This is a genomic window from Bacillus sp. Hm123 (genome assembly GCF_051842975.2).
Taxonomy (GTDB): Bacteria; Bacillota; Bacilli; order Bacillales; family Domibacillaceae; genus Bacillus_CE.
Map to the genome: position 1 here is coordinate 1,287,153 of NZ_CM200277.1, position 115,343 is coordinate 1,402,495.

Annotated in this window: 116 protein-coding genes and 2 pseudogenes (2 of these 118 cut by a window edge); 116 read left to right on the forward strand and 2 right to left on the reverse strand. The window is 40.2% G+C overall.

Annotated features, from left to right (window positions below; translation table 11 throughout):
• From rlmN to spoVM, 7 genes are all read left to right on the forward strand, one after another.
• A protein-coding gene (rlmN, locus tag ACSVDJ_RS06715) for a dual-specificity RNA methyltransferase RlmN (protein ID WP_439169278.1) crosses the window boundary here: on the forward strand, positions 1 to 714 show its 3' portion. Its footprint begins 378 nt before the window's first position; the window shows 714 of its 1,092 coding nt (coding positions 379–1,092); its start codon lies off the left edge, out of view; its stop codon occupies positions 712 to 714.
• Between the two features lie 6 nt (positions 715 to 720).
• Positions 721 to 1,470 (forward strand): Stp1/IreP family PP2C-type Ser/Thr phosphatase, encoded by a 750-nt coding sequence (locus ACSVDJ_RS06720; RefSeq protein WP_439169277.1) that lies wholly within the window; start codon positions 721 to 723, stop codon positions 1,468 to 1,470.
• Between the two features lie 8 nt (positions 1,471 to 1,478).
• Positions 1,479 to 3,458, forward strand: coding sequence for a Stk1 family PASTA domain-containing Ser/Thr kinase (pknB, locus tag ACSVDJ_RS06725; protein ID WP_439169276.1), 1,980 nt, complete (start codon positions 1,479 to 1,481; stop codon positions 3,456 to 3,458).
• Positions 3,458 to 4,339 carry a ribosome small subunit-dependent GTPase A gene (rsgA, locus tag ACSVDJ_RS06730; protein ID WP_439169275.1) on the forward strand — a complete coding sequence of 294 codons (882 nt, stop codon included), beginning with the start codon at positions 3,458 to 3,460 and terminating at the stop codon, positions 4,337 to 4,339. The genes pknB and rsgA overlap by 1 nt, the downstream gene beginning before the upstream one ends.
• 2 nt (positions 4,340 to 4,341) lie before the next feature.
• Complete coding sequence (gene rpe / locus ACSVDJ_RS06735) at positions 4,342 to 4,995, forward strand: ribulose-phosphate 3-epimerase (protein ID WP_439169274.1); 654 nt, start codon at positions 4,342 to 4,344, stop codon at positions 4,993 to 4,995.
• A gap of 71 nt (positions 4,996 to 5,066) precedes the next feature.
• Positions 5,067 to 5,723 (forward strand): thiamine diphosphokinase, encoded by a 657-nt coding sequence (locus ACSVDJ_RS06740; protein WP_439169273.1) that lies wholly within the window; start codon positions 5,067 to 5,069, stop codon positions 5,721 to 5,723.
• Between the two features lie 26 nt (positions 5,724 to 5,749).
• The gene (gene spoVM / locus ACSVDJ_RS06745; RefSeq protein WP_094833887.1) at positions 5,750 to 5,827 is read left to right on the forward strand and encodes a stage V sporulation protein SpoVM; all 78 of its coding nucleotides are present in this window, start codon (positions 5,750 to 5,752) and stop codon (positions 5,825 to 5,827) included.
• Between the two features lie 84 nt (positions 5,828 to 5,911).
• On the opposite strand, the gene rpmB is transcribed toward spoVM, so the two are convergent.
• On the reverse strand, positions 5,912 to 6,100 hold the full coding sequence (rpmB, locus tag ACSVDJ_RS06750) for a 50S ribosomal protein L28 (RefSeq protein ID WP_094833853.1): 189 nt from the start codon (positions 6,098 to 6,100) through the stop codon (positions 5,912 to 5,914).
• 252 nt (positions 6,101 to 6,352) lie between these two features.
• Between rpmB and ACSVDJ_RS06755 the strand changes: the two genes are divergently transcribed.
• The 13 genes from ACSVDJ_RS06755 to ftsY all read left to right on the forward strand — a co-directional run bounded on the left by ACSVDJ_RS06755 (position 6,353) and on the right by ftsY (position 21,290).
• On the forward strand, positions 6,353 to 6,715 hold the full coding sequence (locus ACSVDJ_RS06755) for an Asp23/Gls24 family envelope stress response protein (RefSeq protein ID WP_094835676.1): 363 nt from the start codon (positions 6,353 to 6,355) through the stop codon (positions 6,713 to 6,715).
• A gap of 18 nt (positions 6,716 to 6,733) precedes the next feature.
• Entirely contained in the window at positions 6,734 to 8,410 is a 1,677-nt protein-coding gene (fakA, locus tag ACSVDJ_RS06760; RefSeq protein ID WP_439169271.1) for a fatty acid kinase ATP-binding subunit FakA, read from the forward strand.
• A 111-nt stretch (positions 8,411 to 8,521) separates the two neighbouring features.
• Positions 8,522 to 9,184: an L-serine ammonia-lyase, iron-sulfur-dependent subunit beta gene (gene sdaAB / locus ACSVDJ_RS06765; RefSeq protein ID WP_439169269.1), complete on the forward strand. Its 663-nt coding sequence runs from the start codon at positions 8,522 to 8,524 to the stop codon at positions 9,182 to 9,184.
• Between the two features lie 66 nt (positions 9,185 to 9,250).
• Positions 9,251 to 10,141, forward strand: a complete 891-nt coding sequence (gene sdaAA / locus ACSVDJ_RS06770; RefSeq protein ID WP_439169268.1) for an L-serine ammonia-lyase, iron-sulfur-dependent, subunit alpha — start codon at positions 9,251 to 9,253, stop codon at positions 10,139 to 10,141.
• Complete coding sequence (gene recG / locus ACSVDJ_RS06775; RefSeq protein WP_439169267.1) at positions 10,110 to 12,185, forward strand: ATP-dependent DNA helicase RecG; 2,076 nt, start codon at positions 10,110 to 10,112, stop codon at positions 12,183 to 12,185. The genes sdaAA and recG overlap by 32 nt, the downstream gene beginning before the upstream one ends.
• An 89-nt stretch (positions 12,186 to 12,274) precedes the next feature.
• Entirely contained in the window at positions 12,275 to 12,838 is a 564-nt protein-coding gene (gene fapR / locus ACSVDJ_RS06780; protein WP_439169265.1) for a transcription factor FapR, read from the forward strand.
• 17 nt (positions 12,839 to 12,855) lie between these two features.
• Complete coding sequence (gene plsX / locus ACSVDJ_RS06785; RefSeq protein WP_439169264.1) at positions 12,856 to 13,857, forward strand: phosphate acyltransferase PlsX; 1,002 nt, start codon at positions 12,856 to 12,858, stop codon at positions 13,855 to 13,857.
• 12 nt (positions 13,858 to 13,869) lie between these two features.
• A complete protein-coding gene (gene fabD / locus ACSVDJ_RS06790; protein ID WP_439169263.1) occupies positions 13,870 to 14,817 on the forward strand; it encodes an ACP S-malonyltransferase in 948 nt (315 codons plus the stop codon).
• Complete coding sequence (fabG, locus tag ACSVDJ_RS06795) at positions 14,814 to 15,557, forward strand: 3-oxoacyl-[acyl-carrier-protein] reductase (protein ID WP_439169262.1); 744 nt, start codon at positions 14,814 to 14,816, stop codon at positions 15,555 to 15,557. The genes fabD and fabG overlap by 4 nt, the downstream gene beginning before the upstream one ends.
• Before the next feature lie 63 nt (positions 15,558 to 15,620).
• The gene (gene acpP, locus ACSVDJ_RS06800; RefSeq protein WP_094835667.1) at positions 15,621 to 15,854 is read left to right on the forward strand and encodes an acyl carrier protein; all 234 of its coding nucleotides are present in this window, start codon (positions 15,621 to 15,623) and stop codon (positions 15,852 to 15,854) included.
• A 117-nt stretch (positions 15,855 to 15,971) separates the two neighbouring features.
• Positions 15,972 to 16,709: a ribonuclease III gene (rnc, locus tag ACSVDJ_RS06805; RefSeq protein ID WP_439169261.1), complete on the forward strand. Its 738-nt coding sequence runs from the start codon at positions 15,972 to 15,974 to the stop codon at positions 16,707 to 16,709.
• A 16-nt stretch (positions 16,710 to 16,725) separates the two neighbouring features.
• Positions 16,726 to 20,301, forward strand: a complete 3,576-nt coding sequence (gene smc / locus ACSVDJ_RS06810; protein WP_439169260.1) for a chromosome segregation protein SMC — start codon at positions 16,726 to 16,728, stop codon at positions 20,299 to 20,301.
• Positions 20,298 to 21,290: a signal recognition particle-docking protein FtsY gene (gene ftsY, locus ACSVDJ_RS06815; protein WP_439169259.1), complete on the forward strand. Its 993-nt coding sequence runs from the start codon at positions 20,298 to 20,300 to the stop codon at positions 21,288 to 21,290. The genes smc and ftsY overlap by 4 nt, the downstream gene beginning before the upstream one ends.
• A gap of 95 nt (positions 21,291 to 21,385) precedes the next feature.
• Here ftsY and ACSVDJ_RS06820 read toward each other — a convergent pair whose 3' ends face one another.
• Entirely contained in the window at positions 21,386 to 21,610 is a 225-nt protein-coding gene (locus tag ACSVDJ_RS06820) for a hypothetical protein (protein WP_439169258.1), read from the reverse strand.
• Between the two features lie 65 nt (positions 21,611 to 21,675).
• Between ACSVDJ_RS06820 and ACSVDJ_RS06825 the strand changes: the two genes are divergently transcribed.
• The 96 genes and pseudogenes from ACSVDJ_RS06825 to pgsA form a co-directional block, all read left to right on the forward strand.
• The gene (locus ACSVDJ_RS06825) at positions 21,676 to 21,990 is read left to right on the forward strand and encodes a putative DNA-binding protein (RefSeq protein ID WP_439169256.1); all 315 of its coding nucleotides are present in this window, start codon (positions 21,676 to 21,678) and stop codon (positions 21,988 to 21,990) included.
• A gap of 12 nt (positions 21,991 to 22,002) precedes the next feature.
• Entirely contained in the window at positions 22,003 to 23,352 is a 1,350-nt protein-coding gene (ffh, locus tag ACSVDJ_RS06830; RefSeq protein ID WP_439169255.1) for a signal recognition particle protein, read from the forward strand.
• Between the two features lie 78 nt (positions 23,353 to 23,430).
• A complete protein-coding gene (gene rpsP / locus ACSVDJ_RS06835) occupies positions 23,431 to 23,703 on the forward strand; it encodes a 30S ribosomal protein S16 (protein WP_094835661.1) in 273 nt (90 codons plus the stop codon).
• 102 nt (positions 23,704 to 23,805) lie between these two features.
• A complete protein-coding gene (locus ACSVDJ_RS06840; RefSeq protein WP_439169254.1) occupies positions 23,806 to 24,192 on the forward strand; it encodes a YlqD family protein in 387 nt (128 codons plus the stop codon).
• 14 nt (positions 24,193 to 24,206) lie between these two features.
• Positions 24,207 to 24,725, forward strand: a complete 519-nt coding sequence (gene rimM / locus ACSVDJ_RS06845) for a ribosome maturation factor RimM (protein ID WP_439169253.1) — start codon at positions 24,207 to 24,209, stop codon at positions 24,723 to 24,725.
• Positions 24,725 to 25,468 carry a tRNA (guanosine(37)-N1)-methyltransferase TrmD gene (gene trmD / locus ACSVDJ_RS06850; RefSeq protein WP_439169318.1) on the forward strand — a complete coding sequence of 248 codons (744 nt, stop codon included), beginning with the start codon at positions 24,725 to 24,727 and terminating at the stop codon, positions 25,466 to 25,468. The genes rimM and trmD overlap by 1 nt, the downstream gene beginning before the upstream one ends.
• A gap of 124 nt (positions 25,469 to 25,592) precedes the next feature.
• A complete protein-coding gene (rplS, locus tag ACSVDJ_RS06855) occupies positions 25,593 to 25,937 on the forward strand; it encodes a 50S ribosomal protein L19 (RefSeq protein WP_439169251.1) in 345 nt (114 codons plus the stop codon).
• 110 nt (positions 25,938 to 26,047) lie between these two features.
• Complete coding sequence (gene lepB / locus ACSVDJ_RS06860; protein WP_439169250.1) at positions 26,048 to 26,584, forward strand: signal peptidase I; 537 nt, start codon at positions 26,048 to 26,050, stop codon at positions 26,582 to 26,584.
• 34 nt (positions 26,585 to 26,618) lie between these two features.
• Positions 26,619 to 27,488 carry a ribosome biogenesis GTPase YlqF gene (gene ylqF, locus ACSVDJ_RS06865; RefSeq protein ID WP_439169249.1) on the forward strand — a complete coding sequence of 290 codons (870 nt, stop codon included), beginning with the start codon at positions 26,619 to 26,621 and terminating at the stop codon, positions 27,486 to 27,488.
• A gap of 94 nt (positions 27,489 to 27,582) precedes the next feature.
• Positions 27,583 to 28,359: a ribonuclease HII gene (rnhB, locus tag ACSVDJ_RS06870; RefSeq protein ID WP_439169247.1), complete on the forward strand. Its 777-nt coding sequence runs from the start codon at positions 27,583 to 27,585 to the stop codon at positions 28,357 to 28,359.
• Between the two features lie 12 nt (positions 28,360 to 28,371).
• Complete coding sequence (locus ACSVDJ_RS06875; protein WP_439169246.1) at positions 28,372 to 30,261, forward strand: TP0910 N-terminal domain-containing protein; 1,890 nt, start codon at positions 28,372 to 28,374, stop codon at positions 30,259 to 30,261.
• The gene (locus tag ACSVDJ_RS06880; protein ID WP_439169245.1) at positions 30,258 to 30,527 is read left to right on the forward strand and encodes an EscU/YscU/HrcU family type III secretion system export apparatus switch protein; all 270 of its coding nucleotides are present in this window, start codon (positions 30,258 to 30,260) and stop codon (positions 30,525 to 30,527) included. Before ACSVDJ_RS06875 ends, ACSVDJ_RS06880 begins: the two co-directional genes overlap by 4 nt.
• Before the next feature lie 221 nt (positions 30,528 to 30,748).
• Positions 30,749 to 31,912, forward strand: a complete 1,164-nt coding sequence (gene sucC, locus ACSVDJ_RS06885) for an ADP-forming succinate--CoA ligase subunit beta (RefSeq protein ID WP_094835652.1) — start codon at positions 30,749 to 30,751, stop codon at positions 31,910 to 31,912.
• A 36-nt stretch (positions 31,913 to 31,948) separates the two neighbouring features.
• Positions 31,949 to 32,851, forward strand: a complete 903-nt coding sequence (gene sucD / locus ACSVDJ_RS06890) for a succinate--CoA ligase subunit alpha (protein WP_439169244.1) — start codon at positions 31,949 to 31,951, stop codon at positions 32,849 to 32,851.
• A 227-nt stretch (positions 32,852 to 33,078) separates the two neighbouring features.
• Positions 33,079 to 33,855 carry a DNA-processing protein DprA gene (dprA, locus tag ACSVDJ_RS06895; RefSeq protein ID WP_518620313.1) on the forward strand — a complete coding sequence of 259 codons (777 nt, stop codon included), beginning with the start codon at positions 33,079 to 33,081 and terminating at the stop codon, positions 33,853 to 33,855.
• Between the two features lie 260 nt (positions 33,856 to 34,115).
• On the forward strand, positions 34,116 to 36,194 hold the full coding sequence (gene topA / locus ACSVDJ_RS06900) for a type I DNA topoisomerase (protein WP_439169242.1): 2,079 nt from the start codon (positions 34,116 to 34,118) through the stop codon (positions 36,192 to 36,194).
• A gap of 127 nt (positions 36,195 to 36,321) precedes the next feature.
• On the forward strand, positions 36,322 to 37,626 hold the full coding sequence (trmFO, locus tag ACSVDJ_RS06905) for an FADH(2)-oxidizing methylenetetrahydrofolate--tRNA-(uracil(54)-C(5))-methyltransferase TrmFO (RefSeq protein WP_439169241.1): 1,305 nt from the start codon (positions 36,322 to 36,324) through the stop codon (positions 37,624 to 37,626).
• A 60-nt stretch (positions 37,627 to 37,686) separates the two neighbouring features.
• Positions 37,687 to 38,589 carry a tyrosine recombinase XerC gene (gene xerC / locus ACSVDJ_RS06910; RefSeq protein ID WP_439169240.1) on the forward strand — a complete coding sequence of 301 codons (903 nt, stop codon included), beginning with the start codon at positions 37,687 to 37,689 and terminating at the stop codon, positions 38,587 to 38,589.
• Between the two features lie 17 nt (positions 38,590 to 38,606).
• Positions 38,607 to 39,152 carry an ATP-dependent protease subunit HslV gene (hslV, locus tag ACSVDJ_RS06915; RefSeq protein WP_439169239.1) on the forward strand — a complete coding sequence of 182 codons (546 nt, stop codon included), beginning with the start codon at positions 38,607 to 38,609 and terminating at the stop codon, positions 39,150 to 39,152.
• A gap of 13 nt (positions 39,153 to 39,165) precedes the next feature.
• Positions 39,166 to 40,578, forward strand: coding sequence for an ATP-dependent protease ATPase subunit HslU (gene hslU / locus ACSVDJ_RS06920; protein ID WP_439169238.1), 1,413 nt, complete (start codon positions 39,166 to 39,168; stop codon positions 40,576 to 40,578).
• Between the two features lie 101 nt (positions 40,579 to 40,679).
• Entirely contained in the window at positions 40,680 to 41,459 is a 780-nt protein-coding gene (gene codY / locus ACSVDJ_RS06925) for a GTP-sensing pleiotropic transcriptional regulator CodY (protein ID WP_439169237.1), read from the forward strand.
• 325 nt (positions 41,460 to 41,784) lie between these two features.
• Positions 41,785 to 42,177: a flagellar basal body rod protein FlgB gene (gene flgB / locus ACSVDJ_RS06930; protein ID WP_439169235.1), complete on the forward strand. Its 393-nt coding sequence runs from the start codon at positions 41,785 to 41,787 to the stop codon at positions 42,175 to 42,177.
• 1 nt (position 42,178) lies between these two features.
• Positions 42,179 to 42,637, forward strand: a complete 459-nt coding sequence (gene flgC / locus ACSVDJ_RS06935; protein ID WP_439169234.1) for a flagellar basal body rod protein FlgC — start codon at positions 42,179 to 42,181, stop codon at positions 42,635 to 42,637.
• Positions 42,638 to 42,666: 29 nt separating this feature from the next.
• Complete coding sequence (gene fliE / locus ACSVDJ_RS06940) at positions 42,667 to 42,960, forward strand: flagellar hook-basal body complex protein FliE (RefSeq protein WP_518620617.1); 294 nt, start codon at positions 42,667 to 42,669, stop codon at positions 42,958 to 42,960.
• A 50-nt stretch (positions 42,961 to 43,010) separates the two neighbouring features.
• Complete coding sequence (fliF, locus tag ACSVDJ_RS06945; protein ID WP_439169233.1) at positions 43,011 to 44,600, forward strand: flagellar basal-body MS-ring/collar protein FliF; 1,590 nt, start codon at positions 43,011 to 43,013, stop codon at positions 44,598 to 44,600.
• 12 nt (positions 44,601 to 44,612) lie between these two features.
• A complete protein-coding gene (gene fliG / locus ACSVDJ_RS06950) occupies positions 44,613 to 45,626 on the forward strand; it encodes a flagellar motor switch protein FliG (protein ID WP_439169232.1) in 1,014 nt (337 codons plus the stop codon).
• On the forward strand, positions 45,619 to 46,404 hold the full coding sequence (fliH, locus tag ACSVDJ_RS06955; protein WP_439169231.1) for a flagellar assembly protein FliH: 786 nt from the start codon (positions 45,619 to 45,621) through the stop codon (positions 46,402 to 46,404). The genes fliG and fliH overlap by 8 nt, the downstream gene beginning before the upstream one ends.
• Positions 46,401 to 47,726 (forward strand): flagellar protein export ATPase FliI, encoded by a 1,326-nt coding sequence (gene fliI / locus ACSVDJ_RS06960; RefSeq protein WP_439169230.1) that lies wholly within the window; start codon positions 46,401 to 46,403, stop codon positions 47,724 to 47,726. Before fliH ends, fliI begins: the two co-directional genes overlap by 4 nt.
• Entirely contained in the window at positions 47,726 to 48,172 is a 447-nt protein-coding gene (fliJ, locus tag ACSVDJ_RS06965) for a flagellar export protein FliJ (RefSeq protein WP_439169229.1), read from the forward strand. The genes fliI and fliJ overlap by 1 nt, the downstream gene beginning before the upstream one ends.
• A gap of 12 nt (positions 48,173 to 48,184) precedes the next feature.
• Positions 48,185 to 48,787, forward strand: a complete 603-nt coding sequence (locus tag ACSVDJ_RS06970) for a MotE family protein (protein WP_439169228.1) — start codon at positions 48,185 to 48,187, stop codon at positions 48,785 to 48,787.
• 28 nt (positions 48,788 to 48,815) lie between these two features.
• The gene (locus ACSVDJ_RS06975; protein ID WP_439169227.1) at positions 48,816 to 50,048 is read left to right on the forward strand and encodes a flagellar hook-length control protein FliK; all 1,233 of its coding nucleotides are present in this window, start codon (positions 48,816 to 48,818) and stop codon (positions 50,046 to 50,048) included.
• Between the two features lie 8 nt (positions 50,049 to 50,056).
• The gene (gene flgD, locus ACSVDJ_RS06980; RefSeq protein ID WP_439169226.1) at positions 50,057 to 50,707 is read left to right on the forward strand and encodes a flagellar hook assembly protein FlgD; all 651 of its coding nucleotides are present in this window, start codon (positions 50,057 to 50,059) and stop codon (positions 50,705 to 50,707) included.
• Between the two features lie 47 nt (positions 50,708 to 50,754).
• Positions 50,755 to 51,558 (forward strand): flagellar basal body rod protein FlgG, encoded by an 804-nt coding sequence (flgG, locus tag ACSVDJ_RS06985; RefSeq protein WP_439169225.1) that lies wholly within the window; start codon positions 50,755 to 50,757, stop codon positions 51,556 to 51,558.
• A gap of 63 nt (positions 51,559 to 51,621) precedes the next feature.
• Positions 51,622 to 51,843, forward strand: coding sequence for a flagellar FlbD family protein (locus ACSVDJ_RS06990; protein ID WP_094835632.1), 222 nt, complete (start codon positions 51,622 to 51,624; stop codon positions 51,841 to 51,843).
• The gene (gene fliL / locus ACSVDJ_RS06995) at positions 51,833 to 52,285 is read left to right on the forward strand and encodes a flagellar basal body-associated protein FliL (protein WP_439169223.1); all 453 of its coding nucleotides are present in this window, start codon (positions 51,833 to 51,835) and stop codon (positions 52,283 to 52,285) included. Before ACSVDJ_RS06990 ends, fliL begins: the two co-directional genes overlap by 11 nt.
• 26 nt (positions 52,286 to 52,311) lie before the next feature.
• On the forward strand, positions 52,312 to 53,313 hold the full coding sequence (gene fliM, locus ACSVDJ_RS07000) for a flagellar motor switch protein FliM (protein ID WP_439169222.1): 1,002 nt from the start codon (positions 52,312 to 52,314) through the stop codon (positions 53,311 to 53,313).
• Positions 53,306 to 54,484: a flagellar motor switch phosphatase FliY gene (fliY, locus tag ACSVDJ_RS07005; RefSeq protein WP_439169316.1), complete on the forward strand. Its 1,179-nt coding sequence runs from the start codon at positions 53,306 to 53,308 to the stop codon at positions 54,482 to 54,484. Before fliM ends, fliY begins: the two co-directional genes overlap by 8 nt.
• Before the next feature lie 13 nt (positions 54,485 to 54,497).
• Positions 54,498 to 54,860, forward strand: coding sequence for a response regulator (locus tag ACSVDJ_RS07010; protein ID WP_094835629.1), 363 nt, complete (start codon positions 54,498 to 54,500; stop codon positions 54,858 to 54,860).
• Positions 54,861 to 54,879: 19 nt separating this feature from the next.
• On the forward strand, positions 54,880 to 55,557 hold the full coding sequence (locus tag ACSVDJ_RS07015) for a flagellar biosynthetic protein FliO (protein WP_439169221.1): 678 nt from the start codon (positions 54,880 to 54,882) through the stop codon (positions 55,555 to 55,557).
• Positions 55,550 to 56,215, forward strand: coding sequence for a flagellar type III secretion system pore protein FliP (gene fliP, locus ACSVDJ_RS07020; protein ID WP_439169220.1), 666 nt, complete (start codon positions 55,550 to 55,552; stop codon positions 56,213 to 56,215). Before ACSVDJ_RS07015 ends, fliP begins: the two co-directional genes overlap by 8 nt.
• Positions 56,216 to 56,227: 12 nt before the next feature.
• On the forward strand, positions 56,228 to 56,497 hold the full coding sequence (fliQ, locus tag ACSVDJ_RS07025) for a flagellar biosynthesis protein FliQ (protein WP_439169219.1): 270 nt from the start codon (positions 56,228 to 56,230) through the stop codon (positions 56,495 to 56,497).
• 4 nt (positions 56,498 to 56,501) lie between these two features.
• Positions 56,502 to 57,278, forward strand: coding sequence for a flagellar biosynthetic protein FliR (gene fliR / locus ACSVDJ_RS07030; protein WP_439169218.1), 777 nt, complete (start codon positions 56,502 to 56,504; stop codon positions 57,276 to 57,278).
• 1 nt (position 57,279) lies between these two features.
• Positions 57,280 to 58,362 carry a flagellar biosynthesis protein FlhB gene (flhB, locus tag ACSVDJ_RS07035; RefSeq protein WP_439169217.1) on the forward strand — a complete coding sequence of 361 codons (1,083 nt, stop codon included), beginning with the start codon at positions 57,280 to 57,282 and terminating at the stop codon, positions 58,360 to 58,362.
• 24 nt (positions 58,363 to 58,386) lie between these two features.
• Complete coding sequence (gene flhA, locus ACSVDJ_RS07040) at positions 58,387 to 60,423, forward strand: flagellar biosynthesis protein FlhA (protein ID WP_439169215.1); 2,037 nt, start codon at positions 58,387 to 58,389, stop codon at positions 60,421 to 60,423.
• On the forward strand, positions 60,420 to 61,544 hold the full coding sequence (gene flhF, locus ACSVDJ_RS07045) for a flagellar biosynthesis GTPase FlhF (RefSeq protein ID WP_439169213.1): 1,125 nt from the start codon (positions 60,420 to 60,422) through the stop codon (positions 61,542 to 61,544). Before flhA ends, flhF begins: the two co-directional genes overlap by 4 nt.
• Positions 61,541 to 62,425 (forward strand): MinD/ParA family protein, encoded by an 885-nt coding sequence (locus ACSVDJ_RS07050; RefSeq protein WP_439169212.1) that lies wholly within the window; start codon positions 61,541 to 61,543, stop codon positions 62,423 to 62,425. The genes flhF and ACSVDJ_RS07050 overlap by 4 nt, the downstream gene beginning before the upstream one ends.
• On the forward strand, positions 62,415 to 63,500 hold the full coding sequence (locus tag ACSVDJ_RS07055; protein WP_439169210.1) for a protein-glutamate methylesterase/protein-glutamine glutaminase: 1,086 nt from the start codon (positions 62,415 to 62,417) through the stop codon (positions 63,498 to 63,500). The genes ACSVDJ_RS07050 and ACSVDJ_RS07055 overlap by 11 nt, the downstream gene beginning before the upstream one ends.
• Before the next feature lie 17 nt (positions 63,501 to 63,517).
• Complete coding sequence (locus ACSVDJ_RS07060; protein WP_439169208.1) at positions 63,518 to 65,551, forward strand: chemotaxis protein CheA; 2,034 nt, start codon at positions 63,518 to 63,520, stop codon at positions 65,549 to 65,551.
• A 21-nt stretch (positions 65,552 to 65,572) separates the two neighbouring features.
• Entirely contained in the window at positions 65,573 to 66,010 is a 438-nt protein-coding gene (locus tag ACSVDJ_RS07065) for a chemotaxis protein CheW (protein WP_439169315.1), read from the forward strand.
• A 12-nt stretch (positions 66,011 to 66,022) separates the two neighbouring features.
• Entirely contained in the window at positions 66,023 to 66,664 is a 642-nt protein-coding gene (locus ACSVDJ_RS07070) for a chemotaxis protein CheC (protein WP_439169207.1), read from the forward strand.
• A complete protein-coding gene (locus ACSVDJ_RS07075; protein WP_439169206.1) occupies positions 66,657 to 67,154 on the forward strand; it encodes a chemotaxis protein CheD in 498 nt (165 codons plus the stop codon). The genes ACSVDJ_RS07070 and ACSVDJ_RS07075 overlap by 8 nt, the downstream gene beginning before the upstream one ends.
• Positions 67,154 to 67,498, forward strand: coding sequence for a hypothetical protein (locus ACSVDJ_RS07080; protein WP_439169205.1), 345 nt, complete (start codon positions 67,154 to 67,156; stop codon positions 67,496 to 67,498). Before ACSVDJ_RS07075 ends, ACSVDJ_RS07080 begins: the two co-directional genes overlap by 1 nt.
• A gap of 71 nt (positions 67,499 to 67,569) precedes the next feature.
• Complete coding sequence (sigD, locus tag ACSVDJ_RS07085; protein ID WP_439169204.1) at positions 67,570 to 68,364, forward strand: RNA polymerase sigma-28 factor SigD; 795 nt, start codon at positions 67,570 to 67,572, stop codon at positions 68,362 to 68,364.
• A 22-nt stretch (positions 68,365 to 68,386) separates the two neighbouring features.
• Entirely contained in the window at positions 68,387 to 68,863 is a 477-nt protein-coding gene (locus ACSVDJ_RS07090) for a DUF6115 domain-containing protein (protein ID WP_439169203.1), read from the forward strand.
• Positions 68,864 to 69,003: 140 nt separating this feature from the next.
• A complete protein-coding gene (rpsB, locus tag ACSVDJ_RS07095) occupies positions 69,004 to 69,735 on the forward strand; it encodes a 30S ribosomal protein S2 (RefSeq protein WP_094835613.1) in 732 nt (243 codons plus the stop codon).
• Between the two features lie 142 nt (positions 69,736 to 69,877).
• On the forward strand, positions 69,878 to 70,759 hold the full coding sequence (gene tsf / locus ACSVDJ_RS07100; RefSeq protein ID WP_439169201.1) for a translation elongation factor Ts: 882 nt from the start codon (positions 69,878 to 69,880) through the stop codon (positions 70,757 to 70,759).
• 128 nt (positions 70,760 to 70,887) lie between these two features.
• A complete protein-coding gene (gene pyrH, locus ACSVDJ_RS07105) occupies positions 70,888 to 71,613 on the forward strand; it encodes a UMP kinase (protein WP_439169200.1) in 726 nt (241 codons plus the stop codon).
• Positions 71,613 to 72,170 (forward strand): ribosome recycling factor, encoded by a 558-nt coding sequence (frr, locus tag ACSVDJ_RS07110; RefSeq protein WP_439169199.1) that lies wholly within the window; start codon positions 71,613 to 71,615, stop codon positions 72,168 to 72,170. Before pyrH ends, frr begins: the two co-directional genes overlap by 1 nt.
• 157 nt (positions 72,171 to 72,327) lie before the next feature.
• The gene (uppS, locus tag ACSVDJ_RS07115) at positions 72,328 to 73,107 is read left to right on the forward strand and encodes an undecaprenyl pyrophosphate synthase (RefSeq protein ID WP_439169198.1); all 780 of its coding nucleotides are present in this window, start codon (positions 72,328 to 72,330) and stop codon (positions 73,105 to 73,107) included.
• 34 nt (positions 73,108 to 73,141) lie between these two features.
• Entirely contained in the window at positions 73,142 to 73,933 is a 792-nt protein-coding gene (locus tag ACSVDJ_RS07120; RefSeq protein WP_439169196.1) for a phosphatidate cytidylyltransferase, read from the forward strand.
• Positions 73,934 to 73,958: 25 nt separating this feature from the next.
• Positions 73,959 to 75,101 carry a 1-deoxy-D-xylulose-5-phosphate reductoisomerase gene (gene dxr / locus ACSVDJ_RS07125; protein WP_439169195.1) on the forward strand — a complete coding sequence of 381 codons (1,143 nt, stop codon included), beginning with the start codon at positions 73,959 to 73,961 and terminating at the stop codon, positions 75,099 to 75,101.
• Between the two features lie 19 nt (positions 75,102 to 75,120).
• Positions 75,121 to 76,380 carry an RIP metalloprotease RseP gene (rseP, locus tag ACSVDJ_RS07130; RefSeq protein ID WP_439169194.1) on the forward strand — a complete coding sequence of 420 codons (1,260 nt, stop codon included), beginning with the start codon at positions 75,121 to 75,123 and terminating at the stop codon, positions 76,378 to 76,380.
• A gap of 20 nt (positions 76,381 to 76,400) precedes the next feature.
• Complete coding sequence (locus tag ACSVDJ_RS07135; RefSeq protein ID WP_439169193.1) at positions 76,401 to 78,110, forward strand: proline--tRNA ligase; 1,710 nt, start codon at positions 76,401 to 76,403, stop codon at positions 78,108 to 78,110.
• A gap of 124 nt (positions 78,111 to 78,234) precedes the next feature.
• A pseudogene (locus ACSVDJ_RS07140) lies at positions 78,235 to 81,153 on the forward strand (PolC-type DNA polymerase III); the annotation flags it as partial.
• 730 nt (positions 81,154 to 81,883) lie between these two features.
• The gene (gene ltrA, locus ACSVDJ_RS07145) at positions 81,884 to 83,710 is read left to right on the forward strand and encodes a group II intron reverse transcriptase/maturase (RefSeq protein ID WP_439169191.1); all 1,827 of its coding nucleotides are present in this window, start codon (positions 81,884 to 81,886) and stop codon (positions 83,708 to 83,710) included.
• A gap of 97 nt (positions 83,711 to 83,807) precedes the next feature.
• Positions 83,808 to 85,223: pseudogene (locus ACSVDJ_RS07150) on the forward strand (PolC-type DNA polymerase III); the annotation flags it as partial.
• A gap of 162 nt (positions 85,224 to 85,385) precedes the next feature.
• Entirely contained in the window at positions 85,386 to 85,856 is a 471-nt protein-coding gene (rimP, locus tag ACSVDJ_RS07155) for a ribosome maturation factor RimP (RefSeq protein WP_439169190.1), read from the forward strand.
• Between the two features lie 143 nt (positions 85,857 to 85,999).
• Positions 86,000 to 87,118 carry a transcription termination factor NusA gene (nusA, locus tag ACSVDJ_RS07160; RefSeq protein ID WP_439169189.1) on the forward strand — a complete coding sequence of 373 codons (1,119 nt, stop codon included), beginning with the start codon at positions 86,000 to 86,002 and terminating at the stop codon, positions 87,116 to 87,118.
• A gap of 13 nt (positions 87,119 to 87,131) precedes the next feature.
• Positions 87,132 to 87,407 (forward strand): RNase P modulator RnpM, encoded by a 276-nt coding sequence (gene rnpM / locus ACSVDJ_RS07165; protein ID WP_439169314.1) that lies wholly within the window; start codon positions 87,132 to 87,134, stop codon positions 87,405 to 87,407.
• A gap of 3 nt (positions 87,408 to 87,410) precedes the next feature.
• Positions 87,411 to 87,728 carry a YlxQ family RNA-binding protein gene (locus tag ACSVDJ_RS07170; protein WP_439169312.1) on the forward strand — a complete coding sequence of 106 codons (318 nt, stop codon included), beginning with the start codon at positions 87,411 to 87,413 and terminating at the stop codon, positions 87,726 to 87,728.
• A gap of 46 nt (positions 87,729 to 87,774) precedes the next feature.
• Positions 87,775 to 89,832, forward strand: coding sequence for a translation initiation factor IF-2 (gene infB, locus ACSVDJ_RS07175; protein WP_439169188.1), 2,058 nt, complete (start codon positions 87,775 to 87,777; stop codon positions 89,830 to 89,832).
• Entirely contained in the window at positions 89,829 to 90,107 is a 279-nt protein-coding gene (locus ACSVDJ_RS07180; RefSeq protein WP_439169187.1) for a DUF503 domain-containing protein, read from the forward strand. Before infB ends, ACSVDJ_RS07180 begins: the two co-directional genes overlap by 4 nt.
• Positions 90,108 to 90,121: 14 nt before the next feature.
• Positions 90,122 to 90,463, forward strand: coding sequence for a 30S ribosome-binding factor RbfA (gene rbfA / locus ACSVDJ_RS07185; RefSeq protein ID WP_338754069.1), 342 nt, complete (start codon positions 90,122 to 90,124; stop codon positions 90,461 to 90,463).
• Positions 90,464 to 90,584: 121 nt separating this feature from the next.
• Positions 90,585 to 91,493 (forward strand): tRNA pseudouridine(55) synthase TruB, encoded by a 909-nt coding sequence (gene truB, locus ACSVDJ_RS07190; RefSeq protein ID WP_439169186.1) that lies wholly within the window; start codon positions 90,585 to 90,587, stop codon positions 91,491 to 91,493.
• A gap of 21 nt (positions 91,494 to 91,514) precedes the next feature.
• Positions 91,515 to 92,462: a bifunctional riboflavin kinase/FAD synthetase gene (ribF, locus tag ACSVDJ_RS07195; protein ID WP_439169311.1), complete on the forward strand. Its 948-nt coding sequence runs from the start codon at positions 91,515 to 91,517 to the stop codon at positions 92,460 to 92,462.
• Positions 92,463 to 92,638: 176 nt separating this feature from the next.
• Positions 92,639 to 92,908 (forward strand): 30S ribosomal protein S15, encoded by a 270-nt coding sequence (gene rpsO / locus ACSVDJ_RS07200; RefSeq protein ID WP_439169185.1) that lies wholly within the window; start codon positions 92,639 to 92,641, stop codon positions 92,906 to 92,908.
• Between the two features lie 231 nt (positions 92,909 to 93,139).
• Positions 93,140 to 95,263 carry a polyribonucleotide nucleotidyltransferase gene (pnp, locus tag ACSVDJ_RS07205; RefSeq protein ID WP_439169183.1) on the forward strand — a complete coding sequence of 708 codons (2,124 nt, stop codon included), beginning with the start codon at positions 93,140 to 93,142 and terminating at the stop codon, positions 95,261 to 95,263.
• A 191-nt stretch (positions 95,264 to 95,454) separates the two neighbouring features.
• Positions 95,455 to 96,423 (forward strand): polysaccharide deacetylase family protein, encoded by a 969-nt coding sequence (locus ACSVDJ_RS07210; RefSeq protein WP_439169182.1) that lies wholly within the window; start codon positions 95,455 to 95,457, stop codon positions 96,421 to 96,423.
• Positions 96,424 to 96,473: 50 nt separating this feature from the next.
• Positions 96,474 to 97,712, forward strand: coding sequence for a M16 family metallopeptidase (locus ACSVDJ_RS07215; RefSeq protein ID WP_439169181.1), 1,239 nt, complete (start codon positions 96,474 to 96,476; stop codon positions 97,710 to 97,712).
• A 185-nt stretch (positions 97,713 to 97,897) separates the two neighbouring features.
• Positions 97,898 to 98,782, forward strand: a complete 885-nt coding sequence (gene dpaA, locus ACSVDJ_RS07220; protein WP_439169180.1) for a dipicolinic acid synthetase subunit A — start codon at positions 97,898 to 97,900, stop codon at positions 98,780 to 98,782.
• Between the two features lie 15 nt (positions 98,783 to 98,797).
• Positions 98,798 to 99,397: a dipicolinate synthase subunit B gene (locus tag ACSVDJ_RS07225; protein ID WP_439169179.1), complete on the forward strand. Its 600-nt coding sequence runs from the start codon at positions 98,798 to 98,800 to the stop codon at positions 99,395 to 99,397.
• A 177-nt stretch (positions 99,398 to 99,574) separates the two neighbouring features.
• Entirely contained in the window at positions 99,575 to 100,627 is a 1,053-nt protein-coding gene (gene asd / locus ACSVDJ_RS07230) for an aspartate-semialdehyde dehydrogenase (RefSeq protein ID WP_439169178.1), read from the forward strand.
• Between the two features lie 44 nt (positions 100,628 to 100,671).
• Positions 100,672 to 101,913 (forward strand): aspartate kinase, encoded by a 1,242-nt coding sequence (gene dapG / locus ACSVDJ_RS07235; protein ID WP_439169177.1) that lies wholly within the window; start codon positions 100,672 to 100,674, stop codon positions 101,911 to 101,913.
• A gap of 22 nt (positions 101,914 to 101,935) precedes the next feature.
• Positions 101,936 to 102,799: a 4-hydroxy-tetrahydrodipicolinate synthase gene (gene dapA / locus ACSVDJ_RS07240; protein ID WP_439169176.1), complete on the forward strand. Its 864-nt coding sequence runs from the start codon at positions 101,936 to 101,938 to the stop codon at positions 102,797 to 102,799.
• A 207-nt stretch (positions 102,800 to 103,006) separates the two neighbouring features.
• Positions 103,007 to 104,674, forward strand: a complete 1,668-nt coding sequence (locus tag ACSVDJ_RS07245) for a ribonuclease J (RefSeq protein ID WP_439169175.1) — start codon at positions 103,007 to 103,009, stop codon at positions 104,672 to 104,674.
• A gap of 251 nt (positions 104,675 to 104,925) precedes the next feature.
• On the forward strand, positions 104,926 to 105,672 hold the full coding sequence (locus ACSVDJ_RS07250; RefSeq protein WP_439169174.1) for a ClpP family protease: 747 nt from the start codon (positions 104,926 to 104,928) through the stop codon (positions 105,670 to 105,672).
• Entirely contained in the window at positions 105,669 to 105,875 is a 207-nt protein-coding gene (locus ACSVDJ_RS07255; protein ID WP_518620344.1) for a YlzJ-like family protein, read from the forward strand. The genes ACSVDJ_RS07250 and ACSVDJ_RS07255 overlap by 4 nt, the downstream gene beginning before the upstream one ends.
• An 85-nt stretch (positions 105,876 to 105,960) precedes the next feature.
• Positions 105,961 to 108,261, forward strand: coding sequence for an FtsK/SpoIIIE family DNA translocase (locus ACSVDJ_RS07260; protein ID WP_439169172.1), 2,301 nt, complete (start codon positions 105,961 to 105,963; stop codon positions 108,259 to 108,261).
• A gap of 243 nt (positions 108,262 to 108,504) precedes the next feature.
• Positions 108,505 to 109,230, forward strand: a complete 726-nt coding sequence (locus ACSVDJ_RS07265) for a GntR family transcriptional regulator (protein WP_439169171.1) — start codon at positions 108,505 to 108,507, stop codon at positions 109,228 to 109,230.
• A gap of 188 nt (positions 109,231 to 109,418) precedes the next feature.
• Positions 109,419 to 110,699, forward strand: a complete 1,281-nt coding sequence (gene yfmF, locus ACSVDJ_RS07270; protein WP_439169170.1) for an EF-P 5-aminopentanol modification-associated protein YfmF — start codon at positions 109,419 to 109,421, stop codon at positions 110,697 to 110,699.
• Positions 110,696 to 111,985 carry an EF-P 5-aminopentanol modification-associated protein YfmH gene (gene yfmH, locus ACSVDJ_RS07275; RefSeq protein WP_439169169.1) on the forward strand — a complete coding sequence of 430 codons (1,290 nt, stop codon included), beginning with the start codon at positions 110,696 to 110,698 and terminating at the stop codon, positions 111,983 to 111,985. The genes yfmF and yfmH overlap by 4 nt, the downstream gene beginning before the upstream one ends.
• 74 nt (positions 111,986 to 112,059) lie before the next feature.
• Positions 112,060 to 112,782, forward strand: a complete 723-nt coding sequence (gene ymfI / locus ACSVDJ_RS07280) for an elongation factor P 5-aminopentanone reductase (RefSeq protein WP_439169168.1) — start codon at positions 112,060 to 112,062, stop codon at positions 112,780 to 112,782.
• 71 nt (positions 112,783 to 112,853) lie between these two features.
• Positions 112,854 to 113,111 carry a DUF3243 domain-containing protein gene (locus ACSVDJ_RS07285; RefSeq protein WP_439169167.1) on the forward strand — a complete coding sequence of 86 codons (258 nt, stop codon included), beginning with the start codon at positions 112,854 to 112,856 and terminating at the stop codon, positions 113,109 to 113,111.
• Positions 113,112 to 113,230: 119 nt separating this feature from the next.
• Positions 113,231 to 114,022, forward strand: coding sequence for a YmfK family protein (locus ACSVDJ_RS07290; protein WP_439169166.1), 792 nt, complete (start codon positions 113,231 to 113,233; stop codon positions 114,020 to 114,022).
• Between the two features lie 18 nt (positions 114,023 to 114,040).
• Positions 114,041 to 114,895 carry a RodZ domain-containing protein gene (locus tag ACSVDJ_RS07295; RefSeq protein ID WP_518620349.1) on the forward strand — a complete coding sequence of 285 codons (855 nt, stop codon included), beginning with the start codon at positions 114,041 to 114,043 and terminating at the stop codon, positions 114,893 to 114,895.
• Between the two features lie 77 nt (positions 114,896 to 114,972).
• A protein-coding gene (pgsA, locus tag ACSVDJ_RS07300; protein ID WP_439169164.1) for a CDP-diacylglycerol--glycerol-3-phosphate 3-phosphatidyltransferase crosses the window boundary here: on the forward strand, positions 114,973 to 115,343 show its 5' portion. 208 nt of this gene lie beyond the right edge of the window; only the first 371 of its 579 coding nucleotides appear in the window; the start codon lies at positions 114,973 to 114,975; the stop codon falls past the right edge of the window.

Sequence of the window (115,343 nt, forward strand, 5' to 3'; positions counted from 1 at the left end):
CGGATTGGCTGTACATTTTGCGCCTCTACCCTTGGAGGATTAAAGCGTCACTTAGAGGCAGGAGAAATTGTCGCTCAAGTGGTAAAGGTTCAGCAGGCACTTGATGAAAGCGAAGAACGCGTAAGCTCCGTTGTCATTATGGGAATCGGTGAGCCATTTGATAACTACGATCAAATGCTTGCTTTCTTAAAAATCATCAATCATGACAAAGGGCTCAATATCGGTGCTCGCCATATTACGGTATCCACTAGTGGAATCATTCCGAAAATCTACAAATTTGCTGATGAGAATATGCAAATCAATTTTGCCATTTCTTTGCACGCAGCTAACAATGAATTACGAACAAAATTAATGCCAATCAATAAAGCGTACAAACTCGCTGATTTAATGGAAGCCGTTCGTTATTACATCGATAAAACAGGACGAAGAGTCAGCTTTGAGTATGGTTTGTTCGGTGGGGAAAATGATTCCGTCGAGCATGCAGAAGAGCTTGCTCGATTAATCAAGGGAATCAAATGTCATGTCAACTTAATTCCAGTTAATTACGTCCCTGAACGTGATTACGTCCGAACACCAAAAAATCAAATTTTTGAATTTGAAAAGACATTGAAAAACCACGGAGTTAACGTCACGATCCGCCGCGAACACGGTCACGACATTGATGCCGCCTGTGGCCAGCTTCGGGCTAAAGAGCGAAAAGAAGAAACGAGGTGAGTAAAGATGGATTCCGTCTTTCGGACAGATAAAGGCCGAATTCGAGCTCATAATGAAGATAATGGTGGTGTATTTATCAATGCAGCCAATGACTACCTGGCCATCGTAGCAGATGGCATGGGTGGTCATAACGCTGGTGATATTGCGAGCCAACTCACAATTGAGTCAATGAAGTCGATGTGGAAAAGTGTAGACAAAATTGAAAGTGCCACTCAGGCCGAACAATGGTTGGAATCGACGATCGGTCAGATCAATGAGCAAATTTTGTCCCATGCAAACAATCATCCAGAATGCAATGGAATGGGGACAACGCTTGTTGCGGCCTTATGCACGACTAATTTTTGTACGATTGCCAATATCGGAGACAGCCGCTGTTATCTACTCAATGATGATGGCTTTAAACAAGTGACAGACGATCACTCGCTTGTGAATGAGCTCGTCAAATCAGGAGAGATTACGAAAGAAGAAGCAGAACACCATCCCCGGAAAAATGTGCTAACTCGTGCTCTCGGTACGAATGCACATGTAACGGTTGACTATCACACCATTACCTTTGAACAAGGAGATTATATGCTTCTTTGTTCAGATGGCTTATCTAACAAACTGGCACAGCAAGAAATGCAAGCAATTTTGAACAATGACCTTTCCTTATTAGAAAAAGCCGATTCATTTATTCAATTGGCAAACGAAAAAGGTGGGGAAGACAATATTACACTTGTGATTCTCAAACATTCTGCTGGCCTTGAAAGTGGGTGAGTAAGAGAATGCTAATAGGAAAGCGATTAAATGGCCGCTATAAAATCATTAAAATGATTGGCGGCGGTGGCATGGCGAATGTCTATTTAGCGAAGGACGTGATCCTAGAGCGGGAAGTAGCGATTAAAGTATTGCGCTTAGATTTTGCCAATGAAGAAGAGTTTCTTCGCCGCTTTCAAAGGGAGGCGCAGTCAGCTACGAGCCTTGTTCATCCAAACATCGTTAATATTTTTGATGTTGGTGAAGAAGAAGGGATTAATTATATCGTCATGGAGTATGTCGAGGGCATGACGTTAAAGCAATATATTCAGCAATTTTCACCGATCCCGATAGAAAAAGCGATCGATATTATGAAGCAACTTTCAGCAGCGATGGCTTTTGCTCATCATAACTCTATTATTCACCGTGATATTAAGCCACAAAATATTTTAGTAGATGCTAACGGGAATGTGAAAATTACTGACTTCGGTATTGCCATGGCGTTAAGTGCTACCTCCATTACTCAAACAAATGCGGTGTTAGGCTCTGTTCACTACATATCTCCAGAGCAAGCGCGTGGTGGTATGGCAACGAAAAAATCAGATATTTATGCTCTTGGGATTGTGATGTTTGAATTATTAGCTGGACAATTGCCTTTTTCAGGTGAGTCGGCTGTTTCGGTTGCGTTGAAGCATTTGCAAACGGAAACGCCTTCGCTGAAAAGGTGGAATCCATCTATTCCGCAAAGCGTGGAGAATGTCGTGTTAAAAGCAACGGCGAAAGATCCATTTCATCGCTACCATTCGTTAGAAGATATGGAGCAGGACTTATCAACGGCGCTTGGTCCTGAACGAGCCAGTGAGCCAAAGTTTACAGTGCCGCTGGATGAAGATGAAACGAAAGCACTACCGGTTATTAAACAGATAGAGCAAACAGAAAATACGCAAACGACAATGATTCGACCAACACCTGAATCGCAACAAGAAGTGGTGACTAGTGAATCTGCGGACAAGAAACCGAAAAGAAAATGGCCAATTATGTTGTTAATTATGTCTTTTCTTATTGTTTTAGGCGGGTTAGTGGCGGTGTTAGTTCCTAGTATGCTAGGGCCACAAGAAATAGAAATTCCAGATGTTAACGAGAAGAAATTAGATGAAGCGGTGTCAGAATTAGTAACAAGCGGCTTCGTTGTGAAGGAAACGCATGAGCAATTTAGCGATGAAATTCCTGAAGGAAAGGTTATTAAAACAAATCCTCGTGCAGGACGAATCGCTCAAGAAGGATCAAACATCAATATTTATATAAGTAGTGGAAAAGAAACATTTACGCTCGATGATTACGAAGGTAAACGATACGAAGAAGTAGCTAAATCACTCGATAAGCATGAATTTAAGGAGATTCGTAAAGAAAGCGTCTATGATGAAAGTGAAGCTGGAACGATTATTGACCAAAATCCTGAAGCGTCGGACGAAGTCATTCCAGAAGAGACGGAATTATCCTTTACCGTTAGTCTAGGCCCGGAGAAAATTTCATTAATTGACTTGACGGAATATAACGAAAAAAGCTTAAAGGATTATGCCGAGTCTACAGGATTAAATATTGTCATTGCTAGTGAAGAGTATTCAGATAAGATCGGACAAGGACTCGTTTTATCGCAAACGCCAGGGCGAGGGACGAAGCTAGAAAAAGGAGACAAAGTGGAAGTGGTGCTTTCAAAAGGAGCAAGAGAAATTCCACCAGTCACTGTGACGAAAGAAATTACGATTCCATATGAGCCGGATGAATTCGGAACTCCTCAAGAAGTGCAAATATATATTGAAGATATGAATCACAGCATGACCGAGCCTTATGAAGTATTTTCGATTCAAGAGGAAACGAAGAAAACATTGGAATTTATTGTTTCTAAAGGGAGTAAAGCAGGCTATAAAGTAATTCGTGATCAACGGGTGATTTTTGATGAAACCATCCCATACCCAGAAAATGAGGGAGAGAACCAAGGAGGAATGTAATGCCAGCAGGAAAGATTATTAAAGCTCTAAGCGGTTTCTATTATGTTTTAGATGGTGAACGTCTTGTTCAATGCCGAGGGCGAGGGAATTTTCGCAAAAAGAAAGTATCACCACTCGTTGGTGATTATGTAGAATACCAAGCAGACAATGACCAAGAGGGATATATTCTAGCTGTTCAAGACAGAAAAAATGAACTCGTTAGACCGCCTATTGCCAATGTCGATCAAGCGATTCTTGTGTTCTCAGCTGTTCGTCCAGATTTTAGTACCGCTTTATTAGACCGTTTTCTAGTATTAATTGAATCGAAGCAAATTGAACCGATTATTTGTATTACGAAAATGGACTTGTTAACCGAGCAACAAGCGGAAGCGATTCAGCAATTCGCTGAACAATATCGAGCTTTTGGTTATCGTGTGGTCGTAACTTCTTCCGAAGAGGAAACGAATTTAGAAGAGGTTCGTTCTTTTCTGCAAGGAAAAACGTCTGTGTTTGCCGGTCAGTCAGGAGTGGGGAAATCATCCTTGCTTAATGCTCTTCGCCCAGAGCTTGGATTGAAAACCGATGAGATATCGGATTCTCTTGGGCGTGGGAAGCATACGACAAGACATGTGGAATTAATTCATGTGGACAACGGTCTTGTTGCTGATACACCAGGCTTTAGTTCGTTAGAGTTTACAGAGATAGAGGTAGAAGATTTGCCGTTTTGTTTTCCTGAAATGGTCAAGCTTAGCCAAGAATGTAAATTTAGAGGCTGTTTACATGCGAATGAACCAAAATGTGCTGTTAAACAGGCGATTGAACATGGCGACCTTCCCGCTTACCGCTATGATCATTATTTGCAGTTCATGGAAGAAATAAAAGAGAGAAAGCCGAGGTATTAATTATGGTCAAAATAGCACCGTCGATTTTATCCGCTGACTTTTCCCGGTTGGGAGAGGAAATAAAAGATGTAGAAATGGGAGGAGCTGACATTATTCACGTCGATGTGATGGATGGTCATTTCGTTCCGAATATTACGATCGGACCGCTTATTGTTGATGCTATTCGCCCGACTACGAAGCTACCACTTGATGTTCACTTAATGATCGAGAACCCAGATCAATATATTGAAGCGTTTGCTAAAGCAGGGGCTGATTATATTACTGTTCATGTGGAGGCATGCCCTCATCTTCATCGCACGATTCAATTGATTTGTTCTCATGGGGTCAAAGCAGGAGTCGTGCTTAATCCAGCAACGCCTGCTCATATGATTGAACATATTTTAGAAGACATCGATATGGTGCTACTTATGACGGTGAATCCTGGATTTGGGGGACAATCGTTCATTCACTCCGTCGTTCCGAAAATCCGTCAAGTGAAACAAATGATTGACGAGAAAGGATTGGACGTTGAAATTGAAATTGATGGCGGCGTCAACGTCGAAACAGCGAAGCTTTGCACAGAAGCAGGAGCGAGCATTTTAGTGGCTGGTTCTGCTGTTTATAATAAGGAAGATCGCAAACAAGCAATTGAGGAGATTAGAGCAGCTGCTGACTGATGTGAGCAACTGTTTAAAAAGAGAGGAGCCGTTTCATTCGGTTCCTTTTTTCGTACGGAGGAGGCTTTCATATGAGAATTGCTGTAGTTGCCGGTGGGCCAGAAAGAGAACTGGCGGATTTACAAAGCTATTATACAGAAGATACCGTCTTTGTAGGAGTGGATCGCGGGACGATCTATTTATTAGAAAGAGGCATTACGCCGAAAGTGGCGATTGGTGATTTTGATTCCATTACCGAAGCGGAGTGGCAAACGATTGAATCCAGTATGGAACAAGCGTGTATTCAACGCTTTCCTGCTGAAAAGGATGAAACAGACTTAGAGCTAGCTATTGTATGGGCGTTGAAGCAGCAGCCGGAGTCGATCATAATTTTTGGTGCGACAGGTGGAAGACTCGATCATTTCTTCGGTACGATTAGCTTGCTTATGAATAAAGAGATCCTAACAGCGACAACAAAAATAGAGCTAGTAGATAAACAAAATTGTGTATCTCTTTATGGACCAGGTACATATACTGTGTTTGGAGATATCGGAAAGCCATACTTTTCTTTTTTTGCGATTACGCATGAGGTGACTAATTTTACATTACAGGGATTTAAGTATCCGCTAAGCAACCATACCGTTCAGCCAGGTTCAACCTTGTACGTTAGCAATGAGCTAGACCAAGAAAGTGGTACTTTTTCTTTTGCTTCTGGCATACTTATGGTGATAAGAAGCTCTGATGGTTGAAGTTCTATATTGGAGGGGTGGCACTCATGAAATTTTATACCATTAAATTACCTAAGTTTTTAGGTGGGATCGTTCGTGCGATGCTTGGAACATTCAAAAAGTGAAGTCGTCCAACGCTAAGAATAGATGAATGGGGTAGAATAGAAAAAAACCAGCTGCATGCAGCTGGTTTTTTTCATTGAAAAGTATTATACACGCTCAACTTTTCCGGATTTTAATGCTCTTGCAGAAACCCAAACACGTTTAGGTTTTCCATCTACTAGAATGCGAACTTTTTGAAGGTTAGCACCCCAAGTACGCTTATTAGCGTTCATAGCGTGGGAACGAGCGTTGCCGGAACGAGCTTTACGACCAGAAACAACACATTTTTTTGGCATATTATTCACTCCTCACCATTGAAGCTGAAAAAATTTGTTTCAACACTTCGTTATATTCTAAAAGATACTTTAATAATTTACCACACAACTTTTTTGAATGCAATAGTTCTTCGCAAGTCTTTCAAGAAAAAAACCTTGACATCATATCCTATCCTTTGGAATGATAGAGAATGGTGATAGCATTGCTTTTAAAAAAGCAGCAAGTATAGTAAAATAGAATTAGCTTATCGACATTTATAAGGGGGGTTCACATTGGCTATTGAGCTTAAAACAAAGTATGGGCAAATTGATATCTCAAATGATGTGATTGCTATGATTGCTGGCGGAGCTGCGGTAGATTGTTATGGCATCGTTGGAATGGCATCTAAAAATCAAATTAAAGATGGAATTACGGACATATTGCGCCGAGAAAATTTCACTCGTGGTGTCATCGTACGTCAAGAAGAAGATCAAGTAAACATCGATATGTATATTATTGTTAGCTATGGAACGAAAATTTCTGAAGTGGCGAACAATGTTCAATCAAAAGTGAAGTATACGCTCGATCAAACAGTTGGACTAGCTGTTGACTCAGTTAATATTTTTGTTCAAGGAGTTCGAGTGACGAACTCGTAGTGTGAGGAGGAAAGATTTGTGTCAATTACTTCGTTAGATGGGAAAAAATTTGCCGACATGGTAAAAATGGGAGCTAATCATCTGTCAGTGAATGCTGATATGGTAGATGCGCTCAACGTTTTCCCTGTTCCTGATGGTGATACAGGGACAAATATGAATTTATCAATGACTTCTGGAGCAAAGGAAGTTCAACAACAGTCAAGTGAGCATTTTGGACAAACAGCTGCTGCATTATCTAAAGGTTTACTAATGGGAGCTCGCGGTAACTCAGGTGTGATTTTGTCGCAATTGTTCCGAGGGTTCTCCAAAGCAATTGAACAACTATCTGTCGTTGATAGTAAGCAATTGGCTGCTGCGTTTGAAGCGGGTGTCCAAACCGCGTATAAAGCGGTGATGAAGCCGGTAGAAGGAACGATTTTAACCGTTGCGAAAGATGCTGCCAAAAAAGCGGTAGCGGTAGCGAAGAAACAAAAAGATATTATTGTAGTGATGGAAGCTTTAGTGGAAGAAGGTAGAGCTTCATTAGAACGTACCCCTGAATTTCTCCCTGTATTGAAAGAAGTAGGTGTTGTCGACAGTGGAGGTCAGGGACTTTTACTTGTTTATGAAGGGTTTCTTGCCGCTTTAACAGGAGAAACCTTACCTGATAGTCCAGGTCTTGCTCCTAATATGGAAGAGTTAGTGAATGCTCAGCATCATCAAAGTGTTCAAGGATTTATGAATACAGTGGATATTGAGTTTGGCTATTGTACGGAGTTTATGGTCCGCTTTGAAGACGAAAAAGTAGCTAAGCATCCATTTTCGGAAGAGAAGTTCAGAGCAGATTTAAGCGTGTATGGTGACTCACTTCTTGTCATTTCAGATGATGAAATTGCCAAGGTTCATATCCATTCAGAACAACCTGGAGAAGTACTGTCTTACGGGCAACAATACGGTAGCTTAATTAGCATGAAAATCGAAAACATGCGAGAGCAACATAGCAATATTGTCGGTGGGGACACACCGAAACAGCCAGAGGTTAAGAAGTCGGAAGTGCAGCAAGAATATGCAGTTGTGACAGTAGCTATGGGTGAGGGTATTTCACAATTGCTGCAAAGCATCGGTGCTTCAACGGTGATTGAAGGCGGACAAACGATGAATCCTAGCACGGAAGATATCGTTAAAGCGATCGAAGAAGCAAATGCTAAAAAAGTGATTATTTTACCTAACAATAAAAATATTGTAATGGCAGCTGAACAAGCGGCTGAAGTCGTTGGTGTTGATGCAATGGTTGTTCCATCTAAAACAGTTCCTCAAGGAATGGCGGCATTGCTTGCTTTCAATCCTGAAGCAACGTTGGAAGAAAATAAAGCGGCAATGACGGAAGTTCTCTCTCATGTGAAGACGGGGCAAATCACTTTTGCTGTTCGTGATACGAATATTGATGGAGTTGAAATTGCCAAAGATGACTTTATGGGGTTAGCTGATGGGAAAATTGTGTTAACGAATCCAAATAAAGTCGAAGCGGCGAAAGAATTACTTCAGCATTTAATTGATGAAGAATCTGAAATTGTAACGATTATTTATGGAGAAGATATTGATTCGAATGAAGTAGAAGAAGTATCTTTGTTTATAGAGGAGAATTTTGAAGAGGTGGAAGTAGAAGTTCATAACGGAAAACAACCACTGTATTCTTTCATTTTCTCAGTTGAATAAAAAAGAAGGGGAATTCCTCTTCTTTTTTATTTGTGCATTTTTTTCTTACGTATACTAAAATATAGTTATTAACGTATGTAAAGTAATCTAATGACCAGAGGGGGCGGCATCATGAAATATAAAAGCGTGTTTGATATTATTGGGCCAATTATGATTGGGCCTTCCAGCTCACATACAGCTGGTGCAGCGAAAATCGGTCGTTTAGCTAGAACTTTATTTGGGAGAGAACCGAAGTGGGCGGTTGTTTCTTTTTATGGCTCCTTCGCACAAACGTATAAAGGTCATGCGACGGATGTTGCAATTATTGGTGGGCTGCTTGATTTTGATACATTTGACGAACGAATTATCGATGCGATAAAGATTGCGGAGAGTAGAGGAATAAGCATTCAATTTATTGAAGAAGTGGCTGTTCCCACTCATCCAAATACAGCAAAAGTGCGCATTGGCGATGAAGCAGGTGAAATGGAGCTTGTCGGCATTTCCATCGGTGGTGGCAAAATTGAAGTGACGGAACTAAACGGATTTGAGTTAAAGCTTTCTGGTCAGCACCCGGCGATCTTAGTTGTTCATAATGACCGTTTTGGCGCGATTGCGACGGTTTCCAATGAATTAGCTAAACATGAAATTAACATTGGTCATATGGAGGTTTCTCGTAAAGCGAAGGGTGAAATGGCATTGATGATTATCGAAGTGGATCAGACTATCGATGATGATGTGATTCAAGCAATCGAGCATTTGCCTAATGTCATTCAAGTCGCACGAATTGCTGATTAGTTGAATGAAGTAGGAAAATCGACAGGGTTTATTTAAATGATCACCAGAAGAACAGGAGGGAACAAAATGTTTAAATCAGCAGCAGAACTCGTCAATATGGCCAATGAGCAACAGAAAAAGATTTCAGATATTATGATCGAACAAGAAATGACCATTACCGGTAAAGCATTTGATGAAGTCGTGTCTTTGATGGAGAGAAATTTAGATGTGATGGAGCAAGCAGTAAATAGAGGACTAAGTGGTGTCAAGTCCCTTTCTGGATTAACGGGTGGAGATGCTGTTTTACTGCAAGACTATATTGCTAAAGGTCAGACATTATCAGGCCCACTATTATTAGACGCTGTCAGTAAAGCGGTTGCGACAAATGAAGTGAACGCCGCAATGGGAACGATATGTGCGACTCCGACAGCCGGCAGTGCAGGTGTTGTACCGGGGACGTTATTTGCGATTCAAGACAAGTTAAATCCTTCGAAGGAAGAGAAGGTTCGCTTTTTGTTCACGGCTGGTGCCTTTGGATTTATTGTTGCCAATAATGCTTCCATTTCTGGAGCGGCGGGTGGCTGTCAAGCAGAGGTAGGGTCTGCATCGGGAATGGCGGCAGCCGCTATTGTAGAAATGGCTGGTGGGACGCCTGCGCAAAGTGCGGAGGCGATGGCGATTACGTTGAAAAATATGCTCGGGCTTGTTTGTGATCCTGTGGCTGGATTAGTGGAAGTTCCTTGTGTGAAAAGGAATGCCATGGGAGCGGCTAATGCTCTTGTTGCCGCTGATATGGCTCTTGCTGGTGTGACGAGTCGAATTCCGTGCGATGAAGTCATTGATGCTATGTACAAAATTGGGCAAACGATGCCTACTGCTTTAAGAGAAACAGCAGGTGGAGGATTAGCTGCAACACCGACCGGGCGCAAGTTGGAGGAACAAATTTATGGATCAACAACCGAAAGTACAAGTCAATGATTCCCCCTTGTTACAACAAACGAATAATTTAAAAGGGGTCGGGAAGGAAACGGCCGCCTCTTTAAAAGAGCTTGGTATAGACACGATTCACGATTTATTGTCTTACTTTCCTTACCGCTATGAAGATTATCGTTTAAAGGATTTAGCGGAAGTCGCTCATGATGAACGTGTGACAGTAGAAGGAAAAGTTCATAGCGTCCCGTCACTAATGTTTTATTCGAAGAAAAAATCACGTTTAACATTTAAATTGCTTGTAGGTCGTTATTTAGTTAGTGCCGTTTTTTTTAATCAGCCGTATTTAAAAAATAAAATAAACATTAATGAGACGGTAACCATTACAGGGAAGTGGGATAAAAACCGGCAAACGATCACCGCTCAGCAATTAGATCTTGGCCCTCATCAAAGGCAGGGCGATTTTGAAGCGGTGTATTCACTGAAAGGAGTCGTGTCTCCTAAATTATTTCGTAAATATATTGGACTGGCGTTGTCGCAATATGGAGATTTAATTGAAGAAACGTTGCCGGCTCGTTTTTTACAGCAATATAAACTATTACCTGTCCGCGATGCTTTACGTGCGCTCCATCTTCCGGCAAATGGAGAAGAGATGAAGCAAGCTAGACGGAGGTTTGTGTATGAGGAGTTTTTAGCCTTTCAATTGAAAATGCAAGCTCTTCGCAAGTTTGAAAGGGAACATTCGAATGGCATGAAGCAAAATTATGACGTTCATCAGTTAAAGCAATTTATTGATTCGTTGCCTTTTACAATGACGAACGCTCAAAAACGGGTGATCAATGATATTTGCGCCGATTTAAAATCTCCTTATCGAATGAATCGCCTTCTTCAAGGGGATGTAGGTAGTGGCAAGACAGCAGTGGCGGCTGTTGCTTTATATGCAAGTGTAACGGCGGGATATCAAGGGGCGCTAATGGTGCCGACGGAAATATTGGCGGAACAGCATGCCAGCTCTTTAAGTGAAATGTTCGAGCCGATGGGTCTTTCGCTCGCTCTTTTAACGAGCTCGGTGAAAGGGAAACGTAGAAAAGAGCTATTAGCTCGACTTGAAGCAGGAGAAATTGATATTGTTGTTGGTACGCATGCGTTAATTCAAGACGATGTTCATTTTCATCGTCTTGGGCTCGTGATTACCGATGAACAACATCGCTTCGGTGTGAATCAGCGGAGAGTGTTAAGAGAAAAAGGAGAGAGACCGGATGTGTTGTTTATGACGGCTACTCCGATTCCTAGAACGCTAGCTATCACTGTTTTTGGCGAGATGGATGTGTCGATTATTGATGAAATGCCTGCGGGGCGAAAAGCGATTGAAACGTATTGGGCAAAAGAAGAAATGCTTGAGCGTGTGCTCGGCTTTATGGAAAAAGAATTAGTAAAAGGTCGACAAGCTTATGTGATTTGTCCGTTAATCGAAGAGTCAGAGAAAATGGACCTGCAAAACGCTTTAGATGTCCATTCACAGCTCGTTCATTATTGCCATGACCGTTTTCAAGTCGGTTTAATGCATGGGCGACTGCCTGCTGAAGAAAAAGATCAGGTGATGAAAGCTTTTTCAGACAATCAGATTCAAGTGCTCGTTTCGACAACAGTCGTAGAGGTGGGGGTTAATGTACCTAATGCGACGATGATGGTCATTTATGATGCAGAGAGATTTGGATTGTCGCAACTACATCAGCTCCGAGGTCGTGTCGGTCGGGGGAGTGAGCAATCGTATTGTATTTTACTCGCTAACCCGAAAACAGAAGTGGGTCAAGAGCGGATGAAGATTATGACAGAAACGAATGATGGGTTTGTATTAAGTGAAAAAGATCTGGAGCTTCGCGGGCCAGGAGATTTCTTTGGGAAAAAACAAAGCGGCTTGCCGGAATTTAAAGTGGCTGATATGGTGCACGATTATCGTACGTTAGAGGTTGCTAGAGAAGATGCAAAAACGTTAATCGAATCGGAAGAATTTTGGCAGAAAGAAGAGTTTGTTAAGCTTCGGGAATCGCTTCATCAATCCGGTGTTCTGTCAGGAGAAAAGCTAGATTAATTGTGAATGCAAGATTTTCCTTGCATTCTGTTTTTTTTGCTTTTATACTACTGTTAGTACCTAGTCCTAATATCGGATGGTGTAATATAATGAGACGTTCAAAAAAAGAGAGACAAGCACAATTACAAGAAACAATTACTAACAATCCATTTATCACAGATGAAGAGCTAGCAGATCGCTTCGGCGTGAGTGTGCAGACGATTCGTCTAGATCGAATGGAATTATCGATACCAGAATTGCGTGAAAGAATTAAACATGTAGCAGAAAAACAATTAGCCGATGAAGTTCGCTCATTGCCAATCGAAGAAGTGATTGGTGATGTAATTGATATTGAGTTAGATAAAAACGCCATCTCCATTTTTGATGTGCAGAAAGAGCATGTCTTTACGAGAAATGGGATTGCACGAGGGCATCACTTGTTTGCACAAGCTAATTCGCTCGCTGTAGCGGTCATTAACGATGAACTCGCATTGACAGCAAAAGCGAATATTCATTTTAAACGTTCCGTTCGTGAAGGGGAACGAGTAGTAGCAAAAGCGAAAGTGATCGATGTGAATGTAGAAAAGGAAAGAACGATCGTTGAAGTACATAGTTATGTTGGTCATGAATTAGTGTTTCAAGGAGATTTCATGATGTATCGTTCCAATATATGAGTAAAGGATGAAACAAAATGAAAATAGCGGTAGATGCGATGGGCGGAGATCATGCGCCAAAGGAGATTATTTTAGGTACGAATCGAGCGTTAGAAGAACTCCAAGATCTCGAAGTATTGATTTTTGGTGATGAAGAGAAAATAAAGCCGCTCTTAACTCCAACGAGTCGCGCAACCATTATTCATTCCGAAGAAGTCATTTCGGGAACGGATGAACCCGTTCGCGCTGTACGTCGCAAAAAGAAAGCATCTATGGTGATGATGGCTCAAGCTGTTGCGGATGGCGAGGCAGCTGCTTGCGTATCAGCAGGGAACACGGGAGCATTGATGGCGGCTGGTTTATTTATCGTCGGGCGAATTGACGGTATTCAGCGTCCTGCCTTAGCACCGACTTTACCAACGATTGATGGCCGTGGCTTTGTGATGCTAGACCTTGGAGCCAACTCGGATGCGAAACCAGAACATTTAGTGCAATATGCGCTTATGGGTTCAATCTATGCCGAGAAAGTTAGAGGTATTGAAAAGCCTAAAGTAGGTCTGTTAAATATCGGTACCGAAGAGAAAAAAGGGAATGAATTAACGAAGGAAGCATTCGGATTGCTAAAACAGCAAACGAATATTCATTTTATCGGCAATGTAGAATCTAGAGATTTATTGAATGGCGTAGCTGATGTCGTCGTTACAGATGGCTTTACCGGTAATATGGTTCTTAAAACGTTAGAAGGTACAGCAATTTCGATCTTCTCAATGTTAAAGTCTTCTTTAACCTCTTCATTGAAGGCAAAGATCGGTGCAGGCTTACTGAAATCTGAGCTATATGGATTGAAAAATAAAATGGACTACACGGAGTATGGTGGTGCTGGATTATTCGGTTTAAAAGCGCCGGTCATTAAAGCTCATGGTTCATCGAATGAGAATGCGTTTTATAACGCGTTAAAGCAAGCGTATACGATGGCACAAGCAAACGTGCCAGCGAAGATTCAAGAGGCGGCGAATCTTTTAGTAGATGATGAAAAATAAGGGGGTAACAAGATGGGGAAAATAGCATTTGTATTTCCAGGTCAAGGATCACAAGTGGTCGGTATGGGGCAATCACTAGCGGATCAATATGAAGATATTCGACAATTATTTGTGAAGGCAGATGAGAGGCTAGGCTTCTCCTTAAGCGACATTATCTTTCATGGCCCTCAAGAACAGCTAACGTTGACGATGAATGCCCAGCCTGCTTTATTAGCTACTAGTATGGCGGTATTACAGCGTTTTGCTAAAGAAGGAATTGTGGCTGATTATGTCGCAGGCCATAGTTTAGGAGAGTATACAGCTTTAACAGCAGCTGGTGCTTTATCGTTTGAGGATGCTGTGTATGCCGTTCATAAGCGCGGTCAATTTATGGAACAGGCAGTACCAGCGGGCGAAGGAACGATGGCGGCTGTATTAGGAATGGAGAGAGGCTTGTTACAGCAAGTAGTAGATGAAGTAACAGCTAATGGACATGCGGTTGGCCTTGCTAATTTAAATTGTCCTGGTCAAATTGTCATCTCCGGAACAAAAACGGGAGTGGAACAAGCTTCTGGGCTAGCGAAAGAAAAAGGAGCGAAGCGTGTTCTGCCGTTAAATGTGAGCGGGCCATTCCATTCCTCTTTAATGAAGCCAGCAACGAAACAGCTTGAGGAAGTATTGAATGAAATTGCGCTATCTGATAGCCAAGTACCCGTGATGGTGAACGTCGATGCGAAAGTCGTTCAACAGGCAGATGAAATTAAGCAAAAGCTACTGCAACAGCTATATTCTCCTGTGTTGTGGGAAGATAGTGTCGAAGCGTTAATGGCAGAAGGTGTAGATACATTTATCGAAATTGGTCCAGGGAAAGTACTTTCTGGCCTGATTAAAAAAATTAATCGCCAAGTGCGCACGTTTGCGGTTCAAGATGAAGAGTCGATTCAGACAGTAGTAGCACAATTAAAGGAGGCCTCTCAATGAAGTTAGTAGGAAAATCAGCTTTAGTAACAGGTGCTTCTCGCGGCATTGGTCGAGAAATTGCACTTGAACTTGCTCGTCAAGGCGCGGATGTAGTTGTGAACTATTCCGGTAGTGAAGCGAAAGCGAATGAAGTGGTAGAGGAAATTAAAGCGCTCGGTCGTCAAGCGATAGCGGTTCAGTGTAATGTGTCAAATGCTGAATCTGTGCAAGAGATGGTGAATGAAACGATCGAAACATTTGAGAAAATAGATATCCTCATCAATAATGCCGGCATTACGAGAGATAACTTGCTGATGCGTATGAAAGAGCAGGAGTGGGATGATGTCATTGATATCAATCTTAAAGGTGTATTCCTTTGTACAAAGGCTGTTACTCGCCCGATGATGAAGCAAAGAAGTGGTCGTATCGTGAACATCGCTTCGATCGTAGGAGTTAGTGGAAATGCAGGTCAAGCCAATTATGTAGCGGCTAAAGCAGGAGTCATTGGCTTAACGAAAACGACAGCGAAAGAGCTAGCGACAAGAGGGATTACGGTCAATGCAATCGCTCCAGGCTTTATTACGACAGATATGACCAATGCTTTGCCAGAAGAGGCGAAGCAGGCGATGCTAAGTCAAATCCCGCTTGCTCGCTTTGGTGAACCAGCAGATATTGCAAAAACAGTTGTCTTTTTAGCATCGGAAGATTCAAAGTATATGACGGGCCAAACATTACAAATTGATGGCGGCATGGTCATGTAAGAGAAATTTTATTTAATCTTGACGAGAATTCGTCTATAATGACTTGAGGGGAGGTGAACGAGCATGGCAGACGTATTAGAGCGTGTAACGAAAATTATCGTAGATCGTCTTGGAGTAGAAGAATCTCAAGTGAAATTAGAGGCTTCTTTCAAGGAAGATCTTGGTGCAGATTCTTTAGATGTAGTTGAACTTGTAATGGAATTAGAAGATGAGTTCGATATGGAAATTTCTGATGATGATGCAGAGAAAATTGCGACAGTGGGTGACGCTGTGAATTACATAAACAGCAAAAACTAAGTCGTTTAAAAGATGTAGGCTCCGTTATCTAAACGGAGCTTTCTTCTTTTGCGATTTTTTTCATTTTCGACTAAACTGTCTTTGAGTGTAAATTTGTTATATAGAGAGGGAAGTCTCATGAGGAAAGCAAATAAAGAATATCGAAAACCATCACATAGAAAAGACGAATCCTTTAAACGGTTGCAGCAAAAACTAGGTATTCAATTTCATGACGAAAGTTTATTAAAGCAAGCATTTACCCATTCATCCTATGTGAATGAGCATCGGAAAAAACCATACGAAGATAATGAGCGGTTAGAGTTTTTAGGAGATGCGGTGTTAGAATTAACCGTTTCCCAATTTTTATTTAAAAAATACTCGTTATTGACAGAAGGTGATTTAACGAAATTAAGAGCAGCCATCGTTTGTGAACCTTCTCTTGTGACATTTGCTAATGAGTTACAATTTGGCGAAGTGGTGTTGCTTGGAAAGGGAGAGGAAATGACAGGTGGTCGGATGAGACCAGCTCTTTTAGCTGATGTATTTGAAGCGTTCATTGGTGCGCTGTATTTAGATCAAGGAATGGAGCAGGTCATTTCATTTTTAGAAGCGGTCGTTTTCCCGAAAATTAATTCCGGTGCTTTTTCTCATATGATGGATTACAAAAGTCAGTTGCAGGAGTTCGTGCAGCGACAAACGAAAGGTCAGCTTGAATATCGCATTCTTGAAGAAAAAGGACCTGCACATAGCAAGGAGTTCGTTGCTCAAGTTGCGCTTAATGATGAAGTGCTTGGAAGTGGCCAAGGGAAATCGAAGAAGGAAGCGGAACAATATGCTGCTCAAATGGCTTTAGCAGCGTTGCAACATAAAGAATAGAAAGTAGGAAAGACATATGTTCCTGAAAAGATTAGAGATATTAGGCTTTAAGTCTTTTGCCGAGCGAATCTCTGTCGATTTTGTTGATGGGGTTACCGCAGTAGTAGGCCCAAATGGATCTGGAAAAAGCAATATTACAGACGCAGTTCGCTGGGTGTTAGGAGAACAATCAGCTAAAAGTTTGCGCGGTGGAAAAATGGAGGACGTTATTTTCGCAGGGAGTGATACTCGCAAAGCGCTCAATTTCGCTGAAGTGACGCTCACTTTAAATAACGAAAAGCAAGTTCTTCCCATTGATTATAATGAAGTGAATGTGACAAGACGAGTGTATCGATCAGGAGATAGTGAATATTTCATTAATAAACAATCTTGCCGCTTGAAAGATATTGTCGAATTATTTATGGACTCTGGCCTTGGGAAAGAAGCCTTTTCGATCATCGGGCAAGGAAAAGTAGAAGAAATATTAAACAGTAAGCCAGAGGATCGACGGGCGATTTTTGAAGAAGCAGCTGGAGTGCTGAAGTATAAAGTGCGCAAGCGGAAAGCGGAGCAAAAGCTGACTGAAACGCAGGAGAACTTAAATCGTGTCCAAGATATTTTATACGAGCTTGAAAGCCAAGTAGAGCCGTTGCGGATTCAAGCTTCCATGGCGAAAGATTATCTCGAAAAGAAGGAGGAGCTCATATCCTATGATATCGCCTCCATCGTTTATGAAATTGATCAACTTCATGCAGAGTGGCAAAAGCTGAAGGAAAGCTTTTCATTGCATCAACAGCAAGAAATGCAGCTATCGGCTAATTTGCAAAAGAAAGAAGCTGAAACAGCGGCGTTGCGGGATCAAATTACAGCGATCGATGAATCGGTCAATGATTTGCAAAATGTTTTGTTAGTGGCTAGCGAGGAACTTGAAAAGCTAGAAGGTCGTAAGCAAGTGCTCAAAGAACGCAAGAAAAACGCCGCTCAAAATGAAGGCCAGCTAGCTGATTATATGAAAGAAACGAAAGCGAAGATAACAGAGCTTTCACAGCTAGCTGAAGAATTGACACAACAGGTTGAAGCAGATCAGCTAGAAGAGGAACAATTACGCTGTCAGCTTAGCGAAAAACAGCAAGAACTGCAAACCTTGTCGAAAGATTTAGAAACAGAGATCGAGTCATTAAAAGCGGACTACATCGAAGGACTAAATGAGCAGGCCTCGGCTAAAAATGAGCTGCACAATTTAACGCAACAAATAGAACAGCTGACTCGTCGTCGCTCAAGAGTCGATGCAGAAAACGAAAAGCAAGTAGCTGAAAGACAACAAATTGAAACGAACAAACAACAAATTGAAGAAAAGTTAGCTAGTGCTCAAAGAGAGCTTACTTTACATGTAGAAGCATTTCGTAGCGGGCAACAAACGTTAGAAGCATTGAAGTTGAAATATACAAAACAAGAATCGAACTTATATCAAGCTTATAAAATTTTGCAAGAAGCCAAGTCAAGGAAAGAAATGCTTGAATCGTTAGAAGAGGATTATTCCGGCTTTTTTCAAGGAGTTAAAGAAATATTAAAAGCTAGAAGCCATACACTTTCAGGGATTGAAGGGGCAATAGCTGAAGTGATTGACGTGCCCAAACAGTATGAAACAGCGATTGAAATCGCCCTCGGTAATAGTATGCAGCATATTATTACGAAAGATGAAGCATCTGCTCGAACAGCGATTACTTATTTAAAAAAGAATCGTTATGGTCGTGCGACTTTCTTACCTTTAACGGCAATGAAAGAAAAAACTTTCCCGGCAGCCACTCTCGCTCAGTTGCAAACCGATCCTCGCTTTATCGGGATTGCTTCCGATTTAATCCAATATGATGAACGATACAAGCGAGCGATGACAAGCGTATTAGGGCTTGTCATTATTTCAAAGGACTTAGCAGCTGCAAATGAACTCGCTAAAATGCTCGGTTATCGTTATCGGATCGTTACTCTAGAAGGGGATGTTGTCAACCCTGGAGGTTCAATGACTGGTGGAGCTATTCAACAAAAAACAAATTCGTTATTAACTCGTAAAAACGAATTAGAAGATTTAAAGAAGAAGCTCGCTTCTATGGAAGACAAAACAGCTAAGGTCGAGCGTGAAGTAAAGAAATTGAAAGAAACGATCGTAAAAAATGAAAGTCTATTAGAGGAAATGCGGTCCAAAGGCGAACAATTGCGAGTGGCAGAACAGCAATGGAAAAATGAGCTACTTGAATGGCAATTTTCTTACCAAACGATTAATGACCGTCTCTCACTATACGATAGGGAGAAAAAAGAGTTTCAAGAAGAAAAAGAACAGCTAGCTAGTCGCTGTCAATCAGTGGAAGGAAAATTAGCTAGAAAGCAAAAAGAAATAGAAGCATTAAACGTTGAAATTACAAGCCTGACAGAGAAGAAGCAAAAAGAAAGCTCACTAAAAGAGTCTTTAATGCAGTCGATCAGTGACATGAAATCGATGTTTGCTGTCAAGAAAGAACAGTTAAAGACAGGTCAAACTCGGTTAGCGCAAGTACAAAGAGAACTGGACGAGGCGACAAAGAAATATCAGCAATGGCAAGAAGAGCTCCATTGGCTGAAAAACGAAATGTCTTCTAGTCATCAAGGGGAAGAAGAGCTTGAACAAGCGGCACATATCAAGCAAAGAGATAAAGAACAAACCGTTAAGTTAATTTCCTTGCGTAGAGAAGAGCGTTTAGAGAAACAGCAAAAACTAGAAGATGAAGAACTAGAATTAAAAGAGCTTAGAAGACTTCATAAAGCGATGAGCGAAGCGATTCAAGATGAAGAAGTAAAAATCAATCGTCTCGATGTCGAAATGGAAAATCGCTTAGAGCAATTGCGTAAAGATTATTCGATGTCCTATGATTATGCTAAAGAAACGTATCCGTTGCCGTTTTCTATAGAGGAAGTCCGCAAAAAAGTGAAATTGATTAAGCTGGCAATTGAGGAGCTTGGCAACGTCAATATCGGCGCCATTGATGAATATGAACGTGTGTATGAGCGATATACGTTTCTTGAGGAGCAGCGGGTAGACTTGCAAGAAGCGAAAGATACACTCGTTCAAGTGATTGAAGAAATGGACGTAGAGATGACAAAAAGATTTAAAGAGACATTTCAAGCGATCAGCTCGCACTTTTTACCGGTATTTCAGGCGCTATTTGGTGGAGGCAGAGCTGAATTAAAGCTGACAGAGCCGAACGATTTATTGAATACAGGCGTGGATATTGTTGCGCAGCCTCCAGGTAAAAAACTGCAAAACTTAAGCTTGTTATCTGGTGGGGAACGAGCGCTTACAGCAATCGCTTTATTATTCTCGATTTTAAAAGTGCGCCCCGTTCCGTTTTGTGTGCTTGATGAGGTTGAAGCAGCATTGGATGAGGCAAACGTTCATCGTTTTAGCAAGTATTTAAAGCAGTTTAGTGAGGAAACACAATTCATCGTCATTACCCACCGCAAGGGCACGATGGAAGAAGCGGATGTACTATATGGAGTGACGATGGAGGAATCAGGTGTCTCTCGATTAGTATCTGTTCGAATGGAAGACACACCACAAATACAGGAGGAAATCGTGAAATGAGTTTCTTTAAAAAATTAAAAGAGAAATTTACAACTACAACTGATCAAGCAACCGAAAAATTTAAGACAGGATTGACGAAAACGCGAGATAATTTTTCTAATAAAGTGAATGACTTAGTGGCTCGCTATCGCAAAATTGATGAGGACTTCTTTGAGGAATTAGAAGAGATTCTAATTGGGGCGGATGTCGGCTTTGACATCGTGATGGAGCTAATAGAACAGCTTAAATTTGAAGTGAAGCGTCGCAATACGCAAGACCCAGCGGAAGTTCAAGATATTATTACAGAGAAACTAGTAGAGATTTATCAAGCGGGTGAAGATACACTAAATGAAATGAATCTTCAAGAGAATGATTTAACCGTTATTTTATTTGTCGGTGTCAATGGTGTAGGGAAAACGACAACGATCGGAAAGCTTGCTCATAAGTATAAATCAGAAGGCAAAAAAGTCCTTCTTGCTGCTGGAGATACATTCCGTGCCGGCGCGATTGATCAATTAGAAGTGTGGGGCGAAAGAACAGGCGTGGACGTCATTAAGCAAGGGGAGGGGTCAGACCCGGCCGCTGTGATGTATGATGCTGTTCGTGCGGCTAAATCGAGAAATGTAGATATTTTACTTTGTGATACCGCGGGACGCTTGCAAAATAAAGTCAACTTAATGAATGAGTTAGAAAAAGTGAAGCGAGTTATTGAACGTGAAATTCCAGGAGCTCCGCATGAGGTATTGATCGTGCTTGATGCAACGACAGGACAAAATGCGATGGTTCAAGCGAAAACATTTAAAGAAGCAACGGACGTATCTGGTATCGTATTAACAAAGCTAGATGGAACAGCAAAGGGTGGAATTGTTCTTGCGATTCGAAAAGAATTAGACATTCCAGTGAAGTTCGTTGGCTTAGGAGAGAAGATGGATGACCTTCAGCCATTCGATGCTGAAAAATATGTTTATGGCTTATTCTCAGGCTTGAAGATGGAGAAAGAAGAGGAATAAGTGCTTTCCGCTTTTTGGTGGATCAGCTCCAAGCGCTAGCGACTAGTGAACTTCCGCCCTCCTCCTTGCGATAAGTCAACATCGATTCACTACGTTCATCGTGTTTCCTTTATCTCGATCGGATCGTTCCAGTCCATACGTCGCTGGGCAGCACCTTCCGCTTTTCGGTGTTGTCTAGCTGCAGCGCCTAGCCCCTCTAGGTCACAAGTCAATCCGTCCAAAAGGTTAAAGAGCAACCTTTCAGCCGGCTCGTCTTGTGCTTGTCGGGGCTGAACAAGGCGTTTCCGCTTTTCGATGTTGTAAAGGTTTTTTCTTGACATTGGTTTTGTTTGTGGGTAAAATAGTTGAGTGTAAAGGTTTTTGACTTAACAAAGGAGGGCTCTGTGTGCTTGAGAAGACGACGAGAATGAATTATTTGTATGATTTTTATCAATCGTTGTTAACTGAAAAGCAACGTAGCTATATGTCCCTCTATTATTTGGATGATTTCTCTCTCGGTGAAATTGCGGAAGAGTATGGAGTGAGCCGCCAAGCGGTTTATGATAATATTAAACGCACGGAAGCGATGCTAGAGGAATATGAAAGTAAATTGTTTTTATTTAAAAAATTTCAAGAGCGCACGAAGCTGTTGCAGAAGTTGAAAGAAATCGCTTCTGACGAACAATGGTCGATCGTTGAAGCGCTCGAGAAGTTAGATTAGGAGGCGGCACAGATGGCATTTGAAGGATTAGCCGACCGACTGCAAAATACGATGCAAAAAATCCGAGGCAAAGGAAAGGTAACAGAAGCGGATGTAAAGGAAATGATGCGTGAAGTGCGTCTTGCCCTTTTAGAAGCGGATGTTAACTTCAAAGTTGTCAAGGATTTTGTGAAAAAAGTCAGTGAGCGCTCCGTCGGTCAAGAAGTCATGAAAAGCTTAACTCCCGGCCAGCAGGTCATTAAAGTAGTTAAGGAAGAATTGACAGAGTTGATGGGGGGAGAGCAAAGTCAAATTGCGGTAGCTAAGCGCCCTCCAACAGTCATTATGATGGTTGGTTTGCAAGGTGCTGGTAAAACAACGACGACGGGAAAGCTGGCGAATTTGCTTCGTAAACGCTATAATCGCAAACCGCTATTAGTTGCTGCCGATATTTATCGACCAGCTGCTATTAAGCAGTTGGAAACTCTCGGAAAGCAATTAAATATGCCCGTGTTCTCATTAGGCGATCAAGTGAATCCTGTAGAAATTGCCAAACAAGCAATTGAAAAAGCGAAAGCTGATCACCATGACTATGTCTTGATTGATACAGCCGGACGTCTTCATGTTGATGAAAACTTAATGGATGAACTAAAGCAAATTAAAGAGCTAACGAATCCTGATGAAATCTTCCTTGTCGTTGATGCAATGACGGGTCAAGATGCTGTCAATGTAGCTCAAAGTTTTAACGATCAACTGGGAGTAACAGGTGTCGTTTTAACGAAGCTTGACGGTGATACGCGTGGAGGGGCTGCTTTATCCATTCGTGCCGTCACTGATAAGCCGATCAAGTTTGCCGGAATGGGTGAAAAGCTAGATGCGTTAGAACCGTTTCACCCGGAACGAATGGCTTCTCGAATTCTAGGCATGGGGGATGTGCTCACCTTAATTGAAAAAGCACAAACCAATGTCGATGAAGAGAAAGCGAAAGAGTTAGAACAGAAAATGAGAACGATGTCGTTCACATTTGATGACTTCCTTGATCAATTAGGTCAAGTTCGTTCGATGGGACCTTTAGATGAAGTTCTTAAAATGCTTCCAGGAGCGAACAAAATTAAAGGCTTGAATAATATTCAAGTCGATGAGAAACAAATTGGTCATATTGAAGCGATTATCCGCTCGATGACGAAAGAAGAAAAGCAACATCCAGAAATCATCAGCGCAGGTCGCAAAAAACGAATTGCTAAAGGGAGCGGTACATCCATTCAGGAAGTCAATCGCCTCTTAAAGCAATTTGAAGAAATGAAAAAAATGATGAAACAAATGTCTGGTATGCAACAAAAAGGCAAGAAAAAAGGCATGCCATTCAAATTTCCATTCATGTAAAGAAAAAACCCTTTACAAACAATAGTGTTATTTGCTATTATACTATCTTGTGTAAAACTATTCGGAGGTGCTTTAAAAATGGCAGTAAAAATTCGTTTAAAACGCATGGGTGCAAAAAAATCCCCATTCTATCGTATCGTAGTAGCAGATTCTCGTTCTCCTCGTGATGGACGTCAAATCGAAACAATTGGAACATACAACCCAGTTGTTCAACCAGCTGAAGTAAAAATCAACGAAGAGCTTGCTCTTAAATGGCTTCAAGACGGTGCGAAACCATCTGATACGGTTCGTAACCTTTTCTCTAACGAAGGCATCATGGAAAAATTCCATAACGCTAAATTAGGCAAATAATTTCAAACTGTAGGCAGTAAACATCAATTAGGGAGGAGAAAACCTCCCTTTTTGTGTATATAATTATAAATTCTTCCCTAAAATGAATGGGAGGCTCTAATCATGTACATTTTACAAACGGTAGTCGTAAAACAGGTATTAACTGAAAAGATGAAGCGCCAGCTGCTCCTTTCATATGAAGAGCAAAAGAATCAGCTCCAAAGAGAATATGAACAGCTTCGCTTCGAGCAAAAGAAGGCGGAGAAGAAGTATAAACATATCAGAAAAGAAAGTGCTGAGTTGTATGAAAAGGAAATGCAAAAGCGTTTAGAGAAGATACAAAATATCGAATTTCAGATAAACCAGCTAAGTCTATTACCGCTTGGAAGTGAACTAAAGGAACGAGAACTGCAAACGATGACGGAGATCCAAGTAGGCGATCGCTGGAGCGACATCGAAAAGGAGAAAACAATCGTAATTAAAGATGGCATAATCATTGATATTCGATAGAGGTGAAACACAAGGTGGAAAAATGGTTTAATGTTGGAAAGATAGTGAACACTCATGGAGTCCAAGGAGAAATAAGAGTGATTTCACGAACAGATTTTCCAGATGAAAGATATAAGGTAGGCAATGTTCTTTACTTGTTTATGTCAGAGGAAACAGAAGGGAAGCCTGTCATTATTACTTCTCACCGTAAGCATAAAAATTTTGACTTGCTGACGTTAGAAGGGTTTCACAACATTAATCAAGTAGAGCCGTTAAAAGGTGCTCTATTAAAAATTAAAGAAAGTCAGCTCGGTGAGTTACCAGAGGGAGAATATTACTTTCATGAAATCGTCGGTTGTACTGTGGAAACGATCGATGGTGAAGAAGTCGGTAAAGTGAAGGAGATTTTAACACCGGGTGCCAATGATGTGTGGGTCGTTAAAAGGGAAAAAGGAAAAGATCAATATATCCCTTATATCGAACAAATTGTCAAAAAGGTAGATATAAAGGAGAAAGTGATCATTATTGAGCCAATGGAAGGGCTTTTATCATGATGAATATTGATGTCTTATCACTTTTTCCGGAAATGTTTGAAGGTGTTTTTCATTCTTCGATGTTAAAAAAAGCATCTGAGAAGGGAAAGGTTCAATACAACGTCGTGAATTTCCGTGAGTTCGCTGAAGGGAAGCATCATACAGTTGATGATTATCCGTACGGTGGAGGAGCAGGGATGGTGTTGAAGCCGCAGCCGGTCTTTGATGCGGTTGCTCATTTGAAAGAGCAAGCATCCTCCTCTCAACCTCGAATTATATTAATGTGTCCGCAAGGAGAGCGATACACGCAGCAAAAAGCGGAGGAGCTCGCTAAAGAAGAGCATTTAATTTTTATTTGCGGTCACTATGAAGGCTATGATGAGAGAATTAGAGAGCAACTTGTTACCGATGAAATTTCGATCGGTGATTACGTTTTAACGGGGGGAGAGCTCGGTGCGATGGTCGTTGTGGATAGCGTCGTTCGCTTGCTACCTGATGTGTTAGGTAATGAAGACTCGCCTGTATTAGACTCTTTTTCATCCGGCTTGCTTGAGCACCCTCAGTATACAAGACCAGCCGATTTTCGAGGACTTAAGGTTCCGGATGTTCTCCTGTCAGGCAATCATCGACTCATTGAGGAATGGCGCGACCAGCAATCGTTAAGACGTACATGGGAGCGGCGACCAGACCTATTGGAAAACTACTCGTTAACAGACCAGCAATTAACTTGGATAAAAGAATGGAATCAGCAAAAAAAATCTTGATTTATTCGTTTGATTTTGATAGAATTTACAAGTGGTTTGTAGCGGATGCTACAGCCCATTAAAACGGTGTTCCGCTGGGGTAAATAAAGCCGATAAGAGCATCTGTTAGAAGGAGAGGAATATAATGCAAAAATTAATTCAAGAACTTACTCAAGAACAACTTCGTTCAGATTTACCATCTTTCCGTCCTGGAGATACAGTTCGCGTACACGTGAAAGTTATCGAGGGTACTCGTGAGCGTATTCAGGTATTCGAAGGTGTAGTAATCAAGCGTCGTGGTGGCGGAATTAGCGAAACATTCACTGTTCGCAAAATTTCTTACGGTGTTGGTGTGGAACGTACATTCCCACTTCACACGCCAAAAATCGCTCAAATCGAAGTGACTCGTCGCGGTAAAGTTCGTCGTGCGAAACTTTACTACTTACGTAACCTTCGTGGTAAAGCTGCTCGTATTAAAGAAATTCGATAATAAGATTTGCAGAAGGAGCTTGGAAACAAGCTCCTTTTTCAATCCCATTACTTTTCTTTATCTGTTTTTACATGATATGATTGTAATATAAAAAATAGGTGGTGGTTATTTTGGCGAAGGAAAAGAACGAGTTTTGGGAATGGACGAAAGCTTTTTTAATTGCAATCGGACTTGCAGCTATCATTCGATATTTTATTATTGCACCGATCGTTGTAGATGGAGAGTCGATGATGCCAACTTTACATAACGGAGATTGGATGATTGTCAATAAAATTGGTGGTCCAGAACGATTCGATATTGTTGTCTTTCATGCTCCTGAAAACAAAGACTATATTAAACGAGTCATCGGGCTTCCAGGGGACACGGTCGAATATAAAGACGATAAACTATACGTTAACGGTAAATACTACGAAGAGCCTTATTTAGATGAATATAAGAAGCAAGAGCCAGGCCCGCTCACCCCTGATTTTACTTTAGAAGAAATCACAGGGCGTAAAACGGTGCCAGAAGGCGAAATCTTTGTTCTTGGTGACAACCGTCTCTATAGTAAAGATGGACGACATATTGGAACGGTAAGTATGGATGAGGTCGTCGGAGATACAAATGTTGTTTTCTGGCCTTTAGGAAGCATGCGCTTAGTCGATTAAATGAAACCCACATCTTAGAGCGGAGGTGAAGCTTTTGACAATCCAATGGTTTCCTGGTCACATGGCAAAAGCAAGAAGAGAAGTAACTGAAAAATTAAAGCTGGTAGATATTATTTTTGAATTAGTAGATGCTAGGCTTCCGCTTTCATCTAGAAATCCAATGGTTGATGAAATTATCCAGCAAAAGCCGCGGTTAGTTTTACTCAATAAGGCAGATTTAGCGGACCCGGCAATGACAACTAAATGGCTAGCTTATTTTGAGAACGCAGGAATTAAAGTGTTACCGATCAATTCACAGGCTGGTAGTGGACTGCAAATGATTAGCAAAGCAGCGAAAGAAGTGTTAAAAGAGAAGCTGGAGCGCATGAAAGCTCGCGGCATTAGACCGAGAGCGATTCGAGCGATGATCGTCGGTATTCCAAACGTCGGGAAATCTACGTTGATTAATCGATTAGTGAAAAAAAATATCGCGAAAACAGGAAATATGCCTGGCGTAACGAAAGCTCAGCAATGGATTAAAGCAGGGAAAGAGATGGAATTGTTAGACACACCGGGTATCCTGTGGCCGAAGTTTGAAGATCAAGAAATCGGATATAAACTAGCATTAACTGGTGCCATTAAAGATGCGATTTTAAATTTGCAAGATGTAGCGATGTTTGCTCTTCGCTTTTTAGAAACGCACTATCCTGACCGATTGAAAGAACGATATGAGATGGATGAACTATTTGATGAAGTAGTTGATGTCTTGAATCATATCGGAAAATTAAGAGGTTGTTTGGCGAATAAATTCGAGGTCGATTATGATAAAACGGCTGAAGTTATTATCCGTGATATTCGTGGAGAAAAACTAGGTCGATTAACTTTCGACGATCCTGACTATACATTCCCCCATAATGAAAATTAAAGGTCCTTACAAAAGGGCCTTTATTTCATTCCTAAACATCCGATATAAATAGAAAATGTAGTCGAGCAATCAATTAATAAGTGAGGAAAATGATATGGACTTATCTGTCTCTGAAGTGAAAATATTATTGAAAGACATTCAATCAAAAGAAGATCCGCGGCTGCAATCGTTTGAAAACGATTCACGTAAAGGTGTCCAACAAGCTGTCAAGCAATGGTATAAAGCGCAGGAGAAGCTTGAGAAAGATCGCCTAATTTATAAAGAAATGCTGCAATACGAGCAACCACTCATAGACAAAGGAATGACGTACATAGCAGGAGTTGATGAAGTCGGACGAGGGCCGCTAGCGGGTCCAGTCGTAGCCGCCGCCGTCATCCTGCCTTTGCATTTTTATTTACCGGGATTAAATGATTCAAAGAAATTAAGTGAAGCGAAAAGAGAGCAGTTTTATGATGTGATTATAGAACAAGCAGGTGTAGGCGTGGGGATTATATCCTCTGAAGACATCGATCGTTTGAATATTTATGAAGCGACAAAACAGGCGATGAAAGCGGCCGTTGCTGCACTAGAAACACCACCGGAGCATTTGTTGATCGATGCGATGAAATTAGATGTACCGATCGATCAAACATCGATTATTAAAGGTGATGCGCATAGCGTTTCGATTGCAGCTGCTTCTGTCGTAGCAAAAGTAACGAGAGATCGATTGATGAAAGAATATGCACTAATTTACCCGTATTATGGCTTTGAAAAAAATATGGGCTACGGTACGAAAGAACATTTAGAAGGCTTGCAAGCATTTGGGCCGAGTCCGATTCACCGCAAAAGCTTTGCGCCTGTGAAAGAAATGGTCAAAACGGCGAAACAATAGGAGGGGTGTGCCTTGAATATTGAGCTAATGGCAACGAATAAAAGTGTAATGAGCAAGGGACAGCCCTTGAAATTAAGTGAGGGGCAAATTTTTTCTGGAAAAGTGGTAAAAGTTCTTCCTAATGATATGGCGGAGGTGATGGTGGGCTCTAACAAGCTAATTGCTAAGCTAGAGACACCGTTACAAGCTGGAGAACGTTATTGGTTTAATGTGACCTCTGTAGAAAACGGTCTTGAGTTAAAGGTAATGACTGCTCCTAATTCATCGAGAGACGGTATACAGCAAATGGCGGAGTCGATTTTAAAACAGCTGATGCTACCGCCCTCAAAAGAAAATAAGGCTTTTGTACAAATGATGATTAAAGAAGGGTTGCCGCTGACGAAAGACATGATCGTGAAGGTAGGAGAATGGTTAGCGAAATCAGGAATTAACGAAGGGATTCAAGCGTTAAAAGTGATGATTGATCGTTCGCTACCGCTGACGAAAGATGTATTTCAAGCATTAGTCAGCGCGCAGTCGCCAGTCAGTTTTGGCAAGTTAACGGAACAGTTAGCAACAAACTTGCAAAACTTCCCCAATCTACCTGAGTCTGCTGTTCAATTGTTAAAGGCTATTAAAGAGTGGCAACAACCAGTCACAGCACGTACCGTTCAGCAGACATTGACAACTTTAATTGACAGGGCCACTCAATCAACTTATTCGAGCACGGAAAAAAATCAGGCTCTTCTTGTATTAAAATCATTAGGGCTTATGCCTGGCTCAGCAGCGACGATACAAGACGCTTTAGAAGCCGTTGTTCAGCAATGGAAGACCAATGATACAAAGGCGGCTGATATGGGGGGGAATGCTCAGAAACTGCCGCTTCCTGCAGCCGTTAATCAATTACAAACAGCGATCACTCAACTGATGACCGAACCTAGTAAACAAGCGGTTGACAAATTACGACAAGCGCTGTTCAATGTTTCTCAGCAGCCCGCTATCCCACAAGCTGTCGTTGAGGAGATTGATTTACTTGTAGCGGCTTTAAAAGAAAATAAACGGCCGCAAGAGCAGCTTCCAGCCATTTTTAAATTAGCAACGAAACTAATGGCCTTCAATGATAAGCCGGCAGAAGCGTTGAAGGGGCTAGCATTACTTCTCAATCAAGAACAGGAGCCTATGCTCCAGAACTTTCGACAAGAGGCGGCGGCTATTGTCGCGAAACCGCAAGTAGCATTGACTTCAGAAGAAGCATTGTTTCAACAAGTCCAGTCGTCGGTCGATAATCAAGCGAAAATGCAAATGATGGGAAAAGAAGCCTATGTGTTAATGAAAGAAGCTTTTATTTCCCTAGGGATCGATTTAGAAGCAATCCTTAGCTCAAAAAAAATAGGGGACGTTAATGTAGAACAAATGATGAAGACGCAGCTATTGAAGTTGTTGGGAGAGGAAATCCCATTATCGACAAGAGACCTCGCTGAGAAACTGATTGGCCGAATAAACGCTCAACATATTTTATCCGCTGAAAATGGTCCGCTGCAGCAGCTAATTATGCAAGCTCCCTTAAATTTATTCGGATTTCAAACAGATGTAACGTTGCAATGGTCAGGAAGAAAAAAAGAAAGCGGTCAGTTAGATGCCGACTACTGCCGCGTATTATTTTACTTAAATCTTGAACATTTACAAGAAACGGTGATTGATATGCAAGTGCAAAACCGAATCATTAGCTTGCAAATCTTCAATGATGTTCCGGGGATTCAAACGATGGCTACTCCGTTGTTGCCCGTGCTAAAAGCAGGAGTGGAAGCGAAAGGATATCAATTGTCAACGGTGCAATTTAAACAGTCTGAGGAGAAAAAGGTGCTACCTTTCGTTCAAGCTATGAATGAACAGGTTTATGCAGGAGTGGATATTCGAATATGAAAAAAGAAGAAAAAAGAATGCAAGCGGCCGCTTTATCTTATCAGCCAGGGCAACAAGCTCCGACACTGTTAGCAAAAGGAAAAGGGAAAATCGCTGAAAACATTATTCTAAAAGCGGAAGAACATAATATTCCCATCCAAGAAGACCCGAGCTTAGTTGAAATTTTAGGTAAGTTAGAGATCAACGAGTCGATTCCCGAAGAGCTATATCAAGTGGTAGCTGAAGTGTTTGCCTTTATTTATCGATTAGACCAGCAGAAAAAATAACAAAAAACAGGTGTAATCTTTTCGATCCGGGACAATATAAAAAAGGGCTGCGTGACTCATATTCCGTTGTTGTAGAAAAAGTTCGGAAACAACGGAATAATATGAAAAAATAAAAAATTTAAACTACAAACAAAAATATGTACAAATTGTAGACATCAATACCGACTTTATATACAATGAAAGCGCAGTCTACTTTTTTTGAGATTGATAGGAGGATCAGTATGAATATCCATGAGTATCAAGGTAAGGAAATCCTCAGAAGTTACGGGGTAGCCGTTCCAAACGGTAAAGTTGCTTTCTCTGTTGAAGAAGCGGTTGAAGCAGCGAAAGAATTAGGTACAGAAATCTGCGTCGTTAAAGCGCAAATTCATGCAGGTGGCCGCGGTAAAGCAGGCGGAGTAAAAGTAGCAAAAAATCTTGAAGAAGTGCGTACATATGCAGAAGAAATTTTAGGCAAAACGCTTATCACGCATCAAAATGGTCCAGACGGAACAGAAGTAAAGCGCTTACTGATTGAAGAAGGCTGTGATATCCAGAAGGAATATTACATCGGTCTTGTTCTTGATCGTGCGACTTCAAAAGTTGTGTTAATGGCTTCTGAAGAAGGTGGAACGGAAATTGAAGAAGTGGCAGAAGCTACTCCTGAGAAAATTTTCAAAGAAGTAATTGATCCAGTAACAGGATTAATGCCATATCAAGCGCGTCGTATCGCGTTTAACATTAACATCCCTGCGAAGCTTGTGAATAAAGCAGTGAAATTCATGATGGGTCTTTACGCAGCATTTGTTGAAAAAGACGCTTCAATTGCTGAGATTAACCCATTAGTGGTTACAGGTGACGGCAATGTTATGGCACTAGATGCGAAATGGAATTTTGATTCTAACGCATTATACCGCCATAAAGATATTCAAGATTTCCGTGATTTAGCAGAAGAGGATCCGAAAGAAATCGAAGCATCTAAATACGACTTAAGCTATATCTCTCTTGATGGTAACATCGGTTGTATGGTTAATGGTGCAGGTCTTGCGATGGCAACGATGGACATCATTAAGCATTACGGTGGCGACCCGGCCAACTTCCTTGACGTTGGGGGCGGTGCAACAGCTGAAAAGGTAACAGAAGCATTCAAAATCATTCTTTCTGACCAAAACGTTAAAGGAATTTTCGTTAACATTTTCGGTGGAATTATGAAATGTGACATTATCGCAACTGGTGTCGTAGAAGCGGCGAAGCAAGTTGGTCTTTCAGTACCATTAGTGGTGCGTTTAGAAGGAACGAACGTTGACTTAGGAAAGCAAATTTTGAGTGAATCTGATATCAACATTGTGGCAGCTGAGTCTATGGCTGATGGCGCACAAAAAATCGTTGAACTTGTTGGCAAATAATTTCGGAGAGTTGACAATAGAAAGGCAGGTATAGGCATGAGTGTATTTATTAATAAAGATACGAAAGTAATCGTTCAAGGTATTACTGGTTCTACTGCTCTTTTCCATACAAAGCAAATGCTTGAGTACGGCACGCAAATCGTTGGTGGAGTAACGCCTGGTAAAGGTGGAACAGAAGTAGAAGGAGTTCCTGTATTCAATACAGTAGCAGATGCTGTGAAAGCGACTGGAGCAAACGCTTCTGTTGTTTACGTTCCAGCTCCATTTGCTGCAGATGCGATCGTTGAAGCAGTAGACGCTGAACTTGATTTAGTTATTTGTATTACAGAGCACATTCCAGTTCTTGATATGGTGAAAGTTAAACGCTATATGCAAGACAAGAAAACTCGCTTAGTTGGACCGAACTGTCCTGGTGTTATCACGCCTGGCGAATGTAAAATTGGTATCATGCCTGGTTACATTCATACAAAAGGTCACGTTGGCGTTGTTTCCCGCTCTGGTACATTAACTTATGAAGCTGTTCATCAATTGTCACAAGCAGGCATCGGTCAAACAACTGCTGTTGGAATCGGTGGAGATCCTGTAAACGGAACAGATTTCATTGATGTATTAAAAGCATTCAATGAAGATCCAGAAACAAAAGCTGTGATCATGATTGGTGAAATCGGTGGAACAGCTGAAGAAGAAGCAGCATTATGGGTGAAAGAAAACATGACGAAGCCAGTTGTTGGCTTTATCGGTGGACGTACAGCACCTCCAGGAAAGCGCATGGGCCATGCTGGTGCGATTATCTCTGGCGGAAAAGGTACAGCTGACGAAAAAATCCGCGTAATGAACGAATGCGGTATTAAAGTAGCTGAAACACCATCTGTTATGGGTGAAACGTTAATCGAAGTGATTAAAGAAAAAGGTATTTATGACGAGTGTAAAACTCATTAATTCATACTTAATATAACGACAGTAGATCGCAGCCTCATATCATAAGACGTGAGGCTGTTTCTACTATTAAGATAGCGTTGCTTTTTGGCTCATTGAAATAAGTCAAAATAAAGGAGGAGTTCATCCTGGACCTGTTCACCCAAAAGCTTATTCACTTACAGCATTGTCCATTGATTGGCTGGAAATCGATTTATTTATTACTAAAGAAAGATCCAAATTTAGACAGTTTGTATAATTATTCATCTTCTTATTGTTCTTCGTTATTAAACATTTCAAGCTCTCAAGCCTCTCAGCTTATTAAACATCTACAACAACCTATTGAACCTACTCTCCAAGCGTATGAATCTAAAAAAATATCTTTTATTCCCTTGTATAGTGAAAAATACCCTAAACTTTTATCTCACCTTCCACAACCGCCTTGGGGCTTATATGCATTAGGGGATCTCTCCTTATTGTCATCTGAACGAAAGTTAGCCATCGTTGGTGCTAGGAAAGCGAATGAATATGGATTGCAGTCGATTCAATTACTTATGCCGAAACTTGTCGAACAGCAATGCGTGATCGTGAGCGGTTTAGCGAAAGGAATCGATATATTTGCCCATCAAGAGGCGATGAAGTTGTCAGGTCGGACGATCGCCGTAATCGCTGGGGGATTTCAGCATCTTTATCCAGCAGAGCATATTTCATTTGCCCGTGAAATGGCGAAAACTCACCTGATCTTATCCGAATACCCTCCGAATACCCGTCCGCAAAAATGGCAATTTCCGGCGAGAAATCGAATCATTAGTGGACTTTCACTTGGTACATTAGTCGTGCAAGCGGGGAAAAAAAGCGGCTCTTTAATCACAGCATATTGTGCTTTAGAACAAGGAAGAGAGGTTTTTTGTATCCCAGGGAAAATTAATGATCCCTTGTCAGAAGGAACAAATGATTTAATAAATGATGGTGCCAAATTAGTGAGAACGAGTGAAGATATTTTAAATGAAATCATTAAAAGTGGATGAAAATATAATGAAGAAACTCGGAAAAACCTCCCCTTCCGTCGATTCTTTTTGGAAAGTTTTTTAAAAAAAGGTTGCAATTCTTCGTAATCTGTATTAAATTTTGCAAAAGAATCATCATTTTTAACTATAAGGCAAAAGAAATATTTATACAGGGAAAACGAAATAGAGAAAATAAACGCGAATTGATTGACAATCTTTATGAAGACAGATAATAATGTTTGTTACATCTATTTATTTTCACCTCTAGGGGAGGTTTAGGCATGTCAGATTATTTAGTAATAGTAGAATCCCCTGCAAAAGCAAAAACGATTGAACGTTATTTGGGGAAGAGATATAAAGTGAAAGCATCCATGGGCCATGTACGTGATTTGCCCAAAAGTCAGATGGGTGTAGATGTAACCCATCAATACGAACCGAAATATATAACGATTCGCGGCAAAGGGCCTGTTTTGAAAGAGTTAAAGACAGCAGCGAAAAAAGCGAAGAAAATTTACCTTGCATCGGACCCCGACAGAGAGGGAGAAGCGATTGCTTGGCATTTAGCACATAGTTTAAATCTCGATATTACATCTGATTGTCGAGTGGTGTTTAATGAAATTACCAAAGATGCGATTAAAGAATCGTTCAAACATCCAAGACCGATTAATATGGATCTTGTTGATGCTCAGCAAGCACGTAGAATATTAGATCGTCTTGTTGGTTATAACATAAGTCCGCTTTTTTGGAAGAAAGTAAAGAAGGGGCTTAGTGCTGGAAGGGTCCAGTCGGTTGCCTTAAGGTTAATTATTGATCGCGAAAAAGAAATTCAACACTTCCAACCAGAGGAATATTGGACGATTAATGCGAAGTTCTTGAAAGATCAAGACACGTTCCAAGCAACCTTTTATGGAAAAGCTGGAAAGAAAGTGGCATTGAAATCTGAAGAAGAAGTGAAAGCGATACTTTCAGCAATTCAAGGCAACGAATTTCAGTTGGCGAATGTAACGAAGAAAGAGCGAAAAAGAAATCCAGCTCCACCTTTTACCACGTCATCTCTTCAACAGGAAGCAGCGCGCAAATTAAATTTTAGAGCGAAAAAAACGATGATGCTTGCCCAGCAATTGTATGAAGGGATCGATCTTGGAAAGGAAGGAACGGTCGGTTTAATTACGTATATGAGAACCGATTCAACGAGAATTTCCGAAGTGGCTCAAAAGGAAGCATATGATTATGTGAAGACAACTCATGGTGAAGAATTCACAACAAAAGCCGTAGAAAAGAAAGAGAAAAAACAATCGAATGCTCAAGATGCACATGAAGCTATTCGTCCCACTAGTATTTTGAAAGAACCGAGCAGTTTAAAAAATTCCTTATCAAGAGATCAACTTCGCTTATACAAATTGATTTGGGAAAGGTTCCTTGCTAGTCAAATGGCTGCTGCTGTGATGGATACGGTCAGTGCGGATGTCGTTAATGGGGAAGTGACTTTTCGTGCAACCGGTTCCAAAGTTAAATTTCCTGGGTTTATGAAAGTATATGTAGAAGGATCAGACGATGGACAAGAAGAGAAAGAAAAGCAACTGCCAAATTTAGAAGTGGGAGATCAAGTGAAGGCTGAAGAAATTGATCCGAAGCAGCATTTTACGCAACCGCCACCTAGATATACAGAGGCTCGTCTTGTGAAAACACTTGAAGAACTTGGTATCGGTCGCCCGTCTACTTTTGCTCCGACGTTAGATACGATTCAAAAGCGCGGCTATGTATCGCTAGATAATAAGCGTTTCGTTCCGACAGAGCTAGGTGAAATCATCCATGAATTAATGGTTGAATTTTTCTATGATATCATCGATGTAGAATTCACAGCGAAAATGGAAAGAGATCTTGATAATGTAGAAGACGGACAAGTAGAATGGGTTCAAGTGATTGATGAATTTTACAAAGGCTTTGAAAAGCATTTAGTCAAGGCAGAAGCTGAGATGGAACAAGTAGAAATCAAAGATGAACCAGCAGGTGAAGATTGTGAAAGTTGTGGTCATCCGATGGTCTTTAAAATGGGTCGCTATGGCAAATTTATGGCTTGCTCCAATTTCCCAGACTGCCGAAACACAAAAGCGATTGTGAAAGAAATTGGTGTGAAATGTCCGAAGTGTAGTGAAGGCAATATAATAGAAAGAAAAAGTAAGAAACGACGAATTTTTTACGGTTGTGATCATTTTCCGGAATGCGATTTTCTATCGTGGGATAAGCCAATTGAAAGGAAATGTCCGAAATGTGAACAACTGTTAGTGGAAAAGAAACTGAAAAAAGGTGTGCAAATCCAATGTACCGGTTGTGACTATAAAGAGGAACCACAGACGTAAAAGCGGGGAAAACCCGCTTTTTTCTGTTTTTTAATATATAATACTTTTTTTATAGGAACGTCTGTTGTACAATGCTTTAGGGATATACTTGTACGTACCAATAATTGTTCGGGAGGTTGTGATAGATATGGAACAAATAGTTAATGTCATAGGTGCCGGTTTAGCGGGAAGTGAAGCGGCATATCAAATAGCAGAAAGAGGCATCAAGGTGCATTTATATGAAATGCGTCCAGTGAAGCAAACACCTGCTCATCATACTGATCAATTTGCTGAACTAGTATGCAGTAATTCCTTGCGTGCGAATGGATTAACAAATGCGGTCGGTGTACTGAAAGAAGAAATGAGAAACTTAAACTCAGTGATTATTTCCGCTGCAGACGATTGTGCCGTGCCAGCAGGGGGAGCATTAGCTGTTGACCGTCATGAGTTTGCCGCAAAAGTGACAGAAAGAGTGAAGAACCATCCGAATGTCACTGTGTTTCATGAGGAAGTCACGGAAATTCCTGAAGGCATTACAGTGATTGCGACAGGACCATTGACAAGTCCAGCACTATCTGAAAAGTTAAAAGAATTAACCGGCCAAGATTATTTATATTTTTATGATGCAGCTGCTCCTATTATTGAAAAAGACAGCATAGATATGAATAAGGTGTATTTGAAATCTCGTTATGATAAAGGAGAAGCGGCTTATTTAAACTGTCCAATGACAGAAGAAGAATTTGATCGTTTTTATGAGGCGTTAATTTCAGCTGAAACGGTGCCTTTAAAAGAGTTTGAAAAGGAAATATTTTTTGAAGGTTGTATGCCAATTGAAGTGCTAGCTAAACGTGGTAAGAAAACGATGTTGTTTGGGCCGATGAAGCCTGTTGGGTTGGAAGATCCGAAAACAGGAAAAAGACCATACGCTGTTGTGCAGTTAAGACAAGACGATGCAGCCGGAACTTTGTATAATATTGTTGGGTTTCAAACTCACTTGAAATGGGGTCCGCAAAAAGAAGTGATGAGATTGATCCCGGGCCTTGAGCAAGCGGAAATTATTCGCTATGGAGTGATGCACAGAAATACATTCATTAATTCACCAAAAGTGCTAAAGTCAACTTATCAATTAAAAGATCAGGAGCGTTTACTATTTGCTGGTCAGATGACCGGAGTTGAAGGATATGTTGAATCGGCAGCTAGTGGATTAATGGCGGGGATCAATGCTGCGAGATTAGCACAGGGGAAAGATCCATTAGTTGCCCCTGCTGAAACAAGTATTGGCAGTATGGCTCGCTATATTACAACCGCTAATGAAAAGAACTTTCAACCGATGAATGCCAACTTTGGTTTATACCCTGAGCTTCCCGTCAAGATTAGGAATAAAAAGGAGCGTTATGAAGCGCACGCTACTCGGGCATTAGATAAAATTCGAACTTTTGTGAAAAGCTTGTAAACTTTATTGCATGGGCTACAGTAGTGTGCTACTATTTAGTAGCCTTTATGGGGTGTATTGATGTCGAAACTTTTCAATAACTACTTACGAAGCTTTATTGAATATTTACGAATCGAGAAAAATTACTCTGCTTATACAATAGAGGGGTACGAAAGAGATATTGATGATTTTTTTACGTTCACTAATGAACAAAGTATTGTGGCGTTAGAGCATATTGAATATTTTAACGTTCGTTTGTATTTAACAGAACTTCATGAAAGGCAGCTGGCTAGATCATCCATTGCCAGAAAAATTTCGAGTTTACGGAGTTTTTTTCGCTATTTAGTTCGAGAGAAGGTCGTGGAAGAAAATCCTTTCGTCCTCGTTCAACATCGAAAAGAAATGAAGAAGTTACCTTCCTTTTTTTATGAAGAAGAAATGGAGGAGCTTTTTGCTGTGTGTGAAGGAGAAAGCGCATTGCAAATACGTAATAAGGCGTTGCTAGAGCTTCTTTATGCAACGGGCATGCGCGTGAGTGAATGTACAGCAATCGAACTAAAGGATATCGATTTCGAAATGTCGGTCATGCTTATTCATGGAAAAGGTCAAAAACAGCGTTATGTACCTTTTGGAAGCTTTGCTCATCAGGCGCTACAAAGATACATAGGTGAACCGAGAGAAACGTTAATGAAATCAGTCAAGAAACATGATTATTTATTTGTTAATCATAGAGGAGATTCGTTGACACCACGGGGAATCCGCTATATATTAACGAAGCTTATTAGTCAGGCTTCGTTAACAGGGAAGATTTATCCACATATGTTACGGCACACGTTCGCTACTCATTTGTTGAATAACGGAGCGGATATGAGGACGGTGCAGGAGTTACTCGGTCATACTCACCTGTCTTCCACTCAAATCTATACGCATGTTACAAAAGAGCATTTGCGAAAAACGTACTTATCACACCATCCGCGTGCCTAAAGGAGGAGTCTATAGTAATGGGACAATTTCATGCAACGACTATATTTGCGGTACAGCATAAAGGAAAGTGCGCCATGTCAGGAGATGGTCAGGTGACATTTGGAAATGCTGTAGTCATGAAACATACCGCTCGCAAAGTGCGTAAGTTATTTAATGGAAAAGTACTTGCTGGCTTTGCTGGATCAGTAGCAGATGCCTTTACTCTTTTTGAGCTATTCGAAACTCGACTTCAAGAATATAATGGTAATTTACAACGTGCAGCTGTGGAGCTAGCGAAAGAGTGGAGATCAGATAAAGTATTGCGTAGGTTAGAAGCGATGCTGATCGTGATGGATGAACAAAATCTTCTGTTAATTTCTGGGACAGGAGAAGTGATTGAACCTGATGACGGCATATTAGCAATTGGTTCTGGTGGCAATTATGCTTTATCTGCTGGAAGAGCGCTAAAGAAATTTTCTGGTGAACATTTAACAGCAAAGGAGATTGCAAAAGCAGCTCTTGAAATTGCTGGTGAAATATGTGTGTATACGAATGATCAGGTCATTGTGGAAGAACTCGACTGAGGAGTGAAGAGACATGGAGAACAAATCATTACAGTTAACACCTAGACAAATCGTTGAACGCTTAGATCAGTATATTGTAGGACAAAAGGATGCGAAAAAGGCGGTAGCTATTGCATTAAGAAATCGTTATCGTCGTAGCTTCTTGCATGAACAAATACGAGATGAAGTCATCCCGAAAAATATATTAATGATCGGTCCAACCGGAGTAGGTAAAACGGAAATTGCTCGTCGAATTGCTAAGCTAGCAGGCGCCCCTTTCGTAAAGGTTGAGGCGACGAAATTCACAGAGGTCGGCTATGTTGGGCGTGATGTGGAATCTATGGTACGTGATTTAGTTGAAACAGCTGTTCGAATCGTGAAAGAGGAGCGAATTGAGGCTGTACAAGAGCCTGCAAAAGAAGCGGCAAATAAACGATTAGTGGAATTGCTAGTACCTTCAAAGAAGAAAGGTACTACGATGAAAAATCCGTTTGAAATGTTATTTGGCGGCAATGGAAACCAAGTAGATACGAGTGCGGACGATTCAACGGAAGAAGCGACGATGCGTGAACAGCGACAAATGGTTGCTGATCGCTTGGCGCGTGGTGAGATGGAAGAAGAAATGGTGACCATTGAAGTGGAAGAACAACCGCCATCAATGTTCGATATGTTCCAAGGCTCTGGAATGGAGCAAATGGGAATGAATATGCAGGATGCACTCGGTAGCTTAATGCCTAAAAAGAAAAAGAAAAGAAAACTAGCGGTGAAAGAAGCTCGGAAAGCTTTAACGATGGAAGAAGCGCAAAAGCTTATTGATATGGATGATGTGACGCAGGAGGCTGTAAATCGTGCGGAACAAACCGGGATTATTTTCATTGATGAAATCGATAAAGTAGCTGCTAAAGGTGCAACTGCTTCTTCAGGAAGTGTTTCACGAGAAGGAGTTCAAAGAGATATTTTACCGATTGTTGAAGGATCAACAATTGTCACGAAATATGGATCAATCAAAACGGACTTTATTCTTTTTATTGCGGCAGGGGCTTTTCATATGTCAAAGCCGTCAGATTTAATACCAGAATTACAAGGTCGTTTTCCGATTCGAGTTGAACTACAAAAGTTAGCGGTGGAAGATTTTGTTCGCATCCTTGTTGAACCAGATAATGCATTGTTAAAGCAATATGAGGCATTATTGGAAACGGAAGGTATAGAAATTGAATTTTCTGACGATGCTATTCGTAGAATTGCTGAAATGGCTTTTGAAGTGAATCAAAATACTGATAATATTGGTGCGCGTAGACTTCATACAATTATGGAAAAGTTACTTGAAGATTTATCCTTCGAAGCGCCTGAGATCACAATGGAAAAAATCACAATTACCTCTCAGTATGTTAATGAAAAATTAGAGGCTATTTCGCGAAATAAAGATTTAAGTCAATTTATATTATAATGTTTCGAAATGCCTACAATATGGGTAAGAGAAAATATACTAAAAAATGAAATATTAGGATCGACTGTAGAGTATTCAGTCATTTGTAGGAGGACACAATAATGAATTTATTAGATAAAACAAGAAAAATTAATAAAATGCTGCAAAACGCAGCTGGTAAATCAGTTAACTTCAAGGAAATGGCAGATTCTCTTTCTGAAGTAATTGAAGCGAATATTTTCGTTGTCAGTCGTCGTGGGAAGCTATTAGGATTCGGGGTTAACCAACAAATCGAGAATGATCGCATGAAACAAATGTTAGCTGAGCGCCAATTTCCTGAAGAGTACACAAACAATCTTTTCAACATTCAAGAGACTTCTTCTAATCTAGATGTAAACAGTGAGTATACGGCATTCCCTGTCGAAAATAAGGAATTATTCAAAAATGGCTTTACGACAATTGTACCGATTAGCGGTGCTGGAGAACGGTTAGGAACATTGGTTCTTGCTCGTCTTGAAGAGCAATTTCATGACGATGATCTCATTTTAGCGGAATATGGTGCTACGGTCGTTGGAATGGAAATTTTACGCGAGAAAACAGAAGAAATCGAGGAAGAAGCAAGAAGTAAAGCGGTTGTTCAGATGGCGATTAGTTCACTGTCTTATAGTGAGTTAGAAGCAATTGAGCATATTTTTGAAGAACTAGATGGAAAAGAAGGACTATTAGTTGCATCTAAAATTGCTGATCGAGTAGGGATTACACGTTCAGTTATTGTAAATGCGCTTCGCAAACTAGAAAGTGCGGGCGTTATTGAATCTCGTTCGTTAGGGATGAAAGGAACGTATATTAAAGTCCTAAATGATAAGTTTTTAATGGAATTAGAAAAACTGAAATCAAACTAATCTATAATAAAAAAACAAAAACCGTCTGTTTTCGACAGACGGTTTTTGTTTTTTTACGAAATTTGTGCTTTTTATCATTTGTTGTTCGTATATATTTGTGATTAAATAAGGATATATGTTTTCGGAAAAAGTGGATTTTCATGACATATAACCTATTTCTAATTTCTTTTATCCGAGCTTTATAAAAAAATGTTTAGTTTTTGTAAAGTATAGTGTGTATTAGGTGGATTTGTAGTATATTTAATTGCAGAAATTTAAAGGTATATGTCGATTAGTAATGATTGTTGGTAATTTAATAATAAAGTTAAATCTGGAGTGATCGTAAGTGAATTTATTTAGTGGTTCTTTTGTAACTTTGGAGAAGGGGTTGAATTATTCAGCATTAAAGCAAAAAACATTAGCGAACAATATTGCTAATGCAGATACACCGAACTATAAAGCGAAAGATGTTAGTTTTAAGAAGATTTTTACAGACGAACTAAATGATGTAATAACCTCCAATCGCACCGATTTGCGTCATTTTGAATTTCAATCGAATAGCCATCATCCAGCTGTTGTAACGAAACGAAATGTTTCTTATAACCAAAATGGAAATAGTGTGGATGTTGATAAAGAAATGTCTGACTTAGCGACCAATCAAATTTACTTCAACGCGCTTACTGATCGAATGTCTGGGAAATTTAATTCTCTTAAAAATGTAATAAAAGGAGGAAGATAATATGTCCATGTTTCAAAGCATGAACATCACGTCATCTGCCTTAACAGCCCAAAGGTTGAGAATGGATGTTGTCTCTTCGAACATGGCGAATATGGAATCGACTCGTGCTAAGTTAGTCAATGGAGAATGGCAACCATATCAACGGAAATCTGTCGTGTTACAACCGAAACAAGGTCAATTCGCTAGCTTTTTAAATACAGCGATGGGCAGGGAAACAAACGGAGTAGGTGACGGAGTCAAAGTGACAAAAATTATTGATGACAATGAAACTCCATACAAAATGGTATATGATCCAAGCCACCCAGATGCGAATGAAGAAGGGTATGTACAAATGCCTAATGTTGACCCTTTAAGGGAAATGGTGGATTTAATGTCAGCAACTCGGTCTTATGAGGCGAATGTAACAGTATTCAATTCAGCTAAATCAATGATGATGAAAACATTAGAAATTGGCAAATAACGGAGGTGAACAAGGTGGCTATTGAATCAATTCAGGGAGTATCCCCGTTTATAAAAACAACTGCGATAGAAAATAGCAAAAAACTGTCTCCTAGTGAAGCGCAAGAAAATTTCGCTAGCATGCTGAAGAATTCAATCAATGAATTGAATAAAGTAGAGACAAAATCGACACAAATGACAGATAAATTAATTCGCGGAGAAAATGTCGACCTTCATCAAGTGCTCATCGCAAGTCAAAAAGCGAGTGTTTCCATGCAGTTGACGATGGAAGTCAGAAATAAAGTGGTTGAAGCATATCAAGAAATCATGAGAATGCAAATGTAATAGTATATGAGAAAATTTGCAACTAGTAGTGAAATAACCGGGGGATTGTGATGAATGATAAATTTAGTCAGCAAGTACATAACTTGAAGGAATACTGGAACAGTCGAACGAAAAAGCAAAAGATAATTGGAATCGGTGCCTTTTTACTATTTATAGTGGCTATCACAATAACAGTTCTGTTTGCAACAAAAAAGGATATGGTTCCACTATATAGTGATCTTTCCCCTACTGAGATTGGAGCAATTAAAGAAAATCTAGATGGGCGAGGAGTTACATATGAGATTACGGAAGGCGGAACAGGAATTCTTGTTCCAACAGAAGCAGTAGATACGTTAAAAGTAGATTTAGCAGCTGAGGGACTTCCGAAGTCGGGTAGCATTGATTATAGCTTTTTTAGTGAAAATGCTGGTTTTGGTATGACAGATAACGAGTTTAACATTATGAAACTCGATGCGATGCAGACAGAACTAGCTCAGCTCATGACAGGAATTGAAGGAGTCAAAGATGCAAAAGTAATGATCACCCTTCCAGAAAAAGATGTATTCATCAAAGAGAACGGAGAGAAAGCCTCTGCTTCTGTCGTCTTAAATACAGAACCGGGATACCAGTTTGATGAAAAGCAAATTAAATCTTTATATCATTTAGTGTCTAAAAGTGTATCGAATTTACCGACAGAAAACATCGTCATTATGAATCAAAACTTTGAGTACTTTGATATTCAAAATGGCAGTTCAGTTTCTGGAAATAGTCTCGTTCAGCAAATGGATGTGAAACGACAAATTGAACGTGATATTCAACGTCAAGTTCAAAGCATGCTTGGTACATTAATGGGACAAGGGAAAGTAGTCGCATCTGTTACAGCAGATATTGATTTTACACAAGAAAAACGAGAAGAAAATCTTGTCACTCCTGTGGACGAAGATAACATGGAAGGAATTCAAATTAGCGCTCAAAGGATTACAGAAACATTTACTGGTGATGGAGCTGCTGCTGGTGGTGTTCCTCAAGGAGAGGACCCTGCTGATGCTCTAGGTTCTACTTACATGCAAGGCGCGGGTGATTCGGGAGATTATGAACGAACAGAAGAAACGATTAACAATGAAGTGAATCGAATTCGAAAAGTCATTACGGAAAGCCCTTATAAAATAAGAGATTTAGGTATCCAAGTTATGGTGGAACCACCTAAACCTAACGATCCAGAATCACTTCCGCAAGAGCGGGTAGATGATATTCAACAAATGCTTGGGACAATCGTGCGCACATCTATTGACAAAGGATACGGGGCGGAGCTGACTGATCAAGATTTAGAGAATAAGATCGCTGTTTCAGTTCAACCATTCAATGGAAAAGTTGATTTTGAAGAAAAAGAACAACCGTTATTACCGTGGTGGGCTTATGTGATTGGTGGAATTTTACTAGTTGTTATTGGTTTATTAGCTTTCTTAATGGTTCGCTCTCGTAGAAATAGGGATGAAGATGAGGAAGAGTTAGAAGACGATCTAGAAATCCTTGAAACGATTGCTGACATTAAAGAAGTAACAGACGAAGGATCTGTAAAAAGAAAACAGTTAGAGAAAATGGCAAAAGATAAGCCGGAAGAATTTGCTAAGTTATTGCGGTCATGGTTATCAGAGGATTAGGAGGGATTAGAAGTGGTCGTTAGAGAGAAAAAATTAACAGGTAAACAAAAAGCAGCCATACTTCTCATTTCTCTTGGCCCTGACGTTTCAGCGTCAGTGTACAAACATTTGTCTGAGGAAGAAATCGAACGTTTAACTCTAGAAATTTCGGGTGTTAAGAAGGTCGAATCTGAAATAAAAGAAGAAGTATTTGAGGAATTTCATAACATTGCCCTTGCGCAAGACTATATTAGTCAAGGTGGGATTGGCTACGCGAAGACAGTTTTAGAGAAAGCGCTTGGTCAAGACCAAGCGCAAGCAATTATTAATCGACTGACTTCGTCTTTGCAAGTAAGGCCATTTGATTTTGCAAGGAAAGCGGATGCTAACCAAATACTAAACTTTATTCAAAATGAACATCCACAAACGATTGCATTGATTTTATCCTATTTGGACCCACAACAAGCGGGGCAGATTCTTTCTGAATTGCCTCAAGAGGTACAGGCGGATATCGCTAAACGGATAGCAATCATGGATAGTACATCTCCTGAGATTATTAATGAAGTCGAAGCTATTCTTGAGCGGAAGCTGAGCGCGACTGTTACACAAGATTACACACAAACAGGTGGCGTAGAGGCGGTTGTGGAAGTGTTGAATGGCGTCGATCGCGCAACAGAGAAAACGATTTTGGATGCACTTGAAATTCAAGATCCAGAGCTTGCAGAAGAAATCAAGAAACGGATGTTCGTCTTTGAAGATATCGTTACATTGGATAACAGATCGATTCAGCGTGTTATCCGTGACTGTGAGAATGAAGATCTATTGCTTTCACTGAAAGTATCTAGTGAAGAAGTGAAGGATGTTGTATTCCGCAATATGTCTAAACGGATGGTCGATACGTTCAAAGAAGAAATGGAATATATGGGGCCTGTACGTCTTCGCGATGTAGAAGAATCTCAATCCCGCATTGTAGCTACGATTCGTAGGCTAGAGGAAGCTGGGGAAATTATCATCGCGCGTGGCGGAGGAGATGACATCATTGTCTAGACTGATTAAATCACAAAGAACAGACATGCCAAGTGAACCTCAAAAAACGATCCAAATACAAGTAATTCAATCGGAGAAAGAGTTAATAGAGGAGCAAAAAAAAGAAGAAAGCAGTCAGAAGGCTTTATTGGAAGTAGAAAGGAAGAAACAATTAGATGAGGTCTCTATAGAAGCTGATTCAATTGTCCAAAAAGCTAGAGAAGCAAGTGAAGAAATTAGAGCGCAAGTGAACGAGGAAAGACAAGCGTGGAATGAAGAAAGAAGGCTGTTAATAGAGAAAGCTCATGAAGAAGGTGTAGCAAGCGGTCAGCAAGAAGGTCGACAACTAGGCTATGGCGAGTATGAACAATTAATCGAAGCTGCTAAACAAACAGTAGTTAGTTCGCAACAAGAGTATCAAAATAATGTCCAACAAGCGGAAAAAACGATCTTGCATTTAGCTATGCAAACAGCTGAGAAAATTTTAGCACAGGTGTTACAGGAACATCCAGATATGTTTCTTCCTGTTTTACAGCAAGCATTGAAGGAAGTATATGCTCAAAAAGAAATTCAAATTCATGTTCATCCTGTTCATTATCCACTTGTTGTTGATCAAAAAGCAGAGCTTGCAGCAATGTTTCCTGTTAATACTCTTATGTACATCTATCCAAACGAAGAGCTTGAAGAAAATGGCTGCTATATTGACACGAAACAAGGAAGAATTGATGTAGGTATTGATAGTCAGTTATGGCAGTTAAGAACACAACTATTTGAACTTCTTGAAGGTGAAGAGCAATGAATGTAACGACGTTGTCATCCAAATTGGAACAATTAGATACATATAAAAGATACGGTCGGATCAAGCAAGTAGTAGGGCTTATGATTGAATCCCAAGGGCCGAAAGCTTCAATTGGCGATGTTTGTTACATTTATCCGAACAAAGAGGATCAACCTAAGACGTTTATCCCAGCCGAAGTAATTGGATTTAAAGAAGAAATGGTTGTTTTAATGCCTTATGGAGATATTAATGATATTTCCCCTGGGAGCTTAGTTGAGAATTCAGGCCGATCGCTTGAAGTGAAAGTAGGACCTGCTTTAATAGGAAAAGTTATTGACTCTATGGGAGAACCTTTAGATGGTACAATCTTTCCGAAATCATTGACAACCGTTGGGACAGAAAAAAAACCTCCTAATCCGTTAAATAGACCACCGATTAGTGAGAAATTAGAAGTAGGCGTTAGGGCAATTGATAGTTTACTAACAGTTGGAAAAGGACAGCGAATCGGGATATTTGCAGGAAGTGGTGTTGGAAAGAGTACTTTACTCGGAATGATTGCTAGAAACACAAATGCAGATATTAACGTGATTGCTTTAATCGGAGAGCGTGGAAGAGAGGTTCGTGAATTTGTGGAAAGAGATCTCGGTCCTGAGGGGCGAGCGCGCTCCATTATCGTCGCTGCTACTTCTGACCAGCCTGCGTTAATGAGAATTAAAGGAGCGTTTACGGCAACAGCTATTGCTGAATATTTTCGAGATAAAGGATTAAATGTCATGTTAATGATGGATTCTGTTACTCGTGTGGCGATGGCGCAACGGGAAGTAGGCTTAGCAGTCGGAGAACCTCCAGCTACGAAAGGATATACCCCTTCTGTGTTTGCAATTATGCCTAAGTTGCTTGAGCGAACAGGAACGAATCACCAAGGGACCATTACGGCTTTTTATACGGTATTAGTAGATGGGGATGATATGAATGAACCAATCGCTGATGCCGTTCGCGGAATTTTGGATGGTCATATTGTCTTAGATCGAGAGCTAGCCAATAAAGGGCAATACCCAGCGATTAATGTCTTAAAAAGTGTTAGTCGATTGATGAGCCATTTAGCATCAGAAGAACATAAACAAGCAGCCGGCACGATAAGAGGATTAATGAGTACGTACTTGAATTCGGAAGACTTGATTAATATCGGTGCGTATAAAAAAGGATCATCCGCAGAAATCGACCGAGCCATTGACTATTATCCGAAAATCCTCTCGTTTTTAAAGCAACAAACGGAAGAGAAAGTGACATTGGACAATAGCATTCAATCCCTCATTCAGTTAGCTGAAAAAGGAGAGTTATAATGGGAGCTTATCACTATAAATTTGAAAAAATATTGCAGCTAAGAGAACAAGAAAAAGAGGAAATGCAAAATAGCTATATGGAAGCGATGAAGAAGTTTGAGGAAGCTGCTGAAAAGCTTTATACACTTTTAAAGAAAAAAGAAGAGTTAATCGATCATCAAGAAACAAAAATGGTCAGGGGCTTTTCAATATATGAAGTGCAGCATTATCAACAATTCGTTTCTAATCTTGAACAAACGATCTCTTTTCAACAGCAAATTGTCATCCGAGCTCGCAATAAAATGCAGTGGTGCGAACAGCAATTACAGGAAAGTAATATTGAAGTGAAGAAATATGAGAAAATGAAAGAAAAAGACTTCAAGAAATTTAATGCAAGTTTGCTCGCAATGGAACAACATCAAATGGATGAAATTTCAGCGATTCAATTTATGAACCAAAGAAATTAGGTGATAGCAATTATGGCACGAAAAAAGAAACAAGAAGACGGAAATAAAACTAGCAAACTACAATGGTTTCTTTTTGCTATTGTAATTCCGATCCTTTTTGCAATCACGGTCGCACTTATTGTCATGACAGTCGCTGGTGTGAATATTTTTGATAAGGCAAAGGAGATTGGAGCGAGCATTCCTGGTGTATCTTCGATGATGGATAGTGAGACATCGAAAGACGAGAAAGTAGCAAAGAATCGACTCGTTTCATTACAAGCAGAAGTAGAAGATCAAAAAGCAGAAATCGAGAAGTTACAAAAAAAACTCGAAACTTCTGATCAAAAAATAGAGAAGTTATTAACAGAAAAAGACCGATTAGAGATTGAAATAGAACAACAGCAAAAACAAGAAGAAGACAGTAATACTAGTAAGAGAGATAATAAAAGCGAAAATCCAGTGATTGATACATATGAATCAATGGCACCGAAGAACATCGCTAATATCATTGTAAATTTATCTGATAAAGAAGCAGTGAATATCATTTCAGCGATGAGCACAGACAAACAAGCCCAGATCTTAGAGAAACTCCCGCCGGAAACAGCTGCAAAATATACAAAAATGCTCACTCAATGAGAAAGAAATACGTAGAGGTGACAAATAAATGATAGGTGTAGGAAAGATATTTTTGGGGGGCTTGCAAACGAACCAATCTGGATTACCTAAGCAAGCAGGACTTGGAGCCACATTCCAATCCATGTTAAATGCTGAAACAAGTCAAGCTAGTACAGCGATGCCCAATGAAGCGTCACAGTTGTTAGAAGCAATCAAACAAATCATCTCTGCGAAAAACATAGATGAATTAGCCGATATGTCTCCTGGAGCGAAGAAAGTAGCGAAAGAATGGCTGTCTGATGGAAAGATGCCGTCCTTTGAAGAAATAGCTCTGTTTCTAGGAATGAATACAGCTGATTTACAAAGCGTGATAGCGAAACTGATGACGCAGCTCACCACTGAGGTGAATGAAAGCGTCGAGGTAGGACAAGAACTGATGAACGGGAATAGTTCTAAAGATGCAGAAAATTTAACAGATATGAGTCAACTACTCAATATGATCCAGTTGTTAACTATGACTCCCCCAAACGATTGGCCTAAAGGTGAAGGGAAATTAGTTCACACATTATTACAAGCAGCAAAGATTTGGGAGTTGTTTGGTGAAAAGGCAGATAGCAACGTCACCGTGCAAGAACAACAACAAGCATTAAAAAGTATGTTGAAACAACTTTCAAGTAAATTAGAAGGGGTTTTACAACAAGCATTTAAAAACTATCAACAGGCAAGCGAGGAGCAATTACCACCTGTTGTTGCCAAAACCAATCAAGCCATGCCTAAAGAAGGAGTAGTTCTTCAACCTATTTTTCAACCATTATCAAAAGTAGAATCCTTTACAATGATGGTGCCAACCAACCCGAAGCCAATGAATATGGAACAGTTTATGGAAAAGTTTTCACAAATCCTTAACAACTCCAATTTAATGAAAACACCAAATGGCAATCGATTGCTAATTAAGCTTTATCCAGAGCAACTCGGTAGCTTAAGAATTGAGCTATTACAGCAAAATGGTGTGATGACGGCGAAGATTCTTTCTTCGACTTCTATGGTGAAGGATTTGTTTGAACAGCATGTCCATAGTTTAAAACAGGCGTTTAATCAACAGAATATCACCGTGGACAAAATTGAATTGACTCATAGCCAAGCGGACCCGCAAAAGTTTGATCGTCCATCTCAGCAGGAACAACAAACGAAGCGTGAGCAGCAACAGTCACAGCAACAAGAAGAAACGGAAGATCAACCGGTAGAACAATTTAAAGATGTACTAGAAAATATGGAAGTTTAGGTGATCGCATGACTAAAATCGACCCGAGTCTATATTTACCTGATAAGTCGAATGAAAGAAAGACAGGAAATAGCAGCCTTGGAAAAGATGAATTTCTGAAAATACTAATGGTTCAATTGCAAAACCAAGACCCATTAAGCCCGATGGAAGATAAAGATTTTATCGCCCAGATGGCTACCTTCTCATCCCTTGAACAACAAGTCAACATGACAGCAGCTCTTAACCAAATGGCACAAGTTCAATATTCCTCGCAAATGATTAGCTACAATTCATTTGTCGGGAAAGAAGTAGTTTGGCATAAAATCGAGGAGAATAAAGAGGAGCCAAATGAAGATGGTACAAAGCCGGAGCCTATTATCACGGAAGGAACCGGCAAAATCGTTTCCGTTCAGTTTAAAGACGGTGGTGTCGAGTTTACGCTTGCGGATGGTACGAAGCTAGAACCAGGCAACATTTCTGAAATAAAAGGTGGAGCTAGTTTAGGAGGGAATTCGCTCGTTGAAGCAAGCCAGTTAATCGGTCGTAAAGTGACATGGCAGCAGGAAGAAGCTGAACAAACCGCAACCGTTCAATCAGTGTCGATTAAAGATGGAACTATTTGGCTCCATTTAGACAATGGTGAAAAAATTTCTTCATCCGCATTAACAAAAATTGAATAAACACGAAATTAAAAAACATTTCGAAAATCGAAAGGGGAAATTCAATTATGCTACGCTCAATGTACTCAGGAATCAGTGGAATGAAAGGTTTCCAAACGAAACTAGATGTCATCGGAAATAATATTGCGAATGTCAATACGTATGGATTTAAAAAAGGTCGTGTCATTTTTAAAGATATGGTCAGTCAACAAGTGTCAGGGGCAAGTGCTAATACAGCTACTCGTGGTGGAACAAACCCACGTCAAGTAGGTCTAGGTTCACAATTAGCTGCTATTGACACGATGCATACTCAGGGTAGTACGCAAACAACGTATCGTCCGCTAGATTTAGCGATTTCGGGTGAGGGTTTCTTTGTTGTAAAAGATGGGAACAACTCCTTTGTGACACGTTCAGGTAACTTTTATTTAGATATAAAAGGTGATCTTGTCACTAGTGATGGATTATACGTTCAAAAAGCAGGTGGAGGAAAAATAAATATTCCTGCTGATGCAAAAAGTTATAGTATTGGTTCGGACGGTAAGGTAGTAATTGTGAAGGCAGACGATTCTCGAGACGAAACACAAACGATTGCCCTTGCAAAATTTGTTAACCCTGATGGTTTAGAAAAAGTAGGAGGTAATTTATTTAGAGCGACTACTAACTCAGGTCCAATGCCTCAAGATAATGCTTTAACTGGACCAGGAACAGGAGGCACTGGTACACTTGTTGCTGGTACGCTAGAAATGTCCAACGTTGACCTTTCTGAAGAATTCACAGAAATGATCGTGGCGCAACGCGGGTTCCAAGCAAATACACGTATTATAACGACGTCTGATGAAATTTTACAAGAATTAGTTAATTTAAAACGATAATAGATCATTTTTACACATAGGGGAGGGGCCAGGGTTGGAGTGTCGCTTCAACCCTGAATTATATTGATTAATGTGACGAGATTGAATGGCAAATCCTTTTTATTGAACGCTATTTATATTGAGATGGTGGAAAGCTTTCCAGATACGACGATTACGCTTTCAAATGGAAAGAAGTTTCTCGTTCGTGAGTCCGAGGAGGAAGTGAGAAAGCGGATGGAAGAATTTTATCGTCGCGTTCATCTTTTGGGGAAAATAGACATAGGAGAGGGTCAGGATGGAGACTGAAACACAAGAAGTACAAGGCAAAAATAAGCTTCTAACCATAATGCTTGTTCTCTTAACGGTTATATTATTAGTAGGTACGATCGCCATCATTATTATTTTGAAATCTTCGGGTGAAGGCAGTGCGAAAGAACCGACGATCGATGAAGTAATTGAATCATCGGTTGATATACCTGAACTGACAACGAACTTAGCATCAGATGATTACATTCGCATTTCTTTTAAAATCCAAACAGATAGTAAAGATGCGATGGAAGAAATGACAAAGCGTGATTTTCAAGCAAATAATATTATTATTAAACAGTTGTCTGAAATGAAGGCAGAGGAACTAAAAGGCAGTAAAGGGAAAGAGCAATTAACGGAAAAATTAAAAATGGAATTAAACGAAATTATGCAGGATGGAAAAGTTCTTGAAGTGTATATCACCTCTTATATCATCCAATAATTTATTCATTTAACGGAGGTGAGAGCATGTCGGGAGAAATATTATCTCAAAATGAGATTGATGCCTTATTGTCAGCTTTATCGACTGGTGAAATGGATGCTGATGAGTTGAAAAAAGAAGAAGCAGAGAAGAAGGTCAAAGTGTATGACTTTAAACGGGCGTTGCGTTTTTCGAAAGATCAAATTAGAAGCTTAACGAGAATGCACGATAATTTCGCTCGCATTTTGACAACTTTCTTCTCTGCTCAGCTTCGAACATACGTGCAAATTGCCGTTGTCTCAGCTGATCAAATCCCTTATGAAGAATTTATTCGCTCTATTCCTAACCAAACAATTCTGAATGTATTTGAGGTTCCTCCGCTTGAGGGAAGAATTTTAATGGAGGTTAATCCGAATATAGCGTATTCGATGCTCGACCGATTGTTAGGTGGAAAAGGGATTAGCGTTAATAAAGTCGATAATTTAACAGAAATCGAAACGAAAATTATGTCGAATATGTTTGAGAGAGCCTTTGAAAATTATCGAGAGGCATGGGTGAATCTTGTCGACATTGATCCTTTAATGGCTGAATTTGAAATAAACTCTCAATTTTTGCAGATGGTATCACCTAATGAAACAGTAGTTGTGATATCATTAAACACGACGATCGGTGAAACGACGGGAATGATTAATATTTGTATTCCACACGTCGTATTAGAGCCGATTATTCCTAAATTGTCCGTTCATTATTGGATGCAAAATCCAGATAAAAAGGAAAGAGCGCCAGGTGAACTGGAGAAATTAGAAAGACGTATTAAAAAAGCAGATGTATCTGTTGTCGCAGAGCTTGGACATTCGGCTATTTCAATAGAAGAATTCCTAACGCTTGCAGTAGGAGATGTTATTGAATTGAAGCAGCGTATTAATGAGCCCCTGTCTGTCAAGGTTGGTCAGAAACCAAAGTTTACGGCACAGCCGGGTAAAGTAAATAAACAATTGGCTGTACAAATTCTTGATCACATAAAGGGGGGAGAAGACGATGATGAGTGATGATATGCTATCTCAGGAAGAAATTGATGCTTTGTTGAAAGGACCTGGTGGAGACGATACAAAAGATGAGGTTTCAAACGAAATGTTAACGAACGTGGAAGATTACTTGGATTCGTTTGAACAAGATACGCTAGGTGAAATAGGAAATATCTCATTTGGTAGTTCAGCTACAGCTCTCTCTAGTTTATTGAACCAAAAGGTGGAGATCACGACACCGACTGTTTCAATCATCGAAAGAAAAAAATTAAAAGACGAATTTCCACATCCGTATGTAGCCATTGAAGTGGAGTATACAGAAGGATTTTCTGGTGCGAATTTGCTCGTTATTAAGCAAACAGATGCAGCGATTATTGCCGATTTAATGCTCGGTGGCGATGGAACTTCCCCTAACCCAGATTTAGGAGAAATACAACTAAGCGCCGTACAAGAAGCAATGAATCAGATGATGGGATCGGCCGCGACTTCAATGTCTACAATTTTTAGTAAAAAAGTAGATATTTCCCCTCCATCCATCGCTTTGATGGATTTACAGCATGGAGAGGGCGCTAACACAATTCCGGAACTAGACTTACTTGTTAAAATCTCTTTCAGGCTTACGATTGGTACATTAATTGACTCTAATATTATGCAACTATTGCCATTAAACTTCGCTAAAAGCTTAGTGCACGAGTTGGTTAACCCTTCTGAAGAAGTGGCCTCTGCTACCCAACCGACAGAAGCACCTCCAGTGATACCGTCACCGGAACCGCCGAAACCAGTTGAGCAGTATCAAGAACAGCCGAGCGCACCTGTTCAACAGGCGCAAGAAGCGGTACCACTTCATATACAAGAGAAGCCAAAGCAACCGAATGTGAATGTTCAATCTGCTTCTTTTGCTACATTTGAACAGCCTACGTTGCAACAACATGAAGCACGTAATTTAAATATGCTTCTTGATATTCCATTGCAAGTAACTGTTGAATTAGGAAGAACGACTCGTTCTGTTAAAGATGTCCTTGATTTAACATCTGGTTCGATTATTGAGCTTGATAAATTAGCTGGAGAGCCGGTAGATATTCTTGTCAATAGTCGGTTGATTGCTAAAGGCGAAGTAGTTGTTATAGAAGAAAACTTTGGTGTTCGGATTACAGATATTTTGAGTCAGAGCGAACGCTTGAATAATTTGAAATAAGGGAGACATGATGATGGGAAAGCGTATTTTAATTGTAGATGATGCAGCATTTATGCGAATGATGGTTAAAGATATTTTAACGAAAAATGGTTTCGAAGTAGTCGGTGAAGCGGCAGACGGCGCTCAAGCAGTTGAAAAATTTAAAGAGCTTCAGCCAGACTTAGTCACGATGGATATTACAATGCCTGAAAAAGATGGTATTACGGCATTGAAAGAAATTAAGGAGATCGATCCGAATGCAAAGATTATTATGTGTTCAGCGATGGGTCAACAAGCGATGGTGATTGATGCGATTCAAGCAGGAGCGAAGGACTTTATCGTGAAACCGTTCCAAGCTGATCGAGTGATTGAAGCCATTTCAAAAACTTTAGCGTAAGCTTAAGAAGGTGCATCCTTTGATTAAACAAGTCAAGAAATCTATAGTTTTTATACTATTTAGTATGGCTCTGTTCACAGGCAATTATTCTGTTGCCTGGGCAGAGCCATTTAACAATAATGTTAAAGATTGTATTAATAACCCGGAGAAATGCCAGCCGGATGTTGATGAAAAAGAGCAGAAACCATCAAGTAAAGGCAATGAAAACGATCAAAAGGTTGGACTATCCATTGGGGAGTTTATCAAAATGATCGGAGCGTTAGTGTTTGTTGTGGCACTTATTTATTTGTTGTTGCGATTTGTCAATCAAAAGAGTCGTTCTTATCAGAAGACAAAGTTGATCCAACATATTGGTGGCACGCCTCTGGGAGGGAATCGCTCCGTACAGATCGTTAAAGTGGGAGATCGCTTGCTCGTACTTGGTGTAGGTGAAGACATTCAATTATTGAAAGAAATTAGCGATCAAGAAGAATATGAGCGTTTTTTGCAACAGTACAGTGATCAAGTGGATCAAATGCTTCAGCCGCAAGACATAGTGTCGAATGTCATGAAAAAATGGAAACCTGATCGAACAAACGCGGATGAAGATCAGGAGAAATTTAAACAGGTGTTTGAAGACAAACTTAGTCATATGAAACTGTCAAGAGAGAAAGCGATCAGGAAAATGAATAGCAAGGAGAATGGGCAAGATGAATGAGTTTATCCAGTTATTTAGCGATAGTTCACCTGATCAAGTGACAACTTCCGTTAAGTTATTGTTATTGTTAACGGTCTTATCTCTAGCACCTAGTATTTTAATATTGATGACCTGTTTTACGCGTATTGTCATCGTTTTGTCGTTTGTGAGATCAGCGCTTGCTACTCAGCAAATGCCGCCAACTCAAGTATTAATTGGGCTTTCTCTGTTTTTAACGTTTTTCATTATGGCGCCTGTCTTTCAGGAGGTCAATGATGAGGCATTGACACCGTTATTTAATGATGAAATTAAGCTTGAGGAAGCGTATGACAAGGCGAGTTTGCCATTGAAGGAATTTATGAGCGAACATACGAGACAGAAAGATTTACAGCTATTTTTAGACTATGCTCAGGAAGAGCAACCGAAAACGGTCGAAGATATTCCATTAACTGCGTTAGTTCCAGCCTTTGCGCTTAGTGAAATTAAAACGGCTTTTCAAATTGGGTTTATGATTTTTATCCCATTTCTTGTCATTGATATGGTCGTTGCTAGCGTTTTAATGTCAATGGGGATGATGATGCTACCGCCAGTAATGATTTCGTTGCCGTTTAAGATTTTGTTATTTGTTCTAGTCGATGGTTGGTACTTAGTCATTCAATCTTTGCTGCAAAGCTTTTAAGTAGGTGGAACAATGAATTCACAAATGGTTATTTCTTTAGCAGAAAAAGGAGTTTATACGACGATTATCGTATGTGCTCCTCTGCTTATTTTAGCCCTTGTTGTAGGGCTTGCCGTCAGTATCTTTCAGGCAACGACACAAATACAGGAGCAAACACTAGCATTTATTCCGAAAATTGTCGCCGTATTAGTCGGGTTGATTTTTTTCGGTCCTTGGATGCTTAGTCGTATGCTGTCTTATGCATTGGATATATTTACGAATTTAACGAGATTTGTAGGGTAGATGTATGGATGAATTACTACCGAAGCTATCGGTATTTTTATTAATAGTTGTACGAGTATCAGCATTCTTTGTCACGATGCCATTGTTTTCTTATCGAACGATCCCGGCAATGCACCGAATAGGATTTGCGGTTGTACTGTCGTGGATGATGTATTATACGCTCGATGTGCCATTGCTAGAAATAAACGGTGAATATTTTATTTTAATTATAAAAGAAGCATTAGTTGGTTTATTAATAGGATTAGTGGCTTATATGATTTTAGCTGCGATTCAAATTGCGGGAGGCTTTATCGATTTTCAAATGGGCTTTGCGATTGCGAATGTGATAGACCCGCAGACGGGTGTCCAAAGTCCACTTATCGGTCAATATTTGTATATGTTTTCCTTGCTTTTATTGCTAGCGCTCAATGGGCATCATTTGATCTTAGATGGCATTTTCTATAGCTATCAGTTTATTCCGATTGATCAAGTGGGTCTTTCTTTCGGCAATGGACAGCTAGCTGATTATGTTAGTCGGGCGTTTAACTCAATGTTTGTCATTGCTTTTCAAATGGCGATGCCAGTGGTTGCTTGCTTATTCTTGGTGGATGTAGCGCTCGGAATCGTAGCAAGGACAGTTCCGCAACTTAACATTTTTGTCGTCGGTTTTCCGATCAAAATCGCTGTGGCATTTATTGTATTAATGATTGTGCTCGGCGTCATCTTTACAGTCGTTCAGCAATTGTTTGAAATGATGCTTTATACGATGCGTGATGTGATGACATTGTTAGGAGGGAGTTAGCTTGAAAAGGTTACAGTTAGATCTTCAGTTTTTTGCCGGAGAAAAAACCGAAAAAGCCACTCCTAAAAAGCGTCAAGATTCTCGAAAAAAAGGGCAGGTTGCGAAGAGTCAAGATGTGAATACGGCTATTAGTTTGCTTGCTGTTTTTGGCTTTTTGTTTATCGGTGCTTCTTTTATGGGGAAACATATTTTGGAGTTTTTTCAGCAATCACTGCAAAGTTATATGTTAATGCCTGTGACAGAGGCGAATTTAAAGGTGATTGTATTTGAAGTGATGCAACGGCTCGTATACATTCTTGGTCCGGTCATGTTAGTGGCACTTCTTGCAGGGGTGGCGGCCAATTACTTGCAAGTTGGCTTCTTATTAACAGGTGAGCCGATCAAGCCGAAGTTGGAAAAGATCGATCCGATTAAAGGATTTAAACGGATTTTTTCGTTAAGAGCGATTGTAGAATTATTGAAGTCGATGTTGAAAATTTCGTTTGTTGGAGCGGCTACTTTCATCGTGCTTTGGTCGAACATTGAAGATGTATTAAAGCTGTCTTTTAAGTCAGTCGCGGATGCGTTACAAACAGTAGGTGTACTAACCTTGAAAATGGGCCTCGTTGCCTCTTTAGCCCTACTGTTTCTCGCTCTTCTCGATTATCTTTATCAAAAGTATGATTTTGAGAAAAACATCCGCATGTCTAAACAAGACATTAAGGATGAACATAAGAATATCGAAGGGGACCCGCTGATCAAATCACAGATTAAACAAAGGCAACGTGAAATGGCGATGAGAAGAATGATGCAAGAAGTTCCTCAAGCGGATGTTGTTATTACGAACCCTACTCATTATGCCATTGCCTTAAAATATGATGAAGACAAGCTAGATGCTCCCTATGTGGTTGCCAAGGGAGTTGATTATTTAGCTCAGAAGATCAAGTATGTCGCAGGTGAAAATGAAGTCACAATGGTGGAAAATAGACCGCTTGCTAGAGCTTTATATGATCAAGCGGAAATTGGGGATCCGATACCTGAAGAATTTTTTAAAGCCGTTGCTGAAATTTTAGCTTATGTGTACCGAATGAAAAATAAACTGTAAGTTTCGTTGTTAGGAGAGAGAGAAATGCGAGCAAGAGATATCTCCGTGTTATTAAGTGTTATTTTAATTGTCGCCATGTTGATTATTCCGATGCCATCATGGTTATTAAGTGTATTAATCATTATGAATATTTCTCTTGCACTTTTAGTTTTACTCATTTCGATGAATATGCGAGAGGCATTGGAATTTTCCATTTTTCCATCGCTATTACTATTATTAACTTTATTCCGTTTAGGACTAAATGTGTCTACCACCCGTTCGATCTTAAGTAAAGGTGAAGCAGGTGGCGTAGTTGAGACATTTGGAACATTTGTTGTTGGAGGAAATGTAGTTGTTGGGATGGTTGTCTTTTTAATCTTAATCATTATTCAGTTTATTGTTATTACAAAAGGATCTGAGCGTGTGTCTGAGGTAGCAGCTCGCTTCACTCTCGATGCAATGCCAGGGAAACAAATGAGTATTGATGCTGATTTAAACGCAGGAATGATTTCTGAACAAGAAGCAAGAGAACGCCGCGAAAAGGTGAGCCGTGAAGCTGATTTTTATGGAGCGATGGACGGTGCAACAAAATTTGTCAAAGGTGATGCTATCGCCGGTATTATTATCGTGATCATTAACCTGATTTTTGGAATTATCATTGGTAGTGTTCAGCAAGGCTTGCCGTTAGCAGAGGCTGCCACTCGGTATTCCCTATTAACAGTGGGAGACGGAATCGTTTCACAAATTCCGGCACTGTTAATTTCAACCGCGACAGGAATTGTCGTAACAAGAGCCGCTTCTAAAGGAAATTTAGGCGAAGACATTATGTCGCAGTTGCTTGCTTATCCGATGATGTTATATGTCGCAGCAGGAACGATTCTTTTGTTAGGAGTTGCGACACCGATCAATGATTTATTAACGATTCCGATTGCGGGAATGTTAGCGATAGGAGCCTTTATGCTACAAAGAACGCCAGAGAAGGATGAAGTAGACTTGATCGAAGCGGAAGAAGAAATTGAAACTGCCGAGTTAAAGAGTCCTGAAAGCGTCGTGAACTTATTAAATATCGATCCGATTGAATTTGAATTTGGCTATGGGTTGATTCCGTTAGCGGATGCGACACAAGGCGGAGATTTATTAGATCGAGTGGTCATGATTCGCCGCCAGCTTGCGATTGAGCTAGGTTTAGTCATTCCGGTCGTTCGTATTCGTGATAATATTCAGCTTCAACCGAATGAATATCAGATCAAAGTTAAAGGTAGTGTTATGGCACAAGGAGATTTACTATTAGACCATTATTTAGCGATGAGCCCTGGTGAAGAAGATACTTCTATTGAAGGAATTGATACGATTGAACCTTCGTTTGGTTTACCAGCTAAATGGATTACAGAAGAAATGAAAGAGCAGGCTGAAATATTGGGTTACACGGTAGTAGATCCTCCGAGTGTGGTATCGACACATTTAACAGAAGTGATTAAAGCAAATGCTCATGAATTGCTTGGTCGTCAAGAAACTCAACAACTGATTGAACATTTGAAAGAGGCATATCCAATTTTAGTAGAGGAGGTCACGCCGAATCCACTGTCTGTTGGAGAAGTGCAAAAGGTATTGGCTAAGTTACTGAAAGAGAATATCTCGATTAGAAATTTGCCGATCATCTTTGAAACGCTCGCTGATTTTGGAAAAATGTCATCGGATACCGATTTGTTAACGGAATACGTCCGTCAAGCACTCTCTAGGCAAATTACGAGACAATATTTGGAGGATAATGACTCCTTAAAAGTAATTACTTTGTCTGGAGGAATTGAAAAGTTAATTGCTGATAGTGTTCAACAAACTGAACACGGCAATTTCTTATCGTTAGACCCGATGGATTCTCAAAGAATTCTAGAAGCGATGGCTACGCAAGTGGAACAAATTACGTTTATGCAGCAAACGCCAATCATCCTCTGCTCACCAGCTATTCGCATGTATATGAAACAATTGTCTGAGAGGTATTTTCCACAACTACCGATTCTTTCTTATAACGAGCTTGAGCCGAGTGTTGAAGTTCAAAGTGTTGGGGTGGTGAGTATTGATTGAAAGTAAAAAAATATCAAGCTTCTTCCATGCAAGAAGCGATGAAGAAAGTTCGAGCGGATCTAGGAAAGCAAGCGGTCATCCTTCAATCAAAAACAATTTATACTGGCGGATTTTTGGGCCTATTTAAAAAGAAAGCGATTGAAGTCGTAGCTGGAATCGATCCGAATCCACGTCCGGAAGTGAAAGAAAAGCTTCGAACTACGCCAGTGGTTGAAAAAAAACAATCGGCAGTTCCGGCAATCAACAACGCGGAGGTACTGGCGAAAGAAGTAAAAGAGCTAAAAAAAATATTGGAGCAGTATTCTCGTAACAATAAAATCACTTTCGAAGGCATACCGGAAGAATTGAAGCCACCATTGCTCACCTTAAAAGAGCAGGAAGTGTCAACTGATTTAATTATCGAGTTGAAGCAAGCTCTTTTATCAAAATGGCAGGAATCTAAGGGACATGTAGATCAACAACAGTCAGTTATATGGGCGAAAGAATGGTTATTAAACAAAATTAAGCCACTACAAGAAAGCCCGTTGCAAAAGAAAAAATATATTAATATTATTGGCCCAACAGGTGTAGGGAAAACAACTACCTTAGCAAAAATGGCGGCTGATAGTGTATTAGAAAAAGGGAAAAAAGTTGCTTTTATCTCTACGGATACGTATAGAATTGCCGCTATTAACCAATTAAAAACGTATGCCGATTTACTGAAAGTACCGATGCATGTTGCTTATAAAGCAGAAGACTTTCCAGAAGCGATCAAACAATTGGAAGATTACGACACCGTTTATATCGATACGGCAGGAAGAAATTACCGTGATGAAAGATATGTAAAAGAATTAAAAAATATGATTTCCTTTGAAGAGGAAGTTGAAAGTTATTTAGTGATGGCTCTTACGTCGAAAGAAAATGATTTGAAGGAGATTATTGAAAAGTTTTCTCTTATTCCGATTGAAAAGTTCATTTTTACAAAAATGGACGAGACGAAAACACACGGTACTCTGCTTAATTTGATGTGTCATTGTCAGAAAGGTGTTGCCTTTATGACAAATGGGCAAAACGTCCCAGATGATTTAATGGAGGTCGACGCGGAAACAATTGTTGATATTATGTTTGGTGAAAATGTATGACGTATGACCAAGCTTCAGGGTTGCGAAATAAGATTAATCGGTTAACCGGGAAATTAGCAAAAACAATTGCTGTCGTTAGTGGAAAAGGTGGCGTAGGAAAATCTAATATTTCTATGAATTTTGGCTTGAATTTAACACAACGTGGTAAAAAAGTGCTAATATTTGATATGGATATCGGGATGGGAAATATCCATGTGTTATCAGGCCTAACAGGAAAACGTTCCATTGTTGAATTTTTTGAAAAAGGACGCACCCTTGAAGAGTTGATTATGAAGGGAACTGAAGGAGTGTCTTACATATTAGGAGGCTCTAGTTTAAGTAAATTAATCGAATGGGATCATTATCATTTAGAGCGATGGATCTTTGAGATTGAGGCGCTACAATATCAATACGATTATTTAATTTTTGATATGGGTGCAGGAGTGACAAAGGAATCTTTAGAGATACTGATGTCAGTGGAAGATATTCTAGTGGTGACTACACCCGAACCTACTTCGCTTACCGACGCTTACTCGATGATTAAGTTTATTCACCTTCGAGGAGGAACGAATACGTTTTATCTTATATGTAATCGAGCGGAAAGTCTGGCAGAAGGTAAGGGGGCTAACAGGCGGCTGAAAAATGTAGTTGACAGTTTTTTGCAACGAGAGGTCATTGAACTTGGCATATTGCCAGAAGATCGCTATGTGAAGCAAGCCGTCACGAAACAAAAGCCTTTTCTCCTCGCCTTTCCACAGGCTCCGATTTCTATCGCATGTAAGACGCTTACGGATAATTATTTGACAGGCGCAATCAACCCTTCATTTAATGGAAATTCATCTAAATTTATAGAAAAGCTTCGTCATTTTTTCATGAAAGGCAGGAGCGAAAATGAAAAGTAAAAAAGTACTTGTAGTAGATGATTCAGCTTTTATGAGAAAGCTTATTACCGATATTTTAAATTATCACCCCGAGCTCGATGTAGTAGCGACAGCACGTAATGGCAAGGACGCAATTGCGAAATTTGAGAAATATAACCCGGATGTTATGACGATGGATGTCGAAATGCCTGAGATGGATGGCCTAGATGCATTGAGCTACATTATGGAGCACAAACCGACACCTGTCGTTATGCTTTCGAGTTTAACGAAAAAAGGGACGGAAACGACGATGCTAGCTATGGAGAAAGGTGCAGTTGACTTTATCGCTAAGACTTCTGGAACCATTTCTGTTGATTTATACAAAATTAAAGATGAATTGATTGAAAAAGTACTAGCGGCGAGTCGCGCGAATGTCCGTCCACTTTCTTTATCTAGTAAACGAAGAATTCATAGAAGTACAAGAGTTGGAGTAGAAAAAACCATCTCAACCAATAGGTTAGAACGCTCAAAAATTAATGGTAAAACATTAATTGTGATCGGAACGTCAACAGGTGGTCCGCGTGCACTTCAAAGTGTAGTAACTAGACTTCCAGCCGATCTTAACGCACCTATATTAATAGTCCAACATATGCCAGCTGGCTTTACTCATTCACTTGCTCAAAGGCTAGATTCACTTTCAGCTATCTCTGTGAAAGAAGCTGAAGACGGTGAAATTTTAAGGAATAATACAGCGTATATTGCGCCCGGGAATTATCATCTGAAAGTGAAGAGAGTTGGCGCTTCTTTAGCTGTTCATTTAGATCAAACTCCCGCAGTAAGTGGGCATCGACCTTCTGTTGATGTGCTTTTTGAGTCAGTAAGCGAAATGTCAGATTATAACAAAGTGGCTGTCATCATGACAGGTATGGGGACGGATGGCGCCAATGGTTTGTTTAAGATGAAAGAGATGAGAAATGGGAATGTCACGGCGATTGCTGAGTCGAAAGATACTTGTGTAGTGTTCGGGATGCCAAGAGCAGCGATTGCTACACATGTAGTAGATGACGTAGTGCCAGTGGATCAAATTGCAGAAACAATTGTTAAGTATATACCTTAGAGAGGGATGAACGGCTAATGGAAGTGAATCAATATTTAGAAATTTTCATTGAAGAAAGCAAGGAGCATTTGCAGGCAGTAAATGAAAATCTTTTAGTTTTGGAGAAAAATCCAGAAGATATCTCAGTTGTTAATGAAATCTTTCGTTCAGCCCATACGTTAAAAGGGATGTCCGCAACGATGGGATATGAGGATTTAGCCAACTTAACACACAAAATGGAGAATGTGTTAGATGCGATTCGAAACCATAAAATCCAGGTTACTGCGGAAATATTAGATGTTGTTTTTGCTTCAATTGATGATCTAGAGGCGATGGTTAATGATATTGCCTCTGGTGGAGATGGAAAAAGAGATGTCGCAGCCATTGTTGAGAAGCTATTAAAAATTGAAAATGGCGAAGAATTATCAGCTGCTTCTGAAGAGGTTGCTGTAACAGTGTCTGAGTCAGCACCTCAAACAGCATATGCCGCTGAATACGATGAATTTGAACGCACGGTAATTGGACAATCTAAAGAGCAGGGATTTTCTTGCTTAGAAATTGAAGTTCAACTAAGAAGCGATTGTGTTTTAAAAGCAGCTAGGGTATTTATGGTTTTTGAAGTGCTAGAGAAATGCGGAGAAGTCATTAAATCAACTCCTTCAACAGAACAGTTAGAAGAGGAAAAATTTGATGAAAGATTCGTTGTCACCATTATTACGAAAGAACCTGCTGAAGAAATTGAAAGCAAAGTCAAAAAAGTATCAGAAGTTGTCAACGTCACGATTACTGATGTAGAGTTAGAGCCTTTAAGCGCGGATATAGCACCGCAAGAAGAAGTGCAAGAAGAGGTTCAAGTAGAAGTTCACAAACCAGTTGAAAATAAAGAAGTGAAAGAAACGAAGCAAAGTAAGCAGCAAGCTGTTGCAAACAAAACCATTCGCGTGAACATCGAGCGTTTGGATATTTTAATGAACCTGTTTGAAGAGCTAGTGATCGACCGTGGAAGGTTAGAACAAATTTCTGGGGATCTTAATCATCCGGAGCTTAATGAAACGGTAGAGCGGATGTCAAGAATTTCTGGTGATTTACAAACTATCATTTTAAACATGCGAATGGTTCCAGTAGAAACTGTGTTCAATCGTTTTCCACGAATGGTTCGCCAGCTTGCCCGAGAGTTAAACAAGCAAATTAATTTGGAAATTATCGGGGCAGATACAGAGCTTGATCGTACGGTGATTGATGAAATTGGCGACCCGCTCGTTCACTTAATCCGTAACGCGATTGACCATGGCATAGAAAACCCAGAAGATCGTAAAGCGAAAGGGAAACCTGCCGAAGGAACAGTTAAGCTAAAAGCCTACCATAGTGGAAACCACGTATTTATTGAAATTGAAGATGATGGTGCAGGTATTAACAAAGACAACGTGTTAAGGAAAGCTCTATCAAAAGGTGTTGTAACAGACGAGCAAGCTTTGACGCTCTCAGATAAGCAAATTTATGAGCTTATTTTGGCCTCGGGTTTCTCAACTGCCGAGCAAGTCTCAGATATTTCAGGTCGTGGTGTTGGCTTAGATGTAGTTAAAACAACGATTGAATCTCTAGGTGGTTCAATTAGTATCGATGCTAATGAAGGAAAGGGTTCCATCTTTTCTATTCAGCTTCCATTAACACTATCAATTATTTCTGTCATGCTAGTGGAAGTAGAAAAAGAGAAGTACGCCATTCCGTTATCTTCTATTATTGAAACAGCGATTGTCAAGAAAACGGATATTTTAAAAGCGCATAATCAACAAGTCATTGATTTCCGTGGCAAAGTCGTTCCACTCGTTTTCTTAGAACAAATTTTTGAAGTGCCAGCTGTTGAAGAAAAAGATGAATACTATTCGATCGTTATCGTTCGAAAAGGAGACAAAATGGCCGGACTTGTTGTCGATTCCTTCATTGGTCAACAAGAAGTTGTCTTGAAATCATTAGGAAACTATTTAACAAATGTTTTTGCTATTTCAGGTGCTACGATTTTAGGAGATGGCCAGGTTGCTTTAATCGTAGATTGTAATGCCTTGATTAAATAATTGATGGAAGGAAGGAAAATGATGAGTAATATGAGTGCTCCGTCTACAATAAAAGTGATTGCCTTTCAATTAATGGATAAAGAGTATGCTTTCCCAGTCCATCAAGTCCATTCTATAGAGAAATTAATGCATATTACTCGAGTTCCGGGTACAGTCCCTTTTATTAAAGGTGTAATCAACTTACGCGGCGTTGTTACGCCAATTATTGATTTACGTAATCGATTTAATCTTCCCGATGAACAATATAATGAAAACACGAGAATTATCATCGCCTCCTTAGATGAGATGGAAGTGGGATTAGTCGTTGATGGAGCGAATGACGTGCTAGATATTCCAAGCGATATCATTGAACCTCAGCCCAACGTGGTAGGTTCTATTGAAGCGGAATATATTGTTGGCGTAGCTAAATTAGAGAAAAGGCTGTTAATTTTATTAAGCTTAGAAAAAGTGTTTAAGTAAAGGGGAAAAGACATGAACTACATCGATCAGATTCAAACTCTCCACTTAGACATTTTAAAGGAAATTGGAAATATCGGAGCGGGACATGCAGCGACGGCGCTTTCTACCCTTTTAAATAAAAAAATAGATATGAAAGTACCTAGCGTACGAATTGCTAGCTTTAATGAAATGATGGAGATGGCTGGTGGTCCGGACCAAGAAGTGGTGAGTGTTAGCTTAAGGATAGAAGGAGAAGCAAGTGGAAATATGTTTTTCATTCTGTCTTTGGAACAGGCGGAAAATTATATTCGCAATATGACAGGTGATAAACAATTTTCTTTTCAAGAAAGGAATAGCGAAGCCATCGGTTACTCGGCTATGCAAGAGCTAGGAAATATTTTGTCGGGGTCTTATTTGTCAGCCTTAAGTGATTTCACACGCTTGAAACTTTATCCATCCGTTCCTGAATTAACGATTGATATGTTTGGTGCCATTATTAGCTTTGGTTTAGTAGAAGCTTCTCAATATGGGGATTATGCAATTGTGATTGACACGGTACTTAAAGAAAAGGAGACAGGTAAAGAAGAGGAAGTGAAAGGACATTTCTTTTTGCTTCCTGCTCCATTTTCCTTCCCTACCATATTCCGCGCCTTGGGAGTCGAGATGAATGAATAAAGTCCAACAAATTGTGAAAGTAGGGATTGCTGAGCTAAATATCGTTCGTTCCCCAGACACTATTCGGACATCGGGGTTAGGGTCTTGTGTTGGAGTTGTCATTTATGATGAACAGCAAGCTCTTGGAGGAATGGTCCATGTGATGTTACCAGACTCAGCTCTCGCTAAAACCGGTAATATAAATAAAGCAAAATTTGCAGATACAGGGATTACCGAGCTACTTCATATTTTAAAAAGAGAAGGCGCTCACATGTATAGATTAAAAGCTAAACTTGCTGGTGGTGCTCAAATGTTTCAATTTAGCCCTCAAAGTGATTCTATGAGAATAGGTCCAAGAAATGTTGAAGCGGTTAAACGTAAACTGAAAGAAGAAAACATTCAGATTGCTGCTGAAGACGTTGGTGGTAATAACGGTCGAACCATTGAATTTGATCCACAAACGTGCCGATTAATGATTCGAACTGTGAATAAAGGAGTTCGAGACATATAATGAGAGGATCAATTTTGTGGAATATTTGGATGATGATTGCAGGATTCACTCTTTATTTTCTACTTTCATTTTCTGATGGAGAACCGTTGCCTGTTATTTTAGGTTCATTTATTGTGGCTGCTGTGTTTTTCATATTGATGTTTGTTATTCGTTTCATGTTGTTCATCGCTTTTCCTCCCGATAGTTTTGCTACGGAGCATATAGAGGAAGAAGCATCTACTCAAGAAGAAATTCATGAAGAGAAGATTCCTATTAAGGCTGAGAAAGATGATCAAGCCAAACGACCAGAAATGACAGACAGCGAGAAAACGGCGGCGATCATTCGTGAAATGATTAACGAATGAAAATGAAGCTAGAATAAATCATGTAGAAATAAACTTCTCGACGAGGTTACCCCGAGGAGGAGAGATAGAAAATGTCTAGAATGAACGTTAATGAAGAAGAAAAGTTATGGGATGCTTGGTTAAAGGATCATGATAGCCAGGCAGGAAATTTGCTTGTGGAAAAGTATATGCCTTTGGTTTCTTTTCATTCGCAGCGAATTTCGGCGAACTTGCCACGGAGCGTCAATAAGGAAGATATCAAAAGCTTAGCCTTAATGGGGTTATTAGATGCGTTAACTAAGTTTGATCCATCTAGGGATTTAAAATTTGACACATATGCTTCCTTCCGAATTCGCGGTGCGATATTAGATGGTCTAAGAAAAGAAGATTGGTTGCCGCGCGGTACGAGAGAAAAAGCGAAAAAGATCGAAGCGAAGATCGAGGAGATGGAACAAACATATTTGCGTCGCGTCACAGCGGTTGAAGTAGCGGAGCAGCTCGATTTAAGTGAAGGTGAAATCCATCAAACGATGACGGAACACTTATTTGCCAATGTGCTTTCCATGGATGAACACGTACAAGATTCGGATCATTCTGATGCCAAAGGGTTTATCCTAAAGGATGAGAAAACGATCTCACCTGAAGAGGAAGTAGTGAAGGGAGAGCTCATTCAAGAGTTAGTGCAAGAAATTTCTAAACTAACAGCAAAAGAGCAAATGGTGCTGAGTTTGTTTTATCATGAGGAACTAACCCTTACTGAAATAGGTGAAGTGATGAGTTTATCGACATCAAGAATTTCCCAGATTCATTCTAAAGCTATCTTCAAATTAAAAAACCAGCTGATCAAGGTGAATGGAACAACGCCTTCATTAAGGAAAACAAATTGATTCTAGAGGATAAGAAGGAAACATGACAACACTTTTCATAATGATTTCGCTTATATTAAATGCGGTCGCCCTATTTGCCATCATCCTTCTATTTCTGAGACAAAACCGCTTGTTTGATTTAAAAAATCAACAACAAAAAATTACTCAAGAAATGGAAGGGATGATGGATGCCTATTTGTTAGAAATGAAAGAAGAAAATGAGAAATTTATTGAACAACTTTCACAGAAAGCGCCAGTAAACGAAGCGAAGCCGTCACCTGTTCAAGAGCAGGAGCGACTGATCCCAAATTTACAGCGAGCGAGAGCGGTGAAAGGATATAAAGCGGCTAGTTCAACAAGTGATCACACACCTTCAGCAAAAGAAAATCCGTTTGAGGATGAAATTGCTCTTCTTCATAAACAAGGCTTTACTGCTGAAGAGATTGCCAAAAAGTTAAAGAAAGGCAAGACTGAAGTAGAGCTAGCCTTGAAATTTTCAAACATTGGGGAAAATAGTTGATTGCTTTAGAAGGATATGTTATAGTTACTAACGGTGTTAATACACACGCTTGCGGATTTGGACAGATGGTGCTGTGATAACAGTTTCTGTACAGAAATGAGGCGAGCGGAGGAAAATCAAACCATTAGGAGGAACAAAATATGTCAGTTATTTCAATGAAACAATTACTTGAAGCTGGTGTGCACTTCGGACACCAAACACGCCGTTGGAACCCGAAAATGAAAAAATACATTTTCCAAGAGCGTAACGGGATCTATATCATCGATCTTCAAAAAACAGTTCGTAAAGTCGAAGAGGCTTATAAATTCGTGAAAGAATTAGCTGAAGACGGCGGAAAAGTTCTTTTCGTTGGTACGAAAAAACAAGCTCAAGAGTCTGTGAAAGAAGAAGCAGAACGTTCTGGTATGTACTTTGTTAACCAACGTTGGTTAGGTGGTACATTAACAAACTTCTCTACTATTCAAAAACGTGTACAACGTTTGAAAAACATCGAGAAGATGGAAGAGGATGGAACTTTCGAAGTTCTTCCTAAAAAAGAAGTAGTTCAATTGAAAAAAGAACATGAGCGCTTAGTGAAATTCTTAGGCGGAATTAGAGATATGAAAGGTCTTCCAGATGCGTTATTCATCATCGACCCACGCAAAGAGCGTATTGCGGTTGCGGAAGCTCGTAAATTACACATCCCAATCGTAGGTATTGTTGATACAAACTGTGATCCGGATGAAATCGATTATGTAATTCCAGCGAACGATGATGCGATTCGCGCAGTTAAACTTTTAACTGGAAAAATGGCAGATGCGATTTTAGAAGCGAAACAAGGCGAAGAAACAGTTGAAGTTGCTGCGACTGAAGAAGTAGCTACTGCTGAGTAATAGTCTTGATGAAAAGGTGATAAGACGAAAGTCCCTTATCACCTTTTTTTAAAGAGAAAAAGCCAGAAAAGTTGTATAGTCAGCTTTTCTGTGCTAATCATATATTTGATAGTTACATACAATTAAAGGAGGAAGAATACTTATGGCAGTTACTGCACAAATGGTAAAAGAACTTCGTGAAAAAACAGGCGCAGGCATGATGGACTGTAAAAAAGCTTTAACAGAAACAAACGGGGATATGGAGCAAGCTATTGACTTCCTTCGTGAAAAAGGAATGGCGAAAGCAGCTAAAAAAGCAGATCGTATCGCTGCTGAAGGTACAACTTTCATCAAAGCTGAAGGTAACGAAGCTGTCATCTTAGAAGTTAACTCTGAAACAGATTTCGTTGCGAAAAACGAAGGCTTCCAACAGCTTGTAAAAGAATTAGCCGATCATTTATTAACAAACAAACCAGCTTCTGTTGAAGAGGCACTTGAGCAAGCAATGAGCAACGGTAAAACAGTTGCTGAGTACATCAATGAAGCAGTAGCTAAAATTGGTGAGAAATTAACGTTACGTCGTTTTGAAGTAGTAGCAAAAGGCGATAATGATGCATTTGGTGCTTACCTTCATATGGGCGGACGTATCGGCGTATTAACACTTGTAGAAGGTACAACAGATGAAGAAGCAGCGAAAGACGTAGCAATGCATGCAGCTGCTTTAAATCCAAAATACATTTCACGTGATGCTGTATCTCAAGAAGAAGTAGAGCGTGAGCGTGAAGTATTAACTCAACAAGCATTAAACGAAGGCAAGCCAGAAAACATCGTTGCGAAAATGGTTGAAGGCCGCATCAGCAAATTCTTCGAAGAAATTTGCTTAGTCGATCAAGCATTCGTTAAAAACCCTGACCAAAAAGTAGGTCAATTCGTAGCATCTAAAGGTGGAACAGTAAAAGCGCTTGTTCGTTATGCTGTTGGTGAAGGAATCGAAAAACGTCAAGATAACTTTGCTGAAGAAGTAATGAGCCAAGTAAAAAAATAATTCCTTACTATTGCTTCATCGGAAAGAATGTATGGAAAATTGGAAATCCCTTACCGCTTGTTGGTGAGGGATTTCATATAGAAGTTTCGGTAAAACCGTAATTAAAACCATTACATATGGAGGTCTACATGAGTGTTCCAAAGTATAAACGCGTTGTCTTAAAGTTAAGTGGAGAGGCATTGGCAGGAGATGCTGGATTCGGTATTAACCCGACAGTCATTAAATCCATTGCAGAACAAGTGAAAGAAATCGCAGAGTTAGATGTGGAAGTAGCAGTTGTTGTTGGTGGCGGAAATATTTGGCGAGGCAAGATCGGTAGTGAAATGGGCATGGACCGTGCTACAGCCGATTACATGGGGATGCTAGCAACAGTTATGAATTCAATGGCTTTACAAGATAGTTTAGAACAATTAGGTATTGAAACTCGTGTTCAAACATCTATTGAAATGCGTCAAGTGGCCGAACCTTATATTCGTCGTCGTGCGATTCGTCATTTAGAAAAGAAACGCGTTGTTATTTTCGCAGCCGGTACAGGAAACCCTTACTTCTCTACAGATACAACTGCTGCATTAAGAGCGGCTGAAATTGAAGCAGAAGTGATTTTAATGGCGAAAAATAATGTAGACGGTGTCTATTCTGCGGATCCGCGTGTTGATAAAGAAGCCGTCAAATATAACGAGCTTTCCTATCTAGACGTGTTAAAAGAAGGTTTAGCAGTTATGGATTCTACAGCTTCTTCTTTATGTATGGATAACGACATTCCATTAATCGTGTTCTCTGTAATGGAAGATGGAAATATTAAACGTGTGGTCATGGGAGATAATATTGGAACAATTGTTAGGGGGAAAGAATAATGCCAACTAAAGTAATGGAACAATTAAATGATAAAATGACAAAAGCGATTCAAGCTTTCACAAGAGAGTTATCTTCAATTCGTGCGGGGCGTGCAAGCGCGCAACTATTAGATCGCATAACAGTTGAGTATTACGGAGCGCCAACACCAATTAACCAACTGGCTTCTGTTTCAGTACCAGAAGCTAGACTGTTAGTTATTCAACCTTATGATAAAACAGCGCTAGGCGATATCGAAAAAGCGATTTTAAAATCAGATTTAGGGTTAACACCGTCTAATGATGGCTCTGTCATCCGTCTTGCTTTCCCTGCTTTAACAGAAGAGCGTCGTAAAGAATTAGCAAAGCTAGTAAAGAAAGAAGCAGAAGAAGCAAAAGTTGGGATTCGTAATATTCGTCGTGATGCCAATGAGGACTTTAAAAAGCTTGAAAAAGCAGGCGAGATTACTGAGGATGCTTTACGTGGTCACACGGAAGATGTTCAAAAGCAAACCGATCAATTTATTACGAAAATTGATGAAATCGCCAAAGACAAAGAAAAAGAAATCATGGAAGTTTAACGATTATAAACCCTCTTCTTTGTAAGGGGGTTTTCTTGTTTTTACGAAGAAAAATGAAATACATAAAATTCTACAAAGTAATCATCGAGAGATTTTGGTATTATAATAGGTAGTGTTTTTAATTATATTGATGAGGTTACATTTTGGAGGATATTTTATGATCAACAAAAAGAAGTTGTGGGGAAGCAATCAAGTCCATCATACTGAAGATAAGATTGAACAAATCAAAAAAGAGTCAATTCCGGAGCATATCGCCATTATTATGGATGGGAATGGAAGGTGGGCGAAGAAAAGAGCTCTTCCTAGAGTGGCCGGTCATCATGAAGGAATGAAAACCGTTAGAAAAATCACGAGATTAGCTAATCGTTTAGGAGTAAAAACGTTAACTTTATATGCTTTTTCGACGGAAAATTGGAAGCGTCCTAAGCTAGAAGTGGATTTTTTGATGAAGCTTCCAGAAGAGTTTCTCGGCACATTTTTACCTGAGTTAATTGAGGAAAATGTCCGGGTAGAGATGATGGGAGATCGAGAGCAAGTTCCCGCACATACATTACGTGCAGTCGACAAAGCGAGCAAAAAAACGGAACATAATGATGGACTCATTTTAAACTTTGCTTTGAACTATGGGAGTAGAGCGGAGATATTAGATGCCGTGAAAGGTATTATGCATGATACCAAAAAAGGTATACTAAAGGAAGAGGACTTAAATGAAGAAGTCTTTTCCTCCTATTTAATGACGAAGCATTTAAACGACCCAGACTTGCTGATTAGAACAAGTGGAGAAATACGCTTGAGTAATTTTATGCTTTGGCAGCTCGCGTACACTGAGTTTTGGTTTTCTGATGTGCTGTGGCCGGATTTTAATGAAAACCACTTGTTAGAAGCCGTTGAAGCTTATCAGCGACGCTCTCGTCGATTTGGTGGCTTACAATCATAAATTTGAATTTCGATGAAAGTTAGGAGTTTATAAAATGAAACAACGTATTATAACAGCTGTCATTGCTGCCTCCGTTTTTTTACCAATTGTCCTTTATGGTGGTTGGCCATTTTTGCTACTAGCCTTTTTGATGGCCGTCATAGGACTCGGAGAAGCATTAAAAATGAAAAAGATTCCGTTGGCTTCTATACCAGGCATTTTATCAATAGTCATGTTGACTGTACTGTTGATTCCTAATAAGATGAGCGGTGTTATTGAACAGGCAGGCTATGACAAATTGCAGCTAATGTTGCTTGTCGTTCTATTGTTATTAGTCTACATGGTCATGTCTAAAAATCGCTTTACATTTGAAGATGCCAGCTTTTGCACCCTTTCTGTATTATATATCGGGTTTGGTTTTTACTATTTTATGGAGACGAGAGAAGCGGGTATCGTGTTTGTCTTCTTTGCTTTATTTATTACATGGGCAACCGATTCCGGAGCCTACTTCATTGGACGTTCTTTCGGAAAGAACAAATTATGGCCAGACATTAGCCCGAAAAAAACAGTGGAGGGTTCTTTAGGAGGTATCCTTTCAGCTGTTGTTGTTGCCTTATTGTTTTATTTCTTTGCCGATATGAATATCGCATTAGTACAGCTATTGATCGGTACGGTCGTGCTGTCGGCGTTTGGGCAGATGGGTGACCTTGTTGAATCAGCTTTAAAACGTCATTTTGGTGTGAAGGATTCAGGGACGATTTTACCTGGGCATGGAGGAATTTTAGATCGTGTCGATAGTTGGTTGTTTGTGTTCCCGCTTATCCACATTTTACAAATTGTTAGTTAGAGTTTGGTTGAGGAGTTGAAGGAGTTTGAAGAAGATTAGTCTATTAGGAGCGACGGGCTCGATTGGACAGCAAACACTAGATGTGATTAAGCATCATAGCGACGATTTTACACTAGTTGCTTTTTCTGCTGGGAGAAATATAGAGGAAACAAGAAAAATCATCCACGCGTTTCAACCGGAATTAGTGTCGGTTCAGGAAAAAGACGACGCTTTGCGTCTCCAGGCAGAGTTCCCCTTCTTAAACATTAAGTATGGGGAAGAAGGGCTTGTGGAAGTAGCTGTCTTTCCTAAAGCAGAAGTATTGGTCAATGCTGTACTTGGCAGTGTCGGTTTGTTTCCGACGATGCAAGCGATTGAAGCAGGTAAGACGATTGCAATTGCGAACAAGGAAACATTAGTGACGGCGGGGCATTTAGTGATGGAAGCTGCTAAAAAGCATCATGTCCGTTTATTGCCTGTCGATAGTGAACACTCGGCTATTTTTCAATGTTTACAAGGTGAGCAATCAAAAAATATTGAGCGTTTAATTTTGACGGCATCTGGAGGGAGCTTTCGTGATCGCTCTCGAGAACAATTGAAAGATGTGACTGTGAAAGAGGCACTCAACCATCCGAACTGGTCAATGGGAGCCAAAATTACCATTGATTCGGCGACGATGATGAATAAAGGTCTAGAAGTGATTGAAGCTCATTGGTTGTTTCATTTGCCATATGAGCAAATAGATGTTATTTTACATCGTGAAAGTATGATTCATTCGATGGTCGAATTTCACGATAGCTCCGTGATCGCTCAATTAGGAACGCCGGATATGCGAGTGCCTATTCAATATGCCTTAACGTATCCAGATCGTTTCGTGCAACCAGGTTCTAAACGCTTAGACTTAGTAGAAATAGGGAAACTCCATTTTGAAAAAATGGATATGGAGCGCTTTCGAATGCTAGCGTTAGCTTATGAGGCAGGTAAGGCTGGCGGAACGATGCCTACAGTATTAAATGCTGCCAATGAAGCAGCCGTCGCCGCTTTTCTTGCTGGCAAGATTTCGTTTTTACAAATCGATGAATTGGTGGAGCGTTCGTTAGAGAACCATAAGCAAATTTTGCATCCGGATTTAGAAACGATTCAGCGCACGGATCAAGAAGCAAGGGATTTCGTCCATTCACTTTTATAAAAAAAAGGTGGTTATCTATTTGAACACAGTGATAGCGTTTATTGTTATATTTGGCGCGCTCGTTTTTTTCCATGAATTGGGGCATTTTATTTTTGCCAAACGAGCGGGTATCCTTTGCCGAGAATTTGCGATTGGTTTTGGACCAAAAGTATTTGCTCATAAAAAAGGAGAAACGATTTATACGCTTCGTCTCTTACCGTTAGGTGGTTATGTTCGTATGGCTGGTGAAGACCCGGAAATGGTCGATTTAAAAGCCGGTCATCGAATTGGTATCGTCTGTAATGAGCAAGAGGAAATTGTGAAAATTATTGTTAACGGAAAAGACCGTTATCCAAGAGCGCGTGTGATTGAAGTGGAGCAAGCGGACCTTGAACATCAGCTACTTATACGCGGCTATGAGGATGGAGAAGAGGAATTGAAATCTTTCTCGATTCATCGGGAAGCTGTCATTGTCGAGGATGGAATGGAAACACAAATTTCTCCATGGGATCGTCAGTTTGCGTCAAAAACACTTGGGCAACGGTCGATGGCGATTTTTGCTGGACCGCTGTTTAACTTTATTTTAGCTTTCTTCTTATTTGTCATTATCGCTTGGATTCAAGGGATTCCGACGAACGAAGCAAAGTTAGGCGAATTAACAGCAGATGGCGCCGCACAAGAAGCAGGGTTAGCCGAGGGAGACCAAATCATCAGCATCAATGGTGAAGGGGTTTCAAGTTGGGAAGAAATTGTCAGTTTGATTCAGAAAAATCCGCAATCAGAACTGGACTTCACAGTAGAAAGGGATGGAAATACGCTACAAGTTCCTGTAACACCAAATGTCCGTGAAATCGAAGGAAAAGAAATGGGTGTAATTGGTGTTTACAGTCCAGTTGAAAAAGATTTCTTCGGTTCCATTGTCTATGGAGCGAAAGAAACGTACCAATGGACGATAAAAATCTTTCAACTGGTTGGTGAACTAGTGACAGGTCAATTTTCCATCGATATGCTTTCTGGACCAGTTGGAATTTATGTTTCTACAGAGACCGTTGCCGAGTCTGGTATAATGAATTTAATGAGATGGGCCGGGCTATTAAGCATCAACCTTGGGATTATGAATTTATTGCCGCTTCCAGCTCTTGATGGTGGTAGATTGTTATTCTTCCTAGTAGAAGCAGTTCGAGGCAAGCCGATCGATCGCCATAAAGAAGGAATGGTCCATTTTGTCGGATTTGCATTATTAATGCTGTTAATGATCGTTGTTACTTGGAATGATATTCAACGATTCTTTTTACAATAATATAGTTTGAGGTGTATGTCATGAAACAAAGCCAAACGTTAATTCCTACATTAAGAGAAACTCCTGCTGATGCAGAAGTGAAAAATCACCAGCTATTATTAAAAGCTGGATTCATTAGACAAAATGCGAGCGGGGTATACAGCTATTTACCGCTCGGCAAAAAAATGTTGCGCAAAGTGGAAGAAATTGTCCGCGAAGAAATGGACGCTGCTGGAGCAGTTGAACTGTTAATGCCTGCTTTACAACAAGCAGAGCTGTGGCAAGAATCAGGCCGCTGGTACACGTATGGTCCAGAATTAATGCGTTTAAAAGATCGTCATGATCGTGAATTTGCTTTAGGAGCGACTCATGAGGAGGTCATCACTAGCTTAGTTCGTGATGAAGTTAAATCATACAAGCGTTTGCCGTTAACGTTGTATCAAATTCAAACAAAATTCCGTGATGAAAAGCGTCCACGTTTTGGCTTGCTTCGTGGAAGAGAGTTTGTCATGAAGGATGCCTATTCTTTCCATGCTTCTCAGGAAAGTCTAGACGAAGTGTATGACCGTTTATTTACGGCTTATTCGAATGTGTTCCGTCGCTGTGGCTTGAATTTCCGAGCGGTCATTGCCGACTCTGGAGCGATGGGTGGTAAAGACACACATGAATTTATGGTGTTATCCGACATTGGAGAGGATACGATTGCTTATTCGGATCAGTCCGATTATGCAGCGAACATCGAAATGGCTCCAGTTGTGACAACGTATGAAAAGAGCGGCGAAGCAGAAAAAGAGAAAGAAAAAATCGCTACGCCTAATGCGAAAACGATTGAAGATGTCTCTGCTTTATTGAATGTCTCAGCAGAAACATGTATTAAGTCTCTTTTATTTAAAGTAGATGAAGAATACGTGCTTATCCTTGCAAGAGGGGATCATGAAGTAAATGATATTAAGCTGAAAAACTTACTGAATGCTGAGCAAGTCGAACTAGCTCTTCCAGAAGAAGTGAATGAAGTTTTAGGCTGCTCCATTGGATCTCTTGGCCCTGTCGGGGTGAAGGGGGATGTGAAAGTCATCGCCGATCATGCCGTACAAGCGATAACAAATATGGTGTGTGGTGCGAATGACGAAGGCTTCCACTATATTAATGTGAACGCAGAAAGAGATTTCGCGGTCGATCAATATGCCGATCTTCGCTTTATTCAAGAAGGAGATGCTTCTCCAGATGGACAAGGTACGATTAAGTTTGCAAAAGGAATTGAAGTCGGTCATGTCTTTAAATTAGGCACTCGCTATAGTGAAGCGATGAATGCGACGTATTTGGATGAAAATGGACGCACGCAACCGATGATTATGGGATGTTACGGCATTGGCGTATCACGTACGTTAGCTGCCGTTGCTGAACAATTTAATGATGAGCAAGGCTTTGTTTGGCCGAAAGCCTTAACTCCATATGATGTGCATCTCGTACCAATTAATATGAAAGATGATCACCAACGCGAATTAGCGGAAGAATTGTATGGCTCACTACGTGAAAAACGTTTTGACGTGTTGATGGATGATCGTGCTGAACGACCTGGTGTTAAATTTGCTGACAGTGATTTAATCGGTTTACCGGTTCGAATTACAGTGGGTAAAAAGGCAGCAGAAGGAATTGTAGAAATAAAGGTACGAGTGACAGGAGAAATGATAGAAGTGGCTAAAGAACAATTAGTTGCTACATTAGAGGAATTGTTCGGTACATTAGCTTAATGGATAAATGAAATTTACTATCAAACTTCTAGATATAAACGAGAGGTTTTTGGTAAAAGAGAGAAAAAGGTGCCTGCTTTAGGTGCCTTTTTCTGCCGATTATAAAAAGTTGGGAGGCGTAAAAATGAGTGAAGAATCCCAAGGGAAGCGACAAAGGTTTCAATTACTATTACAGCAGTTACATTTAACAGACGATGCCATCGTCAAGCACTTTGAAGGAGCAGAAATCGCTAAGCTGACCGTTGAGCGCCAACAGAGAAGATGGCATTTTTCATTTTTAGTGGAGCAAATAGTTCCTAGTCAAGTGTTAGAGCTGTTTGCGAACCAGTTAGCGCAAACTTTTAAAGAAATTGCGACAGTCACATTTTCAATGAAAGCAAGAAATCCGGAAGTGTCCGATGTGTTGATCGGACAATATTGGAACTTATGCATTAAGCAATTAGAAGGTATCTCACCGCCGATGCTTGCTTTACTAACGAAGCAATTACCTGCTATCAAAGGCAATAAGCTTGTCGTTGCAGTCAATAATGAAGCGGAAGGGATGGCATTAAAAAATAAGTATGGAGACTGGGTCGTCCAGGTGTATCAAAATTATGGCTTCCCTTCTTTTTCTTTTGATGTTGAAGTAAGTCAAGCAGAAAAAGATGAAGCTTTTCAACAATTTTTAGAGGCGAAGCAAAAAGAAGACGCTGAGCGAGCGATGCAAGCGGTTGTTGATATGCAAAAACGAGAAGCAAGTGCCAAAGAAGAAGGGCAGGAATTTGATGGCCCATTAATGCTTGGATTGAAAATCAAAGACGATGCTGAATTTAAAAAGCTCGAAGAAATTCAAGATGAAGAGCGCCGGATTGCGATCGAAGGATATGTATTTGATGCGGAAACAAAAGAACTTCGCAGTGGTCGAACATTGCTTACTTTTAAAATTACCGATTACACCGATTCCTTGCTAGTAAAAATGTTTTCTCGGGATAAAGAAGATGCGGCTCTTTTCAACAGAGTGAAAAAAGGAATGTGGGTAAGAGCACGAGGAACGGTTCAGAATGATACATTTGTTCGAGATCTCGTGATGATTGCTAATGACGTTAATGAAATTCCTCCAGTTACTCGTCAAGATCTAGCGCCAGAAGATGAAAAGCGAGTCGAGCTGCATTTGCATACACCAATGAGCCAAATGGATGCCGTGACGTCAGTAAGTGAACTGGTTGCCCAAGCAAGTAAATGGGGCCATAAAGCGATCGCGATTACCGATCATGCCGTCGCTCAATCTTTTCCAGAAGCGTACAGTGCCGGAAAGAAAAATGGGATTAAAATATTGTACGGTCTTGAGGCAAATTTAGTTGATGATGGCGTACCGATTGCTTATCATGACGCTCATCGGTTTTTACCAGATGAAACGTATGTCGTCTTTGACGTGGAGACGACAGGATTATCGGCTGTTTATGACACGATTATCGAATTAGCGGGTGTCAAGATTAAGGATGGAGAGATTATTGATCGCTTTGAATCGTTTGCCAATCCACACCATCCGTTATCCGCGACTACAATTAACCTAACTGGAATTACCGATGATTTAGTGGAAAATGCGCCTGAAGTGGAAGAGGTATTACAAAAGTTTAAAGAATGGACAGCGGATGCGATTTTCGTCGCTCATAACGCTTCCTTTGATATGGGCTTCTTGCAAGCTGGTTATGAACGATACAACATTGAAAAGGCAACAAATCCGGTCATTGATACGTTAGAATTAGCGCGTTTTTTATATCCTAGTATGAAAAACCATCGCTTAAATACGTTAGCTAAGAAATTCGATGTCGAATTAACTCAGCATCACCGGGCGATTTATGATGCCGAAGCGACAGGCTATTTAATGTTGAAAATGCTTCAAGATGCCGCTGAAAAAGGGATTACGTATCATGATCAATTTAACGATCATATGGGTGAAGGAGATGCTTACAAGCGAGCGCGTCCTTATCATTGTACGATTCTTGCCCAAACTGATGTCGGCTTAAAAAACTTGTTTAAATTAGTATCGATTTCTCATATTAATTATTTTTATCGTGTGCCACGAATTCCACGTTCGTTGTTACAAAAATATCGCGAAGGCTTGATCATCGGTTCAGCTTGCGATAAAGGCGAAGTATTTGAGAGCATGATGCAAAAAGGAAGCGAAGAAGCGGAGAAAAAAGCGGCTTTTTACGATTACTTAGAAATTCATCCGAAAGAAGTGTATGCGCATTTACTAGAGCTTGAACTTGTTCGTGATGATCATGCACTTGAAGACATTCTTTCTAACATTGTCGAGATCGGTGAAAAGATGAATCTACCTGTTTGTGCTACAGGAAATGTTCATTATTTAAATCCTACAGATAAGATTCATCGCAAAATTTTAGTCAATTCTCAAGGGGGAGCGAATCCGCTCAACCGCCATCAATTGCCGGATGTTCATTTTCGAACAACGAATGAAATGCTCGATGCTTTCGGTTTTTTAGGTAAGGAGAAAGCGAAAGAAGTCGTCGTAGTTAACCCGAATAAAATTGCGGATCGTTTAGATGAAATTAAGCCGATTAAGGATGATCTATATACCCCTAAAATTGAAGGGGCAGATGATGAGACGCGTGAAATGAGTTATGACATGGCGCGCAGTATATACGGAGAGGAACTTCCAGACATCGTAGAGGCCCGTTTAGAAAAAGAGTTAAAAAGTATTATCGGGCACGGTTTTGCCGTTATTTATTTGATTTCACATAAACTTGTAAAAAAATCACTGATAGATGGCTACCTTGTTGGTTCACGTGGTTCGGTAGGGTCATCCTTCGTTGCGACGATGATGGAAATTACTGAAGTCAATCCATTGCCACCGCATTATGTCTGTTCGAAATGTAAGCAGTCGGAATTCTTTAATGATGGTTCCGTTGGTTCTGGTTTTGACTTACCTGATAAAGAGTGTCCAACTTGCGGAATTCCATATAAAAAAGATGGCCATGACATCCCATTTGAAACGTTTCTTGGGTTTAAAGGGGATAAAGTCCCGGATATTGATTTGAGTGTGACACGTTCTTAACTGAAAAGGTTAAGCACTAGTATTTGCTAGGAGAACTGCTATTTCGAAGTGTGGAATGATGGGGTAACGTCCTGAAACGCACTCACTGAAGCTACGGCAAGCGATGGAGATATTGCAAACATCAACATCGTTTGAAGCCCGTTAAAGCAGGCTGAAGTTCACCCTAACGTTTAAGACGAGGAAAGGAAGGTATTAACTTTCTGTGAATGATAGGTCTGGTGTCTATAAAATTCCTATGGTTAGAATCAGTAGAATCACTGGGACGAACCCTCGACTGACTTTTCGTGAATGTCACGTAGTAGAAATGTTACGGAGTCCATGTTAGGACTTCTGAGTGTGGATGAGTAAGCGTTTGGTTATGAAAATCCATATTGTGTTACAGGCACAATCAAGCTCAGCGGAATTTAGGGGGAGCCTAAGGGAATATGTACAGATAGAAATAGTGGAACGTGTGAAGCTCTCGACATATAGAGAAGGTTGCACTTCGATGACGATGGTATGTGGAAAGGCAAATTGCTATAACACATTTTATGAGAGTGGCAGTAGTGCTGTAGTACCGATGAAGAAATGCCGCTGATGACTGAATACTCAATAGGTCGGAGGATAAAACATTTCAGAGGGAAGGGCACAAGTCGTTAATGTTGAAACTAAACCTACAATAAGTCAGATTCGTGTATGACTAAAGAGAACGAAAACTTCGCAAAGGAGTGATTAGTTGGCTGACTTAATGATTCAAAAGCTAAGAAATAACGAATATTTTGGCTTACAACCAATTTTCGATAATCTTTATGAACAGAGCAAAAGTGATCGCTATTTTACAGACATTTATAAGCTGATTATTTCTGAAGAAAACATTTTATTAGCCTTTCGAAACTTGAAAAGCAATACGGGCAGTAAAACGAAAGGTACAAACGGACATACGATTAAGCATTTGAATAAAATGGATGCCGATGAATTAGTTAGACTAACAAGGAAAAGACTTGAGAACTACTCGCCACATGCGGTTAGGAGATTATTCATTCCGAAGCCAAATGGCAAGATGAGACCACTTGGTATTCCAACAATTGAAGATAGATTAATACAACAAATGTTCTTGCAAGTGCTTGAACCGATTGTGGAAGCGAGGTTTCATCCTCAGAGCTATGGATTTAGACCAAAAAGAAGTACACATGATGCACTAGCAAGATGTTATCACATGGTCAATCATAGTCATCAGCACTTCGTGGTTGATGTAGATATCAAAGGATTTTTCGATAACGTGAATCATAAAAAACTAATAAGGCAGCTATGGACGATAGGAATAAGGGACAAGAAAGTTTTATCTATTGTTAAAAAGATGCTTAAAGCTGAAATTACAGGTGAAGGCATTTCTACAAAAGGGACTCCACAAGGTGGTATTTTATCGCCACTACTTACCAATGTAGTGCTGAATGAATTAGATTGGTGGGTTTCTAATCAGTGGGAAACAAAGCCGACTAGAGTACCCTATAAACTGAAACGAAATAAAACGGATGCACTGAAAAAGACAAGGCTAAAGCCAATGTATCTTGTTAGATACGCAGATGATTTTAAAATATTCACAAACTCTTATGAAAATGCTAGGAAGATTAAAATAGCAGTGGAAAAATGGCTCAAAGAAAGATTAGGGCTTGAGATAAGTGAAGAAAAAAGTAAAATCACTAATTTGCGTAAAAACGGTACAGATTTTTTAGGTATTCGATTTAGAGCAGTTCAAAAGGGAGATGCTAAAACAGGTTATATTGTAAATTCAAAAATGGACCCAAAAGCAAAACAAAAGGTGCAAGGGGTCATAAGGCATCAGTTAGTAAAACTTCGAAAAAGTCCTACCCCAGAAAAAGTGATGAATTTCAATGCGAATATTCTTGGGTTGCATAACTATTACAAGATTGCGACAAGGATATCTCAAGACTTCAATGAGATAAGACATCAAGTTCATCCGAATATTAAATCATTGATATTTAGAAATATATTCGTGAAAACGAAAGAAACAAACAATGTCATTGATAAATTTTATGGGGACTATAGTTGTCCAAGATTTAAAAGCAATGGATTGCTGGTATATCCTATTGAAGCGATTCGGCATGATATACGAGGACAGAGAAAACCTGAATTTACGATTTACAACGAGAATGACAGGTCCTCAATTCATAAAGATTTGAAACAAGTGTCTGTTCGTGAAATTGAAATGTTTCGTAAGGGAATATATAAAGCGAAAAGTATATTGTATGAAAACAACCGTTTAAGCAAATATGTGGCTCAAAAAGGATGTTGCGGTATAACAGGGGAACGTTTGACGCCCCATAATGCAATCTGCCACCATATTAAGCCAACAGCACAAGCTGGAAGTGATGAGTATGACAATTTGCTTATTATTAATAAGAAATATCATATGCTTATTCACAATAAAGACCCGATTGTGAATAAAGATTACGAAAAAATGTTAGCTAAGTTCGAAAAGAAAGCAATAATAAAGCTAAACAGGCTAAGAACGGAAGTAGGAAATCCAAAGCTTAGCCTATAACCTTCAACAAAATTAACGATGGAACGCCGTGTGAGTGTGAAAGCCTCATGCACGGTGTGGAGTGGGGGAAAAGCTAGAGATAATATCAAAGGTTTACCTATCACTATACTTCTCTGGTGAGTATCAACCGAGAGCGCATAACTATACAAAAGTACTGTTTGGTGAAGAGAATGTGTATCGTGCGGGAACGATCGGTACCGTCGCTGATAAAACGGCCTTTGGATATGTAAAGGGCTACGCTGCGGATAATGATTTGCAAATTCGTGGAGCGGAAGTCGATCGTTTAGCAAAAGGCTGTACAGGAGTAAAGCGGACGACAGGCCAGCATCCTGGGGGAATTATCGTTGTTCCTGATTACATGGATATTTATGATTTTTCACCGATTCAATACCCAGCTGATAGTGATAAATCGGAATGGAAAACGACCCACTTTGACTTCCATTCTATCCATGACAACTTATTAAAGCTTGATATTCTTGGACACGATGATCCGACTGTGATCCGGATGCTTCAGGATTTATCGGGAATTGATCCGAAAACGATTCCTACCGATGATCCAGAAGTGATGAAAATTTTTAGCGGAACGGAATCACTCGGTGTGACAGAAGAACAAATTATGTGTAAAACGGGAACGCTTGGCATTCCGGAATTCGGAACAAGATTCGTTCGTCAAATGCTTGAAGATACGAAACCGACGACGTTTTCAGAGCTTGTACAGATTTCTGGATTATCTCATGGGACGGACGTTTGGCTTGGCAATGCGCAAGAGTTGGTTCACAACGGCATTTGTGAATTGAGCGATGTAATCGGCTGTCGTGATGATATTATGGTGTATTTAATTTACCAGGATCTCGATCCAGCCTTCGCCTTTAAAATTATGGAGTCCGTTCGTAAAGGAAAAGGACTAACGGAGGAAATGGAAGAGGAAATGCGCAATAAAAAAGTTCCAGAGTGGTACATTGATTCGTGTAAAAAGATCAAATACATGTTTCCAAAGGCTCACGCTGCTGCATATGTACTAATGGCGGTGCGGATTGCTTATTTTAAAGTACATTTACCGCTACTTTATTATGCTGCCTATTTTACTGTGCGTGCAGAGGATTTTGATATTGAAGCGATGGTAAGAGGCTCGGCGGCGATTAAATCGAAGCTAGAGGAGATCAATGCGAAAGGACTCGATGCTTCACCGAAAGAAAAGAACTTACTGACCGTTTTAGAGTTATCTCTTGAAATGAGTGAGCGCGGATTTTCTTTTCAAAAAGTGGATTTATACCGCTCAAGTGCCGATCAATTCGTGATAGATGGCCAATCTCTTATCCCGCCGTTTAATTCGATTCCAGGTTTAGGAACGAACGCTGCTTATAATATTGTTAAAGCGCGTGAAGAAGGAGAATTTCTCTCGAAGGAAGATTTACAGCAACGAGGCAAGGTATCGAAAACCATTATTGAGTATTTAGATAATCACGGCTGTCTCGCTTCACTACCTGATCAAAATCAATTGTCATTATTTTAGCCTTGACATACCTTAGTTGCATATATGCGATGGATGTGGTATATTTTTAATGGAAATACTAATTGATAACTCTCTGTGAAAGAGTGGGGCATCCCCACTCTTTCGTGTTTGTATAGAGTTTCATTTCTTGGTCCGGAAAGCTAGTCAACCAGGAGGTATTAGATGAGCAAAGTAATGGAAATCGTAGAAGAGCTAGTAACACCAATCACAGAAGATTTAAACTTGGAATTAGTCGACATTGAATACGTCAAAGAAGGTAAGAACTGGTTTTTGCGTATTTATATCGACAAAGAAACGGGTGTGGATATTGAAGAATGTGGCATCGTGAGTGAACGTTTAAGCGAGCAACTAGATGCGAAAGATCCTATTCCATACAACTATTTCCTTGAGGTATCTTCGCCAGGAGCGGAGAGACCGCTGAAAAAAACAAAAGACTTCGAAAGAGCCATCGGCAAAAGAGTACATGTGAAAACGTATGAAGCGATTGATGGTGAAAAAGCTTTTGAAGGCACATTATTATCCTATGACCAAGAATCATTGACCGTTGAATATATGGTCAAAACAAGAAAAAAACAAGTGGAAATTCCGATGGAGAAAGTAGCGAAAGCACGCCTTGCTGTTTCCTTCTCTTAAATGATAGAGGAGAGTGGAGGCCCACCCTCATTTTTGCCGAATGAATCGGCTTTTTCAATGAAATGATGGATGAAAGGGAATTTGTTTTTGAAGAACTTTCCATAAAGGATCGTTTGAATTAATTTAAGGGGGCGGAACGTTCGATGAGCACTGAATTATATGATGCTCTTTTGTACTTAGAGAAAGAAAAAGGAATTGAAAGAGATGTGATCATTGAGGCAATTGAAGCAGCACTTGTTTCTGCCTATAAGCGCAACTTTAATCAAGCGCAAAATGTTCGCGTGGATTTGAATTTAGCCACAGGTACAATGCGTGTATTTGCACGTAAAGAAGTGGTAGACGAAGTATTTGATAGTCGCTTAGAAATTTCAGAAACGGATGCGCGAGAAGTAAATCCAGCCTATGAAATTGGCGATATTGTAGAGTTAGAAGTAACACCGAAGGACTTTGGTCGCATTGCCGCTCAAACGGCGAAGCAAGTAGTTACTCAACGCGTGCGTGAAGCGGAAAGAGGAATTATTTATTCCGAATTTATCGACCGTGAAGAAGATATTATGACTGGGATCGTTCAACGTCAAGATTCTCGTTTTATCTATGTGAGCCTCGGCAAAATCGAAGCTTTATTACCGTTATCTGAACAAATGCCGAATGAAAGCTATAAGCCACATGACCGCATTAAAGTCTTTATTACAAAAGTAGAGAGAACGACAAAAGGCCCACAAATCTTTGTTTCAAGAACGCATCCAGGCTTATTAAAGCGCTTGTTTGAAATTGAAGTGCCGGAAATCTTCGATGGTACGGTTGAAATCCGTTCGGTTTCACGCGAAGCAGGAGATCGTTCGAAAATCTCTGTCTATGCAGAAAATCCAGAAATTGATCCTGTCGGTGCATGCGTTGGTCCAAAAGGGAACCGTGTACAAGCGATTGTCAATGAACTAAAAGGCGAGAAAATTGACATTGTAAAATGGTCGGAAGACCCAGTCGTTTTTGTTGCTAACGCTTTAAGTCCATCGAAAGTGGTCGATGTACAAGTAGACGAAGAGAACAAAGCGACAACAGTCGTTGTACCGGATTATCAGCTTTCTCTTGCAATTGGAAAAAGAGGTCAAAATGCTCGTTTAGCTGCCAAATTAACGAACTGGAAGATCGATATTAAGAGCGAATCAGATGCTCGCGAAGCCGGGATTTATCCGCGAGAAGACATCGTGATCCAATCTGTAGATGAAGAAGCTTATGACTTTTCCTCCGAAGAAATTGAATAAGAGGTGAAGAATGATGGCTAACCAAAAAAAAGTTCCATTAAGAAAATGCGTAGCAACAGGCGAAATGAAATCTAAAAAAGAAATGGTAAGAATCGTCCGTTCGAAAGAAGGAGACGTATCTGTTGACTTAACGGGTAAAAAATCTGGGCGTGGAGCTTATTTATCTAAAAATAAAGAAGCTGTTGAATTAGCGAAAAAAAGAGGGATCTTATCCCGACATTTAAGTGCAGAGGTACCAGATGCTATTTTCGAGGAATTGTGGTCTCTTGTGGAAAAGGAGAATCATTAATTGATGAAGCAACCTCAATGGGTAGGATTACTCGGATTAGCTAACCGTGCAAGAAAAATTATTTCTGGTGAAGAACTGACAGTAAAGGAAATTCAAAGAGGCCAAGCGAAGCTGATTTTGCTGTCGATGGATGCTTCACCTAATACAAAGAAGAAAATTCAAGATAAAGCAAATTTTTATCGAGTGCCCGTAAGATGGGTAGATGATCGATATGTTCTAGGTCAGGCAATTGGCAAAGAGGCTAGAGTTGTTTTAGCGGTGCTTGATTCAGGCTTTGCCAACAAGCTTTCTACCCTCCTTGATGATTATACGCAAGGGTGAACATATCATGGCTTAAAAAGTGTATGAATATGCGAAAGAAAAAAACGTGTCAAATAAAGTAGTCATTGATAAGTTGAAAGAGTGGAATATTGAAGTCTCTAATCATATGACTGTTATTGACAAGGGGGCTACACAAACATTGGATAAATCATTAAATCAATCAAAAACAAGTAATACACAAAGTGCTGGTAAAGGTTCTACATCGAAACCAAAACAGGGAGCAAAATCTCAAGGTAATAAGAGAAATCCTCATCAAAAAGGAAATAATAAAGCTCAAGGACGTAATAGACAAGGCAACAAACAAAAAAACGTCAAACCTGCTGTACCGACTCCACCTAAAGTGAAAGAATTACCAGAAAAAATTACATTTACTGAATCATTAACAGTAACGGAATTGGCTAAGAAATTAAATCGTGAGCCGTCTGAAATTATTAAAAAGTTGTTCATGTTAGGTGTAATGGCTACGATTAACCAAGAATTAGAAGGCGATGCGATTGAATTAATTGCTGGTGAATACGGTGTGGAAGTAGAAGAAGAAATCTTAATTGATAAAGCAGATCTAGAAGTGTATTTTGAAGTTGATGAAGAAGAGGAAGTAATTGAAAGACCAGCAGTAGTAACGATCATGGGACACGTCGACCATGGGAAAACAACGCTTCTTGATTCTATTCGAAACACGAAGGTCACTGAAGGAGAAGCTGGCGGAATTACCCAGCATATCGGTGCGTATCAAATTGAGGAGCAAGACAAAAAAATCACGTTCCTTGATACACCTGGACATGCGGCGTTTACAACGATGCGTGCTCGCGGAGCGAAAATTACAGATATCACAATCCTTGTTGTGGCTGCGGATGATGGAGTTATGCCACAAACAATTGAAGCGATCAATCATGCGAAAGCGGCAGAAGTACCGATTATTGTTGCTGTCAACAAAATTGATAAGCCAACAGCGAACCCAGATCGCGTAATGCAAGAATTGACTGAGCATGGTCTTTTACCAGAAGCTTGGGGCGGCGAAACGATTTTCGTTCCTCTATCAGCGAAACACGGTGAAGGAATTGACACATTGATTGAAATGATTCTACTTGTTGCTGAAGTAGAAGAGCTGAAGGCGAATCCAGATCGTCGTGCGATTGGAACAGTGATCGAGGCTCAGCTTGATAAAGGCCGCGGTTCTGTTGCGACGTTACTCGTTCAAAACGGTACGTTAAATGTAGGAGACCCAATCGTTGTTGGTAACACGTTCGGTCGTGTACGTGCGATGGTCAATGATCTAGGACGTCGAGTGAAAGTAGCCGGACCTTCTACACCTGTAGAAATTACCGGATTAAATGATGTACCATTAGCGGGAGACCGTTTCGTCGTGTTTGAAGATGAGAAAACAGCTCGCCAAATCGGTGAATCCCGTGCTCAAGAGGCGTTACAAGCGCAACGTAGCGAGAAATCACGCGTGAGCTTAGATAACTTGTTTGAACATATGAAACAAGGGGAAATGAAAGATTTAAATATCGTATTAAAAGCCGATGTTCAAGGGTCGCTTGAAGCCGTTGCTGCTGCCCTGCAAAAGCTTGAAGTAGAAGGCGTAAATGTGAAAATCATTCACACAGGTGTTGGAGCGATTACTGAGTCAGATGTTATTCTTGCCTCAGCTTCTAACGCAATCGTTATTGGCTTCAATGTACGCCCAGATGTGAATGCGAAACGTGCAGCGGAAGCGGAAGAAGTAGATGTACGTCTTCACCGCATCATTTATAAAGTGATCGAAGAAATTGAAGCGGCGATGAAAGGAATGCTTGATCCAGAATTCCAAGAAAAAATTATCGGTCAAGCAGAAGTCCGTCAAACATTTAAAGTATCGAAAGTCGGTACCATTGCTGGATCTTATGTGACAGAAGGAAAAATCACTCGCGATAGCGGTGTTCGCTTAATTCGTGATGGCATCGTAATTTTTGAAGGGGAAGTGGATGCACTAAGACGCTTCAAAGATGATGCGAAAGAAGTCGCTCAAGGTTATGAGTGCGGAATCACGATTAAAAACTTCAATGATGTGAAGGAAGGCGACATTATTGAAGCCTTCATTGAAGAGGAAATTGAGCGTAAATGATTGGTTGCGTTAAAGTAGAATATGTCATTCATGAGTCCCATTCTTTAAAAGAAAAGCGGGCCGTGCTTCAACGTACAATCACTCGCCTAAAGCAAAAATTAAATGTGTCTGTTGCTGAAACGAACCATCAAGATGTTTGGCAACGGACGCAGCTTACCATTGTCACCGTTGCTTCCTCCAAACAGGCAACTGAGAGGGAACTAGAAAATGCACTAAAATTTCTAGACTCTTTTCCTGAATGGGAGCGGCTGATGACATCTTATGAATGGTTATAAAGAGGTGAACAAAGATGACGCTTCGTTCGAATCGTGTCGGAGAACAAATGAAAAAAGAGTTAACGGATATTTTAAACCGTAAAGTGAAGGACCCTCGCATTGGCTTTATTACAGTGACAGATGTAGAAGTCACTGGAGATCTCCAACAAGCGAAGGTTTATATTACTGTGCTTGGCGATGAGCAAAAACGGGAAGAAACGTTAAAAGCTCTTGCTAAAGCGAAAGGATTTATCCGTTCTGAAGTTGGACAGAGAATCCGTCTTCGTAAAACACCAGAGTTATTGTTCGAATTCGATGAATCGATTGCTTACGGAAATCGAATTGATGCGCTGCTAAGAGAAATTGACAGCGAATAATAAAAGGAAGGGTCTTTCGCTTCTTCAATTGAATGCCTATAGACTTTTTTCTATATTTCATTCATGAAGAGGCTTAAGACCTCTTTTTTTTACGAAGAAAATGAACAAGGAGAGAATCAGGATGAACGGTATATTACCACTTTGGAAAGAAAAAGGAATGACCTCTCATGACTGCGTTTTCCGCATTAGAAAAATTTTGCGTACAAAAAAAGTCGGGCATACAGGTACGCTTGATCCTGATGTTGAGGGAGTTTTGCCCATTTGTATCGGTCGAGCAACGAAATTATCTGAGTATATCATGAATTCAGGGAAAGAGTATGTTGCCGAAGTGATGATCGGTCACTCTACAACAACAGAAGATGCTTCTGGTGAGACTGTGGAACAAAAAACGATAACGGAATCATTTTCGAGGGAAGATGTTTTACGTGTATTGCAGTCTTTAACGGGGGAGATTGTTCAAACTCCACCGATGTACTCAGCTGTCAAGGTTAATGGAAAGCGATTATATGAATACGCTCGACAAGGAATCGAAGTGGAACGTCCTTCTAGAAGGGTTGTCATTGAAGGTATTGAACTTCTTGATGATCGAGAAATGTTTACTGGCGAGTCGATTCGTTTTTCAATTAGAGTAGCTTGTGGGAAAGGAACGTATATCCGTACCCTTGCTGTCATGATTGGAGAAAGACTAGGTTATCCTGCTCATATGTCACACTTGGTGAGAACTTCATCCGGTGGATTTACTCAAGCCGACTGTTTAACTCTTAAGGAGCTAGAGGAGAAGCAAGAAAATAACGAAGTCGAGAGTTGGTTACACCCACTTGAAAAAGGAGTTTCCCATTTGCCGAAATGGGAGATAAGTGATACATTAGCAGAGAAAGTGAAAAACGGCGCTGTGCTTGATCAGCCAAATGATTGGCCAGCAGGAGAAACAGAAGCTGCCGTCATTGTTCATGGGCATTTACTAGCTATATATGGTCTACATCCGACAAAGCCGGGAAAGATCAAGCCCGTCAAAGTATTAGGTGATTGACCAGGAAGAAGGGTGAAAAAAGTGGAAATGATCATGTTGCATCATCCTCATCAATTACAAAGAGAAAGCTTACCACCGCTCGTTATGGCTCTTGGTTTTTTTGACGGTGTGCATAAAGGTCATCAACAAGTGATTCAAACAGCCGTGAACAAAGCACGAGAGTTAGGTATCAAAAGTGCAGTCATGACCTTTGACCCGCATCCCTCCGTTGTGTTAGGTCGAAAGCATAAGCAAATTAAATATATTACGCCATTACAAGAAAAGAAGAAAGTCATTGAATCGCTTGATGTGGATTACTTATTTGTCGTGCGGTTTACTTCTGATTTTGCTGCTTTAGAACCGCAACAATTTATTGATAGCTATATTATTGGTTTACATGTCGTACATGTCGTAGCTGGTTTTGATTATACGTACGGTAGATTAGGTAAGGGAACGATGGAGACGATTCATTTTCATTCTCGAAGTCAATTTGATTATACGACGGTTGATAAATTGGAACATGAAGCAGAAAAAGTGAGTTCCACAAGAATAAGGACACTGCTTGAAGAGGGACAAATGGAGATGGTAAATCAATTAGTTAGTCGACCATATGAAGTGAGAGGGACCGTTATTCATGGAGATAAGCGCGGAAGGAAAATCGGCTTTCCGACTGCCAATGTTGAAGTAAGTACGGATTTTATCATCCCGAAAACAGGTGTGTATGCGGTGAAGATCAAAGTGAAAGGTCAGTGGTATAAAGGGGTTTGTAATGTTGGATACAGACCAACATTTAAAAATCCGGATGAACCTTCACTATCCATTGAAGTACATATTTTTGATTTTCAATACTCGATTTACGGAGAGGAAGTAACTATTCAATGGTTTGTCCATATTCGAGGAGAGCAGAAATTTAACGGCATTGAAGCGCTTGTCCAGCAAATTGAACAAGATAAACAAATGGCGATGGATTACTTAGCTAAGCAATCATAATGTGACCCTTCAATCAATGAAGGGATTGAGTCTCGTTAATACGAGATAAAAAGCTTGCATTTTGATAGAGTATCCGATACAATTGAGACCGTATAAATTGAACCTTTGCTTGGCATCGCGCCACTCCGACGCATGCTCAGTAACAGGGGATTTTAAAATTTAAGGAGGAATTACAAATGGCATTAACTCAAGAACGTAAGAACGAAATCATTAACCAATTTAAAACACACGAGAGTGACACTGGATCTCCAGAAGTACAAATCGCTGTACTTACTGAGCAAATCAACACGCTAAACGATCACTTACGTACTCACAAAAAAGATCATCATTCACGTCGTGGTCTTTTAAAAATGGTAGGACGTCGTCGTAACTTGTTAACATACCTTCGTAACAAAGACGTTTCACGCTACCGTGAATTAATTCAAAAACTTGGCTTACGTCGATAAGCAATGCGAGAAGCGGGATTTTTTCCCGCTTTTTTATTACGTTTAAAACATTTGGTATTTACTTACATTTGATGTTAAAAATAAATGCTTAACGAATGTGTTTTCAGTAAATAATACATAAGATAGGTAATTTAAAGGTTATGTCTTTGCAGAGCATTCAACGAATGTTATGCTATTATGTAGGATTGCAAATTATTCATCATTTTTATTGATATAGAGAGGGGTTCATTTATGGAGCAAGGGAAACAAGCATTTTCCATAGAATGGGCAGGCCGAACGCTGACTGTAGAAATCGGCGAGGTCGCTAAACAAGCAAATGGAGCAGCACTAATCCATTATGGAGATACGGTTGTGTTAAGCACAGCAACAGCATCAAAAGAAGCAAAAGCAGTAGACTTTTTCCCACTGACAGTCAATTATGAAGAGCGTTTATATGCGGTAGGGAAAATTCCGGGTGGATTCATTAAGCGTGAAGGTCGTCCGAGTGAAAAAGCGACGTTAGCTAGTCGTTTAATCGATCGTCCAATTCGTCCGTTGTTTGCAGACGGATTCCGTAATGAAGTACAAGTTATTAGTATTGTCATGAGTGTCGATCAAGATTGTTCTTCTGAAATGGCAGCGATGTTTGGTTCTTCTTTAGCATTAAGCGTTTCGGATATCCCATTTGAAGGCCCGATTGCTGGAGTTGTGGTAGGTCGCATCGATGGTGAGTTCATCATCAATCCATCTGTTGAACAAATGGAGAAAAGTGACATGAACTTAACGGTTGCTGGTACGAAAGATGCGATCAACATGGTTGAAGCTGGCGCGGATGAAGTACCTGAAGAAGTAATGCTTGAAGCGATTATGTTCGGGCATGAAGAAATTAAACGACTGATTGCTTTCCAAGAAGAAATCGTTCAAGCAATTGGCAAAGAAAAGCTCGAAATAGAGCTATATGAAATTGATGTAGACATTGACCAAAAAATTCGCGCTCTTTGCGAGCAAGAGATGGTTCAAGCGATTCAAGTGCAAGAAAAGCATGCGCGTGAAGAAGCGATCACAGTAGTGAAAAATGCAGTGAAAGAAAAGTTTGTTGAAGAAGAAGCCGATGACGAAACGATGAAACAAGTTGGTCAAATGCTAGATAAGCTTGTGAAGGAAGAAGTTCGTCGCTTAATCACGGTTGAAAAGATTCGACCAGATGGACGCCAAATCGATGAAATCCGTCCACTCGCTTCAACGACTAATATTTTACCACGTACGCATGGTTCTGGTATGTTCACGCGTGGACAAACACAAGTACTAAGCATTTGTACACTTGGTGCTCTAGGCGATGTGCAAATTTTAGATGGACTAGGTGTAGAGGAATCGAAACGCTTTATGCACCATTACAACTTCCCTTCCTTCAGTGTCGGTGAAACTCGTCCGCTTCGTGCGCCTGGTCGCCGTGAAATTGGACATGGGGCTTTAGGAGAAAGAGCGCTTGAACCAATTGTTCCTAGCGAAAAGGACTTCCCATACACAATTCGTCTTGTGTCAGAAGTATTGGAATCCAATGGTTCTTCTTCTCAAGCAAGTATTTGTGCAAGTACGATGGCTATGATGGATGCAGGTGTGCCAATTAAAGCTCCAGTAGCTGGGATTGCAATGGGACTTGTGAAGTCTGGTGAACATTATACGGTGTTAACAGACATTCAAGGGCTAGAAGATCACTTAGGTGATATGGACTTTAAAGTGGCAGGAACATCTAAAGGGGTAACGGCGCTTCAAATGGACATTAAGATTGAAGGACTTAGCCGAGAAATTCTTGAAGAAGCCTTGCAACAAGCAAAAGTAGGTCGAATGCAGATTCTAGATCATATGATGGCGACGATTTCTGAGCCGCGTGAAGAATTATCTGCCTATGCACCGAAGATTTTAACAATGAAAATTAATCCAGATAAGATCCGTGATGTGATCGGACCAAGTGGAAAACAAATCAACAAAATCATTGATGAAACAGGCGTTAAGATTGATATCGAGCAAGATGGAACGATCTTCATTTCTTCTACAGATGCAGCGAAAAATAATGAAGCAAAGAAAATTATTGAAGATATCGTTCGCGAGGCGGTAGTTGGTCAAATGTATTTAGGAACGGTGAAACGCATTGAGAAATTCGGTGCCTTTGTTGAATTATTCCCAGGTAAAGATGGGCTCGTGCATATTTCTGAATTAGCAGAAGAGCGTGTTCGCAAAGTAGAAGATGTTCTTTCCCTTGGAGATCAAGTATTGGTGAAAGTCATTAGTATTGACGAACAAGGACGAGTGAATGTTTCACGTAAAGCGGTATTAAAAGAGCAAAAGGAAGCCGCTGAAAAGCAGCAAGAATCTTAATAGTAAAGTCTGTCATAATGGGGTCTGTCTCTCATGAACTTTACCATACCTAAAAAGCTATCCATGGTAGATTGTAGGTATTGTATCATGAGAGTCGGCCCTTTTTTAATGAGTACAATGGGCTCAGTTCTACTTCTTTTCGTTCATTCATAATGTTAAATGAATGAACAACGAGAGGAGGAAGAGCTCCCATGTCGGTAGCAAAAAAAGTTACTAGTATAGTCGCCATGGCGATGATCACCTTTACGATGATCAATTATACATCTATTAATACCTATATAAATCGTCTAAAATATGATACGATCACTGTACAAAAGCCAGCTCAATCGTTAGAGGATCAAGTGAAGGATGAAGCAAAAAAACGTCGCAAAGACCCTCGAGATGCCGTTATCGATCGTGTGTGGAAAAAGACTCCCGGATACAACGGGGTTGAAGTCGACATTGAGAAATCTTTAAAAAATATGAAAAAAGATGGAATGTTTGTTGAAAAACATTTAATATACAGGCAGATACCTCCGAAAATACATTTAAAAGACTTGCCACCAGCTCCCATTTATCGGGGACATCCGGACAAGCAAATGGTGAGCTTTGCGATAAATGTAGCTTGGGGAGAAGAATATTTACCTGAGATGCTGTCGATATTGAAGAAACATCATGTTCATGCCACCTTCTTTTTTGAAGGCCGATGGGTGAAGAAACATCCCGATCTTGCGAAGATGATTAGTAAAGCTGGACACGAGGCGGGAAACCATTCCTATTCACATCCCAATATGGCGATTTTGAGCACGAGTAAAACAAATGAAGAAATAGTCAAGACAAATGAAGTGATTGAAGCGGTTGTAGGTCACACTCCTAAACTGTTTGCTCCGCCTAGCGGAAGCTTTAATGAACATACCGTACAAGAAGCTCATAAGCTTGGAATGTTGACCACGTTATGGACTGTGGATACGGTTGATTGGAAAAAGCCAATGCCTGGAGAGTTAATTGATCGAGTAATGAACAAAATTCATCCAGGAGCCATTATTTTAATGCATCCGACACAATCTTCAGCCGCTTCTTTAGACACTCTCGTTAAAGAAATCGAGGCGAGGAAGTTTAAAATAGGTACAGTGTCTAACCTATTAAGTGAGACACGGGTGTTATCGAGTGATACGAAATAGACATCGTATAGAACTTGTTTTTTTGCTGCAGCTAGAATAGGAGGATTACATTGATAAAGAAATTCACTTGTAACAATGGAGTTAGAATCGTATTGGAAGAAATTCCAACTGTTAGATCCGCGGCGATTGGAATTTGGATCGCCACAGGTTCAAGAGATGAAACGCCTGAAAATAACGGGATTTCTCATTTTCTTGAACATATGTTTTTTAAAGGAACAGAAACAAAGTCCGCGAAAGAAATCGCGGAAAGCTTTGATAGCATTGGTGGACACGTTAATGCATTCACATCAAAAGAATATACTTGTTACTATGCGAAAGTACTAGATAATCATGCTTCTTATGCGTTGTCAACGTTGGCGGATATGTTCTTTCATTCGTCATTTGATCAAGAAGAGATGGACAAAGAGAAGAACGTTGTAGCAGAGGAAATTAAAATGTATGAGGATACACCGGATGACATTGTACATGACTTGTTAAGCCGTGCTGTGTATGAGAATCATTCACTCGGTTATCCGATTCTTGGAACGGAAGAAACGTTGTCAACGTTTACGAGAGATACATTAAAGCAATATATGCACGATATGTACACACCAGATCGAGTAGTCATCTCTATTGCAGGAAATGTGAGCGAAGAGCTAGTCAAACAAGCAGTGGAACTGTTCGGAAGCTATGAAGGTGGTAGCCGACCAGCGAACGGAATGGCTCCTGAATTTTATTGCAATAAGCTTTCTAGAAAAAAAGAGACAGAGCAAGCTCATCTATGTTTAGGATTTCAAGGGCTTCCACTAGGAAGTGAAGACGTCTATAGCCTTATTATATTAAATAATATCGTAGGAGGTAGCATGTCATCTCGTTTGTTCCAAGAAGTCCGTGAGCAAAGAGGACTAGCTTATTCAGTCTTTTCTTATCATTCGTCTTTTCAAGATAGTGGACTTGTCACGATTTATGGAGGAACGGGAGCGAAACAACTCGACCAATTGTTCGAGACGATTCAAGGTACATTGAGCTCTTTGAAACGAGAGGGTATTACAACGAAGGAACTACACAACAGTAAAGAACAGTTAAAAGGTAGTTTAATGCTTAGTCTAGAGAGTACAAACAGCCGAATGAGCCGAAACGGTAAAAACGAACTCGTATTAAGAAAGCATCGTTCTTTAGATGAAGTTGTTAGCTTGATTGATCAAGTGACACTTGATTCAGTTAACAATATGTCTGAACGCATTTTTACGAAAGATTATTCTGCGGCACTTATTAGTCCAGACGGGAAACTGCCGAATTCTATGAAGTAATTCAAGTGATCTGCTCCTATCAAGGATGCCTAGTATAAAGAGGGATTTACACTCTTTATACTAGGCATTTCTTTAATAGGGCAGTTTTTTGTTGTTGAACATCACATTTTATTTCACCGATGAAAAACTTTCTCATACAATATAGAAGTGAATCGGTGCCACACATAAAAAGGATGGTGAAGGTTATGCTGACAGGGCTTCAAGTCGCAGTGTTAGGTGGAGATGCTCGTCAACTTGAAATCATTCGAAAATTAACAGAACTGGATGCAAAAATTTATTTAGCAGGATTTGATCAATTAGAGCAAAGCTTCACTGGAGCGGTCAAAGAAAATATGGAAGACATTCCTTTTGAACAAATCGATGCGATTGTCCTTCCTGTGGCTGGTTTACAAGCGACTGGTGAAGTAGAAACAATTTTTTCAAAAAGCAACTTGCGATTATCAAAAGATATTTTTGATAGAACACCTAATCATTGTGTCATTTTTACCGGCATTAGTCCGCCTTTACTAACAAATATGGCTGAAAAAGCAGGAAGAAAACTTATTCGTTTGTTTGATCGAGATGATGTAGCGATCTATAATTCGATCCCGACGGCTGAAGGAACGGTGTTGATGGCGATTCAGCATACTGACTTTACGATTCATGGATCGACAGTTGCTGTGATCGGAATGGGGCGGGTGGGTATGACGGTAGCTAGTACCTTTAAGGATCTCGGCGCGAACGTTTGGCTTGGGGCGAGACGAAGTGAACATTTAGCGCGAGCGATTGAGATGGGATTAACGCCATTTAAAATGGATGAATTAACAGCGATAGCTGAGAAAGCAGATATTATTATTAATACGGTTCCTTCTTTAGTTGTGACGGCGTCCGCCATCGCTAAAATGCGACCGCATACACTCATTATTGACCTTGCTTCAAAGCCAGGAGGAACAGATTTTCGCTATGCAGAGAAAAGAGGGATAAAGGCGATTTTGGCACTTGGGCTTCCGGGTCTTGTTGCTCCGAAAACGGCAGGACAAATATTGGCCAATACGCTCGCGGAATTGTTAAAGAACGATGCGACAAAATGAAAGGGGAGTAAGATCATGACTTTAAAAGGACGACGAATTGGTTTTGGAATTACCGGCTCACATTGTACGTACAGTGAAGTTTTCCCTCAGATTGAAAAGTTAGTTCAACTCGGAGCAGAAGTCGTTCCAGTAGTTACAGGAACAGTTAAAGGCACAGGAACCCGATTTGGAGAAGTGGGAGAATGGGTGGATAAAATTGAAAAAGTAACAAACACGACAGTCATCGATTCCATCGTAGCAGCAGAACCTCTCGGACCAAAAATTCCTCTCGATTGCATGGTCATTGCCCCGATTACCGGTAATTCTCTTAGTAAATTAGCCAATGCCATGACGGATTCCCCTGTATTAATGGCCGCAAAGGCGACGCTTCGTAATCATAAACCAGTCATTCTTGGAATATCGACAAATGATGCTCTCGGATTAAATGGAATGAATATTATGAAGTTAATGCCTGTGAAGCATATTTATTTTGTGCCATTTGGTCAAGATGATCCAGTGAAGAAGCCGAACTCCATGGTGGCGCGGATGGATAGCTTAATTGAAACAATTGATGCCGCTTTATTAGGTAAACAGCTTCAGCCGGTTATTATTGAACGATTTAGGGATGGGAGTTAACCTTCCCTTTTTTTCTCTTTTTTAAATAACTGAATATTTTCTTCTGCTTTTCAAACTTTAATGTGTTAAAATAGTAGCTATTAAAAAGTGTTGGTACATTTTTTTTACTATTTTTTATTATTAGAAAACGTGTTACATATACACGAGTACTTTCGTTTAGGGAAAGGGGAAGCAAAAATGAGTAATCAAGGATTTCATGTAGCAGTAGTAGGGGCAACAGGTGCAGTAGGACAACAAATGTTAGAAACGTTAGCGAACAGAGACTTTCCAATTCGTGAGCTTACATTGCTATCATCCGCGCGTTCAGCTGGAAAAGCAATTTCATTTAAAGGTGAAGAAGTAATTGTACAGGAAGCAAAACCTGAAAGCTTTGAAGGTGTGGATATCGCTCTTTTCAGCGCGGGTGGAAGCATTTCTAAAGAATTAGCTCCAGAGGCAGCAAAGCGCGGCGCTATTGTTATTGACAATACAAGTGCATTCAGAATGGACCCTGAAGTACCGCTCGTTGTTCCTGAAGTAAATAAAGAAGATTTAAGACAGCATAAAGGCATCATTGCGAATCCGAACTGCTCAACGATTCAAATGGTGGCAGCACTGGAACCGCTACGTCAAGCATACGGCTTGAAAAAAGTAGTAGTATCTACTTACCAAGCTGTATCAGGAGCAGGTACGAAAGCCGTTCAAGAATTAAATGATCAAACAAAAGCAATTGTTGAAGGAAAGGAATTCCAACCAGAAATTCTTCCTGTAGGCAGCGATAAAAAGCATTACCAAATTGCGTTTAATGCGATTCCTCAAATTGATAAATTCGAAGACAACGGATTTACATTTGAAGAAATGAAAATGATTAATGAAACGAAGAAAATTATGCATATGCCAGAATTAAAAGTAGCAGCGACTTGTGTGCGCCTTCCAATTGCCACAGGACATTCTGAGTCTTTATACTTTGAAGTGGAAGCAGCAGATGTTACAACAGCAGATGTTCAAGCGAAATTAAAGGACGCACCAGGAATCGTATTAGAAGACAATCCTGCGGAGCAAGTGTATCCAATGCCAGCTGATTGCGTCGGCAAAACGGACGTGTTTGTTGGACGAATTAGAAAAGATTTAGATGAAGATACAGGCTTCCATATGTGGGTAGTATCTGATAACTTATTAAAAGGTGCGGCTTGGAATTCCGTTCAAATTGCTGAAACGCTAGTCGAAATGGGTCTAGTTGAAGCGAAATAATTAATAGATGAATTCTCACCGAGGAAATGCAGAGGTGTAAAACAGTGAAAATGATCATTCAAAAATTTGGCGGTACATCTGTACGCAATGAAAAAACGCGTCAAAATGCTAAACGTCATATTGAAAAAGCTATGAAAGAAGGATACAAGGTCGTCGTGGTCGTTTCTGCTATGGGACGAAAAGGGGAACCTTATGCGACGGATACCCTTTTATCTTTAGCTAACGGAGAAGATATGAAATTATCCGCAAGAGAGCAAGATCTGCTTCTTTCTTGTGGAGAAGTGATTTCCAGCCTTGTGTTTACGAATATGTTACTTGATAGTGGTATTTCTGCTTGTGCCTTAACTGGAGCTCAGGCTGGTTTTGTCACAAATAGCGACCACACGAATGCAAAGATTTTAGAGATGAAATGCTCACGGATTCGTAAGGAGCTAGAGGCGCATGACGTCGTTGTTGTTGCTGGTTTCCAAGGAGCGAATGCACAAGGCGATGTGACAACACTTGGTCGAGGAGGCAGTGATACGTCTGCCGCTGCTTTAGGATCGGCTCTTGGCGCTGATTGGATTGATATTTTTACTGATGTAGAAGGGATTATGACAGCTGACCCTCGAGTGGCTGATAAAGCGAGACCTCTAGCTGTCGTCACGTATAATGAGGTTTGCAACATGGCTTATCAAGGGGCGAAAGTGATCCACCCTCGAGCGGTCGAAATAGCGATGCAGGCGAAGGTTCCTGTGCGCATCCGGTCAACTAACTCCGATGGTTTAGGGACGCTTGTTACGTCTATATCCAAGCAAAGTCAAGGCTCTGACATTAGAGAACGCCTAGTGACGGGAATCGCTCATGTCGCCGATGTTGCCCAAATTAAAGTGCAGGCAAAAAAAGATCAATACAATTTACAGGCTGAAGTCTTTAAAGCGATGGCTCAAGAGAAAATTAGTGTAGACTTCATTAATATCTCTCCGACAGGTGTTGTTTATACGGTAACAGGCAATGCAGTTGATCGAGCGGAGCAAGTATTAAAAGAGATGGGGTACGCCCCTGACGTTGAGCGAGACTGCGCCAAAGTATCGGTTGTAGGTGCTGGCATGACAGGCGTGCCAGGGGTAACATCGAAAATTGTGCAGGCTCTTGCTGAGGAAAATGTGAGAATCTTGCAATCAGCGGATAGTCATACAACGATCTGGGTACTCGTGAAAAACGAAGAGCTCGTCACAGCGGTCAATGCTTTGCACGATGCGTTTGAATTACATGAAGACCATAGCGAATATGAAATGAAGAAGTAAGCTTGACAGAGGAGGAATCAGTATGATTTCATTCGGACGGGTGTCCACTGCCATGGTGACACCTTTTGATTCAAAAGGAAATATCGATTTTGAAAAAACAAGCCAGCTTGTGAACTATTTAATTAACAATGGGACGGATTCCCTTGTTGTTGCTGGAACAACAGGAGAATCTCCAACCTTGACTGCGGAAGAAAAAATTGCTTTGTTTCGCCATACGGTTGAAGCGGTAGCCGGACGAATTCCGGTCATTGCAGGGACAGGGAGTAATAATACGAAGCAGTCGATTGAACTAACGAAAAAGGCGGAACAAGTAGGCGTAGATGCGATTATGCTCGTCGCTCCTTACTATAACAAGCCAAATCAAGAAGGTCTTTATCAGCATTTTAAAACGATTGCTGAATCGACTTCATTACCAGTTATGATCTATAATATTCCTGGTCGTGCTAGCGTCAACATCACTCCAGAAACAACGATTAGACTATCAAAAATAGCGAATATCGTGGCCGCGAAAGAAGCGAGCGGAAATATCGATGCAATGACTGAGATCATTGCAGGAACAGCAGATGATTTCCTTGTTTATAGCGGAGATGATGGCTTAACACTTCCTATGCTTTCTGTCGGTGGAGATGGTGTCGTTTCTGTTGCTTCTCATATTGTTGGTAATGAAATGCAACAAATGGTTTCCTTCTTTTTAGAAGGCAAACATCAAGAAGCAGCGAAAATTCATCAGCAACTATTACCTGTCATTAGAGGATTGTTTGCTGCTCCAAGTCCAGTACCAGTTAAAACTGCATTGCAATTAAAAGGAATGGATATGGGAAGCGTACGCTTGCCACTTGTTCCTCTTTCAGAAGCTGAGAGAGCGGATTTAATGAAATTGTTATAAGTTATGTTAGTACTCTGTTCGGTTGAGATGAGCTTAGCCGGACAGTTTTTTTATGCGTTCAACCATTGACCGTATAGACGTTCTTCTTTAAAAGAGTGAGCAACCTTCAAATGATGAAAAGATTGTATTGGATTTACTTTCCTTCATCTATTATAATAAGAACAATGGTATGGGACGGGCTGGTCTTTATATAGGAGGAAGAATACATTGGGTAAGAGAAAAAATGAAGTGATTAAAGTCATTCCACTTGGTGGAGTCGGAGAAATTGGAAAGAACATGACGGTCATTGAAGTGGACCAAGAAATTTTTGTAGTAGATTCTGGTTTAATGTTCCCTGAAAATGAAATGCTTGGAATTGATATTGTTATTCCAGACATTACATATTTAGTGGAAAATAAAGAGCGGGTAAAGGGGATTTTCCTAACACATGGGCATGAAGATGCGATTGGATCTTTAGGCTATGTTTTAAAGAAAATTAAAGCGCCCGTATATGGAAGTAAGTTAACGCTTGCTTTAGCAAAAATGAGACTTCGTGAAGAGAACGTCAAAGAAGAGGTTAAATATTATACCGTCCATTCTGATTCTCGCTTGCGTTTCAATGGGGTCGATGTCACATTTTTCAGAACGACGCACAGCATTCCAGATTCATTAGGGGTGGCGATTCATACGTCAGAAGGAGCGATCGTTCACACCGGTGAATTTAAGTTTGACCAAGCAGCTAAAGGGTTGTATGAACCTGATATTGGTAAGATGGCTCAGCTCGGTCAGAACGGCGTGTTTATGTTATTATCTGATTCAACAGAAGCGGAAAGACCTGGGCACACTACTTCTGAAGCGGTGATTGCGAATCAATTATCGGATGCCTTTCATTCAACTAAAGGTCGAATTATTGTCGCTTCCTTCGCATCAAACATTGTTCGTATTCAACAAGTATTTGATGCAGCCTATCAGAATGGTAGAAAAGTGGCTGTTAGCGGAAAGAGCATGCAGCGTGTGAACGATATAGCGATTAAACTGGGCTATTTAAACGTCCAGGAAGATATTCTGATTAGCCTACAAGAGATTTCTGAATACCCAGATCATCAAATTGTTATTTTAACGACGGGTGTGCAAGGAGAGCCGATCGAAGCATTGCAAAAGATGGCAAAAGGGACGAATAAATTAGTTAAAATTAAACAAGGCGATTCGGTATTAATTACAGCTACTCCTTCACCGGGGTTAGAATTGTTGCTTGCTAAAACGGTAGATCTTTTGTATCGCTCAGGTGCCAACGTTCTCACTGGCAAGCGAAAAGTGCATGTGTCTGGTCACGGCTTCCAAGAAGATTTGAAATTTATGCTAAATTTAATGAAGCCACGATATTTCGTGCCGGTTCAAGGGGAATATCGCATGTTAAAAGCTCATGCGAAGCTTGCTGTTCAAGTGGGCATGTCTTTAGATCATATTGTCATCCCAGAAAAAGGGGATGTCATCGAGTACAAAAGTGAAAAACTGCGCGTAACTTCAAAAGTACCTGCAGGCAATGTACTAATCGATGGAATTGGCGTAGGAGATGTCGGTAACATCGTGTTACGAGATCGAAAGCTACTGTCTCAAGATGGGATCTTTATTGTTGTCATTACATTAAGCAAAAAAGAAAAGCGAATTGTTTCCGGCCCTGAAATTATTTCGCGTGGATTCGTTTACGTGAGAGAATCGGAAAAGCTAATGGAACAATCGACGCAATTAATTACCGATATTGTTGAAAAAAATATGGCCGGAGAATCATTTGAATGGTCAAGCATTAAACAAGACGTTAGAGATCAACTTAACGCCTTTCTATTTGAAAAAACAAAACGCCGCCCAATGATCCTACCAATTATCATGGAAGTATAGAAAAGCGAAAGGCGCTTGTTCAGCGCGCTAGCGGATTTCGGCTCTCGACTGAGGGTTCACGTATTTGGAACCCGATTGAGAGAGCAACAATCAGCGTACGCGCTAGCGCCAGTAGCTAGACAAGAAAAGCGAAAGGCGCTTGTTCAGCGCGTTAATTTTAAAAAGTGAACCTTAATGGTTCATTTTTTTTGTATAATTTCGGGAAAAAAGAAGAAAATATTCATATTCGTTCTTGAAAGGAGCAAAGGAGTATGAGTATTGAGAAGAAGCTGACTGGAGAAGAAGTCGAGCCGATGAAAGAAGAAAAACCAAAGACAGAGTCCTCTTTAATGGAAAATATTCAACAACTCGGACAGACGAATGTACCTCAGCTTCCTAAGGATACATCGGTTCATTGTTTAACGATTGTTGGCCAAATTGAGGGGCATATACAGCTTCCTCCGCAAAACAAAACAACGAAGTATGAGCATGTCATTCCACAAATTGTAGCGATTGAACAAAATCCAGATATTAAAGGGCTTTTAATCGTATTAAATACAGTCGGAGGAGATGTAGAAGCGGGGCTAGCGATCTCTGAAATGCTTGCTTCTTTATCAAAGCCAACGGTATCGATTGTACTGGGAGGCGGGCATTCGATCGGTGTGCCAATCGCTGTTTCTTGTGATTATAGCTTTATTGCTGAAACAGCGACGATGACGATCCATCCGATTCGGTTAACAGGACTTGTTATCGGCGTTCCGCAAAGCTTTGAGTATTTAGACAAAATGCAAGATCGAGTCGTGAAATTTGTCACAAGGCACTCGACCATTCAAGAGGAAACATTTAAAGATTTGATGCTTGCAAAAGGCAATTTAACGAGAGATATCGGGACTAATGTTGTTGGTGAAGATGCCGTCGCTTGCGGATTGATTGACGAAGTTGGAGGGATCGGTGAAGCGATGAAAAAATTAAATGAATTGATCAAAGAGACCGAACAGAATGGAAAGATGATTCAATGATTTTATATACGATGATGCCGAGGGAATATATTTTTCCTCATCCGATGATAGAAGAAGAAACGGAGCTGATTGATTGGCAAGGCGTCTCTTTATATGCTCAACGACAAGATCATCAATATCGTGTTATTCGAATTGCAAGTACGAACCCTAACGATTTTTTAAACGAAAAAATTACTCCTGGTAGCCTGATTTCTCTTAGATGAATGCGAACAAATATGCTATAATAGAAAAAGCAGCCAAAACGGCTGCTTTCTTATTTTTGTGAAATCTATAGAGTAGGTGGTTGCTATGGCTAGAAAAAGAAAGAAGACGTCCCGTAAGACGAAAAAAGCGCCACAAATAAAAGAAACGATCAAACTTGAACTGATAGGAATTGTGATCATTGCTTTAAGCTTGATAGGGATTATTCAGCTAGGGGCAGTCGGAAAAGCCTTTGCGTATTTTTTTCGCTTTTTCTTCGGACAGTGGTATATGGTTGGATTTATTAGTTTGATGGCCTATGCTAGCTACACTATGTTTAGGCGAGAAAAGCCATTTTTCTTTCAACGAAGGTTAGTAGGAGTATACATCGTTTTCGTTAGTATGTTGCTACTGAGCCATGTGAAATTGTTTGAGTTGCTTGGAAATAATCGCTCCTTTGATCAGCCGAGTGTATTGATCAATACATGGAACTTATTTTGGATGGAAGTCAAGGAGGGTGCTGGGGCATCAAGTGATCTTGGTGGCGGAATGGTTGGCGCTTTACTGTTTTCTATCACTTATTTTTTATTTGATACGTTAGGAACGAGAATATGCAGCTTCGTTCTTATTTTAATCGGTATGATCTTAATTACTGGGAAATCATTCAGCGAATTATTTGGCAAGTTGTTTGTCGTAGTGAAAGGATTTTTCAGTCAACAATGGTCTGCTTTTCTACAAGATATGAAAGAATGGAAAAGTGAAAGGAAAGCGAAAAAACAAGCAGAAGCAGTTGAACATCCAGTGAAAATCACCGATCATCAACAGGTGGAAATAGAAGCAGACGAAGCTCCGTCTCTTTCAGACGAACCACTTATTTCGAGCTTTACGGAACGTGCTTACGTAGAAGACCCGCCAGAAAATCCATCTTCGGTAGAGCAAAAAGAGGTGGTAGAGGAGAGAGCTCCGGCAATCACCTTTACAGAAGTGGAAAATAAAGATTACAAGCTTCCGCCTCTTAAACTATTAAAACGGCCGAAGCAAACAGATCAAAGTCGAGAATATCAACTGATTCATGCGAATGCGGCGAAGCTTGAAAGGACGTTTCAAAGCTTTGGTGTAAAGGCGAAAGTGACACAAGTGCATTTAGGTCCCGCAGTAACTAAATATGAAGTGCATCCAGATGTTGGGGTGAAAGTGAGTAAAATTGTTAGTTTAAGTGATGACTTAGCGTTAGCGTTAGCCGCGAAAGATATTCGAATGGAAGCGCCAATTCCAGGGAAGTCCGCTATTGGAATCGAAGTGCCGAATTCAGAAGTGGCGATGGTGTCACTACGTGAAGTAGTAGAAGCGAATGTGAATGAAAAACCAAACTCTAAATTGATGATTGCCTTCGGACGAGATATCACCGGTGAAGCGGTGTCAGCAGAGCTGAACAAAATGCCTCATTTACTCGTTGCTGGAGCGACGGGTAGCGGGAAAAGTGTTTGTATTAACGGCATCATTACGAGCATTTTAATGAGAGCCAAGCCGCATGAAGTGAAGATGATGATGATTGACCCGAAAATGGTAGAATTAAATGTGTACAATGGCATTCCACATTTGCTTGCTCCGGTTGTGACAGATGCCAAAAAAGCTTCTCAAGCATTAAAAAAAGTAGTGGGTGAAATGGAACGTCGCTACGATTTATTTTCGCACAGTGGTACAAGGAACATTGAAGGCTACAATGAACATATTAGACGAGAAAACGAAGAAACAGAAGAAAAACAGCCGTTTCTCCCTTATATCGTTGTCATTGTTGATGAGTTAGCGGACTTAATGATGGTGGCATCGAATGATGTGGAAGATTCGATCACTCGATTAGCTCAAATGGCAAGGGCTGCTGGTATTCATTTGATTATTGCGACTCAAAGGCCATCCGTCGATGTCATTACTGGAGTCATCAAAGCGAACATCCCATCTAGAATCGCTTTCGCTGTATCCTCTATGACGGATTCGAGAACGATTTTAGATATGGGTGGGGCAGAGAAGCTGTTAGGACGAGGAGATATGTTGTTCTTCCCAGTTGGTGCTTCGAAGCCGGTTCGTGTACAAGGTGCCTTTTTATCTGATGAAGAAGTAGAGGAAATTGTCGATTATGTGATTTCTCAGCAAAAAGCACAATATCAAGACGATATGATCCCAGAAGATGTGCCGGAAAATACATCACAAGTAGAGGATGAACTATACGAAGAAGCGGTTCAGCTCATCGCGGAAATGCAGACTGCCTCCGTATCAATGCTACAGCGTCGTTTTCGGATCGGCTATAGTAGAGCGGCAAGATTAATCGATGAAATGGAGCAAAGAGGCGTAGTAGGGCCGTATGAAGGTAGTAAGCCACGACATGTATTAATTCCAAAGCCGGAAGAATGATGGAGAAAACGCCTAAATGCAATGTTTTGGGCGTTTTTCTTTGTGAATAAAAGGGTAAATAATAAAGAAGCCTTTTCTGGTTTGTCAAGGGAGCAGGCATAAATAGACAAATAATTTTAAACAATTTTTAATAATAAGCCAATACATCTTTTCAAGAAGGATAAAAAATGCTATGTTAAAAGAAATTAGTAGAGATGTTACACTTCAGAGGTCTGATGTCTTCTGGAAGAGGGTGGTTGTTGAATGTCGATTAAATCGGATAGCAGACATCTATACCTGCAAGTCATTGATCATTTAAAACGTGATATTGAAGTAGGTATTTACAAAGAAAAAGAAAAGCTTCCTTCTGAGTTCGAATTGGCAAAGCAATTAGGTGTAAGCCGAGCAACGTTGAGAGAAGCGTTGCGGATTTTGGAAGAAGAAAATGTGATTATCCGCAGGCATGGGGTAGGGACATTTGTGAATGCGAAACCGCTATTCACATCAGGAATTGAGCAGCTGACGAGTGTGACCGATATGATTGTTCAAGCGGGAATGGAACCTGGAACCATCTTTTTAAGTTCTAGTAAACAAAGCCCGACTGAAGAAGATCAACGACGATTTCATTGTAGCTTAGAAGAAGAAATCGTTGTGATTGAACGCGTCAGAACAGCTAATGGTGAGCCGGTCGTCTACTGTTTGGACAAAATCCCTGCTCGGTTTTTCCCAGAGAATTATGATTATCAAGATGAATCGTTATTTGTCTTGTTAGATCGAGTTGGGAATCGAAGAATATCCCACGCGGTGGCTCAAATTGAACCATTTGGATATCAAGAAAAGGTATCCCCTATTCTTGAATGTGATCCTGAAACCGCTTTACTTTTGTTGAAACAGCTGCATTATGATGAATTGGACGAGCCTATTTTATACTCCATGAACTATTTTAAAGCGGATAAGTTTAGCTTTCATGTGTTAAGAAAGCGGATTTAACAGAGAACTAGTGAGAAGCTGTCCATTGCGGTGGGCAGTTTTTTTCTATTTAAAAAAATAGCGTTTTGTTTTTCAATGATTAGTTGCTCGTGTATAGTTAAAGTAAGTTTTTATGAAAAAAAAGCATGAAGCGTGCGATATTCGGATAAAAATATAGACATAGCAGCACCGTAAAGGAGGATGTTTCAGTGACATTAGTAAACGAGATAATCAAAACGAAAAAAGGGTATAATCTTCATATTATCAAAACAGATAAATACAAAACGAATACGATTGTATGGAAAATGAAAGCACCGCTTGAGCAAGAAACAGTAACGATGAGAGCGTTGCTTCCTTATGTCCTTCAAAATGGGTCGGCTTCATTTCCTACTTCTACCGCTTTACGCTCACATTTAGATGATTTATATGGAGCTAGTTTTTTTGTAGATTTAGCGAAAAAAGGTGATTATCATACGATGAGCTTTTCGCTTGAAATAGCCAATGAGAACTATTTGAAGAAGGAAGATTCATTATTAGAAAAAGCGTTTCAATTTTTTAATGATGTGCTAACAAACCCACTTGTGAAAAATGGGGCATTCGATCAGGAGATTGTTGAAAGTGAAAAGCGGAATTTGAAGCAGCGTATCCAATCTGTGTACGATGATAAAATGCGTTATGCTAGCATGCGCTTACTTGAAGAAATGTATGAAGAGGATCGTTATGCCCTGCAGCCTAACGGACAACTAGAAGCGGTCGATCCGATTGGGGCGGCGGACTTATATACTTACTATAAGAAAGCGTTCTCAGAAGATGAGATTGACTTATATATTGTCGGAGATGTTAATGAGCAACAAGTAGAGGAGGTTGTTGACCGTCTGTTTACGATGGATGATCGCCAACCGTTAATGGTCAATTCCAGCGACGTTCCTCTTCGTCAAGGTGAACCGAAACATGTGAAGGAAGAGCAAGAGATCAATCAAGGAAAGCTCCATATCGGCTATCAGACAAAGGTCAAATTTGGTGATCCAGACTATTTCGCTCTTCAAGTATTTAACGGGATATTTGGCGGGTTCTCTCACTCTAAGCTATTCACAAATGTGCGAGAGAAAGCGAGCCTTGCTTATTATGCGGCAAGTCGTGTAGAGAGCCATAAAGGATTCTTAATGGTGCTCTCCGGCATTGATAGTAAAAATTATGATCAAGCGGTACAAATCATTAATGAGCAGCTACAAGCGATGAAACAAGGAGATATTTCTGAAAATGAAATTTTGCAAACGCGAGCGGTGATTCGCAATCAGTTGCTTGAAACGATTGATACCGCGCGAGGGTTGATTGAGATTTTATACCATAATGTCGTCGCAAAACAAAATGTAACCATCGATGACTGGCTCGAAGCAGTGGAGCGGACAACGATCGAAGAAGTGACAGCGGTCGCGGCTAAAATTGAGTTAGACACGATCTACTTTTTGTCAGGGGAGGGAGTTTCATGAGGAAAATCGTATTTGATCAACTACAAGAAGAACTATATTATGAAAAAATGGACAATGGTCTAGATGTGTATGTGCTACCGAAAAAAGGATTTAATAAAACATTTGCTACGTTTACAACAAAATATGGTTCCATTGACAACGACTTCATCCCGAAAGATCAAGAAGCATTCGTTCGAGTTCCAGATGGTATTGCCCATTTTTTAGAGCATAAAATGTTTGAGAAAGAAGATGGCGATGTGTTTCAACATTTTAGTCGTCAAGGTGCATCAGCCAATGCTTTCACATCTTTTACTAGAACGGCCTATTTATTTTCAAGCACAGCAAACGTCAAGCAAAATTTGGAGACGTTAATTGACTTTGTGCAAGCTCCTTACTTTACAGAGAAAACAGTTGAAAAAGAGAAAGGCATTATCGGACAAGAGATTCGTATGTATGACGATAACCCGGATTGGCAAGTGTATTTCGGGGTGATTCACAATATGTATCATCAGCACCCGGTCAAAATTGATATTGCAGGAACAGTCGAGTCGATTGCTGATATTACGAAGGATCATTTGTATGAATGCTACCATACGTTTTATCACCCGAGTAATATGCTCCTATTTGTTGTTGGTTCCATCAATCCGGAAGAAACTATGACATTCGTTCGCGATAATCAAGCGAAAAAGCCGTTTACTGATCAGCCGGAGATTAAGCGTCGCTTTGAACAAGAGCCTGAAGTGGTGAAGGAGAAGAAGCGAGTACTTGCGATGAATGTCCAATCGTCAAAATGTGAAGTAGGGTTGAAAGCGGTTGACACCGACTTACAAGGTAAGGAATTATTGAAAAGAGAATTAACGATGAATATTTTGCTCGATATGCTCTTTGGAAAAAGCTCTGAGCTCTACTATCAAATGTATCGTGAAGGGTTAATTGATGACACATTTGGTTATGACTTCACTCAAGAAAAGGGCTTTGGTTTTGCGATGGTAGGAGGAGATACGGCTCGTCCGGATGAGCTGGAGGAACGAGTACAAAAAATTCTCCTAGAGGCGAAAGAAGGCAAGCACTTAACGGAAGAAGCATTGAAACGATCCGTCAAGAAAAAAATTGGTGCTTTTTTGCGCGCAGTCAATTCGCCTGAATATATTGCTAATCAATTTACGCGCTATACCTTTAATGAGATGGATTTATTCGAAGTCGTTCCGATGCTTGAAATGATTACGTTTGCCGAGGTGCAAGCTGTTGCCGCTCATATGATCGCGGAGGAACGTTTAACCGCCTTTCATATTGTGCCAAAGCAATAAGTATAGAAAGAAAAAGCCGGCTTTAGCTTCTTTAGAAGTCCGGCTTTTCAAGTTTAAGAGGAGAATGGGGAATTATGAAACGATTTGCTTTAGTCGTTGGAGCAAGTGGCGGAATTGGTCAAGAAGTCGCCAAAAAACTAGCGCTTGACGGTTGGAATCTATATCTACAATACACAAATGGAGAAGATAAAATAAAAGCATTACAAAAGCAAATAGAAGAAATGGGAGTCGAGAGCTTGTCTGTACAGGCAGATTTATCTTCATTGGATGGAGTCGAGAAACTTCTTCAGCAGTTATTTTCTGTTGAAGCGGTTATTTTTGCTCATGGAATATCTCACTACGGCTTATTTCAAGACGTAAAAGAAGAAGAAATGGATCTGCTTTGGACACTTCATGTCAAAAGCCCGATGATGATCAGTCAAAAGCTCATTTCGAAGTTGCAAAAAGGTGCAACGCCGTCGATTGTCTTTATTTCTTCGATTTGGGGGCAAACAGGCGCGGCTTGTGAAGTCGTTTACTCTACAGTGAAGGGGGCGCAAATTGCATTCGTTAAGTCATTAGCGAAGGAGCTGGCTCCTGCTCGTATTAAAGTGAATGCGGTCGCACCTGGTGCAGTAAACACAAAAATGATGGCGCAATTTTCTAGCGAAGAGCTAGACGAAATAGCAGAAGAGATTCCAATGGGGAGGCTGGCGGAACCGACAGAAATTGCAGCAGTCGTTAGCTTTCTTTGTTCGTCAGCTTCTTCCTATCTCACTGGACAAGTCGTGTCAGTGAACGGCGGCTGGTACACGTAAATATTTATTGAATAAGTTTTTTAAATCGATGCAAACTATGATTGTAACTCAATAAAGGGAGGGACAATAAGATGTCAGTACTTGAAAATTGGCACGAGTGGAAAAACTTTTTAGGAACAAAGCTCAACCAAGCCCAAGACCAAGGCATGAACAATGAAACAATCGGTAATGTGGCCTATCAAGTGGGTGATTATTTAGCAAAAAAAGTTGATCCGAAAAATGAACAAGAGCGTGTGTTATCTGATTTATGGTCTGTCGCTTCTGAAGAGGAACAGCACGCAATTGCCAATGTTATGGTGAAATTAGTTCAGAATAATGGGGTGCGCTAAAAGAGAGGGAGGAAATTCCTCTCTTTTTTCTTTTAAAAAGCGCATAAATCATTTATGATAGAAAGTAGATATTATTTATTTATGGGCATGATCAAGGTCAAGTCACAAGGGGTGTTTGTATGTCCAAAAAAGTTTGGTATTTAGAGTATAAAATTATGAAAAACCGTCCTGGATTATTAGGGGATGTTTCTTCATTATTGGGTATGCTTTCCATTAACATTATTACTATTAACGGTGTAGATGATGGTAGCCGGGGATTGTTAATACGGGCTCAAAGTGAAGATCAGATTCGAAGGCTTGAATCGATTCTTGAAACGATTGATACGATTCAAATTATTAAATTGAGGGAACCGAAATTACGTGATCGAATGGCTGTGAGGCATGGTCGATATATCGAGCGAGATGCCGATGATAAGAAAACTTTTCGATTCGTGAGAAATGAGCTTGGACTTCTCGTTGATTTTATGGCAGAATTGTATAAAATGGAAGGGCATAAATTAATCGGTATACGGGGGATGCCTCGAGTGGGAAAGACGGAGTCAATTGTTGCGGCTAGCGTCTGTGCGAATAAGAGATGGCTGTTTATGTCTTCCACTATGATTAAACAAACGGTTCGTGATCAATTGATTCGCGACGAATATAATGCCAATAACATTTTTATTATGGACGGTGTTGTATCAACACAAAGAGCGAGTGAAAAGCATTGGCAGCTCGTTCGAGAAATTATGAGGCTGCCTGCTGTTAAAGTAGTAGAGCATCCAGATATTTTTGTTCGAAACAGTGAGTATAAAATAGAAGATTTTGATTATATCATTGAACTTCGAAATCATCCTGAAGAAGAAATTACATATGAGCCTGTGGAAAGGAATAGCTTTTTTCAGGATTCAAACTTCGGTGGTTTTGATTTTTAATTATGGAAGGTGTTATTGTTGACTGAACTAGGAAATCGCTTAAGAGAAGCGCGAAAAGCAAAAGGATTGTCATTAGCCGATGTACAGGAAATGACGAAAATTCAAAAAAGATACTTAACAGGCATCGAAGAAGGAAATTATGACATGATGCCAGGGAAATTTTATGTTCGAGCATTTATTAAACAATATGCTGAAGCTGTAGGTTTAAACCCTGATGAATTATTTGAGGAGTTTAAAAGTGAAGTGCCATCTTCCCATGAAGATGAAATTCCTCAAAGGGCGACAAAGGTTGAGCCAGTGAAATCAAAAGTTCCTACTGAGCCATCTAAACTTCTTGAACATTTACCGAAAATATTAGTAACGACTTTTGTCATTGGGGCTCTGTTCTTGGTTTGGGTACTAATGCCTAAAAACGATGCAGATGAGAAGCAAGTGGTAGAAAAACCTGTTGTTAAGGAATCTACGGAGCAAAACAATGAAGATGAAGGCAAGGAGGAAGCTCCTGCGAAAGAAGAAAAAGAAGTAAAAGAGGAACCGAAAGTAGAAGAGCCTGCTAAGCCAGTATTAACAGCTGTTGGGGCAAGCGGAAGCGATTCCACTTATGAACTGAAAGAAGCTGAAAAGTTTGAACTAACGATTTCATCGAAAGGAAGCACTTGGGTCGGTGTCAAAGACGGAAACGGGAAGAGCCATTTCGGTGATATGATTCCAAAAGGTCAAACGCAAACATTTGATTTAACGGGTCAAACAGAAGCGAAGATTAGAGTAGGAAATGCGGTAGATACGGAAATTAAAGTAAACGGTGAAGTAGTTACGTATCAAATTCCTGCAGCTAGTCAAGTAACGCAAAACATTATTATTCAAAAAAAGTAAGCTTCTAAGTAAGGAACGGTTTGAATGGTGAGGTGCCAGTTAAAAGGCATCTCATCTTGATAAGTGGAGGGACAATTGTGAATTTACCTAATAAGATTACTGTATCGCGAATTTTGATGATCCCCATTTTTTTAATCGTCATGGTGGTCGATTTTAATTGGGGAGAGATCGAATTTTTAGGCTCAACTATGCCGATGACCCACTTTGTAGGGGCGCTAATCTTTATTATTGCAGCAACAACGGATTGGATCGATGGTTATCTTGCAAGAAAGTACAATCTAGTGACGAACTTAGGGAAGTTTTTGGACCCGTTGGCAGATAAATTACTCGTATCTGCGGCACTCATCGTTTTAGTTGAGCTAGGGTTTGCTGCCTCTTGGATTGTCATCATCATTATTAGCCGCGAATTTGCTGTCACGGGGCTGCGCCTTATTCTTGCTGGTGAAGG

Bases quoted from the DNA above. Each gene is read 5' to 3' on its own strand.
- ACSVDJ_RS06720 (WP_439169277.1), top strand. From the start codon at position 721: ATGGATTCCGTCTTTCGGACAGATAAAGGCCGAATTCGAGCTCATAAT.
- pknB (WP_439169276.1), top strand. From the start codon at position 1,479: ATGCTAATAGGAAAGCGATTAAATGGCCGCTATAAAATCATTAAAATG.
- rsgA (WP_439169275.1), top strand. From the start codon at position 3,458: ATGCCAGCAGGAAAGATTATTAAAGCTCTAAGCGGTTTCTATTATGTT.
- rpe (WP_439169274.1), top strand. From the start codon at position 4,342: ATGGTCAAAATAGCACCGTCGATTTTATCCGCTGACTTTTCCCGGTTG.
- ACSVDJ_RS06740 (WP_439169273.1), top strand. From the start codon at position 5,067: ATGAGAATTGCTGTAGTTGCCGGTGGGCCAGAAAGAGAACTGGCGGAT.
- spoVM (WP_094833887.1), top strand. From the start codon at position 5,750: ATGAAATTTTATACCATTAAATTACCTAAGTTTTTAGGTGGGATCGTT.
- rpmB (WP_094833853.1), bottom strand. From the start codon at position 6,100: ATGCCAAAAAAATGTGTTGTTTCTGGTCGTAAAGCTCGTTCCGGCAAC.
- sdaAB (WP_439169269.1), top strand. From the start codon at position 8,522: ATGAAATATAAAAGCGTGTTTGATATTATTGGGCCAATTATGATTGGG.
- sdaAA (WP_439169268.1), top strand. From the start codon at position 9,251: ATGTTTAAATCAGCAGCAGAACTCGTCAATATGGCCAATGAGCAACAG.
- recG (WP_439169267.1), top strand. From the start codon at position 10,110: ATGGATCAACAACCGAAAGTACAAGTCAATGATTCCCCCTTGTTACAA.
- fapR (WP_439169265.1), top strand. From the start codon at position 12,275: ATGAGACGTTCAAAAAAAGAGAGACAAGCACAATTACAAGAAACAATT.
- plsX (WP_439169264.1), top strand. From the start codon at position 12,856: ATGAAAATAGCGGTAGATGCGATGGGCGGAGATCATGCGCCAAAGGAG.
- fabD (WP_439169263.1), top strand. From the start codon at position 13,870: ATGGGGAAAATAGCATTTGTATTTCCAGGTCAAGGATCACAAGTGGTC.
- fabG (WP_439169262.1), top strand. From the start codon at position 14,814: ATGAAGTTAGTAGGAAAATCAGCTTTAGTAACAGGTGCTTCTCGCGGC.
- acpP (WP_094835667.1), top strand. From the start codon at position 15,621: ATGGCAGACGTATTAGAGCGTGTAACGAAAATTATCGTAGATCGTCTT.
- rnc (WP_439169261.1), top strand. From the start codon at position 15,972: ATGAGGAAAGCAAATAAAGAATATCGAAAACCATCACATAGAAAAGAC.
- smc (WP_439169260.1), top strand. From the start codon at position 16,726: ATGTTCCTGAAAAGATTAGAGATATTAGGCTTTAAGTCTTTTGCCGAG.
- ftsY (WP_439169259.1), top strand. From the start codon at position 20,298: ATGAGTTTCTTTAAAAAATTAAAAGAGAAATTTACAACTACAACTGAT.
- ACSVDJ_RS06820 (WP_439169258.1), bottom strand. From the start codon at position 21,610: ATGTCAAGAAAAAACCTTTACAACATCGAAAAGCGGAAACGCCTTGTT.
- ffh (WP_439169255.1), top strand. From the start codon at position 22,003: ATGGCATTTGAAGGATTAGCCGACCGACTGCAAAATACGATGCAAAAA.
- rpsP (WP_094835661.1), top strand. From the start codon at position 23,431: ATGGCAGTAAAAATTCGTTTAAAACGCATGGGTGCAAAAAAATCCCCA.
- ACSVDJ_RS06840 (WP_439169254.1), top strand. From the start codon at position 23,806: ATGTACATTTTACAAACGGTAGTCGTAAAACAGGTATTAACTGAAAAG.
- trmD (WP_439169318.1), top strand. From the start codon at position 24,725: ATGAATATTGATGTCTTATCACTTTTTCCGGAAATGTTTGAAGGTGTT.
- rplS (WP_439169251.1), top strand. From the start codon at position 25,593: ATGCAAAAATTAATTCAAGAACTTACTCAAGAACAACTTCGTTCAGAT.
- rnhB (WP_439169247.1), top strand. From the start codon at position 27,583: ATGGACTTATCTGTCTCTGAAGTGAAAATATTATTGAAAGACATTCAA.
- ACSVDJ_RS06880 (WP_439169245.1), top strand. From the start codon at position 30,258: ATGAAAAAAGAAGAAAAAAGAATGCAAGCGGCCGCTTTATCTTATCAG.
- sucC (WP_094835652.1), top strand. From the start codon at position 30,749: ATGAATATCCATGAGTATCAAGGTAAGGAAATCCTCAGAAGTTACGGG.
- sucD (WP_439169244.1), top strand. From the start codon at position 31,949: ATGAGTGTATTTATTAATAAAGATACGAAAGTAATCGTTCAAGGTATT.
- topA (WP_439169242.1), top strand. From the start codon at position 34,116: ATGTCAGATTATTTAGTAATAGTAGAATCCCCTGCAAAAGCAAAAACG.
- trmFO (WP_439169241.1), top strand. From the start codon at position 36,322: ATGGAACAAATAGTTAATGTCATAGGTGCCGGTTTAGCGGGAAGTGAA.
- xerC (WP_439169240.1), top strand. From the start codon at position 37,687: ATGTCGAAACTTTTCAATAACTACTTACGAAGCTTTATTGAATATTTA.
- hslV (WP_439169239.1), top strand. From the start codon at position 38,607: ATGGGACAATTTCATGCAACGACTATATTTGCGGTACAGCATAAAGGA.
- hslU (WP_439169238.1), top strand. From the start codon at position 39,166: ATGGAGAACAAATCATTACAGTTAACACCTAGACAAATCGTTGAACGC.
- codY (WP_439169237.1), top strand. From the start codon at position 40,680: ATGAATTTATTAGATAAAACAAGAAAAATTAATAAAATGCTGCAAAAC.
- flgC (WP_439169234.1), top strand. From the start codon at position 42,179: ATGTCCATGTTTCAAAGCATGAACATCACGTCATCTGCCTTAACAGCC.
- fliF (WP_439169233.1), top strand. From the start codon at position 43,011: ATGAATGATAAATTTAGTCAGCAAGTACATAACTTGAAGGAATACTGG.
- fliI (WP_439169230.1), top strand. From the start codon at position 46,401: ATGAATGTAACGACGTTGTCATCCAAATTGGAACAATTAGATACATAT.
- fliJ (WP_439169229.1), top strand. From the start codon at position 47,726: ATGGGAGCTTATCACTATAAATTTGAAAAAATATTGCAGCTAAGAGAA.
- ACSVDJ_RS06970 (WP_439169228.1), top strand. From the start codon at position 48,185: ATGGCACGAAAAAAGAAACAAGAAGACGGAAATAAAACTAGCAAACTA.
- ACSVDJ_RS06975 (WP_439169227.1), top strand. From the start codon at position 48,816: ATGATAGGTGTAGGAAAGATATTTTTGGGGGGCTTGCAAACGAACCAA.
- flgD (WP_439169226.1), top strand. From the start codon at position 50,057: ATGACTAAAATCGACCCGAGTCTATATTTACCTGATAAGTCGAATGAA.
- flgG (WP_439169225.1), top strand. From the start codon at position 50,755: ATGCTACGCTCAATGTACTCAGGAATCAGTGGAATGAAAGGTTTCCAA.
- fliL (WP_439169223.1), top strand. From the start codon at position 51,833: ATGGAGACTGAAACACAAGAAGTACAAGGCAAAAATAAGCTTCTAACC.
- fliM (WP_439169222.1), top strand. From the start codon at position 52,312: ATGTCGGGAGAAATATTATCTCAAAATGAGATTGATGCCTTATTGTCA.
- fliY (WP_439169316.1), top strand. From the start codon at position 53,306: ATGAGTGATGATATGCTATCTCAGGAAGAAATTGATGCTTTGTTGAAA.
- ACSVDJ_RS07010 (WP_094835629.1), top strand. From the start codon at position 54,498: ATGGGAAAGCGTATTTTAATTGTAGATGATGCAGCATTTATGCGAATG.
- fliP (WP_439169220.1), top strand. From the start codon at position 55,550: ATGAATGAGTTTATCCAGTTATTTAGCGATAGTTCACCTGATCAAGTG.
- fliQ (WP_439169219.1), top strand. From the start codon at position 56,228: ATGAATTCACAAATGGTTATTTCTTTAGCAGAAAAAGGAGTTTATACG.
- fliR (WP_439169218.1), top strand. From the start codon at position 56,502: ATGGATGAATTACTACCGAAGCTATCGGTATTTTTATTAATAGTTGTA.
- flhA (WP_439169215.1), top strand. From the start codon at position 58,387: ATGCGAGCAAGAGATATCTCCGTGTTATTAAGTGTTATTTTAATTGTC.
- ACSVDJ_RS07050 (WP_439169212.1), top strand. From the start codon at position 61,541: ATGACGTATGACCAAGCTTCAGGGTTGCGAAATAAGATTAATCGGTTA.
- ACSVDJ_RS07055 (WP_439169210.1), top strand. From the start codon at position 62,415: ATGAAAAGTAAAAAAGTACTTGTAGTAGATGATTCAGCTTTTATGAGA.
- ACSVDJ_RS07060 (WP_439169208.1), top strand. From the start codon at position 63,518: ATGGAAGTGAATCAATATTTAGAAATTTTCATTGAAGAAAGCAAGGAG.
- ACSVDJ_RS07065 (WP_439169315.1), top strand. From the start codon at position 65,573: ATGAGTAATATGAGTGCTCCGTCTACAATAAAAGTGATTGCCTTTCAA.
- ACSVDJ_RS07070 (WP_439169207.1), top strand. From the start codon at position 66,023: ATGAACTACATCGATCAGATTCAAACTCTCCACTTAGACATTTTAAAG.
- ACSVDJ_RS07075 (WP_439169206.1), top strand. From the start codon at position 66,657: ATGAATAAAGTCCAACAAATTGTGAAAGTAGGGATTGCTGAGCTAAAT.
- ACSVDJ_RS07080 (WP_439169205.1), top strand. From the start codon at position 67,154: ATGAGAGGATCAATTTTGTGGAATATTTGGATGATGATTGCAGGATTC.
- sigD (WP_439169204.1), top strand. From the start codon at position 67,570: ATGTCTAGAATGAACGTTAATGAAGAAGAAAAGTTATGGGATGCTTGG.
- ACSVDJ_RS07090 (WP_439169203.1), top strand. From the start codon at position 68,387: ATGACAACACTTTTCATAATGATTTCGCTTATATTAAATGCGGTCGCC.
- rpsB (WP_094835613.1), top strand. From the start codon at position 69,004: ATGTCAGTTATTTCAATGAAACAATTACTTGAAGCTGGTGTGCACTTC.
- tsf (WP_439169201.1), top strand. From the start codon at position 69,878: ATGGCAGTTACTGCACAAATGGTAAAAGAACTTCGTGAAAAAACAGGC.
- pyrH (WP_439169200.1), top strand. From the start codon at position 70,888: ATGAGTGTTCCAAAGTATAAACGCGTTGTCTTAAAGTTAAGTGGAGAG.
- frr (WP_439169199.1), top strand. From the start codon at position 71,613: ATGCCAACTAAAGTAATGGAACAATTAAATGATAAAATGACAAAAGCG.
- uppS (WP_439169198.1), top strand. From the start codon at position 72,328: ATGATCAACAAAAAGAAGTTGTGGGGAAGCAATCAAGTCCATCATACT.
- ACSVDJ_RS07120 (WP_439169196.1), top strand. From the start codon at position 73,142: ATGAAACAACGTATTATAACAGCTGTCATTGCTGCCTCCGTTTTTTTA.
- ACSVDJ_RS07135 (WP_439169193.1), top strand. From the start codon at position 76,401: ATGAAACAAAGCCAAACGTTAATTCCTACATTAAGAGAAACTCCTGCT.
- rimP (WP_439169190.1), top strand. From the start codon at position 85,386: ATGAGCAAAGTAATGGAAATCGTAGAAGAGCTAGTAACACCAATCACA.
- nusA (WP_439169189.1), top strand. From the start codon at position 86,000: ATGAGCACTGAATTATATGATGCTCTTTTGTACTTAGAGAAAGAAAAA.
- rnpM (WP_439169314.1), top strand. From the start codon at position 87,132: ATGGCTAACCAAAAAAAAGTTCCATTAAGAAAATGCGTAGCAACAGGC.
- ACSVDJ_RS07170 (WP_439169312.1), top strand. From the start codon at position 87,411: ATGAAGCAACCTCAATGGGTAGGATTACTCGGATTAGCTAACCGTGCA.
- ACSVDJ_RS07180 (WP_439169187.1), top strand. From the start codon at position 89,829: ATGATTGGTTGCGTTAAAGTAGAATATGTCATTCATGAGTCCCATTCT.
- rbfA (WP_338754069.1), top strand. From the start codon at position 90,122: ATGACGCTTCGTTCGAATCGTGTCGGAGAACAAATGAAAAAAGAGTTA.
- truB (WP_439169186.1), top strand. From the start codon at position 90,585: ATGAACGGTATATTACCACTTTGGAAAGAAAAAGGAATGACCTCTCAT.
- rpsO (WP_439169185.1), top strand. From the start codon at position 92,639: ATGGCATTAACTCAAGAACGTAAGAACGAAATCATTAACCAATTTAAA.
- pnp (WP_439169183.1), top strand. From the start codon at position 93,140: ATGGAGCAAGGGAAACAAGCATTTTCCATAGAATGGGCAGGCCGAACG.
- ACSVDJ_RS07210 (WP_439169182.1), top strand. From the start codon at position 95,455: ATGTCGGTAGCAAAAAAAGTTACTAGTATAGTCGCCATGGCGATGATC.
- dpaA (WP_439169180.1), top strand. From the start codon at position 97,898: ATGCTGACAGGGCTTCAAGTCGCAGTGTTAGGTGGAGATGCTCGTCAA.
- ACSVDJ_RS07225 (WP_439169179.1), top strand. From the start codon at position 98,798: ATGACTTTAAAAGGACGACGAATTGGTTTTGGAATTACCGGCTCACAT.
- asd (WP_439169178.1), top strand. From the start codon at position 99,575: ATGAGTAATCAAGGATTTCATGTAGCAGTAGTAGGGGCAACAGGTGCA.
- dapA (WP_439169176.1), top strand. From the start codon at position 101,936: ATGATTTCATTCGGACGGGTGTCCACTGCCATGGTGACACCTTTTGAT.
- ACSVDJ_RS07250 (WP_439169174.1), top strand. From the start codon at position 104,926: ATGAGTATTGAGAAGAAGCTGACTGGAGAAGAAGTCGAGCCGATGAAA.
- ACSVDJ_RS07255 (WP_518620344.1), top strand. From the start codon at position 105,669: ATGATTTTATATACGATGATGCCGAGGGAATATATTTTTCCTCATCCG.
- ACSVDJ_RS07260 (WP_439169172.1), top strand. From the start codon at position 105,961: ATGGCTAGAAAAAGAAAGAAGACGTCCCGTAAGACGAAAAAAGCGCCA.
- ACSVDJ_RS07265 (WP_439169171.1), top strand. From the start codon at position 108,505: ATGTCGATTAAATCGGATAGCAGACATCTATACCTGCAAGTCATTGAT.
- yfmH (WP_439169169.1), top strand. From the start codon at position 110,696: ATGAGGAAAATCGTATTTGATCAACTACAAGAAGAACTATATTATGAA.
- ymfI (WP_439169168.1), top strand. From the start codon at position 112,060: ATGAAACGATTTGCTTTAGTCGTTGGAGCAAGTGGCGGAATTGGTCAA.
- ACSVDJ_RS07285 (WP_439169167.1), top strand. From the start codon at position 112,854: ATGTCAGTACTTGAAAATTGGCACGAGTGGAAAAACTTTTTAGGAACA.
- ACSVDJ_RS07290 (WP_439169166.1), top strand. From the start codon at position 113,231: ATGTCCAAAAAAGTTTGGTATTTAGAGTATAAAATTATGAAAAACCGT.